We start from the raw sequence: 115,343 nt of genomic DNA, 5'->3' as shown, positions 1-115,343 counted from the left end.
AACCTTTCTTTGAAAAACTTTGGGAAATTGAACAAGAGCCAAAAGTGAATTAAAAAAACGACTGCATAGCAGTCGTTTTTTTTTAACGTTTACGGCCAATTCCCATTGCGTTTCGCATTTTGCGAAGCATTTTATTAGCCGTTGCATTTGCTTTATCGGCACCTTGATCTAAAATATCATCTAACTCGCTAGAATCAACTAATTCATAATATCTTTCTTGAATTGGAGCAAGTGCTTCAGCTACTACTTTAGCTGTGTCAGCTTTAAAGTCACCATAACCTTTGCCTTCGTACATTGCTTCAATGTCTTCGATTGATTTATTTGCTAGGATTGAATAAATGCTTAATAAGTTTGAAATACCTGGCTTATTTTCTTTATCGTAGCGAACAATACCTTCTGAATCCGTTACGGCACTTTTGATTTTCTTTTCAATCGTTTTAGCGTCATCCAAGAGCGTAATAAAAGCTTTTTGGTTTGGATCGGACTTGCTCATTTTTTTCGTAGGATCTTGAAGAGACATGACGCGTGCGCCCACTTTTGGAATACGTACTTCAGGAATAGTGAAGATATCATTGTATTTTTTGTTAAAGCGCTCAGCTAAGTCACGCGTTAATTCTAAATGCTGCTTTTGATCTTCACCAACTGGAACCAAATCGGTGTTGTATAAAAGAATATCAGCTGCCATTAGTGGAGGATAAGTTAATAATCCTGCTGATACTGCTTCTTTTCCAGCGGACTTATCTTTAAACTGAGTCATACGCTCAAGTTCACCGATATACGCTACGCACTGTAACATCCATCCTGCTTCCGTGTGGGCGGGCACTTCTGATTGAATAAATAAAGTTGATTTTGCTGGATCAATTCCTACTGCTACATACAGAGCAGCAAGGCTGCGAATGTTTTTACGAAGTGCTAAACGGTCTTGAGGCGCTGTAATTGCATGCTGATCTACAATACAAAAATGACAGTTATAGTCATGTTGAAGTTCAACAAATTGCTTCATCGCTCCAATGTAGTTACCTAAAGTGATTGTACCGCTTGGTTGAATACCTGAAAAAATTGTTTTCATCAAATCTTCCTTTCATCTGCACATATATGATGCTAGTTTACGTATACAACATAAAAAGGCCCATCCGCTCCTAGCATAAGCTAGGGGCGAATGGACCGCGTTGCCACCCTAATTAGCACACATTATTGTGAACTATCTTTATTCATGTAACGTTGAGATCAACGTTCAAGCTTTGCACTTGAAAGCTCCAAAGTCCATTCTGCAGGTTTCAATGTTTGTTCTCACCAGCCACAAACTCTCTAAAAATGAAAATTCTGCATACTACTCTTTTTCACAGCTTTAATTATATAGTTATTCGTTATTATAACGCGAAAAAGCAGGAATTTAAACATCTTATCGCTAAAAAGTTTTATAAGACAATTTACTGGAATTTTTCTTCGGCAAAAAAAGACAAGAACCTTTTAATTAAAGCATTTCTTGATGAAAATTTGGTGGAGGATTTGGTAAAAATCTTTTATTTAGTATTTCTAATGCCTTTGTAATACTATTGTAATACCTATACTACAAAAAAGATTTTAGACGTCTGACAAGTAGGCACAATCCTTATAAGATAAGGTTTTTTCCCTCATGACAAAAAAATACCATTAAATAATAGTATTGCAATAAATTTTTAAAATATTTATAATAGGCGTAACAAACATATTTTTTACAAAGGTATTACAATTTCTTAATTTTTTCAGAAAAAACAAAATAGCCAATGTTTTGTTTCAATTAGCGAATTTTGTAATGAATGAGTCTTCTACATATTAAGCGCATACATTGGATTTACAGCATGTAAACAATTGATGACAGTTTCATAGGGTAGAAGAATAATTTTGCAGTGAGGTCTTTAGCACTCTACTACGTGAAAAAATAACTGATTATTTTGTATTGAAAGAGGATTAAGAAATTAGTGCATATCAAAAAAATATGGTTGCCACACAAACAAAATTTAATAGGGGGTAACACGCAATGAAGAAAAGGTTGTCAATTCTTTTCAGTTTGCTGCTTGTAATGAGCTTGTTTTTAGCTGCATGTGGATTTAACAAAGAATCTGGTGGCAGTGAAAATGCTAGCAGTGATGGCGGCGACAAGAAAAAAGAGCAAGAGCTTCGCGTAAACATTAAAACTGAGCCTTTCTCACTGAACCCAGGCTTAGCTAATGATTCAACGTCATCAAACGTATTATTACAAACATTTGAAGGTTTAACTCGTATTGGTAAAGATGGAAAACCTGAAAATGCCATGGCGAAAGATGTAAAGGTCAGCGATGATCAAACTAAATATACGTTTACGATTCGCGACGATGCAAAATGGTCAAATGGTGACCCTGTAACAGCAAAAGATTTCGAATATGCATGGAAATGGGCGTTAGATCCTAAAAACGAATCTCAATATGCATATCAATTATACTATGTTAAAAATGCACAGGCTGCTAATGAAGGAAAAGGTTCATTAGATGATGTTGCCGTTAAAGCAACAGATGATAAAACGCTTGAGGTAACATTAGAAAACCCAACGCCATATTTCTTAGAATTAACAGCTTTCTATACGTACTTCCCAGTGAATACGAAAATTGCTGAATCAAATGAAAAATGGTACACAAATGCAGGCGAAAACTATACGTCAAACGGTCCTTTCAAGCTTAAAACTTGGAAACATAACGACAAAATTGAGTTAGTTCCTAATGAAAACTATTGGGATAAAGATGCTGTAAAACTTAAAAAAGTTGAAATGTACATGATCAATGATAACAACACTGAACTTTCAATGTTCAAAAACGGTGAATTAGACTGGGCGGGTATGCCTACCGGTCAATTACCAGCTGATGCACTTCCTGAATTAAAGAAAGACGGTTCATTAAACATTCAAGAGATTGCAGGTACTTACTGGTACAAGTTTAATACAGAACAAAAACCTTTAGACAATGTGAACATTCGTAAAGCATTAGCTTATGCAATTGATCGTAAAGGTATTACAGAACAAATTACAAAAGACGGTTCAGTTCCAGCGATGGCGGCTGTACCACCAACAATGTTTGAAGATAACAAAAAAGGCTACTTCAAAGACAATGATGTGAAAAAAGCAAAAGAATATTTAGAAAAAGGCTTGAAAGAAATGGGCCTTAAAGATGCTTCAGAACTACCAGCAATTAAGGTTTCATACAACACGGATGAAAAACATGCAAAAATTGCACAAGCTGTTCAAGATATGTGGAAGAAAAACCTTGGTATTAAAGTACAGTTAGACAACTCTGAGTGGGCTGTTTACATTGAAAAGTTACACCAAGGAGATTATCAAGTTGGGCGTATGGGCTGGTTAGGAGACTTTAACGATCCAATCAACTTCCTAGAGTTATTCCGTGACAAAAAAGGCGGAAACAATGATACAAACTGGGAAAATCCAGAATATAAAAAGTTATTAATTGACTCTCAAAAAGAAACAGATCCTAAAAAACGTCAGGCAATGTTGAAAAAAGCAGAAGGTATCTTCATGGATGAAATGCCAGTGGCACCAATCTACTTCTACACAAATGCTTGGGTACAAGACAAGCAGCTGAAAGATGTTGTGATGTCTGGTCTTGGAGACATTCAGATTAAGTGGGCTCATTTTGAGTAAGTAACATCAATTATGACAAAGGGTATATGGGGCCTGGTGCTCCATATACTTTTCTTTCTTGTGCGCGAATTTTGTAAAAATATGGAGGTGTGTCAGGGTGTTCAAATATATAGGAAAACGACTTATTTATATGTTTCTATCATTATGGCTGATCGTAACAGCGACCTTTTTCTTAATGCGTGCTGTTCCAGGAGGTCCATTCACATCAGAAAAGCAGCTTCCCCCTGAAATTCAAAAAAATCTAAATCAGTATTACGGTTTAGATCAGCCTTGGTACCATCAGTACTTTGATTACTTAACATCAATTTTAAAGTGGGATTTTGGTCCATCTTTCAAATATAAAGGCCAAACGGTAAATGATTTGATTAACGGCGGATTCCCTGTTTCATTCATGCTAGGGATGGAAGCTATTTTAATAGCGATTGCTATTGGCGTAGTACTAGGTGTTATTGCTGCTTTAAAACATAATAAATGGCAAGATTACACGGCGATGGTTATTGCAGTTCTAGGAATCTCAGTTCCAAGTTTTATCATGGCAGCGGTATTACAATACGTTCTGGCTATGAAACTACAAATTTTTCCGGTTGCACGCTGGGAATCTTGGGCACACACGGTGTTACCAGCTCTCGCGCTTGCTTCAACCCCTATGGCGTTTATCGCACGATTAACTCGGTCGAGTATGCTTGAAGTATTAAGCAATGATTATATTCGTACAGCGAAAGCAAAAGGTTTAAGCAGAGGCGTTATTACAGTTAAGCACGCCATGCGAAATGCGATGCTTCCAGTCGTATCCTATATGGGACCTTTAGTAGCAGGGATTTTAACGGGTAGCTTTGTTATTGAAAAAATATTTGGTATCCCTGGATTAGGTTCACACTTTGTACTCAGTATCTCAAACCGAGATTATACAACGATTATGGGCGTAACGGTGTTCTACAGTATTTTACTACTTGTATGTATCCTGCTTGTAGATATTGCATACGGCTTTATTGATCCTCGAATTAAACTTACAGGTGCTAAGAAAGGAGAGTAACTATGCAGCAACTTCCGAAAATTCCTAAAGAAATGTTTGAAACAGCAGGGATTGACCATGCTCAAGCAGAAAAGATTGAAAAACCGAGTCTTTCGTTCTGGCAAGATGTTTTTATTCGTTTTCGCAAAAATAAGCTTGCTATGTTTGGTGTAGTACTAATGGTTCTCCTTGTTTTTATGGCGATATTTGGTCCATTGATGGTGAAATACGATTATGCAACCAATGATTTATTGAATGCCAATCAGGCACCATCTTCTGAGCACTGGTTTGGTACAGATGAATTAGGGCGCGATGTGTTTGCTCGTACGTGGGAAGGCGCTCGTATTTCATTATTTATCGGGTTAGCAGCAGCTTTAATTGATTTATTCATCGGCGTAGTTTGGGGAAGCATCTCTGGATACCGCGGCGGCCGTACGGATGAAACAATGATGCGTGTTGCGGATATCTTATATGGTGTTCCTTACCTTTTACTGGTTATTATTTTAATGGTTATGCTTGGCCAAGGGTTAGGCACGATGATCTTGGCGATGACCATTACCGGCTGGATTAACATGGCCCGTATTGTACGTGGACAAGTATTGCAGTTGAAAAACCAAGAGTACGTAATGGCTTCACAAACATTAGGAGCAACAACAAAGCGTATTTTATTTAAACATCTTATTCCGAATGCAACAGGTCCAATTTTAGTAACAATGACACTAACGATTCCTTCAGCAATCTTTACAGAAGCATTTTTAAGCTACTTGGGACTAGGCGTTCCGGCACCGCTTGCAAGCTGGGGAACAATGGCTTCAGAAGGCTTACCTGCTTTGGAATACTATCCTTGGCGCTTATTTTTCCCAGGTTTGTTTATCTGTTTAACAATCTTAGCGTTCAACGTAATTGGTGATGGATTACGAGATGCGTTAGATCCAAAACTACGTAAGTAAGGAAGTGAACTCATATGTCACGTTTATTAGAAGTAAAAAATTTAGCTGTATCATTTAAAACATATGGCGGAGAAGTTCAAGCTGTTCGCGGCGTTAACTTCCACTTAAATAAAGGTGAAACGCTAGCAATTGTTGGTGAGTCAGGATCTGGTAAAAGTGTAACTTCACAAACAATCATGCGCCTTATCCCGATGCCTCCTGGCCGAATTAAAAGCGGTGAAATGCTGTTTGACGGCATTGATTTAGCAAAGAAAACGGATAAAGAAATGGAAGCTATTCGCGGTAAGGATATCGGTATGATTTTCCAAGATCCAATGACTTCTTTAAATCCAACAATGAAAGTTGGAGCTCAAATTGGTGAAGTCGTAATCAAGCATTCCAAAGTATCTAAAGCGGAAGCGAAAAAACGTGCAGTCGAGTTATTAACGCTTGTAGGCATTCCTTTTCCAGAACAGCGTGTGAATCAATATCCGCATGAATTCAGCGGAGGGATGAGACAGCGTGTTGTCATTGCGATGGCTCTTGCTTCTAATCCGAAATTACTGATTGCTGATGAACCAACAACGGCGCTTGATGTAACAATTCAAGCTCAAATTTTAGAGTTGATGAAAGACATTCAGAAAAAAACGGATACATCTATTATCTTTATCACCCATGATCTTGGTGTAGTAGCAAATGTAGCAGATCGAGTAGCCGTTATGTACGCTGGTCAAATTGTTGAAACGGGCACAGTGGATGAAGTGTTTTACGACCCAAAACATCCGTATACGTGGGGACTCCTAGCTTCTATGCCAAGCTTAGATAACGAGGCGGAAGAAGAGCTGGCTGCTATTCCTGGAACGCCGCCAGATTTAACGAATCCTCCAAAGGGAGATGCATTTGCAGCGCGAAATCCGTACGCAATGAAAATTGATTTTGAGCAAGAACCTCCAATGTTCAAAATATCGGATACGCACTATGCAAAAACATGGCTCTTACATCCGGATGCACCAAAAGTAGAGCCGCCTGCTTCAGTTCAGCGCCGCATGCGTAAAGTTGATAATGTATACAGTACACCTGTACTCGTAGCGAAGGATGGTGAATAACATGACAGATAAATTATTAGAGATTAAAGGCTTAAAGCAACATTTTTTCACAAGTAAAGGAACAATTAAAGCGGTTGATGGTCTGACGTTTGACATCTTCCGCGGAGAGACGTTAGGTCTTGTAGGTGAATCTGGTTGCGGAAAGTCAACGACAGGCAGAACGATTATTCGTTTATATGACGCTACTAGCGGTGAGGTGCTATTTAATGGCGAAAATGTACATGGTCGCAAATCTCGCTCGGAGCTTAAAAAATTCAATCGTAAAATGCAAATGATTTTCCAAGATCCATATGCGTCACTTAACCCTCGTATGACCGTAGCAGATATCATAGCAGAAGGCATTGACATCCACGGTTTAGCTAAGACGAGAAAAGAGCGTATGGCAAAGGTTCACGAGCTTCTTGAAACAGTGGGGCTCAACAAAGAACATGCAAATCGCTATCCACATGAGTTTAGTGGCGGCCAGCGTCAGCGTATCGGTATCGCAAGAGCACTGGCAGTAGAACCTGATTTTATCATCGCAGATGAACCAATCTCAGCTTTGGATGTATCTATACAAGCTCAAGTTGTTAACTTAATGAAGAAGTTACAGCGTGAACGTGGACTAACCTATTTATTTATCGCCCATGATTTGTCAATGGTAAAATACATTAGTGACCGCATCGGCGTTATGTACAGAGGTAAGATTGTAGAGCTTGCACCAAGTGATGAACTTTATCGAAACCCTGTTCATCCATATACAAAAGCGTTGCTTTCAGCTATTCCGCTTCCCGATCCTGACAGTGAAAAAACGCGTCAGCGCAAAATTTATGATCCAAGTATCCATGATTATAACGGTGAAGAACCGGAGCTTAGAGAAGTATCTCCAGGTCACTACGTGTCTTGTTCTCAAGCAGAGTTTGCCGCATATACAACCTAACAAAAACGATCTCACAACGAGGTCGTTTTTTATTTAGTTATCAAAGAACGCTAAACTTTAAATTGGAAAAAACATGTAAGAACAAGTGACATTAGCGCTTTACAGGTATTATACAATACAGGATTAGAAAATACTATTAAAAATTTTCAGAATTTTATATTTAAGACAAAATATCTATGTTAAAACCTTATAACTAAAGGAATATAAATGATTAATAATGTTGTGTGTTGAATAATAATTCATAAATATAAAAGAAGGTAGACGTATGCCTACCTTCTTTTTATAAATCTGCTAAGATATCGCCGTCTTTACGATTTTTGTCAATTTTTAATACTTGATCTGCCGGCTGATAAGACGCACCATATATTTCTTTGTCTTTGTAAGTATGAATTAACTCGTACGTTTTTTTCATTTTATTTAAAATGCTTTCCTCTGTTTCAGAGGTAGGAGACCAGTATAGAATTTCCATCTGATTAACTTCATTTGTAGCTAATGAGCGGCGGTTATAGCCGATTGTTTGAGCATGCTTAAAGTCTGCACGTTTATAAAAATGCAGTCTTTTTGCTGAGTCTGAATCTTTATAGTCTATAGGCTCTACTTCTAGGATAATTGGTTTGTTATGTTGTTTTAACTCATCAATTAATTTACCGCCAAGCCCTTGACCTCTAGCGTCTTTTGAAACAAAGAGGTAATCAATAAAGATAAATTGGTCTGTTTCCACGTACATTAATACGTGATGAGGTCCTTCATTTTTATGATAAATATCGCTGCGTTCTTGTAAAAGCGTTTCGATATGCTTCTTTGATTTCATTTCTTCAATGGGAAAATATTGACTTAGTTTTTCATACCAATTCATAGCACCCTCCTACTGATCTTTTCATGATGATGTTCATAATAGTGTTTAAACAGTTATCTTATCTTTACCCTTTTTAGGGAAAAGTAAGCATCTATAATTGAAAATAAGGAAAAATAATAGATTTATTATTCTTAATAGTTAGAAAATTATAGCAGAATAAGAACATATAATGTAAAAAATGGTTTTTATTATATTTTTATTGTAAGTTTATTTGTGAAAATCACAAAAAACTATCGCATTTTTTGTGATTTTTGATAAAATGAACAAAGTGAAGTTTTTTTAATATTGTATTTTATAGATGTGATAGCGGTAAAAATGCAGGTGTGGAACTTGCAATATCAGATTTTTAGTACATACACTGCCTAGAATTATTTGTTTGAAAAATAAGTTAATTAGCCGCTATTAAATGAAATGGACATGTTAGGAGAGAGAATTATGCAAGGGAACACGCAAGAAAAAGAATTAAGCCGTGGACTTGAGGAAAGACATATTAGCTTAATGTCTTTAGGCGCAGCTATCGGAGTTGGACTGTTTTTAGGTTCTGCATCCGCTATTCGGTTAGCAGGTCCTGGTATTCTTATCATGTATGGAATCAGTGGTCTTATTATGTTTTTTATTATGAGAGCGTTAGGTGAAATGGCAGTACAAAATCCAGTAGCCGGTTCTTTTAGCAAGTATGCTAACGATTATTTGGGACCACTCGCTGGTTATTTAACAGGCTGGAACTACTGGTTTATGTGGATTATTACATGTATGGCTGAAATTACAGCCGTTGGAGTATATATGGATTTTTGGTTCCCGGGTGTGCCCCAGTGGATATGGGCACTTGCAGCGCTCGTTATCATGACAGGCGTTAACTTTTTAGCTGTAAAAGCATATGGTGAACTAGAGTTTTGGTTTTCTCTTATTAAAGTAGTAACGATTATCCTTATGATTGTGCTTGGTCTAGGCATGATTATCTTTGGAATTGGAAATGGCGGCATTGCAACAGGAATCAGTAATTTATGGAATCACGGTGGCTTTTTCCCGAATGGTATGAAAGGTGTTCTTCTATCACTTCAAATGGTTATGTTTGCTTACCTCGGTATTGAAATGATTGGGGTAACAGCAGGAGAGGTGAAAAATCCGGAAAAGACGTTAACAAAAGCAATTGATAATGTACTGTGGAGAATTTTGATTTTTTACATCGGAGCTTTGTTTGTTATTATGTCTATTTATCCTTGGCCAGAGATCGGAACACAAGGAAGCCCATTTGTTTTAACATTTGATAAAGCTGGAATTCCCGCTGCAGCAGGGATTATAAACTTTGTAGTGTTAACAGCGGCTTTATCTTCTTGTAACAGTGGGATTTTTAGTACAGGCCGTATGTTATTTAATTTAGCTCAGCACGGGGAAGCACCAAAACGCTATGCCAATTTAACAAAAGGCGGCGTGCCTGGTGCAGCAGTTATTGCTTCAGCTGTTGTACTGCTACTCGGAGTTGGCTTAAACTATGTTGTTCCTGATAAGGTGTTCACGTGGGTGACAAGTATCGCTACTATTGGAGCGATTTGGACATGGGGAATTATTTTACTTTCTCAAATTCGCTTCCGCAGAGGATTAAGTGATCAGCAGGTAAGTGATTTAAAATATAAGCTTCCGTTCTTCCCTTATACGTCGTATCTCGCTCTTGCTTTCTTAGCGGGGGTAGTAGTGGTGATGGGTTTCTCCTCTGATACAAGAATAGCCCTTATTGTAGGTCCGATATGGTTTATTTTGTTGGTTATTATTTACTATTCAAAAGGTTTTCATAAAAGATAAAAAATAAGGCTGAGACAAACCTATTTTTGTTGAAGGGAAATCCGAACGCGTTGAATTCTTGATTAAGAATCTAACGCGTTCGGATTTTTTTGTTTGTAGGGTGAACGTAGGTTTACTGTATGTAGGGGCTTCTAGCTGTTGATTGGAGGACAAGGCGAAGACTTCTGCGGGAAAAGCGAGACAGGCTCACCGCCCGCCCGCGGAAAGTGAAGTCTTGCATGGAAATGAACAGCGGTGTCACAAGCGCAATCCACACGAGCTCATATATCCCGTCTGTTCATCTATAGATGAATGGAGTTATGTCTCAGCCGCATTTTTTCCCAAAAGAAAATGAAGGATTTATTATTTCACTTTTTGCTTTAGTGTGCTAATATATTATATTGTTAAACAAATGAAGAAATAAATAATTTCTATGTTTTAATAGATTAGCATCGAGCTTTCTATGTCAAAAGTTTAAGCTTTTAGAAAGCAAAAGGAGACACAGCAAATGAAAGACAAAAAATGGGGACTTTGGTTTTTAACAGCCTTTGTAGTTGGTAATATGGTAGGCGGCGGAGTATTTATGCTTCCTTCTAATTTAGCAAACGTATCAAGTCCAATTGGTTCAACACTTGCTTGGATTGCAACAGGTCTTGGCGTGTTCATGATTGCTCTTGTGTTCGGGAACTTAGTTATGAGAAAGCCTGAATTAAAAGGAGGGCCTCAAAGTTATGCAGCGAACCTTTTTTCATCGCCTAAAGCAGGTAAAGTAGCTGGGTATAGCATGGCTTGGGGTTATTGGGCAGCAAACTGGGCTGCAACAGCATCTGTCATCATATCGTTTGCGGGATATTTAACAACGTTCTTTCCAGTAATGGAGAGTAAGGATATTTTATTTTCAGTCGGAGATTTTCAATTAGAAACTGGGAAATTTATTACGTTTTTAGTATGTTCTGTTGTATTATGGGGAATTCAAGCTATTTTGCAGCGAGATATCAATAGCGCCGGTAATATTAACTTTATCACAACGGCAGCTAAAATTATTGGATTCGGTTTATTTATTGTTGTGGCGCTATCGCTATTTAGCGCATCCAACCTCGTCAGTACAGAATTTGTTAATTCAAAGGGTATAAATGTAGGATTAGGAAGTCAGGTCAATGGAGCAGCCATTGCTACGCTGTGGGCATTTATCGGAATTGAATCAGCTGTACTGTTATCTAATCGTGCAAAATCACAAAAAGTAGTAAAGAAAGCAACGCTGCTTGGATTATTAATCTCAATGGTTATCTATGTGGGGATTACGCTTCTAGCTATGGGGATTCTTTCGACAGCTCAGCTTCAGCAGTCTCAAAAGCCTTTGGTAGATACGTTAGAAATGGTTATTGGACATAAAGGTGCTTACGTAATGGCCATTTTAGCACTTATATCTTTATTAGGTTCTACTGTTGGATGGATTGTTGTTAGTGCAGAAGTTCCTTATCAAGCAGCAAAATCAGGGTTGTTTCCACAGTGGTTTGCTAAAACGAATCAGAACAATAGTCCAGCCCGCTCACTAACATTAACAAATGGCTTAACACAGTTGTTTTTGTTTGCGACTATTTCAGGCACAGTTTCGCAAGCCTATAATTTCGCTATCGTTGTAGCTACTCTTGCCTATTTAGTTCCTTATTTCGTGACGACAGTTTATCAATTAAAGCTTATTGTGACGGGTGAGACGTACGACACGATTAAAGGATCGCGAGTAAAAGACGGAATTATTGCTTCGTTAGCACTTATTTATTCGCTATGGGTGATTAAGACAGGGACAGCTGATTTAAAAACATTTTTCCTAGGTATTGGATTATTTGTAATCGGGCTTTTACTGTATCCTATCTTAATGAGACGCGGAAAAAGCACATCAGCTATTAAATAAATAAGAGATTATCTCAAAAGCTTTGCAGAAAAGTCATTTCTTCTGCAGGGCTTTTTTAGTGACTGAAAAGTTCGAGGAATTTGTGAAAGAAAAAAATAATAAAAAAAATGAAACTAATCTACAGGTTTATTCGTAATAGTAGTGTGGTAAATAAATAATGAAGAAAATCGGTAATGAAAATAATGACAGTGAAGGAACGAACTAATGTACTAGTTCACTTTAAAAAGTATATCATTCCGATGAAGTTTATAGTATAATGCAAATAGATATTATTTTTTAAAAGTAATTATAAAGTAGTATCGATTTTCATTATCAGTCATTAAATATTTACACTCGTTGAAGTTTGTATAAAACAACATGATTTACAGTTCATGTTTTGAATGTTATGACCGATTATGATAGAAGGAGTGAAGGAGTAAATGGTTACATTATATACATCACCAAGTTGTACATCTTGTCGTAAAGCGAAAGCTTGGTTAGAGGAAAATGATATTGGATATACAGAGCGTAATATCTTTTCAGAGCCGTTATCAATCGATGAGATTAAAGAAATTTTACGTATGACAGAAGATGGAACAGATGAAATCATTTCAACACGTTCGAAAACTTTCCAAAAACTAGACGTTCAGGTAGACGCTATGCCTTTACAAGATTTGTATGAATTAATTCAGCAAAATCCTGGCTTATTGCGCCGTCCGATTATTATTGATGAAAAACGTCTACAAGTTGGTTATAATGAAGACGAGATCCGTCGTTTCTTACCACGTAAAGTGCGTACTTTCCAACTTCGCGAAGCTCAAAGACTTGTGAATGGTTAATTTTTATATTTGTCTGTTTAAGATTTAAATACGAAACCAACCAAGTAACGTTTGCTTGAAGTTGGTATATAAAAAATAAGCAGCAGGGAGCCAAATGGCCTCTGCTGCTTATTTTTTGTCGAAATAGCAGGGAAAATGAAGTATATATGTAATTAATAAAGAAAGAGAGTAATTAAACATATAAAAGTGGTGGTGAACGGATTGGAGCTTTTACAGCTAAAATATTTCCAAGTAGTTGCTAGACTAGAACATATCAGCAAAGCGGCTGAAGAGCTATACGTATCTCAGCCTGCGCTCAGCAAAACGATTTCACAGTTGGAAAAAGAGCTAGGCATTCGTTTGTTTGATCGAAACGGTAAATACATTAAATTAAATCGGTACGGTAAAGCGTTCTGTTCCAAAGTAGAACGTGCTTTAAAAACATTAGAAGACGCAAAGCATGAGCTAAAGGATATGTCGAACGATCCATGTGAAGAAATTCGTCTTGTTGTGTTAGCTAGTTCACATTTACTTCCAGAGCTATTAAGCAGGTTTCGTGAGCAATATCCTCAGGTGCGTTTTCGGCTAATGCAGCATTTGACTAATAGCTATTCACAGCCTGATTTTGATTTATGTATTTCAGCTTTTCCATTAACAACCCGTCAGATCGAACATACTCCTTTACTTCGTGAATCGATTTTGCTTGCAGTCCCTCTTGATCATCATTTAGCCAAGCAATCACGTGTAAAGTTAAATGAACTTAAAAATGAGAAATTCATTGTGCTAAAGAAAGGGAAAGAGCTAAGAAAAATAACGGATGCGATTTGTAAGGAACAGAATTTTGTACCTCAAATTACGTTTGAAAGCGATGATCCAGCAACAGTGAGAGGTTTGATTAGAGCAAAGCAAGGAATAGGTTTTATTCCTGAAGTGACGTGGGGAGGTTCTACAGGAAAGGATGTAAAACTGCTAAAAATTGAAGAAGAAACATTTGAACGTACAATCTTTTTAACTTGGAACAATGGAGGCTACGTGACGGATTTACAACAAATCTTCAGGCAGTTTGTGATTGATTATTTTAAACATTTACCCTCGGATATGCCTCATGAATACATATAAGAATCATGACTAAATGTCATGGTTTTTATTTCTTTTTCGAATAAATCTAAAATGAACAGTAGAGAAAAACTGCATTATGTCATTTTTGATATAAGTATATAACTAAAAATGCATAGGTTATTCAACTTTTTTCCTTTACACTATTTTTAAACCATAAAGTAAACGCTTTCAATAATGGGTTGGGGAGGAAGTAATATGATAATCTTCGGTGTAGCGCTGCTGTCTATTTGCATGTTAATAGGAGTAATTGTAGGGGACGCATTAGGAGGGCTGATGGGAGTAGAAGCCAACGTTGGGGGAGTAGGGGTATCCATGCTTCTTCTTGTACTAGCGGTGGATTATTTAAAGAAGAAAAATAAGCTCCAAGTAAAATCCGAAGAAGGCATTGCTTTTTGGGGAGGAATTTATATTCCTATCGTGGTAGCGATGTCTGCACAGCAAAATGTTGTAGCTGCTCTTGATGGAGGAGGCATGGCGATTCTTGCAGGGGTGGTAGTAGTCGTAGTAGGCTTTTTATCCATACCATTTATCAGCAGAATAGGAGAGAAAGCGAAGGTGAATGAACAAGAAATAGAGCTTTCTATTTTACCTAAGGAGCAGATAAAATGATGAATATGATTAAAGAAGGATTAGAAAATAACGGACTGATTACGGCATTTGCTATTATTGGGATTGTCATGTATATTGCTTATTTTTTATCAGATAAATTAACAAAAGGAAGAGTTCACGGATCTGCTATTGCTATTATGTTTGGGTTAATCCTTGCTTATATCGGTGGAATGAATACAGGAGGAGAAAAAGGGATTTCTGATATACAGTTATTTTCAGGAATTGGTTTAATGGGCGGGGGGATGCTGCGAGATTTTGCCATTATTGCTACTGCGTTCGGTGCCAATTTTAGCGAAGTCAAAAAAACGGGAATCAGCGGGATTACGGCTTTGTTTTTTGGGGTTTTCTATTCCTTTGTACTAGGTGTAATTATTGCTCTTTGTTTTGGGTATAGAGATCCCGTTGCTTTGACTACAATTGGAGGAGGAGCTGTGACCTATATTGTGGGACCGGTTTCTGGAACTGCGATTGGAGCCTCTTCTGATATTATCGCGTTAAGTATAGCTGTAGGATTAATTAAATCCATTTCAGTTATGATTTTGACACCGATATTTGCTAAGAAAATCAAATTAAACAACCCTCGTACAGCAATGATCTATGGAGGAGTTATGGGGACGACGAGCGGTGTAGCAGCTGGTTTAGCGGCGACAGATGTAAAACTTGTACCTTACGGAGCCATGACAGCTACATTTTATACAGGTCTTGGTTGCTTACTCGTACCATCTATTCTTTTTTTACTCACAGAGATTATTTTTTAAGTGTACAAAGTGTTTTATGAATAAAAGACTGCTGTGCTCATTAAACTAAAGAAAAGGCCATACTAAATAAAAATGTTTAGTATGGCCTTTTCTTTATCATTTAGTTGAACGAAAGCTATTAACAGCCATGCCGCTTATCAGCACAACAGCAATTGTTATAAACGGAATAAATGTTCCTAGAGATGTATGGTCTGCAAAGAATGAATGTAAGTTCTTTTCATGTCCAATCATATTTCCAGCAGTATAAGCTAAAATAGCTGCTCCGCCGTAAACAAGCAGGGGAAACCGTTCCATCAAATACAAAATGAGCTTGCTTCCCCAAACAATAATAGGGACGGATACGAGTAGTCCCGTGACAACCAAGATAATATTTCCATGAGCTGCGCCTGCCACAGCTATTACATTATCTAGTCCCATTACAATATCAGCAAATACAATCGTTCTCACAGCGGCGCCTAACGTCACACCTGCACGAATTGAAGATGCATCGTCACCTTCTGATACAAGCAGCTTAAAGGCAATGATCACTAATAAAAAACCGCCGATGAGCTGCAAGTAAGGAATAGTTAGTAAATAAACAGCTAAAATAGTAAGTACAATGCGAACGATCACAGCTAAGCCAGTCCCTAAAAAAATAGCTTTATTTCGTTGATGTTCAGGTAAATTGCGGCTTGCTAAGGCAATAACAATAGCGTTGTCTCCACCTAATACAATATCGATACCGATAATAAGAAGAATGGAGGTTATTAATTCTAAATCCAATAGTCTTCCCTCCCAATATGTAAGGATAAGTAGCTCATATTGCTTTATCTGTGTTCATTTTTAACAAAAAGCGTTCATAGGGTAAAGAGATTATGTATATAACAAAGTAAGGTGTAAGGTGGCTATGAGTTGTCAGAGTATTTTTTATTTCCTTTCTTTCGCATTTTGTCATAAAATAGATATACAAGGTTCACTCAAATAGTGTATGCTTGTATATCCCAAGTTAGAATGCTTTACAAAGTGAGAAAGTACATGTAATATTGCTTTAACACGGGGGTAAAATAGTCCCTTCATCGTTTAGGGGTAATGTTCGAAATGGCCGGATTACCTTCACTGATTTTTCCGAAGGGAGAGATGATAATGGAAATCGAACGCATTAATGAAAACACAGTAAAATTCTTTGTCACTTACGTAGATATTGAAGAACGTGGATTTGATCGCAATGAAATTTGGTTTAGCCGTGAGCGCAGTGAAGAGCTATTCTGGGAGATGATGGACGAAATTCATCAAGAAGAAGAGTTTGTAGCAGAAGGTCCTCTTTGGATTCAAGTACATGCGCTTGAGAAGGGGCTAGAGGTTATCGTAACAAGAGCACAAGTTTCAAAAGACGGTCAAAAGTTCGAAGTACCTGTTGGTGAAAATGATAAAATCGATATCCCTGTAGATGGAAAAATTGAAGCGTTGCTTGATCATCAAGCGAATCAAAATAAAAAAGCTGATTTTGAAGAAGAAATTATAGAAGACGAAGGGCTACAGTTCGTCGCACGCTTTCAAGACTTAGAACATTTAATTTCCTTAAGTCACCATTTAGAGTTAGATGATATCATCAACAGCATGTACGTGTTTGAAGGGAAATATTATTTATACGTTGAGTTTACAGATGATGAAGACTTTGTAGCTGAAATTGATAACATTTTAAGTATCATTTTAGAATATGCAAATGAATCAAATGTAACAGTTCATCGTTTAATGGAATATGGAAAAGAATTAATCAGTGAAAATGCACTTGAACAAGTAAAACAGTATTTTCCTTTACGATAATAGCAGCCGATTTCATGTATATGAAATCGGTCTTTGTTTTGTCCTCTTTTTTGGAAAAGCTCTCCGCTCATATCGAACAGTATAGGTAGAAAAAGCAGGCGGCTGGTTCCTACACGGGAAAGTGTAGTGTTAAAATACCAAGTTTGAGGATAATAACAGTATAGAGACCTGTTATGAATGATGAAAGATTGGTTTTAGGATAGGTGAAAACAAGTTGAAAAATAGATTACAGCTTTTAATTTTTGTTGTTGGTATTATTGCCTTGCTTTATTTTACAAAAGGGTATTGGGACGGTAAATTTATTGGCGTGCTAAGTATCTTAATTACGATTAGTGTTGTTTTCATCGGTCTTGTTATTTCATTAGAAAACCGTCATCCAACCCAAACGCTAACGTGGCTCGTAGTATTAGGCGGTTTTCCAGTAATAGGGTTCTTTTTTTATTTGTTATTTGGACGCAATACGCGAAAACGGCGTTTATTTGCTAAAAAAGCAAAGCTGGATGAACAGGTGCTTTTAAAGATGGAAAGAGATTCTGGTATATTAGAAAATCACTTTGAACAGTTGGGCACCAGTAGGAAGCAAATGCTGAAGCTAGCCGTCAGGCTTGGCAAGAGTCCCATTTCTTTTTCTTCAGATACGCGCGCATTGACGAATGGAAAAGAGACGTTTCACGAAATTATGGAATCTTTAAAGCATGCAAGGCATCATATCCATTTAGAGTATTACATCGTACGACATGATCACTTAGGAGAACAAATTAAAGATATTTTAATTCAGAAAGTACAAGAAGGAGTTTATGTACGTTTCTTGTATGATGCCGTGGGCAGTTTTCAGCTTTCACCGCATTATATTCATGAGTTAAGAAACGCGGGCGTAGAAATGATTCCGTTTTTGCCGGTGAGACTTCCATTTCTCAATAATAAAATCAACTTCCGTAATCATCGTAAAATTGTAGTCATTGATGGAACAATTGGATTTGTAGGAGGTTTGAACATTGGTGATGAATATCTCGGAAAAAGTCGGCATTTTGGCTTTTGGAGAGATACTCATTTGATGGTGAAGGGTGAGGCAGTCCGTTCATTACAGCTTATTTTTTTGCAAGACTGGTATTATATGACAGGACAGACGATGCTTACTCAAACGTATCTATCGCCGGATTTAATTGACATTGATATGGAAAAGTGCGGCGGTGTTCAAATGATTGCCGGCGGACCAGACCGTGAGTGGGAAATTATTAAACACTTATTTTTTTCGATGATTACGTCTGCGAAAGAGTCCATTTGGATTGCTTCTCCTTACTTCATACCTGATGAAGATATTTTTACTTCTCTCAAAGTAGCTGCTTTAAGCGGTATAGATGTAAGGCTTCTTGTACCTCAGAAGCCCGATAAAAAAATTGTTTTTCATGCATCACGCTCTTATTTTCCTGAGCTCCTAGAAGCAGGTGTGAAAATTTACGAGTATAAAAAAGGATTTATGCACAGCAAGATTGTGATTGTTGATAGGGAAATTGCCTCTATTGGAACAGCTAACATGGATATGAGAAGCTTTCATCTGAATTTTGAAGTAAATGCTTTTTTATATCGCACAGCTAGTACCCAAAAGCTCGTATATGAATATATGCAAGATTTAGAAGAAACGAGTGAGCTTCACTTTAAAGACTTTGAAAAGCGGCCATTTATACAGCGGCTGTTTGAATCAACAGCTCGTTTGCTTTCACCGCTATTATAATCGCTGTAAACCACATTGCGTATGCTGCAATGTGGTTTTTTTCTGAAAGAAAAGGGTTTAGTAGAAAGGTGTCGAATACAAGGATATAGCTCGCTACTATAGGAAGGAGAAATGTACGATTGTTAGTTGCCCGAACAGAAGAAGGCCTCATTTCACTAGCTCAGCGCTTTTCGCTTGAACAGCTTAAGCTGTGGAAAAAAGAAAAGCAGTTCTACTGTCCCTCTTGTCAATCCCCTGTACAGTTAAAGATAGGTACAAAAAAAATCCCTCATTTTGCTCACCTGAAAAAAACGTGCGTCGCTCAGCATGAAGGTGAAACAGATTATCATCTTGACGGAAAGCGAAAGCTGTTTCACTGGTTTAGTTCTCATCTTGAAGTCGAGTTAGAAAGTTACCTTCCTGACATTATGCAGCGTCCAGATCTTCTTATAGATACCCCTTCGCAAAAATATGCAATCGAATTTCAATGTGCGTCCTTATCTTCCTCAGTGCTAACCAAACGTTCTATTCATTATGAGAAAGGAAATTATATGCCTCTTTGGATTATGGGAGCAAAAAGAATGAAACGCTTATCCACTTATATGTATCAACTTTCTTTTCAAGAGTGGCAGTTTCTCACTCTTTCCGATTATACGCCCACACTTCTTTATTTTTCACCTTCTACTAATCAGCTGTTGAAACTTGAACATCTTATGCCTTTTTCATCTCAAATTTGTTATGCACAGCTTGTCGTGCTCTCTCCTCACGAGCATACCTTTCATGATCTTTTTTCTACACATACACAGCCTCAATTTTTCTCTTCATGGGTAAAGAAAAAGAAGGCATGGAGAACGCATTATACCCTCTATCCTAATCAGAAGCTTCAGCCTTTTTTACACGCTCTCTATGAAAACAATATTCCTCCTTCTCATATTCCAGCAGAAGCTGGCATGCCGCTGCCTTCTTTATACATGATTGAAACGTCTGCTACTATATGGCAAACGTGGCTGCTTCTTGATTTAATGCAGCAGAAGCAGGTAGGGGATTTAGTTACAGAAAAAGAGTTATGCAGGCTATGGCTCTACAGAATTCATCAGAGGCATATTGTGTTTCGGTCTTTGCCGATGGCCCCTGTTGTTGTGGAACAGCCCTTGTTTGAGTATATAGAGGTATTATGCCGGTTAGGGATACTAACGTCTATAACTTCTGGGTTATACAAAATCAGAAGGCCTTATACGATTCCAAAGCAAACATCCGATGCTTTTTTAGAAGATGGACAGATGATGAAAAAGTGGTTAAATCAAGCAAAAGAAGTGACATAACCACTGAAAATCAGTACGCTTAAGAAAGAATCCTTTTTTCAAAAGCGTACTGACTTTTGATTAATTCTTTTAAAACAACATACAATAACCAAAGAAATAAAAAGGATTCGCCTTAGAAAAAGCGAACAGTTATAGACAGGTAGAAAAAGATGGAGGGATGACCATGAGTGAACAATCAAAAGTAAAAAAGTTACCAAGTAGAAGCGAGATAAAAGTAGAAGATACGTGGAAACTAGAGGATATTTTTGCTTCAGATGACGCATGGGAAAAAGAATTTGAAGAAGTAAAAGCTCTTATTCCAAAAATGGAAAAATTCAAAGGGAAACTTGGAGAGTCTGCTCAAACTTTATACGACGCTCTTCAAGAGCAAGATGAGCTCACAATGCGCGTTAGTAAACTTTATACATATGCTCATATGCGCTACGATCAAGATACCACTAATTCTTTTTATCAAGGGTTAAATGATCGTATCAAAACACTTTATACTCAAATTGCAAGTGCACTATCTTATGTAACACCAGAAATTTTGTCTATTGAAGAATCAAAAATTAAACAATACATGGCGGAACATAAAGAGCTAAAGTTATATGCTCATGCATTAGATGAAATTACTCGCGAGCGTCCACACATTTTATCAGAAAGCGAAGAAGCGCTTCTCGCTCAGGCTTCTGAAGTATTAGGATCTTCAAGCAACACGTTTGGAATGTTAAACAACGCGGATTTAGAATTTCCTTCTATTAAAGACGAAAATGGAGAAGAAGTAGAAATTACGCACGGACGCTATATTCGTTTTTTAGAAAGCAGCGATCGCCGCGTACGAGAAGAAGCGTTTAAAGCGGTGTACGAAACGTACGGTAAATTTAAAAATACGTTTGCAAGTACATTAAGCGGCACGGTGAAGAAAGATAATTTTAGCGCCCGCGTTCGTCACTATAATTCAGCTCGTCACTCAGCTCTTAGCACAAATAATATCCCAGAAGAAGTATACGATAACTTAGTTAAAACAGTGAACGATAATTTGCATTTATTGCATCGATATATTGATTTACGTAAGAAAGTATTGGGAATTGAAGAGCTTCATATGTATGATCTCTATACGCCTTTAGTAAAAGACGTAAAAATGGAAGTAACGTATGAAGAAGCAAAAGATTATATTTTAAAAGGTCTGAAACCACTAGGTGAAGACTACCTTAATGTGTTAAAAGAAGGATTTGAAAATCGTTGGGTAGATGTTCATGAGAACAAAGGCAAGCGAAGCGGTGCTTATTCTTCAGGAACGTACGGCACCAATCCTTATATCTTAATGAACTGGCAGGATAATGTAAATAACTTGTTTACACTAGCCCATGAATTTGGCCATTCTGTACACAGTTATTACACAAGAAAAACGCAGCCATATCCTTATGGAGATTATTCAATCTTTGTGGCAGAAGTAGCTTCCACGTGTAATGAAGCGCTTCTAAACGATTATTTACTAAAAACGATTGATGATGAAAAGCAGCGTTTGTACTTGCTTAACCATTATTTAGAAGGGTTCCGCGGTACGGTATTCCGTCAAACGATGTTTGCTGAATTTGAGCACGGTGTGCACGTGCGTGCTCAAAACGGAGAGCCGCTTACACCTGAATTATTAACAAAATTATATTATGACTTAAATAAAAAATATTTTGGAGACAACTTAGTAATTGACGAAGAGATTGGGTTAGAATGGGCTCGTATTCCGCATTTCTACTACAATTACTACGTTTATCAATATGCTACAGGATTCAGTGCAGCAGCGGCATTAAGCAAGCAAATCCTTGAAGAAGGAGATGCAGCTGTTGAGCGCTATGTAGGTTTCTTAAAGTCAGGAAGCTCTGATTATCCAATTGAAGTGTTGAAAAAAGCAGGAGTGGACATGACAACATCTCAGCCTATCGAAGAAGCGCTAGCCGTATTTGAAGAGAAGTTAACGGAAATGGAACGTTTATTAAATCAATAAAATTAAAATGAAGCAGGAGCTGTATCCTGCTTCATTTTTTAAATCCCCGAAATTTGTTGTGATTGTTAAGCAATGTAAAAATAATAAGAATAGCTAAAAATAAGAGAGGTCCTGCGATAATGAGAGGAACAAGCTGCATAAGAGATAAAATATAGAATAAAAAAGAAAACAAAAGAATCACAACCCCTAGAGTAATTCCAGCAATTTTCATAGTTAACACCTCTATTAAAAGCATAATTGGTTGTACTATATGAGTGAATCTGGCTGTTTATGAAGTTTTTTTATAAAAAAGTGAATAAAATTGAAAAAAGGGGTTGCCAAAAGTCGACATAATTTGCTATAGTATTAATCGTGAAGTTTATCACAAAACAAACATATACCCCTTTGTTTGACCGTGAAAAATTTCTCCCATCCCCTTGTTGTCTTAAGACAAACGAAAAGACTTGGCGAAAGCCAAGTCTTTTTTGTGTAGTTGATGCTTAGGATAAGCATCAACATTTAATAATTAACAGCTCTTTTCAGTACTTCTCCAAAAGGTTCCATATTTGACAGGAACTCTTTCAACAACCTGCTGAAGCTGAAGTTTTTTCAATTCTTTTTCAGCCTCTTCTAATGATAAACCATACACAACTGCAACTTCTTTTGAAGCAACAAATTGAAAATAGCTTAAAAATGAACGAAGAGGCGGAAGACAAGCTGGATCTGGGTCAATTTCTAACATCTCTTTAATGATGTGTACATATGTTTCGTACGAATAGTATCCTGATATCTTAATGCCTTCTTCTTCAACTTTTTCGTTAAAGAACACAAGAGTTGGAATCTCATCGACATCCATTTCCGATGTGATTTTTAAATCACATTGAAAAGCCTTCGCAGCGTAATCTGAATGCAAATCTTTTACAAATTCATTAACATCTAGCCCCACATGTTTTGCACATTGTATTAAGACAGATTCTTCTGTAACATTTTGTTTTTCTAAAAATACTACTTCTTGAAGTCTTCTCAAAAAGCGAATGCCCTGTTTCTTTCCTTGCAGCCCGGCCGCTTTAATTGCAATTGATGCAGCGTAAGGAGTATCGATGGGGTTTTCAAGCCACAGGTTGCCGTCACATGACATGCCGGAGCGGCTTCCAGTTTTCTCCCACGATTTTGCAATATGTTCAAATCTCTGCTGTGCTCCAATATTTAATTGCTGCAAGTTTCCGCCAAGCACATGCTTGAGGGATAACAGCTGACCATATTCTATTTGTAACTTCTTTAGAATAGGCTCGAGTGCCCAGCACTCTGGACAAAGAGGGTCAACAAATACATAGATTTCAAGCGGTTTTTTATTTGAACCTTGACAAAGCTGATGCAAGGATGGGTATTGGCTGTTTAGATTACTCAATGTGAAAATCCTTTCTCATCTGTCTGTTCCGGTGAATTAATCATGTGTTGGGCAGTTAAAATAAGACGATGATAAAGTTCATCTCTCTCAGGGCCTTCTAAATTAATTTCGTCCATTGCTTCATGCATACACGTCAGCCAGGCTTTGGCTCTTGACGGTGTAATTTCAAAAGGAAGATGCCTAGCTCTCAGCATAGGGTGACCATGCTCTTCAGTGTATAGCGAAGGCCCTCCTAAATATTGTGTCAGAAATTGCTTTTGCTTTCGTGCTGTTTCTGTTAAATCATCAGGAAAAATTGGCGCGAGCTCAGGATGTTGTCCAACGCGTGTATAAAAAGCATCAACAAGTTTTGAAATCGTATGTTCACCGCCTAATAATTCGTAAGGGGAGTGGATTTTTTCTCTCATGTTGATAACTCCTTTGTTATAAGAAATATACGTCTTAACTCTTTGGTGTTTTTTACTTTCCTTAATTTTAGCAGTGTCATTTCGTTAACTCAAACTATCCGCTTACTTCTTCTACTGGAAAAGAGATAAAGTGGAATTTTACATAAGAAAAGTCTATGATGCTGTGGCGAATCACTTAGTATGAGAAACAAAGGAATCCTTTCACAAACGTTTCCTTCTATTTATATAGTGTAACCTCGACAAACTACAGTCATTCCATGGTCGAGTCGCGAATGATTGGACTCTTTTACACGAGATAAGAAGACATAATTTTATTTACATATTTTTGCGTTTCTTGAAAAGGAGGTACTCCGCCGTATTTATCGACATTACCTGGTCCAGCATTGTAGGCTGCCAACGCCAATTTCACGTTTCCGTCGTATTTATCTAACATTTGTCGAAGATATTTGGCTCCTCCAAATACATTTTGCTTGGAGTCATACGGATCTTCTACACCAAGAGCTTTAGCGGTTGCTGGCATTAGCTGCATAAGCCCAGCCGCTCCGACAGAACTTTTGGCAAAGGGATTAAAATTTGACTCTTGTTTAATAACAGAACGAATAAGTTTAGGATCCAGCTGGTAGCGTGCAGCTGCTTCATTAATTATCGTTTGTACATCCTGAGAACTGGCCTTTGCCGTTTCGTTTTTTTGTGCAGATAAGGCAGCAGTTGAAGCGGCTGCCTTATCTGAAGAAGAAACAGATGGCTGGGATTGCGTTTGAACCGCTGTAGCTGGAAACATCTGCGCTGCCTGCAAGTAAAGGTTGGTACTCATTTGAGGCTCTTGATTGACGTAGTCTTGAAAAAGCTGAGCAAATACAGAGAGTAAAGTTGTACCAAGCATCACGTTAGCTGTTGGCAGCTGGTTGTTAACTGAAAATGGCTGAGTTCCAGGAAATTGAACGGAAGACATGTAATGGTTAATATTCATGCTCATAAATTTATTCTCCATCCATTAACGTATACTTTCGCTTGTAAAACCGTCGAATTTTGTTTTCCGTTGGTTTCTTTTTAATATCAAGCTCCATAAGCAATTGCTCAAAATATTTTGCCCCTTCATTGGCATCGGTTACTTCGTATTCGAGTTCATAGTCCTCAGCACCTAGATAAAAGCTATGATCGAGTACAAGTAACCCGTTCTTATATGGAATTTCTGCTCGACTTGTACGCAAAGTGCCAAAATAAGTTAGCGAATGGCTATCGACTTGTAAATCAGTAATAAGCTGTTGAATCGTTGACGGAATCTTGGCGCTGCCATCTAGCAATTCTTTAGCTTGTTCATTTGTTAATGCTTCATGTGTTTCTAAAAGGCCCTCTTGATGAGGCTGTTTTAGCGTGAGAACGAATTTATTTTTTTTGCTTCGAATTCGCAGGGCAGCTCCGCAGTCTTTCAATGAGAAAGCAGGTGTATCAAAATAGTGGTTTTCTTGAGAAATAAACTGATTTTCAGTTAATTGAAAATGTGAGCGGAGACGATCAAACTCTTCTTTCGTTACTATATTTTTAAATTCAATTTCAATTTCTTGTTTCAATGAAATCATCCTTTTAATTTAGGTCTTTTGGTAAGGCACTTTCCATCTTAATTTATCACACTTTTTGAGACAGTAAAACTACATTTCCTAACAGGAATATCCATATGGGGAACTTGGAAAATGAAGAAATACGGATTGTTTAGGTTTTACCTTTATTAAACGTTCCTGGAATGTGTTAAAATAGTAACGAATTGTATAGTTGGAAGGAGTTTATTTATGCACAATCGAATTGACATCACTACCTGTGTGATGAAATCAAATGAATTACATTTAAAAGCAGACCCTATTGAGACGGAAATTGAACAATTGGAAGATACAAAACAAATGCTTGTTGACTCAGATAACATGTCATTTGTATATGTTGTAGATATTAATGATCAATTTATGTATGTTGGCCTTAGTGATAATATTTGGGCGAATTTAAAGCACGTCTTACATAAAGATATGAAAGTATTTTTAGAAATTAATAAGGAAGTAATTGAGCTATCAGCCGTTAAAGAAGAGCTGTCTTATCTCATCAGTAACATCGAAGGAAATGTGAATTATGGAGACGAGATGGTAGCAAGAGTAGAGGAAGTTTTTTTAGATAAAGAAAATAAGTAACAGAGAGAAAAAAGGGGGGTGTTATTAATGATCAGGCATTGGGATTTATTTTTAGCACCGTATAAACAAGCCGTTGAAGAACTTAAGGTGAAATTAAAAGGAATTCGTTCACAGTATGATATGAAGTCTACGCATTCACCTATTGAATTCGTGACGGGACGAGTAAAGCCTATCGCCAGTATTTTGGATAAAGCGACTCGAAAAGGAATTTCTCTCGATCGCTTAGAGGAAGAGATGCAGGACATTGCAGGACTCCGTATGATGTGTCAATTTACGGACGATATTAAAGCGGTCGTAGAGCTCCTTCGTCAGCGCACAGACTTTGAATTGATTGAAGAAAGAGATTATATTCTTCATAAAAAAGAAAGCGGCTATCGTTCATATCATGTGGTCGTATGTTATCCTGTTCAGACAATTAAAGGTGAAAAGAAAATTTTAGTGGAAATTCAAATTCGTACACTGGCTATGAATTTTTGGGCTACAATTGAGCATTCTTTAAATTATAAGTACAGCGGGAAATTTCCTGAGAATATCAAAAAGCGACTTCAGCGTGCTTCTGAAGCGGCTACTCAGCTCGATGAAGAAATGTCTCAAATACGAGGTGAGATTCAAGAAGCCCAGGCTATTTTCTCACGAAAAAAAGAATCGGCGGAAGAATCTTAGGTATGACTCAGCAACAGCTTTGTACACTGGATGGATAGGGGGAGAGAATTAGGTGGAGAAAATAAAATTTGCTATTACATCAAAAGGCAACCAAATATCAAATACGCTTATGCAAAAAATGAAAACGTATTTATTAGATTTTCATTTAGAATATGATGAAAACCAGCCTGATATTGTAGTGTCAGTAGGGGGGGATGGAACGCTTCTCTACGCGTTTCACCGCTATCGAAACCGACTTGACAAGACGGCTTTTATTGGGGTTCATACCGGTCATTTAGGCTTTTACGCAGATTGGACACCTGATGAGATTGAGAAGCTGGTGATTGCTATTGCAAAGACACCCTATCAGACTGTAGAGTATCCACTGCTCGAAGTGATTATCCGCTATACGAACGGTGGACGCGAAGCTCGATATTTAGCTCTGAATGAATGTACGGTGAAAAGTGTAGAAGGCTCTTTAGTAATGGATGTGGAAATTAAAGGGCAGCGATTTGAGACATTCCGAGGAGACGGCCTTTGCGTATCCACTCCCTCAGGAAGTACAGCTTATAACAAATCCCTTGGAGGCGCGATTTTACATCCTTCGCTTCAAGCTATTCAAATTGCTGAAATGGCTTCTATTAACAATCGAGTGTTCCGTACGATAGGTTCTCCATTGGTTCTTCCTGGACATCATACAGCGCTGTTAAAGCCTGTTAACGACGCAGACTTTCAAATTACCATTGATCATTTAACTCTTTTACATAAAGATGTAAAGTCGATTCAATTTCGGGTAGCAAGCGAAAAAATTCGATTTGCTCGCTTTCGCGCGTTTCCTTTCTGGCAGCGTGTCAGAGACTCTTTTGTATGTGATGATTAAAGGCAGGGAAGAGAATGAAACAAGTTTTTACGTTGAGTTGGACCGTAGATCATTCTTTCGAGGGTGTAGCGGTTCGTGAATTTTTAAAAGAACATGATATTTCCAAAGCTTCGCTGACGGACATTAAGTTCAGAGGAGGAGCGATTGAAGTAAATGGAAAGCATGCAACGGTTCGATATATTCTGCAAAAAGGTGACGAAATCAAGGTGGCGTTTCCACCAGAAAAAGCAAGTGAAAGTCTTCTTCCTAAAGCTATACCTTTGGATATTGTATACGAAGATGAGTATATATTAGTTTTGAATAAGCAGCCAAACATGCCAAGTATACCTTCTCGAGAACATCTAACGTGGTCACTAAGTAATGCTGTGCTCTATTATTATGAGAAAAATAACATTAACTCGACTGTTCATCTTGTGAACAGGTTAGACCGAGACACATCTGGGCTGCTTATTGTCGCTAAGCATAGGCACGTTCATTACTTATTCTCTAAAGCACAAAAAGAACATGAAATTAAACGCGTGTACCGAGCTTTTGTTCATGGTAAGCTTGTTGGCAAGGAAACGATAGAGGCACCGATTGGCCGAAAAGAGTCAAGTATCATCGAACGGGAAGTAAGAGAAGATGGGCAGTTTGCTATTACACACTATACGGCGCTTCGTCCGTATTCTTCTTTTACAGAAGTTGCTCTTTCGCTTGAGACGGGGAGAACTCACCAAATTCGTGTTCATATGGCTTATAAAGGATATCCACTGCTTGGAGATACCCTATATGGCGGAACGAATCATCTTATTTCTCGTCAAGCTCTCCACAGCTATGAGCTCACTTTTTTTCATCCTTTTTTACAAAAAACGTTGTCTTTTACAGCACCTTTGCCGCCAGATATGCAGAAACTTCAAATCGTAAGATAAAAGTCGCTTTTTAAATGAAAAGCGACTTTCTTTTTACACGAAGTGATTAAATTTTTCCTCTACATAAGGCATAGATGAAGGCACCGATATAATATTCCCTTCAGGATACTGAAACGCCGTTAAAGCCCCTCCAAAAACTGCGCCTGTATCAATATTAATGGTATTATGAATTTTTCTGGCTTTTACTACGGGTGTATGCCCATACACGATAAAAGGTTTTCCGTTATAATGTTGGGCCCAATCCCGTCGGACAGGCATACCGTTTAGATGTTTTTCACCCGTAATGTCTCCGTATAGCACAAAGGTTTTAACTTTTTTATCTGTTCTGCCGATGTATTCAGCTTTAAGGCCGGCGTGAGCAATAATTAATTGATTTTGATCAAGCTGCACATATAGAGGTGATTGCTCATAAAGCTCAATAAACTTTTTTTTAATGAATTTCTGTTCTCTTGAAGGCAAGGCTTCGTACTCAGCAACGGTCGTTTCTAACCCATGAGTAATTTCCACTTTGTTACCGCAAAAGAAGCGATATAGCTTATTACAGTGATTGCCTGGACAGTAGTAAGCTTGCTGATGCTTGATTACAAGTGACCATACGAGCTCAATCACTTTTAGTGAATGAGGTCCTCGGTCTGTTAAATCACCTACAAATCCAAGGCGCCGTCCGTCAGAGTGGATAGGAATCCCGTCTTGCCACTCATACCCAAGTTTTTCTGTTAACGCTTTTAATTCATCATAACATCCATGGATATCGCCTATTATATCTACTTTCATCTTTTATCCACATCCTTAAAAGGTTTTTCCTTTGACGATATAAAATTACCCTTATATGGAGCAAACTATGTGTAGAACTTATATATTATTGGGAAAAGAGTAAAGAGCTATGAGTTGAAAAAAAACAAAATTCATCATAAAGTTAAATGAGTTTTGTGCGACAGGGAGGTTGAAGACATGACAGATTCAATTGAAAAAGAAGAAAAAGCATGGTTCGCCGAACATTTATTATCACTTCTAGAAAAAAATGAAATCGATGCATTTCGTGAAGAATTTTTACATATGCATACGTATGACCAAGCTCAATTTTTTGAAGAATTAGATGAGCCTTCTAGGTTTGCGCTGTACGAGATGTTATCTCCGGAAGAAATGGCGGATATCTTTGAAAATGTAGAGATACGAGAAGAAGATTATCAAGAAATTCTCTCAGAAATGCATCCCAATTTTGCAGCAGACATGCTGTCGGAAATGTCGGCGGATGATGCCGTTGACGTATTAAATGAATTGGATAAAGAACAAGTGGCGAGCTATTTAACGATTATGGATGAAGAAGCAGCCGATGAAATTAAAGAGCTGCTTCATTACGAGGAATATACCGCTGGAAGTATTATGACGACTGAGTTTGTGGCCATTCGTGAAAATCAAACCGTACATTCAGCTATGCACATTCTACGCAGGGAAGCTCCAGAAGCGGAAACGATTTATTATGTATTTGTTATTGATGAACAAAAGCATCTAGCAGGTGTTATTTCTCTTCGTGATTTAATTATAGCAGATGAAGATACGATGATAAGCGAAGTTATGAATGAACGAGTTGTATCCGTGTCAGTAGCAGAAGACCAAGAAGAAGTTGCGCGCATTATGCGCGATTACAACTTTCTTGCGCTTCCAGTTGTTGATTTTCAGCAGCATCTTCTAGGGATTATTACGGTTGATGATGTGATGGATGTTCTTGATGAAGAGGCATCGGATGACTATTCTAAATTAGCCGGTATTAGTGATGTAGATGATACGATTGACCACAATCCCTTAGTAGCGGCCAAAAAGAGGCTGCCTTGGCTGATCATTTTGCTGTTTTTAGGAATGATGACAGCGAGTTTAATTGGACGTTTTGAAGATACGTTGAATCAAGTAGCTATTTTAGCTGTATTTATACCTTTAATTGGCGGTATGGCTGGTAATACAGGAACTCAGGCACTAGCCGTTGCGGTTCGCGGACTGGCGACGGGAGAAATCGAAGAAGAAAGCAAATTTAAGCTGTTAATCCGAGAAGCAGCTACCGGAATGATTACGGGCGCATCATGTGGACTTTTAGTTGTATTAATTGTTTATATTTGGCAGGGAGATCTGATTTTAGGCGCTTTGGTAGGCGTCTCTGTATTTTCAACATTGATTGTGGCTACACTAGCAGGAGCGTTTATCCCGCTTCTCATGCACAGATTCAAAATTGACCCTGCAGTCGCATCAGGACCATTTATTACAACGATCAATGATCTTATCAGTATTTTAATTTACTTCGGTCTAGCCACAACATTTATGAGTTATTTAAAATAATGAAGGGACTTTGGAATTCGACATGAGTAATCATGTCGGATTTTCATTATCAGTTCATATAGTTGACAGAGAACCTTCAAGCTTTTATGATTAACCTTTAATTTTGAATACTAACGTCTTCGTTTTATAAATAGCGAAGGTAAAAGGAGGGGAATCTAATGGAACAGCACGCGTCCTTTACATCACTTGTTATCGTCATTAGTTTGGCCTTTTTAACGCCTATACTGTTGCATCGGTTTAAACTCAACATTATACCTGTAGTCGTAGCTGAAATTATTATGGGATTAATTATAGGGAAAAGTGGTTTTGACCTTGTGGAGCAGGATATGTGGCTTGAAACACTTTCCACTTTAGGCTTTATCTTTTTGATGTTTTTAAGTGGTTTGGAAATTGATTTTTCTGCTTTTGCTGGAGGAAATTCAAAAGACAAAAAGGCATCAGGAGCGAAGGTGCCAAATGCTTTTTCCATTTCTATACTAGTGTTTGCAGCTATCTTTGCGGTTTCACTATTTTTGTCCTATGTTTTTGTATGGACCGGTTTTATTGATAATGCCTTTTTGATGACGCTTATTATTTCTACCATTTCACTAGGAGTAGTAGTGCCGACTTTAAAAGATGCACAGATTATGAAAAAGCCAATTGGACAAACCATTTTATTGATTGCGGTTATTGCGGACTTAGTCACGATGATTTTACTAGCCGTATTTGCTTCCGTCTATGATAAATCAGGAAATAGTAATACATGGTTGATTTTAATTTTATTTGGAGTAGGAGTGATTTTATACTTCATAGGGAAGCAGTTTAAAAACCGATCGTTTCTTGAGACAATGTCTAAAGGTACAATTCAAATCGACACGCGCGCCGTATTTGCACTCATTATCATTCTAGTGGGCCTTTCGGAGTCAATTGGTGTTGAAAACATTTTAGGCGCTTTTTTAGCGGGATCACTCGTTTCTCTTCTTGCGCCTAATAAAAACTTAGTTCATAAATTAGATTCGTTTGGCTACGGTTTTTTAATTCCTATCTTTTTTGTGATGGTAGGAGTGAAGCTTGACGTTTGGTCATTGTTCAGTGATAAAAAAGTGCTGATTTTAATGCCTTTATTATTCATTGCATTATTAATATCTAAGCTAGTTCCAGCGTTAATCTTAAGAAAATGGTATGATATGAAAACCGTTTTGGCATCGGGTTTTCTTTTAACATCGACTTTATCACTCGTTATTGCGGCAGCAACGGTTGGTGAAAATATTGGTGTGATTGATTCACAAATGTCCGGTGCGCTGATTTTGGTGGCGATTATTACATGTATTATTACACCTATTATCTTTAGAAAGCTGTTTCCAAAGCCAGAAATCAGTGATAGAAAGCTGAAGGTTAATATGCTTGGTGCAAATCAATTTACACTCCCGGTTATTCGAGAAATGGATCTTGATTTATATGATGTGACGATTTATCATCCTACTCAGGACAAAATTGAAAACCGTACGTCGGATTCCATTTTTAATATCGTCGACATCGATGGATATAGTAAGGAAACGTTAAGAAATATGGGGATTTTAGATGCGGATGTATTAGTTGTAACAACAGGGGAAGAAGAAAGAAATAGCGACATTGCTCTATTTGCAAAAGAGTATGGTACAGAACGGGTTATTGCCCGCGTAGAAAGTCCTGTCTTAGATGAAAAGATGAAAGAAAATAACATTGAAGTTTTTTCTGTGCTGTTATCTACAACGGCATTGCTAAAAGCTTTAATCGAATCGCCAAATATTTTAAATATCTTAACGAATCAAGAAACAGCACTTTATCAAATTAATATGCGTAACCCTAAATACGAGGGGGTAGAGCTTCGTAAGTTTCCGTTTACAGGAGATGTGATTTTTGTTCGAATCTTCAGAGGTAAAGATTCTATTGTACCTCATGGCGATACAGAGCTTGAATTTGATGATCGCTTGATTGTAACGGGGTCTCGTTCGTATGTGAATGAATTGCGTATGCTTCTTGAGTATAAAATTAGATAAAGGTATTTAGCTGGATTTAGTTTTCTACCTGATTGAATGAGAGGAAGAGACTGAGACAAAAGTATTTTAGCTCAAGTGAAAAACGAACCACTGATCAACATGTTTGATTAGTGGTTCGTTTTTTGTTGTTTTGAAAATAAGTTTCATCTGTTTAGCTCTTTCTAGCAGTTGATTGGAGGGCAAGACGAAGACTCCTGAGGGGAAAGTGGAAGGGGTGAGGCCCCGCAGGAGCGCAAGCGACGAGGAGGCTCATTGGCCGCCCGCGGAAAGCGAAGTCTTGCATGGAAATCAACGGCGGTGTAGCAAGCGGTCAGCTCATGTATCCTATTTATGCGTCTTTAGATTGAATTAATTTAGTTATATCTCAACTTCTTTTGTGGTATTTTCCTAAATTATATAAAAAAGTATAGTGCTGCTTTTATTTCTAAAAAGGCTGCCGCAAAAAAATAAACAAGTTTTTCCGTGTGCAAGCATACATTTTTAAAAGAACGATAACAAGCAATTGGAGGTATGCTTCATGACTAACTCAAAATCTAAGTCAGAAGAAAATGAGCCGCTAATGTACATTGTCCAGCCAAACGCTACGCAAAACCAGCGTTCTATGCAATATTATTTTAGTTCAAAACAGCAAGACAATAAAGGAATAGAGAAAGAGCATGTGTTAAAAGAAGAGCCCAGCTTTTCTTCTATTCAAGAAGTCAAAGAGCCTGACATAGAAAAAGTGGAAGAGATTAAGAATGAAAAAAAGGAAGAGCGTTCAATTGTTCCTGTGGATATACCGCAATCAGAGAATAAAAAGCCAAATAAAATGTTTCAGTCTATGACGATTAAAGAAAAAGTTGAATTTCTATGCAGCTTCCCGCCTCATATGTCTCAGCCAATTTGTGAAATTACGTGCCAAAATCAAAAATATATAGGAACAATCTTAGAATTAAAAGAAGGAAGTTTATACGTAAGCGTTCCTCCTAATAAAGAGAAAACAGTATTGACATTTCATGATATTCAAACCATATCTATCGTTAAAATTTAAGTGATTTTAAAAGCTAACAGTGAAGAAGCACGTTAGCTTTTATTTTCATAAGTTTGTGAATGTACGGAGGAATGAAGATGACATGGATTTATCTAACGCTATTTATCTTTGCAACGTTTCGACTTACTCGTCTAATTGTTTTTGATAAAATTACGGCTTTTATTCGGAAGCCGTTTCACAAAATTGTAGAAGATCAAGATGAACAAGGAAATACGGTAACGTACCTGGAGATAAAAGGGAAGGGGCTGCAAAGGTGGATTGGAGAACTGCTCAGCTGCTATTGGTGTACAGGCATATGGTGTGCGGTAGGGATTTATTTTAGTTATGTAGCGGTCCCGCACATTGCTATTCCTATTATTACGATCTTAGCTATTGCAGGGTGTGCAGGAATTATAGAATCTTTTATGAAATAAATGGACGAGTTAAAAGACATATTGATCGTCAATATGTCTTTTAATGATTAAGGGAAATTTAGCACAACTTTATTTAAAAAAGGAATACCTTCCTGCCACTCTTCACTATAGAAAAAGCCTTCTAGAATAAATGAAGTTGTATCAGTGGAGAGCGGAATGACTACTTGAAAAGAGTCAAATAGTAATTTGCCTTTGGGCTTTAATACTGTTTGCTTAATGGGTTTAATCCAATATTCACCGTCATTTTGAATTTTTTCGTTCCATTTTGGATGAGCGTAGCGCCATTCTAAAGAAGAAGAGGGGACACTAGAAGCTTCAATATCTTTTTCATCAATGATCTTCCCGCTTAACATAGCAGAAGCAGTAGGCTTCATTTTTAAGCAAAGTGTTGGAGAGTATAAAGTACTGCTCGTTTGATTTTGAATAATTACGTTGCCGAACATCATCAGCTCGCTTTCATCTTGTTCTGGCAGCAGTATGGAATGTTGGAAGAAACAGAGGATATCGCTTTTTTCGAACCTTTCTATGGGTTTTTCTACAATCTTTTCAATTACTTTCTCCACGATTTTTTCTTCAATAACGGGCTGTTTCCTTGAAGCTTTTTCTCGAAACGCTTCGGCAATAATTTTTTGTTCGGAAAGCTCGTTTCTCAGTAGATCCAGTTCTTTTTCTAATTCTTCAATTTCTACTTCTTTTTCAGATGTAGAAAGCGTCTCAGCGTGTTTCTTTTTCCAAAACGATGTATTTTCTTTTTCTCGCTCTAAAGCTCGTTCATAGCTTTTTAGTTGGTTTTGCACGTTTCGAATTTCTGATTTATAGTGTATGAGCTTTTGTTTTAATTGAGTTAGATCATCTTTAGGGGAAGGGGAGTTACGACTCATCTAGTAGTCTCCTTTCCTGCTGAGCTATAAATTAATCTGGTCGTTAGAGCTGCCCATAGCAGTTTTATTTATATGTATGCAGAAAGCGCGTAAAGGATGAAAAAAGAGGAGAAATATTCTCCTCTGGCTTTTTATCTTGTTAATCAAATTCGTGATGGTCGAAGCCTGACTCTACATCGTCTCCATCAAAATCATCGTGATGTGGTCTTCCAGGGAAAATAGCATCACATTGAGGTGGATATTCAATAGGTGAGCAGCTGCTTGTAGAAATGATTTCAGGGCGAGGGTAGCAGAAGCTTCCTTCTACTTCAACTTTAACATCTTTTTCAATTTGAACACTTAGGCATAACATAAGATCAAAGCTTAATTGCTGTAAGTGACAATCTGATAATCTGAGAGAACCGTCAGTTCCTTCAAAAGATTCAAGGTGGACAACAGGTTCTGTTCCTTCCGGGGCGCATAAATAGAATGTTTGATGTATTTTCCAAGGAATAACGCTAGATTCAACCTCATCGTGTTTGTGATGTCCATTCAATTCAATTAACTTAACTCGGTAAAAGCCGCTAATTGATAATTTTACTTCATGAAGAACAACAACTTCTCCATCTGGTAACACAATTTTTTTAGGTCTGCGACCACCGTGCGGCACAAGCTCAATCACGTTATCAAGTGCGTCTTCATCTGAAGGATCTACAGGGTGACCTTCACTATCTGTTAAAACAATTTCCACTTCTACGTCATGGCCTAAATCTTTAAGTGCTTCTTCTTCAAATAATGAAGTGTCGTTCGTAAAGATTTGTGGTAAAACAACTTGACGTCTAACCCAGTCGTACACTTTAGGTACGCGGATACATAATGATTCAAAAAGTTCTGCCATTTTTAAACCTCCTAATTGTAATTGTCCTTCCTTTACGCTTTTCGTTACTAGGTATCGGACTACTATAGTGTATGAATGACCTGCTTTTATGTTCCTTAGTAAAAGCGGAATTTATCGGAATAAATCCTAGTTGGAGCGAGCATAAAAAATGAAGGAAATAATAAACTCAATTACAGCATATTCATGTTAATAAAAAGTGTTATTCATCTTTAACTGATTTTTTAGAAGCTGTGGGTTATTTATAATGGAGGAGTGAAGGGCATGAGCGAGGAAAAAACAAAACAATATATTGCTTCATTGAAGTCGGAGTTGGCTTTTTATAAAGAAGAATATCAAAAATTCAAGCACCAAGAATTTGAATATGAAGATATGAAGGAAGAGTTATTGGAATTACAGCAAAAGCATGAAGAAGAAAAAAAGAAGCTAGAGGAAAAAATAGATTGGCTTAAAGCATGCGTCAATGAACAAAAATCAAAAACCGAACAGTCTATTGTACAGTACAATCATCAAGCTCAAGGGACAATTCAAGAACTGCAAAATCGGCTGCGTGAAGTGACAGAGCAAAAGGGAGGAGAAAGACCGAGAGTGAGGAAACAAAAAAACAGCACGGATTTATTTTTGTCCCTGCAGCGCAAAATGGACAAATAAGATAGAACGTCTTTCTTTAGTCCTGAATATAATGTTATAGATAGGATGCTGTGAAAAGGAGGGAAACATGATGTATTATCATTATAATTATAATCCTAATCAATACCCTCAGCCCCTGCCTTATCATCCACAACCAATGACAAAACAATCGGTGAAGAAAGGGCATGCCATTCCTAAGCCAGTCCAGTACCCTTCTCCAAAACAAGGTGGTTGCGGCTGCGGTTCAAAATTACCAAAGCGATAAGCAATAGAAGCATTGTCAATCAGACAATGCTTTTTTACATGGAGTGGAGAGAGGTGTAGAGATGCCGGATTTTTTCGATGAATTTGAACGGTTTTTTGAACAGCATATGATGGGAGAACATCGAAAGAGAATGAAAGAAGTAGAAAAAGCAGAAAAGCAGATGGAACAGCAAGAAAGGAAACTGCAGCAGAATGTAAAAAGACTTGATGAGCAAGATGCTGAAGATCCGTTTGGACAATGAAATTTAATGTACACAGTTGAAAAGCCCATACAATATCATTTGAGTGAACATACAGTATAGAGAGTAAAACAGAGGGGGTGTAATATTATGGGCTGCGGATTTGGCTACGGTGGTTGTGGTTACGGTGGTGGCTACGGCGGTGGTTTTGCGTTAATCGTTGTATTATTCATTCTATTAATTATTGTTGGTTGTGTTTGTTTTTACAATTAATCCCTTCTATGAATAAGGCACCGAAAAGTGCGGGTGAAGTTTCACTCGCACTTTATTTTTTTATTAAATGTAAAGGGCACCATCTAGGCACATGGTGCATACGATGAAGTATAAATAAAGGAGGTCATGCAAAGTGGATAATAATATGTTTAAAAATATAGAAAAGAAAACAGGCGTTAATATGAAGGATATTTTTGAACTTGCGAATTCTGTACAAAATGCTAATTTTAAAGATGAGCAAACGGTGCGTAATATTGTGAAGCGAGTAGCACAAATTGCGAATAAGCCAATTTCAAAACAAAAAGAAGAACAAATTGTTAAGGCGATTGCAAACAATAATCAATCCATTGATTTTGCGACCATCGCTAAAATGCTAAATGAGAAAAAATAATTTAATATTTTTATATAAAGCCCTGAGGTGTCAGGGCTTTTTTCCATTTAGGCAATTTCATTTGTTTGAAATGCGTTAGAATCAAGATCAAACAGTTCGGGATGCTGTTCTAAGTAATTAATTTCTTTAATACGATGAGCGATAGGAGGGTGAGTTGAAGTAGCTTGATTCAACCACATAAAAAAACCTTTTTCCTGTGAGTGCGTATGAACAAATTCTTCCTGATTTACTTTTTTATTTAGACAATGACCAACCGCAAGTATAGTGAGTGCTTGAGTGGCAGCTTTTGCATCACCAATCGCAACGGAAGCTATGCGATCACATGTATATTCACAGGCCCTAGAGTAAGCTTTTCCTAAAAAAGGAACCCAAAGAGCAGGTAGAATAAGTGAGTGGTAGAGTGTGTGCTTACGTTTGATATGAACTAATTCGTGGGCAATGATAAAAGAAAGTTCTTTTTCTTGATTATCTTCAATCATTTCAACAATGTCGGAGTATAAAACGACAAAGTGACGTCCAAAAAAACGTGTAGCAAACGCGTTTAATAAGCCGCCTGATTGAACAATATAAATATCGGGCAGCTCTAAATCCAGCTCTGAAGATAAATGTTTTGCCTGATGATAAGTGTGCGGGAACTGCTTCTCTGTCAATCTAACTCCATTATTGCGAATTTGAGCAATAGAGAAACCGTGTAGCATAAATGTAATGAAAAAACCGATTGCAATGTAGAGAATGCCCACGAGTGAAATAATTAAAAACAAATAGGTTAATAAGCTGATAACCATACACAAAATGAAAAAAATCTTTTCATTTTCATGAATAAGCTTTGCGTTCAATAATGGAACCTCCTAAAATATAGTAATGCAGTACATAACGTAGTGTAACGCATCTACTTATGAATATCTACCTCTTAGTGGAATATTTGGTTAATAATAGAGGTTGAAACGTAAAGAAATCAATCCAATCTAAAGAGGAGAAAATTGGATACATGAGCTCCTACGGGGTCTCATCCCTTCCGCTTTTCCCCAAAGAGCCCTCCAATCAACAGCTAGAAGCAACTAAATATATTAACTCTACATGTACATGACAATAAAAAGTACGAACGGTTAATCAATAATTTTGATTAACCGTTCGTACTTCAATTTGACTAAAATACTTTTGTCCCAGCCTTTTTTGCTTTATACTTTTTTTATAAAAGACTTCAGAAATCTTGAAGGATAAGCGGTTTTACCTCTTCTAGTTTGCGGAACAGATAAGTAAAGTGAATTCTGTGCACGCGTCATGGCTACATATAAAAGGCGGCGTTCTTCTTGAAGCGGCACATCATCTCCGCCTCGATAAGCTTCGAGTGCATAATCATGAGGCAATCCTCCGTCTACGCTGCTCAGTACGTATACATGCTTATATTCAAGACCCTTTGCTCGGTGAATGGTGGTTAGCTGAATACTTTCATTAAATTGCTTGCTTAAAGCTTTCATCTCTGTGTTCATGGCAATCATATGATCCACATGCTCTAACAGTTCAGGTACGGTTTTGAATTTACGTGCTACAACTTTTAAATCTCGCACGTCATCCGAACCTTTTTCCATCATATTTCCTTCATTTCCGCGTTTTTTGACAAAATCATCGAATCCCATATCCTTAGAAATCGTCTCAAGTGCCAAAGAAGGAGACATTGATTTTAGCGACTTGAATAAAGGAATTACTTTCTTGAGCTTTTTTTGCTGAAACGGTTTTAAATCTTGAAGATATTCAAGCGCATCAATAAATGTACCATCATGAAGAATACTTGCTGCTTTTAAGTCATTGACTGCTGTTTTCTTTAAAAAGAGTGCGTTCACTAAATCTTGCAGCGAACTTGCGTCATTTGGATTCACGCTCAAGCGTAGAAATGAAAGTAAACTTCGAACCATTCTTCTTTTATAAAACGAATCCGCATCTTGTTCGATTGAAAATGGCAGGTTTGACTGCGATAAACGTTCAAAGATGGCGCGTGAAGAAGCGTGAGTTCGGTACAAGACCGCGAAGTCAGTTGGAGAAGCTCCTTGCTTAATCTTTTCTTTCATATCCGTTACAATCATTGTTGCTTCTTCTTCTTCGTCGTATGGAAAGAAGAAGGTAGGTCTTAACTCATTATCAAACTGGGCAGCCATTTCTTTTTGTCGGCGCGCTGTATTTCGTGCAATCACTTTATTAGCGGAAGAAACGATGGCGTGAGCTGAACGATAATTTTGGTTTAACGTAATAACAGTTGTATGAGCAAAATCTTTTTCAAAGTTTAAGATGAACGAAGGATCGCTTCCCCGGAAAGCGTAAATTGATTGATCATCATCTCCTACGACACACAAGTTTTTAGAGTCTTCACTTAGCATTTTCATAATTTTATATTGAACTTTATTGATATCTTGAAATTCGTCAATTAAAAAATAGCGAAATCTTTTTTGATAACGAGTTAGCAAATCGGGATTTTGTTTTAGCATTTCATAACATCCATACAGCATGTCATCAAAATCGAATAGCTGTTTTTGCTTTTTGACTTCTTCATAGCGACGATATAAAAAGTGCACATCTTGTTCCCATTTGTCTTTTGGGCGAACATCTTTCACGCCAACAAGCGTGTTTTTCCAATAGCCGATTTGCTGAAGTGCCTGATCAAACGGGAAATCTTTTTCATCCACGTGGAGCTCTCTTGCTGCTTCTTTCACGATCTGTTCTTTTTGCCAATCCCATTTCAGCAGGCGATCCATTTGCCACGCTTGAGGATTGTGATGAACAATCATACGTAAGAAAATGCTGTGAAAAGTTCCAACTAGCATTTGACGAAGATGTAAGCCGGACATCTTTGGATATGTAGCCAATCGTTCTTTCATTTCTTTAGCTGATTTAGCCGTGAAAGTCACCAGCATAATGGATTTTGGATCAATTTGTTTTTCTTGTATCATATATGCGGTGCGAGCTGTTAACACACGCGTTTTTCCGCTTCCTGCACCGGCTAGAATAAGAAGAGGTCCTTCTGAATGTGTAACAGCTTTCCATTGGTTCGAATCTAATTCAATACCGCTCTCTTTAAATTCATTTAAATAAGGAGAGTCAGAGTGTTTAGGAACAGGTGGTTTTGAGCGAAAAGCAGGAACACTTGAAAAAGGCGCGGAAGACCTCCATGTCGCTTTCTCTTTTACAGTTGAATTTTTCTCACCAATAGCTCGTCCTTTAGGAATACGAAATCCATTGGTTTCTCTGTATTCAGCCGGAGTTTCTTTTATTTGTTGTACAGCTGTTGTTTCTGATAGTGTGTCTGAACACTCTTCTCTTTCATGAGGAACTTGAGCATGATAAAAGTAAGGAGAATGTTCAATCCCCAGGTATAATTTAACTGGTTCTCCGCAGTGAGCACATGTTATTTCTCCTCGGAGACTAGCTTCATATAAATATTGAAATCGGTCTCTAGCCGTTATAGCAAGATTAAGTATCTGTTTTTGATAAAGTGCACGTTGCAAAAAACATGGCCTCCTTTGTAAAACATGAACAATCAATAGTAAATAAGAGGGAGTTAAAGCAAGAAGCCGCTCTTGTTCTACATCGATATAGATGTGTATATACGCACAGTTTTTATTCTATAATCAAAGTCTATCATATCAAAATCATCTTTTTTTAAAAAGAGTACGGATATTTTTGGAGGGATACGATGTAAAAAAGGGTATATATTGAGTAAGAGATCACATATGTTCAAAAAAAGGAGGTATAGATACAAAGTGCTATCTGTTTTGAACAAGTCTAGAAGAGGGCGTAAGTGAGCTGTTTCAATGTCGATACTTCTTGCGAAAAATACTGAGGTCCGGGAGTAGAAGGTATCTTGAAAAAGAGGAGGGTTCATATGGGATATATACTGCCCGTCACACCTTATCAATCTATTCAATATGCAAATCGCCTTCAAAAAAATAATGCTTCTTTTTCAAATCGTATTTGGCCTGTCCAGAAAAAAAGCTTTGACGAAGAGTTTGAATCGCGTTCTCACTCATTGGAATTGACGCCAAGCTCCGTACAAAAGCGAAAAAAGCTTCAAGCAGCAGAGCGTGTATACAGCAAGCTAACAAATAAGGGCCTAGTGATTAATACACGGGTATAATAGAAAAAATCGTGAACGCAGCAGAATGAATGCGCTCACGATTTTTAACAAAGTAATGAACAAGTAAAAAACACCTTAGTAAGATTCAATAAAAAGTGTACGGCCCTGCTGCCATTCAGCATAAAGCACCTGTTTATAATCGGTAAATCCCTGTTTTTTTAACTGTTTCTTTAGCCAGTCTTCATCAAAGCCTGACTGAATTAAGTTTTTCAAAAGCAAACGTCCATCACTGACGAAGGCGATAGATAAAACAGGTTCAGAAGGAGGCAGCTGCAGATCGCTTCTTGTTGGTTTAGCATAATCAGATTTTGGCAGTACGCTTAGCGAGCCATCTGTTTCTAAAATTGCATATTCAACTTCACGAATGGAAAATATGTCTTTTGAACGCAGCATATGAAGAAGCTGATCGATATCTAATCGATTTTTGCTAAGTTCTTTGTACGAAATTTTCCCTTTTCGAATAATAATAGATGGCCGTCCTTCTAAAAACAAGCGCAGGCGAATATTTTTTTGAGTAATAACTTCGGTGACATAAATAAGCGCTCCCCAAAAGATAACAGCAAATAAAATTTTGCCTATGCCTACTTCTGAGTCATATAACGCATTTCCTACTAACTCTCCTAATACAAGAGCAGAGATAAAATCAAAAGTGGTAAGCTGAGTGATCGTCGCTCTGCCTAAAAATTTAGTTAAGATAAACAAGCAGATAAATCCGATAAAGAGTTCTAGTGCAATTCCGATAAGTTCATCCATATTTTCACCTAATTCCCATGATTAGGTATTAGTATAAGCAAAGCAAAGGTTCTTATCCTTTAAAAAAGCAAAAACACCAGGTTCAATTCCTAGTGTTTTTTACTTAGTTTCTTTACCATCTCTACATGTGGAATTCCAGCATCCATAAATTCACCTGAAACCGTTACGTAGCCTAGCTTTTTATAAAATCCTTCCGCATGCGTTTGAGCATGCAGCTTAATCTTTTCAATCTCATGCTCTGCTGCGATCTCTTCTAATTTATCCATCAAAAGCTTTCCTACACCGTCTTTTCGATAAGAAGAAAGAACGCAGATTCGTTCGGCTTTTCCATAGTCCTCTACCATACGGAAGCGTCCTGCCCCAATTGGTGCAGTTCCTTTGTATACAACTAAATGCAGGGCTTCGCAATCGTATTCATCGATTTCTTGCTCTACATCAACCTGCTGTTCTTCTACAAATACTTTTTGACGTACGAAGTAAGCATCAGAAGGATCTTGTTTGTTCGTTAGCACTTTGATGTTCAAGTATCTTATCCCTTTCCAAGACGAAATGTTTCAAACACAGTCCATGTTTCATTTTCAAGCTGGTACATTAAATGAAAGCGATCAACTGTTTCTTCATGAGCGACATCTACAAGCTTCAACTGGCTATACACATCTAAGTGCTCATCATCTGAAAGTCGTTGACCAATTGTAATATGTGGAATAAATGAATACTCAGTTGGCTGTTCGAGATTGCCTTCATGAAGTTTATTGTAAAGTGACGTCAGTTCTGGCTTTTGTTCCACTTTTAAGTAAATAACGTTATTGGCTGGTGAAAATGAGCTTACTTTCGTTACATTTAATGTAAATGGATTTGTTTCTTCGGCAATTTTACGCAAATTAGCCGCAATTTCATCAATTTGGTCTTCTGTAGCTTCAAAGACTTCTTTTAATGTAAGATGAGGCGGAATTAATGAATAGTGAGAATCATAGCGCTTTCGATAAGAATTCGCTACATCTTGCAATTTTTTAGATGGAAAAAGTACAACGCCAAATTTCATAAAAAATCCCTCCAAAGTAAGATCATAAAATATGTATAAAGCGAGCTTATTATAACAAATTTTCAAAAAATATGATATCTTTCTACTTCAACATATATTGAAGCGACCGCTTTACGTCTTTTTGCCAGTATTTCCACGTATGATTTCCGTTAAATTCTTCATAGAAAACAGAATATCCACGCTGCTTCATTTGTTCGTGCAACAAGCGGTTAGGCTCAATAAAGTTCAATATACCGTCTTGTGTTGTTTTGACGTCCGTTTCTTCCGTTCCAATAACATGATACAAATCCAGAAGTGAAGGAGAAGCAAATGAGTTGACCGTTTGTAATACAGCATCGTTCACGAAAGGAGAATGCATAATTACTTTCCCGAACGTGTGAGGATACGCAATGGCCGTCAGCAGTGAAACTGTAGCAGCAAGCGAATCACCAATTAGAACACGCGATTTTCCCATTTGATATGTAGGATATGTTTTATCCAAAAATGGCACAAGTTCATGTGCTAAAAAGCGAATGTAAGCATCTACCTGCTTTCCTTCTGGATGATACTTATCGCGTCTGTCTTCCACGCTTTTATATGGAATTCCAACAAAAATAGTACGATCGATTTCTGACTCGTTCATTAAATCATCGATTAAACGAGGTGTACGTCCGTACATAACATAATCTTTTCCATCTTGGGCGATAAGTAGAGAATACTTATAGAGCGTAGAATAGTTTGACGGCAAATAGACTAGTAACGTGAGATCTTCTTGCAGTGCGTCACTATAAAAAGAAATTTCTTCTAACTTCCGCTTACTTTCTGACATGAATAATCGACTCCTATGCATTTGAATGAAAGCGTTACCTTTATTGTAACACATTTTCTAAAAATCGTTCTTTATTTTATTGTAACGAATTTTTTAGCGAATGACGAGAAAGAGGCATGCGTTGCTAAAAAAAGAGGTTAGGACGTAACGAAATGAATTTCATCCAAACATGAACAATCTGGATATATAATCTGGACAGCTTGCTCGGCCGCAGTTGATTTCCGTGCAAGACTCCGCTTTCCGCGGGCGGCCGGTGAGCCTCCTCGTCGCTTGTGCTCCTGCGGGGTCTCACCTGTTCCCATGTTTCCGCAGGAATCTTCGCCTTTCCCTCCAATCAACTGCTAGAAGGAATGAAACAGATAAAACCTGCGTGCACTTTAACAAAAAAAACGAATCATCAATCAAACAGTTTGATTGATGATTCGTTTTTTTGTTAATCTAATTTTTTCATCTTTTTAAACATATCTTTTTCTGCTTGAGTGGCTTTTTCTAGCGGTTTTTTCGTATATTCCTCTTCTTTTTCATCAATCGAAACCAATTCTGTGTCATTTTTTACATAACTTCGGATATTGCGAGCACCGAAATAGCCGTTTACATCTTTCAAAATAGGCTTGTTTTCTTTTTGATCATAAAGAGTATATGAATTCTCTTCTTTAACGATAGCATAGTGATTTCCTGCGAGCAGAGCCACAGCTTCTTTTTCGCTTTTTCCAAAAGTAGACATGAGAAACAGAACGATTAAGACGATAAAGAAAAGGGCTGTTGCGCCAATGAAAAATAATAATAAGCCTCTGCTAAATTTACTTTGTTTTTCTTCCACAGTAGACAAACCTCCTGATTCGATAATTTCATTATAGCAAGTAAATGTAATGAGCGCCTAAAGAGATATGTGACGAGTTTATGAACTCAGGAGGATGAACAAAAAAGGTTTTTAGCGGCTCTCATCGAATTTAGTATAAAGAGAGACAACAACTTGAAAAGGAGAGAGAGACATGACAGCGAAAAAAATCCCAACGAGCAAAGAAGTAGCAAAGGCAACATTTAATTTGCTGGAAGAGCGTGGCGTAACAGTTTTGGATATTGCTGAAATTGTGTATGATTTACAGCTTCCTTATCATCCAGCTCTAACCATTCAGGAATGCGCTGAAAGCGTAGAGAGAGTACTGCAAAAGCGAGAAATTCAGCATGCCCTTCTAGTTGGAATCGAACTTGATAAGTTAGCTGAGCAAAATAAATTATCAGAACCTCTTCAAAGTATTGTAGAACAAGACGAAGGGTTGTTTGGCGTTGACGAAACGATTGCTTTAGGTGCCGTTTTAACCTATGGCAGTATCGCTGTTACGACCTTTGGCTATTTAGATAAAGTAAAAGTAGGTATTATTGAAAAGCTGGACTGTAAAAAAGAAAAAGGAGTTAATACCTTTTTAGATGATTTGGTAGCGAGCGTAGCTTCTAGTGCGGCAAGTCGTTTGGCTCACCGTCAGCGTGATGAACAAGAACAGCTGCAAGAAGGCAATCCGGCTACGTAATAAACTTCTTTTAGTATGTATATAAGCTGCGTAAATTAACGCGTTAAAATGATTTAGTCTTTTATTTGAATAACGGAGGCTAGGCACGTAGGAGATACGTGCCTAGCCTCCGTTAATGGAACGATTTATGGCTGTAGTGAAGTAGTCATAAGATAGCTTAAGTTTTCCAGTCCAAGACTTTCATAAAAAGCACGTGCTTTTTCGTTAAATGCCCATACGGTAAGCTGGAGGTCATTTGCTCCTTTTTGTACAGCCCACTGTTTCGTAGCAGAAAAAAGACCTTTTCCTACCCCATAATTTTGAAAGCCTTTTTTTACACCAAAATATTGGATGTATGCTGTGTAGGAAAGCGGAGCTAACGTGGTGGGAGGGTTATATTTTAATTCAACAACAGACGCTCCAATAATTTGATTTCGATATTGAGCTACAAGAATATCAATGGTTGCATAATAAAGGGTAGCTTGATATTGTTCTGGAGATAAAACAGCCATTTGGTTATCAAACATAGAAGGAAGCGCATTTGCGTGGAGTTCTAGTGATTCCCCTAATATTTTATTTACTTCTGTATAATCATCTAGTTTTGCAGTGCGATAGATAATATCCATACACACTTCACCTACTTTTTAAAAGTTGTGCTTTATCATATGTAGCAACTTAGAAAATGTTAAATGAGAATGAAAACCTGAAAATTTTAAGTGAAGAACCGCACTAAACAGAGCATATATTTTATGCTCTGTTTGATGTTGTAGTTGAAGAATATATAAGGGCGAAACATTAAATTCTAGTTTCAGCAATAGCATCGCGTACTTTTTCAAGCGAGTGTTTAGAGGTGTCTTTATTCGCAATCATTACATTAACATACAAAGCATCAATGAGGCTTAGCTGTCCAATTCTCGAGGCGAGAGCTTCAGATCGATATTCGGTTTCTTCTGAACTTGTATAAAGAGAAACGTCAACGTTTTGACTTAATGGAGATTTAGGAAAACCCGTGATCCCGATCGTTTTGGCACCGTTCGCTTTTGCTGTATTTAAAATGTTCATCGTGTCTTTATTTGTTCCAGAATGAGAAATCACTACCGCTACATCTTGTTTCGTCAATTGAGAAGCGGACATAAGCTGGAAATGGGAATCGATAAATGCAAACGTTTTAATTCCTGTTCGCACAAATTTATGAAAAGCATCCATAGCCACGACTGAAGAGCCTCCCGTGCCATAAAATTGAACTTTATCGGCCTTCATTAAAAGTTTGACGGCTTTTTCAATAGCATTGCCCTCTAGTATTTGTAATGTATTCTCAAGCGTTCGCACGTTGGAGCGAAAGATTTTTTCAGCGATCGTTTTTTCATTATCCGTTTCAGCAATTTCCTCGTGAATCTGCTGAATAGGCGTCATAATTTCAGCAGCCAGCGCTATTTTCATCGCCTGATAGCCCTTGAAGCCAATTCGTTTACAAAAGCGAAAGACTGTTGCATCAGCTACATTTAAATCGTCTGCTACTTCGTTAATGGTACTGTGAATAATTTGTTCCGGCTGTTCTAAAATATAATTTGCAATTTTTTTCTCTTTTTCACTGAATCTAGCATAGTGAGAACGAATTTTTCCTAAACAATTTTGCGTCATAACTGATGTTCCTTTCCACGAATTTAGTAGTAAAAAGAGTATAGCACAAAAATATGTGTGAAAAAAAATTTCTTGTAAACGATTGCAAAATGAAAAATAATTCGTATAATGGAGGTAATGTGAAATTTTTTTTCAAAGGGAGTTTGTAAAATGAAAATTGGATTAATCGGTTTAGGAAAAATGGGATATAATTTATCATTAAATTTAATGGACAATCATCATGAAGTTGTAGCTTATGATGTGAATAAAGAAGCGGTAGAAAAACTTTCAAATGAAGGAGCAGCTGGTGCCTTTACTATTGAAGAGTTAGTCAACGAACTGCCTGCTTCACCTAAAGTTGTATGGGTTATGGTTCCGGCTGGAGAAGTAACGGAAAATGTGATTACAGAACTAAAAGAACTTCTGTCAGAAGGAGATATTGTAATAGATGGAGGAAACTCTAATTATAAAGAATCTGTTCGACGTGCTCAGGATCTTCAGGAAAAAGGTATTTACTTCTTTGATGTAGGGACAAGCGGCGGAATGGAAGGTGCAAGAAACGGAGCGTGTACAATGATTGGCGGAGATGCAGAAGCATTCCGTACAATTGAACCAATTTTTAGTGATATTTGCGTAGAAAATGGATTTATGTACGCAGGCAAAAGCGGAAGCGGTCACTTTTTAAAAATGGTTCATAATGGTGTAGAATATGGAATGATGCAATCCATTGCTGAAGGATTTGAAGTTCTGGAAAAAAGTCAGTTTGATTTCGACTATGAAGCCGTAGCGTGCGTTTGGAATAACGGATCTGTCGTTCGCTCTTGGTTAATGGAACTAACGGAAAATGCGTTTTCAAAAGATCCTAAACTAGATAGTATTAAAGGAGTCATGCAGTCTTCTGGTGAAGGGAAATGGACCGTAGAGACTGCCCTTGATCTTCAAACGGCAACTCCTGTTATTGCTTTATCGCTAATGATGCGCTATCGTTCATTAGAGGAAGATACATTTACAGGAAAAGTTGTAGCAGCACTTCGAAATGAATTCGGCGGTCACGGTGTTGTAAATAAGTAAAGTAGTAAAGTAGGGGGACAGCAGCATGAGCAAAAAATATGCAATAGGTGTAGATATCGGAACAACGAGTACAAAGTCTGTATTATTTTCAGTAGACGGTACAGTCATTGCTAACCATGGGATTGAGTATCCACTATACTCGCCTACGCCCGCGATGGCTGAGCAAGATCCTGAAGAAATTTTTCAAGCAGTTGTACGTACCATTCAAACGGTTGTAAAAACAAGCGATGTAAAACCTGAGGATATTTTATGCGTTTCATTCAGCTCAGCTATGCACAGTGTTATTGCCGTTGATCAGCAGGGAAAGCCGCTGACAAAATGTATTACGTGGGCCGATAATAGAAGTGCAGAATGGACGGAAAAAATTAAAAATGAATACAACGGCCATGAGATTTATTTACGTACAGGCACGCCTATTCACCCGATGTCGCCACTTTCCAAGCTAACATGGCTTTCTAATGAACAGCCTGAATTAGTGAAGGGAACACATAAGTTTATTTCAATTAAAGAATATGTATTCTTTAAGTTGTTTAACGAATATGTGATCGACTATTCGATTGCATCAGCAACAGGTTTATTTAATCTGAAAAATCTTGCGTGGGATGAAGAAGCATTAAAAGTAGCAGGTGTGACGACAGATCAGCTATCCACTCCTGTTTCAACTATGCATCAAGTGAAAGGGCTAAACACAGAGCTTGCAGTTGAGATGCACTTACTGCCGGATACGCCCTTTATTGTAGGTGCAAGCGATGGCGTATTATCAAACTTAGGTGTAAATGCGATTGAACCAGGCGTTGTTGCAGTAACAATTGGGACAAGCGGAGCTATTCGAGCAGTCACTGACAAGCCAGTAGTCGATCCTAAAGGTCGTATTTTCTGTTATGCGTTGACAGAAGACCACTGGGTAATTGGCGGCCCTGTAAATAACGGAGGCATGATTTTTAGATGGGCTCGTGATCAATTTGGAGCGTCGGAAGTCGAAACAGCTAAACGTCTTGGAAAAGATCCATATGAAGTATTAACGGATATTGCGGCTTTAGTGAAACCTGGAGCAGACGGCTTATTGTTTCATCCATACCTGTCAGGAGAGCGTGCGCCGCTTTGGGATGCAAATGCTAAAGGTTCGTTCTTTGGCCTAGGTTTGCATCATAAAAAAGAACATATGATTCGCGCCGTATTAGAAGGCGTTATTTTTAACTTGTATACGGTATTATTGGCACTTGAAGAGTTAATTGGAGAACCTACTAAAATTCAGGCAACAGGCGGATTTGCACGTTCCGCACTTTGGCGCCAAATGATGGCAGATATTTTTAACCAAGAAGTATCCGTGCCGGAAAGCTTTGAAAGTTCATGTCTAGGAGCAGTTATTCTTGGCTTATATAGCCTTGGCGAAGTCGACTCATTAAACGTTGTTTCTGATATGGTTGGAGCGACTAATCATCATTATCCAATCAAAGAAAACAGTGAAGTATATAAAGAGTTAACGACTATCTATATTCGTTTGGCTCGTTTATTTAAAGAAGAATACGAAAGCATTACGGCTTTTCAAAAAAAATACGTACATTAAGTTCAAAAATCATCGCTTGAAGCTTTCAGGCGATGATTTTTTGTGTGTTAGGTTATCTAACAACCAAAAGAGTTAACACTACACAATATATAAAAGTTCCCTCAAATAATGTTACAATTTGTCCAGTGTATCCCTGTTTCGCATTAAATATAATAAGGAATAACGTTAGTATTTATCACATACTAGAAGGAATCGTCACAAACGCCTTTATATTTCAGAAAATTCAAATAAAATTTGTTTTTTGAAATGAACTTATTTTATGAAAAGGGGTTTTATGGATGAAAACACAAATCGAGCAAGATGGAATTGTGACGCTCACAGATGAGACGCACAATCAGCTGAGCGGAAGCGATCTTTGGAATGAAGATTTACGTCCTACTACGATGAAAGAACATTCTTGGAAAGGAGTTAACTTTGCCACGCTTTGGATTGGGATGTGTCTGTGTATTCCAGCTTACACAATGGCGAGCGGAATGATGACGCTTGGAATGAACTGGTGGCAGGCAATTGGTACAATCTTTTTAGGAAATGTAATTGTTCTTATTCCTATTTTGCTTAATTCTCACGCTGGAACCAAGTTTGGCATTCCTTATCCGGTATTTGCCCGCCTGTGGTTTGGAGATAAAGGAGCACATATCCCAGCACTGGCTAGGGCTATTGTGGCTGCTGGATGGTTTGGAATTAATACATGGATTGGAACGGAAGCAATTGATACACTGCTAAGCGCTTCATTTTCATCTTGGAATGGTTTAGCTGGTCATACAGCCATTGTATTTGCTCTCTTTTGGCTTTTAAATGTAGGAGTGGCGTATAAAGGACCGCAAGCAATTAAAGTGTTAGGAGCGATTGCTGCTCCGGTTATTGGTATTTCAGCTATTATTCTTTTTATATGGGCTTATACAAACTCAGGAGGGTGGGGACCCATTTTATCTACGCCTTCTAAATTTACATCCACCGGAGAATTTCTAGCTGTATTTTTCCCTGCTTTAACCGGAGTCATTGCATTTTGGGCTACGCTCGCTTTGAACATTCCGGATTTTTGTCGATATGCTAGAAGCCAGAAATCCCAAATGGTTGCGCAAACCTTCTCCTTGCCGTTGACGATGAGTGTTTTTTCATTTATTGGAATTGCTGTTACCTCGGCAACCATCGTTATATTCGGAGAAGCTATTTGGGATCCAGTGGCGTTAGTAGCTAAATTCCCTCCGTTTATCATTTTCTTAGGAACAATCGTTATCGTGCTTTCTTCTTTAACGATTAATGTGGGAGCAAATATTGTGGCGCCGGCCCGTGCAATTGAGAATCTGAATCCAAAGAAAATCACGTTTGCGATGGGAGCGCTAGTAACCGGTATCTTTGCTATTTTGCTTCAGCCATGGTACATCATGTCTAATTTCGGGAATTATATCTTTGGATGGCTTGGAACATACGGAGCGCTGCTTGGTCCTATAGACGGGATCGCCATTGCTGACTACTGGCTTGTAAGAAGGAGACAGATGGCATTAAAGGATTTATACGAGGTAAACGGTCGCTATAGTTATTCAACTGGTTTTAATAAAAACGGTATTTATGCATTAGTAATTGGCGTGGCCATACCTGTTTTAGGCTTACTGATTCCTGGACTGCGCTTTTTATGGGATAATGCCTGGACATTTGGTCTATTCATTTCTATCATCGCCTATACGTATCTCATGAGAGGAGATAAAAGTGTATTAGCGCCGGGAGAATATGAAGAAATAACGTTAAAAACAAGCGAAAAACCAATTATCGACAGTCAAACCGCTGATCCCACCATCACTAAATAAATAAGATAAATCCAATCATTAACATGATTGGATTTTTTTGTGCGTTGAAACTCTATGGAAGAAAATTGATAAAATTTTTTTGAGTTTTTTTATTGATTTAAGAATTTTTTTTTCATATAATTTAAGTAATAAAAAGATGAAATCGTTTTCTGATTTAATTAATGTAAACGATTTCGATAATTAAAACGTATTTTTTAAAAAATTAACAGGTTTAGAGCTTTTTTGCTACATAAAGAAAGCGTTTACTTAAAGGGAAGGTGGAAAGCAAGATGGATGCATACTTATTAGCTATTACGGTTGTCGCAATTGTTATTGTTATTGTAGGTGTTTCAGTTTTTAAATGGCATGCGTTTATCAGTTTAACGGTTGCGAGTTTGTTTTTAGCAATTGCTTCTGGGTTATCAATGGATAAAATTGTTGCCGCTTACGAAACGGGAGTGGGCGGTGTTTTAGGACACTTAGTAGGAATTTTAGCACTGGGAACAATTTTAGGTAAGCTGATGGCTGATTCAGGCGCTGGCATGCAGGTAGCGGATTATTTTGTAAGAATATTCGGTGTGAAAAGATTGCCTTGGGCAATGCTAGTAGCAGGTTTCATTATTGGTATTCCTGTTTTCTTCGAAGTAGGAATTTTAATCTTACTGCCTTTAGTTATTTCGATTCATAAAACAACAAAACAAAATATATTATTCATTGCTCTGCCAGTTATTGCAGGATTATCAATTGTTCACGGTCTCGTTCCTCCTCATCCGGGAGCGATGGCAGCTATTAGTATTTACGGAGCAAATACGGGGAAAGTGCTTTTATACGCGTTAATCATTTCAATTCCAGCAGCAGTTATCGCTGGACCAGTTTTTGCAAAATGGGTTAACAAACGAGTAATTCCAGAAGGAGAGCCGGATTTAATTCGTATCACGACAACATCTAAAGATCTTCCTGGTACAGGCGTTTCATTCTTTGTTATTTTACTTCCTGTTTTATTAATGGTTTTAGCAGCAATAGTGCCTATTATTAACGGATTGCCAAGCGGCGTAGTGAAGTTTGTAGAATTAATAGGAAGTCCATTAATTGCACTTTTAATTTCTTGTTTTGCAGCGTTTTACCTGCTTGGAAAACGTCAAGGTATGACAAAAGATGTGATTAAAAAACTAACGGAAGAATGCTTGCTTCCTGTAGGATCTATTGTCTTGATTATTGGTGCAGGCGGTGGCTTCAAACAAGTATTAATCGATAGTGGAGTAGGTACAACGATTGGTCAAATGTCTGAACATCTATCTCTATCACCACTTGTACTTGCATTTTTAATTGCTGGATTAATCCGTATCGCTACAGGTTCAGCAACAGTTGCATTAACAACAGCGGCGGGTATTGTTTCACCGATCATTGAGCACATGTCTGGTGTTAATTTAGAACTTCTGGTTATTGTTACGGGCGCGGGTTCACTAATGTTCTCTCACGTTAATGATGCTGGATTCTGGATGGTGAAGGAGTATTTAGGATTAACAGTAAAAGAAACGTTCAAAACATGGACTGTTCTGGAAACGCTTCTATCCTTTATTGCTTTTGCAGGAGCACTTATTCTAAATGCAATAATCTAAAAATAAGACTCTTTTACTCTATGTAAAAGAGTCTTATTTTTTTATGAAAGAAAAGAATTTACTAGAAAAATAATCAAAATATTTTATTTATTCGTTAAATTATGGCAAAATAGAAATAGAAGAACAATAGCTTCTAAGAAGGGAATGACAGAGAGTGAGTAATCAACTAGTATTTTTCACAAACTTTTCAGAAGGAAAATTAGATTCAGACGTTTCTTGGTATTGTCCACCAGCTCAATTTCAAATTGATACGGAAACGAATCGATTAGTGATTAAAACAGACGCTAAAACAGATTTTTGGCAGCGTACTCATTATGGCTTTGAAGCGGACAATGGACACTTTCTTTATCGTGAAGTAGAAGGCGACTTTGAAATCATGACAAAGGTGCATACATATCCAGTTAATCGCTACGATCAAGCAGGTCTCATGATTCGTGTATCAAAAGATACGTGGATCAAAACGTCAGTTGAATACAATCCCGATGGCCCTAACCAATTAGGAGCAGTCGTAACCAACCAGGGCTTCTCAGATTGGTCCAGTCAAAATTTTACTCAAAACAAATCAGCGCTTTATTTTAAAATTCAGCGCAAAAATGATGATTACACCGTTTGTTATTCAAGTGATGGAGATTCCTGGACTCAGCTCCGACTCGCTCACTTATTGCACTCATCCAAAGAACCTGTTCAAGTTGGGATTTACGCTTGTAGTCCTCAAGGAGAAGGATATGAGGCCCAATTTGATTTTATAAAAGTAGAAAAGCTTTAAACGAAAAACACGATTTAGTCACAGCTAAATCGTGTTTTTTATTTAGAGAGTACATTATCTAAAGGCTGTGTGGCAGCAGTGGGTGTCGATTGATTGTGTAAAGCAATTTTTTGTTTGAAATAGCTGATGACAAACCCTGTAATCGCAATGGACATAACAGAGAAAATTCCTTTTGAAAATCCAATTGAATACATGCTCGACAGCACGACGAGGAAATCAAATGAAAAATTCACTTTTCCAGGATCCCAACCGAATTTTCGCTGCGCGAATAACGCTAGAATATTAGCACCCCCAAGAGAAGCTCCGTTCATAAATAAAATGGATAAGCCAAGACCGGCAATTAGTCCGCCCGTAACAGCACCCATCAGACTGGGAAGTGTAAAAGCAGGAAGCAAGTGATCGAGTGAAGTGAGAAGTGATAGCAAAGACACTGATCCTATAGTTGTGACGGTAAATTTCCATCCCATTTGAAAGAAGGAAAAGAGATAAAAAGGAATATTAATGAGAAAAAAAATCACCGCAAACGACAAAGGAAGGGCATATGACAAGCTAAGAGACAGACCAGCTGTTCCCCCCGTCACTACGTGAGAGTGCCGCAAGATAAGAACACCAATACTTGCAATCGTACATCCAAGAATAATCCATAAAACTTTTTTCATAAATAAACCCCTTTGTTTGTTTTTTCGGAATTTTCATTTTCAATTATCTACTTTAATGATAGGATATTAAATAAAGAAAACACATGTATAAATGAAGGAAATAATACTTGTTCTGTTATCAACTTGAATAAAGATTTTATTTATTATATTCATTTTGAAAGGAAAGGTTTGTATGGATCAAATCGATGCACAATTATTGTCTATTTTGCAAAGAGACGGGCGTATGACGATTAGTGATTTATCAAAAAAGCTGGCTCTTAGCCGTCCGAGCGTATCAGAAAGGCTGCAGCGCCTTCAGGAACGAGGAGTGATACAGCGTTTCAGCGCTACGGTGTCTCCGAAAGCTTTAGGGAGAGATACACAGCTGTTTATTCAAGTAAGCGAATTAAAAAGAAAACCAGAGGAATTTGAAGACTTTATTGAGCAAAATGAAGATGTGCTTGAATGTCATCGCGTAACGGGACCGGTTTCTTATTTTATCAAAGCAGCCGTGTCTGGAATGGATGGACTTAGAATGCTCGTGGATGAACTGATTCCTTATGGAAATGTGAATACCTCAATTATTTTAAAGTCGCCTGTAGAAAACAGGATGATTACTCCTATACAAAAACCGACCCCATAAGAGGCCGGTTTTTTGTGTAAGGACATATTAATAAAACCCTTTAATAATATAAAAATGATTTTGCAAAATATCAGGAACTTCTTCTTCTGAAACGTTTCTTTTCGTCTTTTTTCCGCTGTCTGTTACAGTTAGTGTTTCACCAGAGAGGGTAATTCGCCCTGTAGGTGTTGCGATCGTAACAAGGCGTTTGTGTACAAACGGAGAATCAGCTGACGTTTGATTGAACTCACACATGGGAGTAAAGTCTGTCAGTTTCTTAGGAAGCGTAGACACACGGTACAGCGTTTTCCATACATCATCTTCCCATCGCTGCAAATCATACATATGCTCAGCAACGTTTGTCATACGATAAGAGCCGCTTACATCTCTTACTACTTCGCCATTTAAAGGCATTGGCTTGCGAACAGAATCTCCAAATCCAACGTCTACGATATAAGACTGATTTTTAACCGTCACAAGGTTTGTAGCGTGACTTCCTTCAATGGTCCACGTGCCATCGGGTTTTTTGACGGTAGCTGAAACGTACGAGACTTCATAACCGCTTTCTTTTAACAGCCAGCCAAATAAACCGTTTAATTCGTAGCAAAATCCTCCGCGCAAATTTACAATTACTTTTTGAAAGATCCGTTCTAAATCAATGATAATAGGAGTTTGAGACAAAACGTCTAAGTTCTCAAACGGAACATGAAGCATATGCTTGTTCTGTAAAGCAGCTAAGTTTTCATACGTTGGACTATCCGGTTTCTTAGCTAAAAACCGACTAAAATAATAATTAATATTCATCAAATACACCTCTTAGTGAATCATTTCTCTTTGTCTTTAAGCTTAGCAGAATATTCATGTAACAGCGTTTTTTCAATGGTTTCTTTGGAAGTAAATTCTTTCAATCTCAGCTTTTTGTTCTTTACTGACTTCTCTTAAAGGATTAGTGGCTAGAAAACATAGTGGACAGACAAAATCAAAATAAAATTCAGCGTGTGCTTTCATCCCGTCATGCTCCTTTATGGCATGTTTTTAGTTTATCAAAAGTAAAGACGGTTCTTCCAACTTGGGGACTGTGGAAAAATAGTTGACAAAATTGGATAACTCTTTCTATAATATAGTCAATACATATTACGAGCGATTAGTTCAGTGGGAGAATACATCCTTGACAGGGATGGGGTCGGGGGTTCGAATCCCTCATCGCTCATACCAAAGCCGTTTTCTTATTAATAAGAGAGCGGCTTTTCTCTTTGGCTTAACAAACCAATGCTATATTAAATCTTGAGCGCGCATAGAAGAATTAAAGTATAATGAAACATAGTGCATCAGGTCATGATAAAGATAATCACTAATTTAAAATAAATGAGGGTACAAAATGAATCAAAGAAGTTTTAGTCAATACGGTCTTAGTGACAAGGTAGCTAAGGCACTTTCTAGCCTGCAATACAATCATCCTACGGAAGTACAAAGCAAGGTGCTTCCCATCGCGCTAGAAGAAAGAGATGTTGTCGTGAAGTCTCAAACAGGAAGTGGAAAAACGGCTTCCTTTGGCATTCCACTGTGTGAATTAGTTAATTGGGAAGAAAATAAGCCCCAGGCCTTAGTGTTAACGCCTACACGAGAGCTGGCTGCACAGGTAAAAGAAGATATTACCAATATCGGCCGTTTTAAGAGAATTAAAGCAGCAGCTGTCTATGGAAAATCACCATTTGCCAAGCAAAAAGTAGAATTAAAGCAAAAAACACATATTGTCGTGGGAACGCCTGGACGAGTGCTTGATCATATAGAAAAAGAAACGCTTGCATTAGAGAAAATTCGTTATTTGGTTATTGATGAAGCAGACGAAATGCTAAATATGGGTTTTATTGATCAAGTGGAAGCAATTATTCAACATCTTCCTAGTGAGCGTGTAACGATGCTTTTCTCGGCTACGCTTCCTGAAGATATTGAAGAGCTGTCTCGCAAATATATGAAGAAGCCGGTTGATGTTGAAATCAAAGCGAACGGATTAACAACAAGCACGATTGACCATTCTGTTATAACAGTACAAAATGAACGTAAATTTGAACTGCTGAAAGACGTAACTACAGTAGAAAATCCAGACAGCTGCATCATTTTTTGCCGCACGCAAGAGCAGGTAAATACGCTGTTAGATGATTTAGATGATCTTGGATATCCTTGTGATAAAATTCATGGGGCAATGGTGCAAGAAGACCGTTTTGAGGTTATGAATGATTTCAAAAAAGGGAAATTCCGCTATTTAGTAGCAACAGATGTAGCTGCGAGAGGAATTGATATTGATAATATCACGCACGTTATTAACTATGACCTTCCTTTGGAAAAAGAAAGCTACGTTCACCGTACGGGAAGAACGGGACGTGCCGGTAAAAAAGGGAAGGCTATCACATTTGTAACGCCTTATGAAGAGAGAATGCTATCGGAAATTGAAGAATATATTGGTTTTTCGATTCCAGTATCTACTCCTCCTTCTAAAGAAGAAGTACAGCAGGCAGCATTCGCTTTTAATGAAAAAATTAATGAGCGTCCAGAAGTTAAAAAAGATAAAAGCGAGTCATTAAATAAAGACATTATGAAGCTGTACTTTAACGGCGGAAAGAAAAAGAAAATTCGAGCGGTCGATTTTGTAGGAACAATCGCAAAATTAGACGGAGTAACCGCAGACGATATTGGAATTATTACCATTCAAGAAAATGTCTCGTATGTAGAGATTCTGAATGGAAAAGGTCCCAAAGTGTTGCAAGCAATGAAAAACAAAACAATTAAAGGAAAGAAATTAAAAGTTCATAAAGCGATTAAATAATAAAGGAAAGTCCATCTTTTTAAAGATGGGCTTTATTTATACAGCCAATAAAGGAGTTGAAAGTATGAAGTACATAAAAGAAGCGTGTGTAGAAGGGTATGAGCAGGCAAAAAAAGCCGAAAAGCTAGGAGCAGACCGCATTGAATTATGTGACAATCTCAGTCAAGGAGGCACTACGCCAAGTTACGGCACCATTCAACATGCAAGTGAACATCTTGATACAGATATCAACGTGATTATTCGCCCAAGAAGCGGGAACTTTGTATATTGGGAAGCAGAATTTCAAATTATGAAAAAAGACGTTAAAGCATGTAAAGACCTTGGAGTAAACGGAGTAGTATTCGGCATATTAACAGAAAAAAATGAAATCGATCACGGACGCACTAAAGAATTAATAGCAGAAGCTCGTCCTTTAAGCGTTACGTTTCATATGGCATTTGATGAGATTAAAGATAAATACAAAGCCATTGATATACTTAGTGAAATGGGAGCAGACCGCATTTTGACCAAAGGTGGGAAAGGGTCTGCTTTGCAAAACTTGCAGGTGATCCGAGAACTGATCACATACGCCAATGACCGTCTTATTATTTTGCCCGGCGGAGGAATTCATGAAGGCAACGCAGATCGGGTTATAAAAGACACACAGGCGACTGAATTACACGGAACAAAAATTGTAGGAGATTTATCGGATTAAATAAAAGAGGCTGGGACAAAAGTATGTTAGTCAAAGTGAAAAACGAACCTACGACGAGTAAAGCAATTAAAAGAGTTAAAAAGAACTGCGAACGCAATGAATCAATAAATGCCATGGCAATAAAGATACTAGTGATGGCAAGGATTGTAGCGTAAGTTAAGTAAGGAAACAACCACATTTTAATTTTTAATGCTTCAGGGTTTTCTTTTTCATATTTTTTTCTCATTTTAATTTGTGAAAATGCAATAACGAGGTACACAAGAAGGGCTACGCCGCCTGATGCATTCACTAAGAACAAAAAGATTTTATCTGGCGAAATATAGTTAAAGATGACGCTGATGTACGAAATAACTGTACATGCTAATATCGCGCTAACCGGTACGCCTTTTTTATTTAATTTTGAAAAGCTTTTTGGCGCATTACCATTTTGAGACATGGAAAACAGCATACGAGAGCTTGTATACAAACCAGAATTCAGACAAGAAAGGACAGCTGTTAAAATAATAAAGTTCATAATTTGAGCGGCGGCCGGTATGTTTACTAATTCAAGAATAGAGACAAATGGGCTTTTCATTAGGCTTGATGAATTCCACGGAAGAACGGTTACTAAAATAAAAATAGATCCTAAATAGAAAAATAAAATACGATAAATAACGGTATTGGTCGCAATGGTAATGGCTTTTTCAGGTTGAGAAGATTCACCTGCCGCGGTTGCAACAATTTCTGTTCCCATAAAGGAGAACATGACAAGGGCGATTCCTAAAAATACAGAGCTAATTCCATTCGGTAAAAAGCCGCCTTTATGCAAAAGATTGGAAGTGCCGGGAGAATCAATTCCTGGAATGAATCCACAAATAATAGCAATACCTAAAAGTAAAAAAAGAACGATACTGACAACTTTAATGAGAGAAAACCAATATTCAAATTCTCCGAAAGATTTAACAGAGTACAGATTGGTCATCGTTAATAAAAAAGTAAGAGTCAGACTAACTCCCCAAGACGGTAAAGACGGGAACCAGTATTGAATAATATTTGCACCTGCAATGGCTTCAACAGCAATAACGATAACCCAGAAAAACCAGTAGAGCCAGCCAATTGTGTAGCCGGCCCAAGGGCCTAATGCCTCTTTTGCATAAGTGGAAAACGAACCGCTGGAAGGATTTGCAGTAGACATTTCTCCAAGCATTCGCATGACTAAAATAACGAGTAAACCAGCAAATGCGTACGAAAAAATAGAGCCGGGTCCAGCGGTGTTAATGAGTGATCCGCTTCCAATAAACAATCCAGCGCCAATAATTCCTCCAAGAGAAATCATGGTGATATGCCGGATCTTTAACTCTTTTTTTAACTGTGGCTGTGGATGGCTGTTCATTTGTAACCTCCTATATAACCTGAATTTTTAGTTAATACGGAGAATTATAGTATGTTATAAGGTGCAAGGACAGGATGTTGTTAGAAGTTCTTTCATATAAAAAACCGGATATGAATGGTTGCATTCATATCCGGCTTACTCTGACACAGACATTCATTATGCGTAGAAAGTACCTGATTAGCGCCTTTTTTCTTTATTATAATAAGCAATGCAGATGAATTTTTTATGAATGGTAGCTGAAAATAAGCTGAATGATTGTTTTAGATACGTTAATCAAAAGAGATGTAAATACAATTAAAGGATAATATGGAATGATATTCAAACTCTCCGTAAAGCGCTAAATGCGGGTTTTCCTTTCTGAAAACGGGTATATATAGTAGTAAGAAGTTCATTCTTTTACTAAGTATAAAAGAAAGATGTGCGATAGAAACAGGAGGTTATAAATAATGAAACATGTTGAAGTAGTAGAAAACGGAGCGAATATTAACGAAGCAGTTAATCAATTTGCAGATAAAGGTTTTGAGAAAAATGAAGTATACGTGTTTACCTATGACAAGGAAAATTCTAAAAATTTAACAGAAGTCACGGACACAAATATTATTCGACTGTCTGAAGAAGGTCCTTTACATTCAGCAGCGAGTTTATTTTTAACAAGAGAAGATGAGCTTCGAACAAAAATGGCTTCGCTAGGCTTATCAAAAGACGAAACTAAAAAATATGAAGAAGAGTTAAAGAAAGGCAGTGCGATTGTAGTGGCTGCTAGGGGAGAAAGAAAAGACGTTTAATTAGGGCAAAAGTAGTTTAGTTAAAGTAAGATCCGAACGCGGTTATTCTCTATCAAGAATCAGCCGCGTTCGGATTTTTTTGTGGGGACGGTGTAACAAGTGATCTATACGAGCTCCTTTATTCCATTTGTTTGTCTTTAAATTCACTCGATTTCGTTATGTCTCACACTCTTTTTTGTTTTTTCCAATATATGATTGATAAAACTAATGGTATTAGTTAAAATAAAAACTAATATCATTAGTTTTTATTTTGATAATAGGGGATGAGGAAATGAGAATAGTTCGTGAGAAAATGTTGTATCAATTGACGTTTTTGCCTCGATTTTTTCCAGTGAATTGTTATTTAGTCGAAGAGAAAGACAGTCTTACGTTAATTGATGCGGCTTTTCCTTACAGCGCGTCAGGTATTTTGAAAGCTGCAGATCAAATTGGAAAACCGATTACTCGAATTGTTTTTACTCATACTCATGAAGATCACATCGGAGCAATTGATAATTTGAAGAAAAGTTTGCCGAATGCTTCTGTTTATATGTCGCAAAGAGATTATCGATTATTTTCAGGAGACTTTGCACTCAATTCTAAAGAACCTCAAAACCCAATCCGTGGAGGAATACCAAAACTAGGAAAGATTTCAACTAAAATTGATCATTTCATCGAAGAAGAGTCTTATATAGGCTCACTTGCTCCTATTTTTACACCTGGACATACACCTGGGTCTATGTCTTTTTTAGACCAGAGAACAAACGCATTAATTGCGGGAGATTCTTTCCAAGTGCGGGGAGGAGTTGCCGTATCAGGTCAGTTAAAACCGCTGTTTCCGTTTCCTGCCTTTGGAACGTGGAGCAAAGAGCTAGCGCTTAAAAGTGCAGAAAAGCTATATGAATTAAACCCGTCACTTCTTGCTGTTGGACACGGAAGAATGCTTTCTCAACCGCTAAAAATGATGGAAAAAGCAATACAACAAGCAAAAGTAAAAATAGAAAAGAGGAGATGAAGGGATGTCGCCACGACAAGGACTAGATTTCAAAAAGGTTATTCAAACAGGTGAAAATTTGGCCAATCGTGAAGGGTTTTATGCTGTTACAATTGCTTCATTAGCCAAAGAATTAGATGTTCGCCCTCCGTCTTTGTATAATCATATAAAAGGGTTAGAAGAGCTGCGCAAAGAACTGGCTTTAAGCGGACTGCAGCAGCTACACTATCTTCTAAAAAGTGCTGTTGAACATGCTTCTGCAGAAGACGCTGTTTATCAGCTAAGTAAAGCGTACGTTTCATTTGTAAGAAAGTCTCCCGGAATATACGAAGCAACGGCAACGGTGGCACCAACGATACAGGATGAAGAAGTACAAAAAGCATCTGATAACATCGTATTTTTAGTGCTGGAGGTGTTAAAACCGTATCATCTTCCGGAAAGTGAAGCCCTTCATGCTGTTAGAAGTCTCCGCAGCATTTTACATGGATTTTCTTCTTTGGAGCAAAAAGGGGGATTTGGAATGCCGTTGAGTACTGATGAGACACTAGATTTTTTAATTCGTACGTTTGTATTGGGGCTACACCGGTATGAACAGACCCCATAAATTTCATTAATGCCACTAAGCCTAACGCTTTAATGGAAATTGAAAAAAAACAGAAAGAATGATAGATTACAAATAAAGACATTTATTCCTATTGTTTTAGGGTTGTTACTGATGAAGCAGGCAAAACCTAAGCTGCAAGGACAGAAAAGGTAGTTTCTGTTTGTTGCTGTTTAGGTATTTTTTGCTTTTGTTTAAAATAACCAGCTCTTTTAATTTATTTTATAAAGGGGAAATCTTCTGAGAATGGAGAGAAACAAACATGCTTAATTCAAGAATGATCGTCATATTAAGAGAACTAATGTCCGTACAGTCTACATTATCAACCGTTACAAGCGAATATTTAGCAACAGTAAATCAGGTATCTTCTAGAACTATTCGAACGGATATAAAACAGTTAGATGACATTTTGTCTCAGTACGGGGCCAAAATTAAATCAGCTCGAGGGACGGGATATGAACTTAGCGTTTTAGATGAAAAACAATTTCATCAGCTATTAAAAGAACTTTCGGCTAATCAATTATTTGATTCAACTTCTATTCCAACCGTTCCTGATGACCGCGTGCATTATTTAATTAAAAGACTGCTGCTAGCAGACGGATATTTGAAGCTCGAAGATTTAGCAGACGAGTTATATATTAGCAAATCAACGGTTCAAAACGATTTAAGAGATGTTAAAAAACAGCTGTGTAAGTATGATATTCTTTTAGAAAAACGTCCTAACTATGGCTTGAAAGCTAAAGGGGACGAAATGAAAATGAGATTTTGTATGTCTGAGTACATATTTAACCGAAAAGATAAAGAAGTAGATATGGTATACAATGAAATATCCATCCTGCCCCAAGAATCAATCTTAACGATTAAAGCCCACATTTTAAATCAAATAAAACGATACAATATTATGGTTTCAGATATTGGATTAAATAATTTAATCATTCATTTAGCAATAGCTTGTAAGCGAATACAAGAAGAAAATTTTATCTCTTTGTATTCAGAAGACTTGCTTGAAATTATGGAGCATAAAGAATATGAAGTAGCAGCTGAAATTGTGAGGGAAATTGAAAAGGCATTCAAGATTCGTTTTCCGAAATCAGAAACAGCGTATATCGCCATTCATTTGCTAGGTACAAAAATGCTCAACAGTAGCAATCATGAAGACAAAGAAGTGAAGCAGTTTATTGCCGCAGATATTTATGAATTAACAGCGGCTATATTAGAAGCAATTGAAAAAGAGCTTCATTTAGGAATTAGTGAAGATTCAGAGTTGATTCTTGGCATGAGTTTGCATTTGAAACCGGCTATCAACCGCTATAAATATGGAATGAATCTGCGAAACCCGATGCTCGAAGGAATTAAGAGTCATTACCCTCTTGCTTTTGAAGCTGGAATTATTGCCGGGAAGGTTTTAAAAAATCGCCTTGAAATTGACATGCATGAAACGGAAATTGGCTATTTAGCTTTACATATTGGAGGGGCCATTGAACGTCGGAAAATTATCAATCAGCCTAAGCGCTGTTTGATTGTATGCGCATCGGGAGTAGGGAGTGCCAAGCTATTATCATATAAGCTGCAGGCTACGTTTGGATTAAATCTTACTATTTTAGGAACAACTCAGTATTATAAGCTTCACCAAATGTCGCTGCACTCTTTAGATTTTATTGTTAGTACCATTCCAATTCCAGAGGATCTTCCTGTTCCTGTAGTACAAGTAAGTACAATTCTAGGAAACAATGATTTTAAAAAAATTGAATGTTTAATGAAGAATAAACCGCAGTCTTCGTTAGAATACACGAAAAAAGAATTAGTATATTTACAGCAAGAATTTCAAACAAGAGAAGAAGTGCTTCATTTTTTAGGAGAGAAATTAACTCATCTAGGACTAGTTCCTTTTCAATTTATAGAATCTGTTTTTGAAAGAGAAGCTGCATCCCCAACAAGTTTTGGCAATCTCGTTGCGATTCCGCATCCTATGGTTCCTCAAACCGATACGACGTTTTGGGCCATTTGCACGTTAAAAAAACCGATTATGTGGGAAGGAAATCTTGTGCAATTTATTTGTCTTTTAAGTGTAAAAGCGAATAATCAAGGCGATTTGCAGAAGATGTACAGTTTGTTGGTTCGCGTTGTGGATGACAAGCAGGTCGTGCAGCGCTTAGTAAAGTGCAAGGATTATGAGGAGTTTATAGAGGTATTTATGAAAAATATTAGATAAAAGAAGTCCAAGAGAGGGGCTTCTTCTTTTGTCTGAATGTTCAAACATAATTTTTCCGTTACTAACGGAAAAAGGTTGTGTATAAATGTAAGCGCTTTTATTTTAAGATAAAACTATCAACAAAACAGATAGCAAAATAAAAAAACGGGGGAATGACAGATGAATATTCTATTATGTTGTGCAGCTGGAATGTCTACAAGTTTACTAGTAACAAAAATGGAAAAAAGTGCTCAGGACCAAAGCACGGAGTATAAAATTTGGGCAGTTCCTGGTGACTCTGTTCGCAATCATATTGATCAAGCAGATGTACTGTTATTAGGACCTCAAGTGCGCTACTTGCTGCCGCAGCTTAAGAAGCTAGGTGAAGAAAAAGGAGTGCCAGTTGACGTTATAAATCCTGTTCACTACGGAACGTGTAATGGAGAACAAGTGTTAAAATTTGCAGCTCAACTAGTTTCAAAATAGGAGTGTGGACTACATGAGCAAATTTAATAGTATGCTTGAAAGCAAAGTAATGCCTATCGCCGGAAAAATGGCAGGTCAACGCCATTTACAAGCACTTCGAGACGGTATTGTTCTAACAATGCCGCTCATTATTATCGGTTCCGTATTTTTAATACTATCGAATTTACCGATACCAGGTTACAACGACTTTATGGCAGGGATTTTCGGAAAAGAATGGGCCACAAAAATGGCGTATCCAGTTGGAGCTACATTCGATATTATGGCGCTGCTTGCTTGTTTCGGAATAGCCTATCGATTAGCTGAAAAATATGGAGTAGACGCTTTGTCCGCAGGTGCTATTTCACTTGCTGCCTTTTTACTTGCTACTCCGTATAAAGTGTCGTTTCTCCCAAGCGGCGCTAAAGAAGCTATTTTAGTAGACGGCGGAATTCCAACCGCTTTAATGGGAAGTAAAGGACTTTTCGTAGCAATGATTGTCGCGATTCTCTCTACGGAAATTTACAGATGGTTTATTCAAAAAGATATTGTCATCAAGATGCCTGATGGAGTTCCACCCGCTGTTGGAAAATCGTTTGCCGCTCTTATTCCTGGCTTCACGGTAATAGCATTTATTTGGATTTTACGTTTGTTAGTAGAACAAACGCATTTTGGAAGTCTGCATAATATCGTTGGAGAATTGCTTGGAAAGCCTTTAGGTGTGTTAGGCGGCAGTTTAGGCGGTACGCTAGTTGCCGAGCTTGTTATTATGCTCATGTGGTCTTGTGGACTTCATGGAGCGAATATTGTCGGTGGAATTATGGCTCCAATTTGGTATGGAGCTATGGATGAAAACAGAATTGCATTTGCTAACCATGAAGCATTACCCAATATTTTCACACAGCAGTTCTTTGACATTTGGATTAATATCGGAGGCAGCGGAGCGACACTAGCTCTAGTCGTTGCCATGATTTTAAAAGCGCGCAGTCAACAAATGAAGCAGCTTGGTAAATTAGGAATAGGGCCAGCTCTTTTTAATATCAATGAGCCGATTATCTTTGGACTTCCGATGGTGATGAATCCAATGATGCTTATTCCGTTTATTATTACCCCTCTTGTGACGGTAGTAGCAACCTATATTGCCATGTCGACAGGACTGGTAGCAAAACCAGCAGGTATTGCGGTTCCTTGGACCATGCCTCCGATTATTTCTGGCTATTTGGCCACAGGAGGAAAATTATCGGGTGCAGTTATGCAAGCTATTAACATCGGCATTTCTGTTTGCATTTATTATCCTTTCTTTAGAATGTGGGATAAACAAAAATTCACTGAAGAACATGGTATACAGCCTGCAGTTGAAGGGGTACCAAGTGATACACAGAAAGATATTGTGTGAGGAGGGATAAAGAATGGAAAGCGTTCAAGAATATATTTTTAAATTAATCTTACACGGTGGAAACGGCAGAAGTTCAGCAATGGAAGCGATAGCGGCTGCCAAAAAGGGAGATTTTTCAGAAGCGCGTGAAAAGCTTACACAAGCTTCTGAAGAATTAAATGCTGCTCATCATATCCAAACGTCGTTAATTCAAGGAGAAATTAGAGGGGATAGCACAGAAATTTCTCTGCTCATGATTCATGCTCAAGATCATTTAATGAATGCGATGACGGTAAAAGAAATGGCTACTGAATTTGTAGATTTATATGAAGCAATCAAAATTTCTGGGGGGATTACATTATGACAAAAGGTATTAAAATTGTAACAATTGGCGGAGGTTCAAGCTATACGCCTGAACTAATAGAAGGGTTTATTAAACGATATGATGAACTTCCAGTTCGAGAACTGTGGCTAGTAGACGTGGAAGAAGGAAAAGAAAAATTAGAGATTGTTGGAAATTTAGCGAAGAGAATGGTGAAAAAATCAGGTTTGCCAATCGAGGTTCATTTAACGTTAAATCGAAGAGAAGCACTAAAAGATGCGGATTTCGTAACAACTCAATTTCGCGTTGGCTTGTTAGATGCACGAGCGAAAGATGAAAGAATCCCGCTTAAATACGGGGTGCTCGGTCAAGAAACAAACGGACCGGGAGGATTATTTAAAGGACTTCGCACCATTCCCGTTATTTTAGATATCTGCCGTGACATTGAAGAGTTATGTCCAGAAGCTTGGCTGATTAACTTCACAAATCCTGCTGGCATGGTGACAGAAGCTGTGCTTTGCTATAGTAACATTAAAAAGATTGTAGGACTTTGTAATGTGCCAATCGGAATGGAAATGGGGATTGCTAAGCTGCTTGATGTAGACCACTCTCGCATTCGAATTGATTTTGCTGGTTTAAATCACATGGTCTACGGATTAGATGTATATGTAGATGGTGTAAGTGTCAAAGATCAAGTTATTGATTTATTGAGTGATCCAACTAACAGCAGCTTTGTGAAAAATGTAGCAGGACTTGGATGGGAGCCAGAATTCACAAAAGCGCTAAATGCGTTAACGTGTCCATATCACATGTACTATTATAAAACGCGTGAAATGGTAGAAAAAGAGCTTGTTAATTATGAAAAAGGTGAAACCAGAGCAGAAGTCGTGAAACAGTTGGAAAAAGAGCTGTTTGAACTGTACAAAGATCCTAACCTAGACATTAAACCGCCTCAATTGGAACAGCGCGGAGGTGCTTATTATAGTGATGCAGCGGTTCGATTGATTACATCCATTTATACGGATAAAGGCGATATTCAACCTGTAAACACAGTGAACAATGGCGCTATTGCAAGCATTCCAGCTGATTCTGCTGTAGAAGTAAGCTGTATCATTACAAAAGATGGTCCAAAGCCAATTTCAGTCGGCGATCTTCCCGTGCCTGTCCGCGGTCTTGTTCAAACCATTAAGTCATTTGAGCGGATTGCAGCTGAAGCAGCAGTGACAGGAGATTATGACAAAGCTATTTTAGCATTAACCATTAATCCTCTTGTTGCTTCTGATAAACTAGCTAAACAAATCGTCGATGAGATGTTAGAAGCTCATAAAGATTACTTGCCTCAATTTTTTAAAACGGTTCAAGCTTAAAGTCAAGCTGTTCGAATACAGTACGTATTCGAACAGCTTTTTTGTATAAAAGATATCTATTGTTTTTACTCTTTTCCATTTATACTAAGACACAAGACTCAGGGGGGATACAGCGTGAATAGGAAGAGAGAAGAACTAAATAGTATTGATGAAATAGCGGATGGAGAATTAAAAACTATTTTTGATATTTCTCATGATGCTATTTATATGTCTGATGGAGAAGGAAGAACATTAAAGGTAAGTTCGGGGTGTGAAAGGATATGGGGATACAAGGAAACAGAGTTGCTTGGAAAAACGGTTTATGAGTTAGAAAAAGAGGGGGCATACAGTCCATCGATTACGAGGCTTGTGTTAGAAAAGAAAGAAAAAGTATCAATGATTCAAGTTACAAAGTTGGGAAGGCGATTAAAAGTAATAGGTGCACCAATAAAAAATACGAAGGGGGACATTATTCGAGTCGTTAATATTTCAAAAGATATTACGGAACAGAACCAGTCTTTACAAAACGAAAAAAAAATTGCTCCATTTGAACATCTTCCTCAGGGTCAGATGGAAAGGTTGAATAACAAAAAGGTAAAGCAGATGTACATTTTGAGCGAAAACGAAGAAATGAAAACAGCGGTTTCTAGAGCTGAGAGAGCAGCTTTAGTAGAATCTAGTGTGTTAATCCATGGAGAAAGTGGAGTTGGTAAAGAAACCATGGCATATTTCATTCACGAGCGTAGTCCACGGAACAAAGGGCCGTTTGTAACAGTTCGTTGTGGTGCAATTTTATTATCTAATATAGAAAAGGAGATTTTTGGGCAAGGGGAGGGAATAGGAGCAATTGAAAAAGCCGGCGGCGGTACGGTTTTTTTAGATGAAATTGATTTATTGCCTTTGCCACTACAGCTGAAGTTATCTTACCTCGTAGAACAGCAATTAACATCCTCATATACTAGTGCTCGGTTTATTACGGGGACTTCAACTAATTTAACGGAAAGTATAAAAATAGGGAAATTTAAAAAAGAGCTGTATTATCAGCTAAGTATTATCCCTATTCAAATACCTCCGCTTCGAAACAGAAAAGAAGATATTATTCCATTGACGTTACATTTTTTAGAGAAAATTAATTTCTTGTATGAAAGTAAGAAAAAGCTACATCCTAGGCTGTTGAAAAAACTACAAAACTACTACAGCTGGCCAGGAAATGTTCGAGAGCTTAAAGCGTTAGTAGAGCGATTATTTGTATTAACAGAAGGAGAGTGGATTCAAGAAGAACAGTTAATGAGTGACATACTAGTAAGTGCAAAAAATGAAAAGAAAATTGAAATTCATGAGCTAATGCCTTTAAAAGCCGCGGTTCATTTAGTGGAACAAGAATTGCTGAGAAAGGCTAAGAAGAAATATAAATCCACTACACAAATAGCAAGAGCGCTGGGCGTTAATCAGTCTACAATTAGTAGGAAGCTAAGCCGCTTTTAATCGAAATAAAATGCCTATGCAAAAGTGCATAAATTATAAAAGGAGGGAGATAAACTCTGTAACTATCAAATTTTTATAAGAAATACGTTCACAAAAACTTATGCATAGACGCATAAGTTTCTTTTTTTATGAGATTGAATTTTCAGAAAATAATTGATATTAATAATAAAGTAGAGCAGTTTTATAGGCAGCATATTTTTCGTAGGGAGTGAGGAAAATGAGAGGAAAGTACAGATATTTTATTATGGGTATGATCGTATTTATGACCGTAGTGAATTATATCGACCGAGGTGCTATATCGTATGCACAAGAAGCAATTATAAGCGAGTTTAACCTGAATCCTAAAACATGGGGAGGGATTTTAGGCTATTTCGGATATGGTTATATGTTTGGTGCATTATTTGGCGGAGCGTTAGCTGATAAGAAAGGACCTAAATTTGTATGGATTGTAGCAGGTATGGCTTGGTCCGTATTTGAAATAGGAACGGCTTTTGCTGGTGAAATAGGGATGGCCTTGTTTGGTGGGTCTGCTATTGCTGGATTTGCTGTTTTCCGGGTTTTATTTGGATTAGCGGAAGGGCCTACTTTTTCAACCATTAATCGTACAATGGCTAACTGGGCAGCTCCGAAAGAACGAGGATTTGCTGCTTCTATCGGATTACTTGGTACGCCGCTTGGTGCACTGTTAACTGCTCCAATTGCAGTAGCCCTGCTGTCTTTTACAGATTGGAAAACGATGTTTATTATCCTTGGGTGTATTGGTCTTGTATGGATTACGATTTGGATTAAAGTATTTACTAATCAGCCGGAAGAAAATAAAAGAGTTTCTCAAGAAGAATTAGCCGAAATACGATCCAATCAAGGTTTGCTAAAGTTTGAGAAAGAAAGTGGACAGAATGAAGAAACTGTTCCTTGGTATCACTTCTTTAAAAATCCTACGTTAGTCATGAACGCTATCGGTTACTTTGCTTTTCAATATGTGAATTTTTTAATTTTGACTTGGACTCCTAAGTATTTGCAAGATACATTTGATTTTCAATTAGGGTCACTATGGTATTTAGGTATGATTCCATGGACAGGAGCTTGCATCACCGTGCTGTTAGGAGGGAAAATATCTGATTACTTACGAGAAAAAACAGGAAGCCTGCGCATAGCAAGGTCTGGATTAGCCGTTGTCTCTCTATTTTTTACAGCTCTCTGTTTTATTTTCATTCCTACGGTTAACAGCGTAGCAGCAGTACTGACACTAATGACAATTGGAAATGCATTTAATTTCTTGCCCAACTCTGTGTATTGGACAGTAATTATTGATACAGAGCCGTCAAAAGCAGGAACGTTTGGTGGTGTTACGCACTTTTTTACAAATATCGCCACGATTGTAGCACCGACATTAACAGGTGCGTTAGTAGCTGCTAGTGGATACGGAGCGATGTTTACTGCAGCTGCCGTAGCCGCTGTTGTTGGAATGATAGCCATGATTTTTGTGAAGCCAGGAAAGCGTATTATTAAGCCTATCATTCCTGTTAAACAAAGTAGCTAACCTTATATCATAGTAAAAAGAGGAGGCATATACTTATGCATTCAGATTCTATTTTAAACATGGATATAACAACGTTATCCTTAAAAATAAAAAATAAAGAGATCTCTCCGGTAGAGATTACAGAGTGCTTACTAAATCGTATTAAAGATATTAATCCTGCTTTAAATGCTTTTATAACGATAAACGAAGAGGGAGTAAAGCAGGCGAAAATAGCAGAAAAAGAAATTATGAATAACGAGTATAAAGGAGCGCTTCATGGTATTCCAATTGGCGTTAAAGATCTTGTATACACAAGAAATATGAAAACGACGATGGGTTCTAAAATTTATCAACATTTTACGCCGGATTATGACGCAACCGTGGTAGAGAAGCTTCATCATGCAGGAGCGATTACGATTGGAAAACTTAATACACACGAATTTGCGTATGGGCCAAGCGGAGATGTTTCATATTATGGAGCCGTAAAAAATCCGCACGATACGAAGAGGATTTCAGGAGGTTCGAGCAGTGGTTCTGGGGCAGCTGTTTCAGCTGGATTATGTTATGGAGCGATTGGTACAGATACAGGAGGATCTATTCGTATACCTTCATCTGCATGTGGCATCGTAGGGATGAAGCCAACGTTTGGTCGAGTAAGTAAGCATGGTGTTTTTCCACTTGGCGAAACGTTGGATCATGTAGGACCGATGACGCGAACCGTTTCAGATAATGCTTTATTTTTAGAAACAATTGCCGGCTATGATACAAAAGATCTTTATTCAGTAAATAAGCCGACCGAACATTTTAGTAGATTCATTGGTTCTTCTATTTTTAAAAAAACGATTGGCATACCTTCTAATTTTTACTTCGATGCTTTAGATTCAGAAGTTGGGAATGCTTTAAAAGAGGCAGTGAAGTGTTTGGAAGAGCTAGGTGCAAGTGTAAAGTCTATTGAGCTTCCTATGCTGTCACAAGCATCTTGGGCACAGTCGAAAACGATTCAAAGTGAAGCCTATATGGTTCATGAGAAGCGAATGAAAGCGTATAGACAAGACTATCAGCTTCCCGTTCTTGAGAGGCTGGAAGAAAGCCAAAAAATAACGGGATATGAGTATGCAAAAGCGCAGCAAATTCGCTTACAAGCTCAGAAAGAATTTCAGCACGTATTTGAAAGTGTAGATGTGTTAATTGCTCCGACGCTACCGATTCTACCTCCTTATATGGGAGAAGAAAAAGTAAGAGTTGATAATCAGATGAAGTTAGTTCGTTCGGAGCTCCTTCGCTTAACAGAACCATCTAACTTACTTGGTTTGCCTACGCTGTCGCTACCATGTGGTTATTCTCGTGATGGGCTTCCAATCGGAATGCAGCTCATAGGACCACATTTTGCTGAAGCTGCTCTCTATCAAATCGGATACGCGTTTGAACAACATCGCCATATCCCTACACTAAAATGGAATATTCAAACACAGCCAACGTTAAGCTAAAGAAAAAGGTTCATTTTTGAACCTTTTTTCTGTTTGTTCAGCTAGATTTCTAGCAGCATCAATGTAACAATATAAAATAGAAACAGACAGCAAAGGGTGGCTAAAAATGATTCATTTATTAATTATGATGGTAGAACGAGTTGGAGTTATTGTCATTATAGGTTTTTTGCTAGCACATACAAAAGTTTTTCGGCAATTTCTCCGTAAACAGCAAGGTTATAAAGGAAAAGCTGTACTTATTTTTATTTTTTCTCTTTTTAGCATTATTAGTAACTACACGGGAATTGAAATTCAAGGAACGATTATTCGAAATGAAGATTTATTATTAAAAGTAGATCCATCAAGCTCGATTGCAAATACGCGAATTATGGGTGTGGAAATGGGCGGTCTGCTTGGCGGTCCTTTTGTTGGTTTAGGAGTAGGACTACTTGCCGGCGTTCATCGCTTTATGTTAGGTGGGAGTACGGCGTTTAGCTGCGCTGTTTCATCCGTTTTGGCAGGAGTGTTAACTGGATATATCGGTTATGCCTACCGGAAAAAACATCGAACGATTACACCGCGCTTTGCTGCACTTGTAGGCATAGCGATGGAAACGCTTCAGATGCTGATTATTTTATTATTTGCTAAACCGTTTGATTCGGCATGGACGCTAGTGAGTATTATTGCTATTCCAATGATTATTGTAAATGGTACGGGAAGCTATATTTTCTTATCTATTATTCAGTCCATTTTACGGCAAGAGGAACAAATGAGAGCGCTTCAGACACACAAAGTATTATTAATCGCGGATCAAACTCTTCCGCATTTTCGGCAGGGTCTCACTAGTGAATCATGTGAAAATGTTGCAAATATTATTCATCGCTTCACAGGTACGGACGCTGTTTCGTTAACGGATACGCACAAAATTTTAGCTCATGTGGGAGAAGGAATTGATCACCATGTTCCTTCGCACAGTTTAATTACCGGGCTGTCTCACGAAGTGCTGAAGACGGGGAAAATTATGAAAGCAAAATCGAGAGAACAAATTGATTGTCAGCATAAAGACTGCCCGCTTCATGCCGCAATTGTAATGCCGCTTACTTCTCACGGTACTACCATTGGAACACTAAAAATGTACTTTAAAGATGCGAGCGGGTTAAGCCGAGTGGAGGAAGAGCTGGCAGAAGGATTGGCCAAACTTTTTTCAACTCAGCTAGAGCTCGGCGAAGCAGAGCTTCGAAGTAAATTGCTAAAAGATGCGGAGATTAAAGCTTTACAGGCACAGGTGAATCCTCACTTTTTATTTAATGCCATTAATACGATATCGGCGCTTTGCAGACAGGACGTAGAAAAAGCTAGAAAACTGCTACTGCAACTAAGCGTTTATTTTCGTTCTAATTTGCAAGGTGCAAGGCAGCTGTTGATTCCGTTATCAAAAGAGCTTGACCATGTTCACGCGTACTTATCGCTTGAACAAGCCAGATTCCCTAATAAATACGAAATTGACATGTATATTGAAGAAGGACTAGATGATGTCTTGCTTCCGCCGTTTATTCTTCAAGTACTTGTGGAAAATGCCATTCGGCACGCGTTTCCGCGCAAACAAAAACACTGTCGCGTAGAAGTTTATATTGAGACAAAAGATAAATATGTATACGTAAAGGTAAAAGACAATGGACAAGGTATAGACACAAAACGATTGGAACTGCTTGGCAATGAGCCTGTTTTTTCAGAAAAAGGAACGGGGACGGCTCTTTACAATATTAAACAACGTTTACATGGATTGTTTGGAAAAGAAACGACACTGGAGTTTGACGTAACAGAGGGAACAGCAGTTTCGTTTGTTATACCAATTGAATTAAAAAGCGAGGGTATGTAATATGCTGCGAGTACTAATAGTAGACGATGAAATGTTAGCGCGAGATGAATTAAAATATTTACTCCACCGAACGAAAGAAGTAGACTTCATTGAAGAAGCTGAAAGTATCGAAGAGGCGTTGGATAAAATGATGGATGAAAAGCCGGATTTATTATTCTTAGATATACAATTGTCAGATGACAGCGGTTTTGATATTGCGAAAAGGCTTAAAAAAATGAAAAACCCGCCTGCTATTATATTTGCAACTGCGTACGATCAGTACGCTTTACAAGCCTTTGAAGTAGATGCAATTGACTATATTTTGAAGCCTTTTGATGAAGAAAGAGTGGTGCAGGCCATTCATAAATATAAAAAAATGCGTGTTCCTCATCACGTTGTTAAAGAAGAAGAACCGATAGGAGAGTCTTCTTCTCAAACGGGAAAGTTAGCGATTTCTGTAGACGATTCAATTGTGTTAGTAAATATAGAGGACATCTTGTTTGTAGGGCTAATAGAAGGAGAAGTCACCATTCAGACCATAACAGAATCCTACCATACTGCAGATACGCTGGCTATGCTAGAAAAAAAGCTCCCTTCTCAGTCGTTTGTTCGTGTGCACCGGGGTTATATCGTCAACGTACATCATATTTCCGAAGTACAGCCATGGTTTAATTCCACGTATAATTTAGTGATGAAAAACGATAAGCGAGTTCCTGTCAGCCGTACATATGCTAAAGAATTGAAGAAGCGTTTAGGAATTTAAGTGAGAAACAGCTTGCGTATGCATTTTAGCAGGCTGTTTTTTGCATTTCAAGGCTCGATTTTTGTAAGTGAGCACAAATATTCGACTCTTTGATTTGAAAACGCTTTCTAATGTGTTTTCATTTTATATAATGAAGTCAACAAACAGAGAGAGGTGAAAGAAATGAGTGCTAAAAAAGTGTATGGCTTTTTAACACAAGCATTTATTTTTTCCGTAATTATGTTGATTTCAGATTTTATTGCAGAGCATTTGCCTTTTCCGATGCCAGCTTCAGTTATTGGACTTGTGCTGTTATTTCTTGCACTCTGCTTGAAGATTATTAAACTAGAGCAAGTTGAATCACTGGGAACGGCTTTAACTTCTTTGATCGGATTTTTATTTGTACCAGCAGGTATTTCTGTTATGAATTCATTAGGTGTTATGCAGCAGTACGGCATTCAAATTTGTTTAGTTATCATCGTGGCAACGATTATTTTGTTAGGCGTTACAGGCTTATTTTCACAGCTTATACTTGGCATGACAAAAGATAATAAAGCAAAAGAAGAAATAAAAGATGTAGATATGAGTGAAAAAACAAAAAAACAGGGCATTGCGTAATATCAATTATAAAGAGACAAGGTGGTTGGAAAGATGAATCCGTATTTTGGAATCGTGGTTTCTTTAGCTGCGTACGGTATTGGAACGTATTTATTTAAAAAGTCAAAAGGGTTTTTCTTATTTACTCCTTTATTTGTGGCAATGGTGCTCGGGATTGCTTTTTTGAAACTTGGTCACTTTTCTTATGAGGAGTACAGTAGCGGCGGAAAAATTATCAGCTTCTTTTTAGAACCGGCAACAATTGCTTTTGCCATCCCTTTATATAAGCAAGCCGATAAATTAAAAAAGTACTGGTGGCAAATTCTTTCTTCTATTGCAGTAGGATCAGTTTGTTCGGTAGCGATTATTTTTGCGATTGCTAAAGGTATTCATATGGATGAAGTCGTGATGAAATCAATGCTCCCACAAGCAGCTACAACAGCAATTGCACTGCCATTGTCTCAAGATATTGGAGGGATTCCTGCTATTACTTCCTTTGCCGTTATTTTTAATGCAGTTATTGTATATGCACTGGGCGCATTATTTTTAAAAGTATTCAAAGTGAAAAATCCAATTTCAAAAGGATTAGCGCTGGGAACGTCCGGGCATGCGCTAGGAGTAGCCGTAGGGATTGAAATGGGAGAAGTAGAGGCAGCCATGGCAAGTATTGCAGTCGTTATTGTAGGTGTCGTCACAGTTGCCGTTATTCCACTTTTTGTTCAGCTAGTCATGTAATAAAAGCCTGAAGATGTCAGAAAACCTCTGACTTCTTCAGGCTTTTATTTGTTAATACACCACTCCAAAATGTCGTGATGCGCAGTTTTGGCAGGTTGTATGGTCAAAAAGACTCTCAGGAATGATAAATTCAAAACAAAATTGACATTGTTTGAATTGACTTTGTCTATAAAACATTGTCTCTAAGAAAATAGCTGTAATATGTTCGGTTATACGCTTATGGGAACGTTGTTCTAAAGTGGACCACGGAATAGACTGATGCTCTATGTAAATCGGAGAAGAAGTATAGGGTGTATCCCATTGAATGGCTTGATATCCAAACGTAAGGCCATGACGTGCTGCTGATGTAAATATGATCAGGTTTTGATGGAATTCTGGTAGAGGTAATTCTAGTTTTTGATCTTTAAGTGATCTCGTTTTGGAATGAAGGTTATACAATTTAATTTGAAAATGAATCCACTGAGTGGCGTGAACGGTTATTGACATGTTTTAAACCTCCAATTCAGACTCTTTCTGTTATCATAATTGATTTCAAAATAAATAAATAGTAGGCAAAAAGAAGATAACAAAATTTTATATAGAGTACTTATAAAGCGTAGAGAAAGGTAATGCAAGCACAGCATCCTTTTTTCTACCCCTTTTTAAAGCAGATTAATCTTCTATATAAAAGCCTGCTTTCAGCGAAAGGTATCGGCGTATTCATACGCTTTAAACAGATTTTAATGTTAGAAGTTATAACAAGGTCCATTTCTTTTAGAGAAGTTTATGAAATAATAAAAAATGTATATTTTACGGTCTGAATCTATGTGTTGGAGGTTTTTATATGACGAAACAAAAGCTGGTAGTAATCGGAAACGGAATGGCGGGAATGCGCTGTATTGAAGAAATTCTTATTCATTCTCCAGAGTGTTTTGATATTACTGTTTTTGGAAGTGAGCCTCACGTTAACTATAATCGAATTTTATTATCAACCGTTTTACAAGGCAGTACAAAGCTTGAAGATATTAACATTCATTCTTTTGCATGGTATAAGGAAAATAATATCACTTTATTTAAAGGAGAAAGTGTTACGCACATAGACACCAAGAGAAAAATAATAAAAACAGATAAAAACAGAGAGACGATGTACGACAAGCTTATTATTGCTACTGGTTCGAGCCCGTATATGCTCCCCGTTAAAGGTGCTGAAAAAGAAGGTGTCCTCGGTTTTCGTACCATTGAAGACTGTCAAAAAATGATTGAAATTTCTAAACGGTATAAAAAATCAGCGGTTATTGGAGGAGGTCTGTTAGGGCTGGAAGCTGCTAGAGGACTATTAAATTTAGGGATGGATGTTCAAGTTATTCATCATTCGGGTTTTTTAATGGAGCGACAGCTAGACAGAGCAGCATCTGCCATGTTAAGAGAAGAATTGGAAAAGCAAGGCATGAGTTTTCTATTAAACAAACATACGGATGAGATTATAGGGGGAAATCGAGCAGAAGGCGTCCGATTTAACGATAACAGCAAAGTTGCAGCTGATTTAGTTGTAATGGCTACAGGAGTGAGGCCAAATGTGAATCTCGCTAAAAAAAGCGGAATAGCAACAAATAGAGCAATTATCGTAAATGATTATTTAGAAACGAGCATTCCGGATATCTATGCAGTAGGTGAATGCGCTGAACATCGGGGGATGACATACGGCCTCGTTGCTCCTCTTTACGAACAAGGGAAAGTCTTAGCGCGACACCTTTGCCAAATAAAAAACGAAGGTTATGGCGGGTCCGTTCTTTCCACTCAGTTAAAAATATCAGGAATAGACGTTTACTCGATCGGAGAGTTTAAGGAAAATCAAGGTGCAAAAGCTATTACGATTTCGAATATGTTAGATGGTATATACAAAAAAGTAGTTTTTCGCGAAGGGAGAATAGTGGGAGCCGTTCTTTTTGGGGATACCAGTGAGGCTATAAAGCTATCACAAATGATTAGTGAAAAAAAGGATTTGTCGCAAGCGGAAAAAGTACAATTATTTCCTTCTCAATATGAAAAGGAAAATGCAGCAGCTTCTATGCCACTTACAGGTATCGTATGTAACTGTAACGGTGTAACCAAGGGAGCTATTATTGAAGCAGTACAGAAACATGATTTAACGACAGTAGATGAAATAAAAAATTGCACGAAAGCTTCTGGTTCATGCGGAGGATGCAAGCCCCTTGTAACAGATCTTTTAACGTATATTCAAAGCAATGAATTTGATGAAAACATTGAACAAAAAACCTTTTGTGCTTGCACATATCTATCAGAAGATGAGCTGGTAAGAGAAATGCAGCAATATCAATTTGAAACGGTTCAGCAAGTAAGAGAAATGTTAAAGTTTAAAGACATGAAAGGCTGCTCGTTATGTGAAGGCGGTCTTCATTACTATTTAAATATGATGAATCCTCATTATGAAAATAATCGACATTCTTTATTTACTACGGAGAATGAACAGGCCGTTTTGCTTCATGACGGTACTTATGCAGTGGTACCGCAAATACACGGTGGTCTGACAAATGTACAGGAATTAAGGAACATAGCAAATGTAGCTGAAAGGTACAACATCTCGAATATTCGTTTAACAAGTGATCAGCGCATTCAACTTATTGGAGTGAAAAAAGAATATCTTTCGTTGATAAGTGAGGAAATAGATAGAGGACTTCAGCAGCTATATGAACGTACAGTTAAAAATGTATCTGTTTATATAGGAAAAGGAACGTGTATTTGTCAGTATGAACCTGCTCTTGCTTTATCAAATGAATTAGACAAACAGCTTGAATACGTAAAGACCCCATGCGATATCAAAATCAGTATTGCTTCTTGTTTTCACATTACAGAGGATGTCACAACAAGTGATATAGGATTAAGAAGAATAGACAGAGGTTGGGAAATATATGCTGGCGGAAGCAGCACAGAAGCCAGAAGCGGGGAGCTGTTTTATGTGGCCGAAACGAACGAAGAAGCGATAGAAATCAGCTGTTCTTTGATTCAATATTACCGTGAAACGGGGAACTATTTAGAAGCTGTCGGCAGCTGGATCGAGCGAGTAGGAATTGTTCATGTCAGAGAAGTTTTGTTTGAGGCAGACAATCGAGAGTATTTAATGAAGCAGCTCAGCACAGAACGCTCTCGTGCAATCACATATTTATTATAGGAAAGAAGGGTGACCTACGATGACTGAGATGCTGTTGAAATATTTTCGTGAGCAGCAAAAGCAAGTTGAAACCGAGCGTATCTATAATACGCAGTGTCCTTACTGCAGCATGCAGTGCAAAATGCAGTTAGTTGAACAAACACATGTAAAAAGAAAAACGTATAAAACAATTGGAAGAGACAACCCTACTTCTCAAGGAAGATTATGTATCAAAGGAATGAATGCGCACCAGCATCCTTTGCATAAAGATCGGATTCAATATCCTTTGTTAAAAGTAAACGGAGAGTTTGTAAAGATTTCTTGGAGGGAAGCTCTTGACTATATTAAAGAGCACGTTACAGAGATTCAAGAGAAGAATGGAGCAGATGCGCTAGGTGTTTATGGAAGTGCCTCTATTACAAATGAAGAAGCTTATTTATTAGGGAAATTTGCTCGAGTTGCGTTAAAAACAAAGTATATTGATTACAATGGACGCTTATGTATGTCAGCTGCTGCTTCTGCTGCTAGTAAAACATTTGGCATGGACCGAGGATTTACGAATAGCTTACAAGAGATTCCGTTTACTGAATGTATTATGTTAGCTGGAACAAATGTTGCGGAATGTCAGCCAACGATTATGCCTTATTTTGAAAAAGCAAAAGAAAACGGAGCTTTTATTATTGCTATTGATCCAAGAGAGACAGGTACAACTAAAATAGCTGATTTACACCTGAAGCTTAAACCGGGGAGCGACGCGGCATTAGCCAATGGAATCTTGAAGGTCATTATCGAAGAAAATTATCTAGATGAACGATTTCTACAAGAACGTGTTAATGGATTTGAAGAGGTAATGCAATATGTGGCGTCTCTAGAATTTAGTGTCATTGAAGAAATAACGGGAGTGCCGCTTGAGAAAATGTATCAAGCTGCCCGTATGTTTGGTCAAAGAGAAACAGGAATGATTTTTACTGCTAGAGGGGTAGAGCAGCAAACAGACGGGAGTGCTGCTGTGCAGAACTTTTTGAATATTCTACTTTCTGTCGGGAAAATCGGTAAACCTCGCTGCGGATATGGAGCCATTACTGGTCAAGGAAATGGGCAAGGAGCCCGAGAACACGGTCAAAAAGCAGATCAGCTTCCAGGCTACCGTTCAATCGAAAATCACGAGCATCGGATGTATATAGCAGATGTTTGGAACATAGAGGAGAAAGGTCTTCCTAGAAAAGGTGTTTCTGCATATGAAATGATTGAAAAAATTCATGACGGTGAAATTAAAGGGCTGTTTCTGGTATGTTCAAATCCAACCGTTTCAAATCCAAACGCTAATTTTGTTAAGAAGGCTTTTGAAAAGCTTGAATTTCTAGTGGTAGCAGATATGTTTGAATCAGAAACGGCAAAATTAGCAAACTTAATTTTACCAGCATCCTCTTATTTGGAAGATGAAGGAACGATGACAAATGTGGAGGGAAGAGTTACATTGCGCGAAGCTAGCTTTCCGCGCCGTGGCGAAATCAAACACGACTGGGAAATACTATGTGAAATTGCTAAAGTTTTAGGGAAAGAGGAATATTTTTCGTTTTCATCAGCTGAAGAAATATTTAATGAACTGCGAATAGCAAGTAAAGGAGGAATCGCGGATTACTCCGGTATTACGTACGAACGATTACGAGCGGAAAAAGGAATTTTATGGCCATGCAGAAGCTTAACAGATAAAGGAACCGAGCGCCTGTTTGAAACACGTTTTGCTCATAGTGATGGAAAGGCGATGATGGTCCCTGTCTCGAATCAAGCTATTGTTCCTAAAGCAAAAATAACGAAAAAATATCCTCTCTATTTAACAACAGGGAGAGTGGTGTCACACTATTTAACGGGTGTACAAACGCGAAAAAGTGCATCTTTATCTGCTAGAAATTTCGAATCTTTTATGGAAATCCACCCTTCAACAGCGAAAAAATATGAAATATCGAATCAAGAATTAGTACAAATTGAATCTTCATATGGAAGGATTGTGGTAAGAAGCAAATTTTCAGAGGGCATTCGGCCAGATACCGTATTTGTTCCTTTTCACTGGGCGGATTCTCAAAATGTTAATAACCTTGTTTCTGAGAAATTAGATCCCGCCTGTAAGATGCCTGGCTTTAAAGTAAGTGCCGTGAATATTAGCCCTTCTGTAAAAAGAAGCAGTTATTAAAAATGCTGATGCAAAAAGCCTCTTGCAAAAAGAGGCTTTTTACGTAGAATCAGGCAAGGTGCTTTTGGTTAATACGTACATCTTGTTTTTTGAATCCAGAATAATTCAGTAAGAGACAGAATAGAGCAAAAAGCGCTAGTAAGGAAAAACCGACAACGTAATCTCCGCTTGTATCTTTTATAAAGCCTAGCACAATAGGAGGGAAAAAGCCGCCTACTCCTCCGAATGCTCCTACGATCCCCGTAACAGCTCCAATATTTCCTGTTGAAACAGATGGAACCATTTTAAAAACAGCTCCATTTCCGATACCAAGGGTAATGGCTGCAAGTAAGCAACCTGCGCTGAATAGCGGGAAGGAGCTGATGGTAAAGGCGATAAATAATCCTATTAGCAGCATTCCGGTAAAGACAAAGGTGAGTACTTTTTTTGCTCCGAATACATCCGATAAATATCCTCCAAGAGGCCGTACAAACGTTGCTAATACAACAAAAATAGCTGTTTTCAGCCCGCTGTCTACGGTCGATGCATTAAATTGATCGTGCAAAATGGTAGGGAGATAGATGCTGAATGTGACAAATCCACCGAATGTTAAAAAATAGAAAACGGACAAAAACCACGTTTCTCTAAATTTTAATACCGATAAAGATTCCTGCAGCGTTTTAGGAGAAGCAGCAGAAGGGTGGTCTGAAGTTCCTACCCATAATAAAAGAGCCATTAAAGCTACCGCAATTGCTAAACTCCAAAATACCCAAGGCAAGCCAAAAGAAGAAAAGATAAGTGGAATACTAAAGCTTGCTACCGCTGATCCTAAGTTGCCCATCCCGGCAATTCCTAAAATAAAACCTTGCTTTTGAGGTGAATACCATTTAGAGACATATGTAATGGAAATAGCAAATGTTGTTCCAGCCATGCCGATAAAAAATGCCCAAAAGAGCAGCATGGAGTAAGAATGAGTAAAGCCTGCACAAATGGTAGGGAGTAAAAGAGCAAGCATTGTTAACGAATACACTTTTCTTCCGCCGAAGCGATCTGTTAAAATTCCCATCGGAATCCGCATGAGTGAACCTAATAAGACGGGAGTGGCAATTAAGATACTTTTTTCAGCGTTGGTTAATGAATACATCACTTGAATATCTGCGGCGATAGGCGCGAAGACAGACCATACTGAAAAAGCAATAATCATAGATAAAGTCGAGATAAGAAGTACAGATAAGGGCCGTTTAGAAAACATTGCTTAAAAACCTCCTTTTTTATATACAGCGTAAAGCTGTTGCAATATGGTAATTATGATACTACGCTTTCTTTCTTATGTATCATTCTGTGTTAGGCTTTCTTCCGTGGTTTTATGGGAGACCTATATTACTAATAGAAATGGGAGGAAACTTAAAGATACACGAAGTGTTCATAAAAAACTCTCATCGTCATGCGCAGCGATGAGAGTTTTTTTATCAGTAAAAGTATCGTTTCTTATTCAGCCGTCGCAATTTCTTCTTCTACATCATGGTCTTCTAAATTAGCATTTAGAAATTCACTTGTTTCCGATAAATTGAGATTTAATTTCGTTTTTTTGCAAATTTGAATGGTAACATCTTGAACGGAGACGTCTAAAACATGTCCACCTTCTTTTTTATATTCATCAATAAAGTGCAGGTGATACCCGGGAACACCGATGCCTGAAGAATATTCTGGCGTGTAAAAACCTGCTAGTGTTCCATTTACATCTGAAGATGTAAATGTAGGCTGATCAGCAGCTGCATCTACCATGGAAGGATAGGGTTTCTCTTGCTTTGCAACAGTGCGAGTTTTTACTTCTTTAAACTTCCCGTCAATACGAACTGCATAGAATAAATTCGGACTGGGAATAAGCTCGTTCATTAAGGTTTCTAGTTGTTCACGGTTCATTTCCTCTTCTACACGATAAGAGATATCTTCATAAAAGGTTGTCATAATGGCAAAAGGTGTTTTTGCATCTTCACTAATAGGTGCGGCTTTCCCATCAGCAATGTGATAAAATTCTCCGTCAAAGGCAATCATTTCACCATCCAGCTGATTAAACGTGCCGATGCCGAAATCACCTTTCTTAGCTAAATCCCTGTATGTGACAACACCGTCAAATACTCCGTCCAATAAAGCAATCATAGTGGAAGTTTGGTGAATCGTTAATTTTTCTTTATTGCTCATTCTTTACTCAGTCCTTTCAGTTAATTTGATCTGGCAGTAGCTGTGTATTTAATTTTTCATTATCTTTATAATCTACAGGCACGTCGATGATAACGGGGCCTTGTTCACGAAAAGCGCTTGCTAGAGTGTCCGAAAATTCTTCTGGTGAGTTCACTCTAAATCCTTTGGCACCAAAACTTTCAGCAAGCGTAACAAAGTCTACACTCCCGAACTCTACCGCAGATTTTCGGCCATATTTAATCTGCTGTTGAAAGCCAACCATATCGTAGGTTTGATCGTTCCAGATAATGTGAACAATTGGTAAGTTTAACCGAACGGCTGTCTCGAGCTCCATAGCTGAAAATAAAAACCCGCCGTCTCCAGACATGGACAGAACTTTTTTATGGGGGCGAACGAGTGCAGCTGAAATAGCCCAAGGCAAAGCAACACCTAGCGTTTGCATGCCGTTGCTGAATAGTAAATGCTGAGGTTCATAGGAACGAAAATAACGAGCCATCCATATGTAATGCGAACCAACGTCACATGTGATGGTAGTATCATCTTCAACAAAGTCCTGCAGAGCTTCAATTAACTGTAGGGGATGAAGGTGAGTGTCATTAGAAAACTCGTACTGATCGTCAGGTTGTTCAAGTTTGCTTTTTAGCGTTTTTAAAAAAGAAGCACTTTCTTTTGAACGTATTAAATGTGGGAGTTTATCCGTTAATGTGTCGATGGTGCTTGGGATATCCCCTACTAACTCAATTTCCGGCTGATAATGGTGGTCGGCTTGTGCTTGTACATCATCTAAATGAATAATGCTTCTTTGACTTTCTGAGTTCCAAAGAGAAGGAGGGTATTCAATTGGGTCATATCCGATTGTTAAGACGACGTCAGCATGCTTCAATAAGACGTCTCCAGGCTGATTGCGAAAAAGACCTACTCGTCCAAAAAAGTGAGTTTTAAGCTCTCGTGAAACAGCTCCCGCACCTTGGAACGTTTCTACGACAGGAAGGTCATGTTCTGCTACGAGTTGACGGATTGATTCCACTGCTTTAGATTTACTTGCTCTCATACCTAAAAGTAAAACAGGTAGTTTTGCTGTGCGAATAGTGTGTATAGCTTGGGCAACAGCGTCTAAATTAGCAGCGCCAATCGTAGGAGTTTTTAGAAAGGATAGAGTGGAAGCTGATGTTTCGCCATCCATTACATCCTGCGGCAAGCTGACAAAAGATGCTCCTGAAGGAGAAGAAACAGCTTCACGAAAGGCGTCTGTTATCACTTCTGGAACGTTTGCAGCATCTTCTACCTCAACGCTGAATTTGGCGATAGATTTAAATAGTCCTTCATTGTCCATTGATTGATGCGTCTTTTTTAATCGATCTGCTCTTGGAACGGCTCCTGCTAGGGCTACCACTGGATCACCTTCAGAAGTAGCAGTGACAAGGCCAGTGGCTAAATTAGCGGCACCTGGACCTGATGTGACAAGGCAAACGCCCGGCATACCTGTCAATCTTCCCATAGCAGCTGCCATAAACGCAGCATTTTGTTCGTGGCGGCAAACAATTACTTCCGGTCCTTTTTCTTTCAAAACATCAAATACGCCATCAATTTTGGCTCCTGGAATGCCAAAAATATAAGGCACATTCTGATTTGCTAAACTTTCTACTAGTAAATCGGCGCCTTTTTTTGTTTCGGTAGTATCAGCATTACTCATCATGCATTCTCTCCTTTAAGTTTCTTAAATAAGTTTTAAGGCCTACTGATTGAATACCCAATTTGTATGACAACTAACCAAAGGAAAGGAGAAGGTTTTAATTTTCTAAATAAAAAACTTCCCTAATTAATTAGGGAAGCAGAGATGTACCTATTGCGAATAAAACACATCTGTTTTATCTGTAGGTTTATGGTACTTGGGGGATAGCAAGTGAAAGTCCTACGCGGCTCTTATTTGGTATGGTTAAAAAGCTTTTGGTAACGAACAATTTTTTGATCTAGCTTTTGACTTAATTTTAAGATCTCACCGTGAGAATAGCTGCTTGTTTTCTTAGCTAATTGGTAAATATCTGATTGTAAGGCTCGAATTTCTTTTTCTAACTGTGGTTGCTTCATTGAAATCCTCTCCAAGTCAGAATACTTCTATCTTCTATCTTTTATCTAATAGTATGAAATTCCTTCATATTTGTAAAATGTTTTTTGTTTTGAAAAATATGAAATAGGTAAAGAGCTGCTGACAAGCTTTGTCGAACACTTTTTTTACCTATTTTCAACAAATATGATATACTAAGGCTAGGAAAAATGACAATCCGGAGCGCACGTTCAGTTATTCTTAACAAGCGAATGAATTCTTAGCTTTGACAAGTTTAACTTGTAAGGTGAAGAAATTCATCACATAATCTTATTAGATCTGAACCTTGTTAGCCCGGATGAGGATTTGTCGAAAACGATTCACTAGAAAAAACCTTCGAGACCGCCAACTCGGAGGTTTTTTTATTTTTGTGTATGGGAAGTAAAAAAAAGACATAGACTAATAAAGAAAAAGGTCCTGCACCCATAATCGGCCGTAGTTGATTACACCTTGTCCATTTCTGCAAGGAAGCTGTCTTTTTACTATAGGGAAGTGCCGCCAAACACCATTCCCTAAAGACAATCAGCACACGAGCCTTATGGATGAAGAACCCTTTAGACGATACTTATCGGTGATTACTTATTTTACTACTGGAAAAATAGCAAAATAAGAGCGACTATGGCTCCTAAAAGCTCCACGTAAGCCGTTAGGAGCTGAACATTCTCAGCATCTAGGAAAAATGACTTGAGGATTCGTCTCAGACTATCCACCACCTTTTTTTTCCTTGCGTGAGTTCCCAAGGGAAAGAAAGGGGACGACAGTGCTTCTTTATTTTAACAAAAGTAGGAAATGATAAGTAGATTTATTTGAAGTGTAAATTAAAAAAGCATGTAAAATACATGCTTTTTTAATTTGGGTAAATTTCTTTTATGCGTCCGACTTGTCCATCTGTTAAACGAACTTTGATACCGTGCGGGTGAAAGCTTGAATTGGTCAGAATGTCTTTGACCGTTCCGTGTGTAAGTTTTCCAGAACGCTGATCTGCTTTTAAAACAATGTCGACTTCAATTCCAGGGGCTACGTCTTTTCTATTTTGTCCGTTCATTATACACCTGTTCTCTTTCGCTGATTATTCGTTTTTTTGGTTTGTTGACTCGTCAGCTTTTTGGTTGCTTGATTGGTACTGCCGTTCTTAGCTTTACTTGAAGATTGATTTTTCTTATTAGCAAGCTGCTGTTTGATAGCATCTTGAAGGCTAATTTTCTTTTTAAGTTGTTCTGTCATAAAGGTTCCTCCTGAATACGTACATCGTCTGAAAAAATAAAGAAAGTAAGGGAATGAAAAAGCTGACTATCTAGTCAGCTTTTTTTAATTAGAAACAGTGACTTCTTCTACAGGCTGCATAAGTACAGCTTCTTTATCAGGGTACGTTTTTTCAATATGATGTTCTCCCCAAGAGCATAGTGAATCAAGAATGCTTTTTAAAGACCATCCGTAATCTGTTAAAGAATATTCTACTCGAGGCGGCATTTCATTGTACATTTTTCTAACAATGATGCCGTCTGCTTCAAGCTCACGAAGCTGCTGCGTTAATACTTTTTGTGTAACGCGCGGCATAATTCTTTTTAATTCTCCAGGGCGTTTTGTCCCTTTAATTAAGTGGCAAAGAATAACGACTTTCCACTTGCCTCCAATGACTTCTAATGCCGCTTCCACTGGAATATTATATTTTTTCACGTTAACAACTCTCCTTGTTCTAGAGATAACGGTTAAATGCATGGTTTCGCATTTTTTCTGATGTTTATCATACCACTATAGCGCAGAATTTTCTAGGTGTAAGCATTTTTTTAGAATACCCAATAGTTCATGACTTTAGTATTTACGCTTATTGTAACCTCCAGGTACCTATATCACTTGAAAGTGCGTACTTTTTCTTTGGTTTTACATCGCTCATAATAACAATTGTTGATGGCCGGTTAGCGAATATATGAAGGGTACCTAAGCTAATCAGCTGTAAGAGAAGCTATTATAAAAAGTTATTATAACGAACAGGAGGCGTTAAGAAGTGAATACACTTTCACAAACACAACAAAGTAAAAAAAGCGGTGCTTTGCCGCTATTAGCGCTAGCTATTAGCGCCTTTGGAATCGGGACAACAGAGTTTGTTCCAGTAGGTTTATTATCATCGCTTGCAGATGATTTAAATATTTCCATTACACTAGCAGGGTTATTAATTTCAGGGTACGCAATGGGAGTTGCATTTGGAGCGCCCGTATTAACAGCATTAACAAGTAAAATGAGCAGAAAATCATTGCTGATGCTATTAATGGTTATTTTTATCGTAGGAAACTCAGTAGCAGCTTTATCAACAAGCTTTGGGCTGCTGCTTATAGCACGAATTATTACTGCATTTTCACACGGGATTTTCTTTTCTATCGGTGCGACTATCGCTGCTGATTTGGTGCCGGAAGATAAGCGGGCAAGTGCCATTGCTTTAATGTTTACAGGTTTGACAGTTGCAACTGTTACAGGTGTTCCACTTGGTACATTTATCGGACAAGCTTTCGGCTGGAGAGCAACATTTTGGGGAGTAGCGTTACTTGGCGTTATTGCCATTATTGCCAGTGCTCTTTTAGTGCCTAAAAACTTAAAAGAAGCGCCGCCGGCAAAGTTTAGTGATCAATTAAAAATTTTGAAAAACGGGCCGCTTTTACTATCGTTTGCTATTACTGCTTTAGGTTATGGCGGAACGTTTGTAGCTTATACGTATTTAGCACCTATTCTTGAAAAGTTAACAGGATACGCACCAAGCGCAGTTAGTATCTTGCTATTAGTATACGGCGTAGCAGTAGCCATCGGAAATACGATTGGAGGAAAAGCTGCGAATAAAAATCCGTTAAAAGCATTATTTTGGATGTTTTTAATTCAAGCCGTTATCTTAGTTATTTTATCGTTTACTGCATCGTTTAAAGTAGCGGGAACAATTACGATTTTTGCCATGGGCTTATTGGCATTTATGAACGTACCTGGACTGCAAGTGCTGGTCGTGAACTTAGCTGAAAAGTATGTTCCTTCAGCAGTAAACGTAGCCTCTGCGCTGAATATTGCTGCATTTAACGTTGGAATTGCTATTGGTTCTTTTGTAGGCGGCCTGATTGTTGATTCCATTGGTCTTGTTCATACTCCTTGGATTGGAGGAGTGATGGTTTTAGGAGCGGTCTTATTAACCGCATGGAGCCGCTCAATAGAAGCAAAAGCAAAATAAAACAGAGATCATCGCCTTTTGCGATGATCTCTTAGCTATAAAAGGAGAGGAAGCAAATGACTGCATTTCAACATCATAAGGCGTATCGTCGTATGTACAAGGAGAATGAGTTAACGTTAGGTTTGCATATGCCGCTTGAAAATTATCAGTATGCCACGCCTACGATGGAGAAACAAGTAGAGCTCACGCAGCTTGCAGAACAATATGGATTTACAAGCTTATGGTTCCGTGATGTCCTTCTTCAAGATCCATCATTTGGCGATCCAGCCACGGGTCAAATTTATGATATGCTTATTTATTTGACTTACCTTGCCAGTCAAACAAAAGAAATTGCTCTCAGTACATCTGCTATTGTGCTGCCTTTACGCCATCCGCTTCGTGTAGCTAAAGAAATGGCAACCATTGATCAGCTTTTTCCTGAGCGTTTGATTATGGGCGTATCCTCTGGAGACCGTCAAGCAGATTTTCGAGGGTTAGGTATTCCTCATGAAGAAAGAGGAAAGCGATTTGCAGAGGCTTTTCATTATTTAGAAGAAGCGTTAAATAAAGAATTTCCATCTATCCAGTCTGCTTTGGGGTCCATTCAAGGAGCAAATGTTGTTCCTAAGCCAACGAAACGTATTCCAACGATGATCACGGGATACAGCCAGCAAAATATGGAGTGGTTTGCACAGCATGGAGACGGCTGGATGTATTATCCTCGTCATCCGCATTTTCAAGCAGAAGCCATTAAACAGTGGAGAGAACTGGTTGATATCTATCATCCAGGCGTTTTTAAACCTTTTACACAACCTATGCATCTAGATTTGGCAGAAGATCCAAATGAAATGCCAACGCCAATTCGTTTAGGATTTCGAGCAGGGCGTAATACATTAATTGAGCTTCTTTCTATTTATAAAGAAATAGGAGTTAACCATCTCTTTTTTGCTCTTTTTGATAGTAAGCGTCCGGCTGAAGAAGTCATACATGAGCTTGGTGAAGAAGTGCTTCCGCATTTCCCGTCTCATATGTAGCAAACAAAAAGAGGCTGAGACAAAAGCAGTTTACTTAAAGGAAAATCCGAACGATGAATCGTTCGGATTTTTTCATTTATCCAATTCGCTCATCTTTAGATTCCAGATTCCATTGATTTCGTTATGTCTAACTCTTTTTTTATATAGATTTCAAGTTATAGGATATATAAGAAATATGTATTAGAGTTATTGATTCTATGTTCTTTATAATAAAAGTATCCATTATCTCCTTGGGTGATATAAAGTCGAAAGGAGAAACACGATGAGTGTTGCATTTCTATTTCCAGGACAAGGTGCACAATATGCTGGTATGCTTCATGATATAAAAAATAAATGGGGATTAACGACTACGTTTGAAGAAGCAAGTGAGGCTTTAAATCAAGACGTATTATCGTTAGATTCGTCAGAAAAATTAAAATATAATAAAAATGTTCAGATATGTCTTTTTATTGCAGGAGTGGCTACGGCTAGGTCGTTTAAAAACAAAGGTTACTCGCCAGACGTGGTAGGAGGGCATTCAATAGGGGCGTTTGGAGCAGCAGTTATATCTGAAGTGTTATCTTTTAAAGAAGCTCTTTTTCTTGTGGGAAAAAGAGGGGAACTGATGGGAAATGCCTATCCTGATGGTTATGGTATGGGGGTTGTAATGGGACTGCGCGAACATCAGCTTCTCTCTATTGTACATGAAATATCCACCGATGCAGCTCCTGTTTACGTAGCGAATCTAAATGCTCCTGATCAAATAACGCTTTCTGGCACCTTAAAAGCAATTGAGGAAGTTCTTGAAAAAGCATCTAAAAAAGGGGCTAGGAAAACCAAAATGCTTCATGTAACGGTGCCTTCTCACTGTCCTCTTATGGAAGGAGTTTCGAGCGAATTACGAAAAATAATAACGGAAGTGAAAGGAAAAGACCCGATCGTTCCTTTTATAGGTAATTGTAAAGCTCGGAAATTATGGAAAGCTGCTGATATTAAGGAAGATCTGGCAGCGAGTGTTGCCCTGCCCGTCCGTTGGCATGATATGACGGAAGTTATGTATGAAATGGGTACAAGATTATATATTGAAATGGCTCCAGGAAGAGTACTAACGGATTTGACTGCTAAGAGCTTTCCGGAAGCAAGGGCTATTTCTGCAGCCGAATCTACTATGAAATCTGTGTTAATTTTAATGGAGAAAGAAAAAATGTAAGCGCATTAATTTAGGAGTAGAAGAAAGGAGCTAGAACATGAGTGGAATAAAAAAAACTTCAAAATCATGGACAACCCGCCGAGATCAAAAAGCAGCTCGCCTTGCGAAAATAGACCAACTTCTTAAAGGAAAGTTATTGGATAATGAACACATTATTGAAGCGTTAGAATTGCTTATATCACCCGGAGATAAAGTAGTGCTTGAAGGAGACAATCAAAAGCAAGCATCTTTTTTATCAAAGGCGCTGAATGAAGTAAGCGCTGATAAAATAAACGGTCTTCATATGATTATGTCTAGTATTTCACGCCCGGAACACCTCGACATATTTGAGAAAGGAATTGCTGAAAAAATTGATTTTTCGTACGCCGGTGCTCAAAGTCTTCGCGTATCTCAAATGATTGAAGATGGCACGTTGAAAATGGGAGAAATTCATACATATCTAGAGCTTTACGGACGCCTTTTCATTGATTTAATTCCCAATATCGCATTAGTGGCTGCCGATAAAGCGGATGCACAAGGTAACTTATATACAGGAGCAAATACGGAAGAAACGCCGACGATTATCGAAGCAACAGCGTTTAAGGACGGAATTGTCATTGTGCAGGTAAATGAACTTGTTGAAGAACTTCCGCGAGTTGATATTCCGGCTTCTTGGATTGATTGTATCGTCGTGGCCAATCAGCCTTATCAATTGGAAGCTTTATTTACCCGAGATCCTCGTCATATTACAGAGCTCCAAATTCTAATGGCTATGATGACGATTCGAGGTATCTATGAGCGCCACAGCGTACAATCATTAAATCATGGCATTGGCTTTAATACAGCTGCAATTGAGCTTTTGCTGCCTACCTATGGAGAAAAGTTAGGGCTGAAAGGTAAAATATGCAAGAACTGGGCTCTGAACCCTCACCCTACGTTAATTCCGGCTATTGAAAGCGGATGGATTGAGAGCGTACACTGCTTTGGTGGAGAAGTAGGAATGGAACAATACACAGCAGCCCGTCCAGATGTATTTTTTACAGGACGCGACGGCAGCCTGCGCTCAAACCGTGCGATGTGTCAAGTCGCTGGTCAATATGCGGTAGATGCTTTCGTGGGATCAACTTTGCAAATAGATGGAGAAGGAAATTCTTCTACCGTCACATCTGGACGTTTATCAGGGTTTGGCGGAGCGCCTAACATGGGGCATGATCCTAGAGGCCGACGGCATTCTACGTCTGCTTGGTTGGATATGATGAACGATAAGCATGAATTAGCAAGAGGCAGAAAGCTAGTTGTACAAATGGTTGAAACCTTTCAATCAGGAAATGAGCCTGTTTTCGTTGAGTCTTTGGATGCGGTAAATGTAGCTAAACAAGCAAACTTAGCTACTGCTCCTGTCATGATTTACGGGGATGATGTGACACATGTCGTGACTGAAGAAGGAATTGCTTATTTATATAAAGCACAAAGCTTGGAAGAAAGAAAAGCAGCGCTTGAAGCAGTAGCGGGGGTAACGCCTATAGGGTTACGGCACAACCAAAATAAAGTGGAAAGAATGCGCAGAGATGGCTTAGTGGCTTTTCCGGAAGATTTACAGATTCGCCGTACGGAAGCAAAGCGTTCGCTGTTAGCGGCGAAAAGTGTAGAAGATTTAGTAGAATGGTCAGATGGTTTATATAATCCGCCTGCTAAATTTAGGAGCTGGTAAAAAATATGCGTATTCAAGAAGAGCCAAAAACAACTGTGTTTTCTTCATGCCTGATAGCTAAAATGGCAGTTACCGCTTTGGTTGATGAAGCGGTACTTACACCTAAGCCGGGGCTTGTAGATGCAGCAACAACTGGATCTCATCAAGATATGAATATTGAGACGCTGCTAGCCTCTGCTTATGCTTTACAACCGACCTTCTCACAGATTGCATTATATAGTCAAGGAAAGCAGCCGAGTCAGATGCTAAGGGAAGAAATTGCTCGAATTGGACGCGAAGGTGAACAAATTATGTACGCGGCTACGGATGGTGTCAATACACACAAGGGAGCTATTTGGGCATTAGGTCTACTTGCTTCTGCAACAGCGGTTTGCGGTATTCAAGCATCACCTGCATCCATCACAGAAGCTGCAGGAAAAATTGCTCGTTATGCAGATCGCTTTTGTACTCTGCATTCATCTAATGGACTTCGTGTGAAAAAAAAGTATGGCGCAAAAGGAGCGGCTGGAGAGGCGAAGCAAGGATTTCCTCACGTGATTCATATAGGCTTGCCTGCTTTACATAAGGCTCGCAAGCTAGGCATACATGAAACATCAGCGCGGATTGATACTTTAGTAACACTAATCGCCAATCTTGATGATACGTGTATTTTGCATCGTGCTGGTCCAGTTGTATTAGAGGAGGTTAAAATGGCGGCATCCAATGTGTTAGAAGTTGGAGGGGTATCTACATCAATAGGAAAACAGCGGCTGGAAGCGTTAGATCATATTTTTCTATCATCTAACGCTTCTCCAGGTGGAAGTGCAGATTTGCTGGCTGCTGTATTATTTTTAGATCGAATATCTCTTTTTAAAGAATCATAAACGTCTGCAGGGAGGAGTGAGTGGCTAATGGAAACGTTAGTGTTTAAATACAAAGCCGATCGAAAGTTAACTCAGCGCGCACATGTAGGCGTTGTTGGTTCAGGGGATTTAGAAATCTTAATGGTTCCTTCTGATGAAGAACATGCTCACGTATCAGTACGAACAGGAAGTGAAGGGTTTAGTGAAACCTGGAAAGCCGTATTAGATCGGTTTTTTAGTGCTCATATGATTCAAGCGAAAATTGTAATTAATGATTTCGGTGCTACGCCCGGTGTAGTCGCTTTGCGTCTTGCACAAGCTTTGGAGGTGAGTGAAAATGGGAGTGAATAATCAAAGCTTTATTGAGTTAAATGGAAGAGAACGAGCCCAGGCAATCTTAGATCAAGGTACATTTCGTGAGCTGCTCGGCCCTTTTGACGGGATCGAGTCGCCTCATTTACCTAAGCAAAATATTGTTCCTCAAAGCGATGATGGTGTCATCATAGCAAGTGGGCTAATAGCAGGGGAGCCAGCAGTTGTCATTTCAATAGAAGGAGGATTTCAAGGGGGAGGCATTGGTGAAGTATCGGGAGCTAAAATTGCAGGAGCTTTAGAATTAGCTCTTAATAATCACAAAAAAGGTGTTCCTGTTAGACCTGTTTTTCTATTCGATACAGGAGGGGTAAGGCTGCAAGAAGCGAATTATGGACTTTTGTCGATATCTGAAATTGGCTCAGCGGTAGTTGCTCTGCGTGAGCATACACCTGTTGTCGGAGTTATTTCAGGAAATGTAGGCTGCTTTGGAGGAATGTCTATCACTGCTTCACTCTTTAGTTATCTCATTATGACAAAAGAAGCAAGGTTTGGTCTTAACGGCCCGGAAGTGATCGAACAAGAAGCGGGGGTTGAAGAGTTTGATGCAAGAGACCGAAGCTTAATCTGGAAAACGATTGGCGGTATTCAACGCTATGAAACGGGGTTTGCAGATACATTAGCACAGGATGATGTTACTGCTATTCAACGAGCGGTTCAAGAGACGTTTCAAAAAAAAGAAAAAGTAGCTAGTAAAACAGAACAAGTAGATTTTTATAGGCATTTGCTTAGCAAGGTTGATCCTTCAGAAAAAATGGCTCCTTATCAATTTCAAGAATTGTATAAAGCAACAAAAAATGAACATATCCCTTCAGCAGTCTCTTACTCGTTGAACGAAGTTCCAGGTAGCATGCCTAACAGCCGCGGTCGCGTGTGGATTAACGCTTTAATAAATGATGAAGAAGCAGATTTTGAAATTCCTTCCGTTCTTTATAAAGACGCACTGCTAGGAAGAGAAAGGGTCCGATATATATCGGTTGTACCTAATCCTTATAATCGTTTCTTACGTGCACGAAAAGGGGAAGTAGGACTAGATGAAGGATGGGCAATTGCTAAGCACGTTCGTGAAGTAATACAAGAAGATCGAAATCAATCTCCGCGCCCTATAATTGCCATTGTGGACGTACCGAGTCAAGCGTATGGCTATCATGAAGAACTTCTAGGTATTCACTATGCTTGCGCTGCTGCAGCTGATGCTTATGCAGCAGCGCGCTTAGCAGGTCATCCGGTTATTACGTTAATTGTCGGAAAAGCAATTTCAGGAGCATTTTTGGCTCATGGATACCAATCGAATCGAATTTTGGCTTTAAAAGACGAAGGAGTGAATGTTCACGCCATGTCCAAACAGTCGGCAGCGCGCATTACTAAAAGAAGTATAAAAGAACTTGAGGAAGCTTCAAAGAAAGTCCCGTCCATGGCTTATGATATTAAATCATTTGCTTCACTTGGCGCTTTATATGAGCTGGTTAGCGGTATTCAAGCAGAGCAGCCCACAGAGCGCGACGTTCAAATGATTCAAGATATTTTAATTGGAGCAGTAGAAGATGTTCGCTGTGAAGGTGTATACGATTTAAGCAGCCGGCTGCACAGTGAGCAAGCAAGAAAGGAAGGGCGAAAAGCTTCTTTATGGGTAAGAGGTGAGTTGGAAAAACAATGGAATATATAGCTCATGATTTGCTTCAGTTAAAAGAGGAAGCAAAGCTTATCAGTTATACACCTATCCCCCAGTGGGTGGAATATTCATTAGCCAAGGCTCCATTTGTAGTGGTAAGGCGTGCTGTTCACCGAGATAAACTGATACCTATTGGAGTAAGAGGAGAACGAAGGAATCAGCGTTTTGGTGCTTTTTTATCTGAGGAGGCCATTAAACGAACAATTAGGCCGGAAAATCTCGTTTCATTTTTTCAAAACGCCCAGTCTAGAAACATGCCAGCTATACGCGCTTTGGAAGAGGTGGCTATTATTTTTGAAAAATTTGCGTGGGGACCAACCGGCAGTGTAGGGTTCGAGCTTGCAAGCGGTGAAGAAGTTGTCACGACAACCAGTGATTTAGATGTACTTATTCGCCTTTCTTCTTATTTGTCGGTGAAACAAGCGGAAATGATAGTCAGTAAGCTAAAGAGATGCCCAGTTTCTGTAGATGTACAGGTAGAAACAGAAAAAGGAGCCTTTTCTCTAGCGGAATACGCAAAAGGCGAAGAGACGCTGCTTCTGCGTACTGTATATGGTCCTGCCTTAGTAAAACTGAATCAATTAGCATAAAAGACGGATGAGGGATTTGCACCTTTTCCGTCTTTTCTGTCAATACCAGCTTTTTTCTTGGCTTAACAAACGCTTGGCTTCAAGAAAAAATATTTGAATAAACTTTTTGGTGTTAATGCGAATCGGCAAAATTTTAGAATCTCCCTGCAGTTCTTTCATTTTTTTACGAACGGCTGTAAAGTCAAAAAACTTAGAAGCATAATTTTCAAACTTTGGATTTGAAAAATCTGTTAATCCAATAGAAGCAAAGTGATTCAGTGAGTGAGTAACTGCTCGTCTTATTCGCTGTTCACAAGCCTTGGTTTCACGATTAATTTCAATAGAAGACGCGTGAGCTCCCAATTTTTTCTCAGCGACATTCACAAAAATAGTTTTTAGAGAAGGGAAATGTTTTTCCACACTTTCTCTTTGGTCATAAGTGTACAGAAACTGTAAAATATCCAGTAAATCTTTTGCACCATTTTCTCCTACAATACCTAATTCGGCTAATAAGAATTTCCCTACATCGTATAGATGGGCTTGTTTCGTTATCGGCTGGCTTGAAGGGGGAGCGTGATGGGCTGTCGCTAAACTATTCAAGGAGGTTTTAATATCATCGATTGATTTCTCAAGAGAGATTCGTTCAATTACTTTTCGAATAACCGTTAAAATTTCAATTCGATTAATTGGTTTTGTAATATAGTATTCAATTCCTAATGAATAGGCTTCTCCTATTAATTCTTTGGACTCTACCTGTGAAATCATAATCATTTTTCCTTTAAATGAATCTTTTAAATGACGGATCGTTTCGATTCCATCTCGTCCTGGCATAAGTAAATCAATAAATAAAATATCAATTTGCTTTAAATTTAACGTAGAGGCATCTAAAAAGCTGCCGTCTACGACTTCTTCTACAACTTCTCCTAAATCCTCATCTTCAATCAGCTGACTGAGCGTTGAACGAATGGCTGAATCATCATCTGTAATACAAAATCGCATAAACTCATCCTTTCTGAATTAGACTACAAAGAGGTATTTGAATGATAAAAATCATCCCTTTATCTCCTTGTTTAGCTTCAATCGTACCTCCAAGTTCTTGAACAATATCTCTTACGTAAGAAAGGCCAATTCCAGTAGAGGGATTTCCAAATTGATCGTATTTTGAGGTGAAACCAGGTTCAAAAATAGCTTTTTCGTACTTCAAAGGCACGCCAGGACCATCATCTTGTACATGAAATTCTACAAATTCAGCTTGTCTATGTACGGATAAAACAATCATTCCCTCATCTTTAATCGCCTCCACTGCGTTTGCTACCAAGTTATTAATGATCGATAAAATTGTGTAAACGTGGTAGCTGAAATGTTCCCCGGTGACAGAGGAAAAAAAGCTAATTTGTTTGTGAAGAGAATCGGCATATTTTTTGTTGATGCGTACGATCAGCTCGATTAATTCCTCTGCTTTCATATAATTTTGGAAACTTTCATTTGAAATTGTTTTAGATAAGCCCGCAAAAATACGCTGGTTGTCTTTTTTTACTTCGTGAATATCTCCGGCAATCCGAAGCGCTTTTTTACTGAGCGATTGGTTAAGCACAGAATGATCTTTTTCCTGCTGATGTAATACACGGTATAAATCGTACGAGGCTTTTGTAATCACTTCTGTATTATGAAGGGTCTTTTTTAAATGAACGGTTTCTTCATAAAGGCTTGTAATAAGCATTAGCATGTGCTCATTTTGTTTGCGAATTTGACGTTCTCGTGACTGTGATTCATAAATTGTCATCATATTAAAAAAGCTAAGTACAATGAAGCTGTGAGCAAAAGCAATAACGGCCATGTCGGATAATGAATCGATATGAATGGTTGTGTGCAAAACGATATACTGCGCAGTTAGTTCGACTATATCAGCAGCTATTTCAATGATGAGTCCAATTAATCCAATCACAATAGCACTATAGTTCATGCGGCTTACTTTAAAAATAAAAAATAAAAGTGCATACGTAAAGTAAAAGAAAAACGTAGGGTAATGCGTATGTGCAGAAGCCGCAAATTGAAAATGATCGAGCGTGATATAATCGAGCATGATGCGAAAGAGAACGACGCTTAAAGCGGTTAACAAGCCGCCAGATAAAACGGTTTTCCGTTTTAAAAGCAATAGGAAAAAGAAAAATGTTGGAGCTCCAAATGTAATTCGAAATGTTTCATTTAACGGATAAAATTTTAGCTCTCCCGCCAGCGGAACAGTAATGAGCATGAGCAATAAAATGTACGGATCTTTTCGAATGAAAGATTTAAAATTCAGATAATTACACCTCCTGAAGTGATTCGTGAATTAGTATACATTGTGACAGCGTCCAGCACAATGGAGAAGAGTACCAAAGATAAAAATATAATTCCAAAAAGTTTTGTAGGTTTTTGTATGCTCTCGTAGGTTGCATTGTACATTAAAAACGAAAATGAAATCCCGCTTTATGAAAGCGCTTTAAAATAAAAAGTTAATGAAGTGATGAGGTGATTTTAATGAAAAGAGAAATTGAACAGGAAATGTCTTACTTACAGGTCACTGCAAAAGAGCAGTTACACGAGTGGGTAGAGCAAATAAAAGAATTTTCGTCAGAAGGAAAAACGGCTGATTATATCCCCGCTCTGAAAGATATGGACTCGTCTCAATTAGGTATTTGTTTGATTGGTGCTGACGGAATGGTTATCCAGTCTGGGGATTATGAAGCGGTATTTACTCTTCAAAGTATTTCTAAAGTCATTAGCTTTATAGCAGCTTGCTTATGCTGCGGCATTCCCTACGTACTAGAGAGAGTAGATGTAGAGCCAACTGGAGATGCATTTAATTCTATTATAAGACTGGAAATGCATAAACCAGGAAAGCCGTTCAATCCTATGATTAATGCCGGTGCTTTAACGGTTTCATCTCTTTTATCTGGAGAGACGGCAAAAGAAAAACTAAGCTATTTGTTTGATGTAATAACAATGCTTACTGGGAAAACACCACTCATTAATGAAACCGTCTTTGAATCAGAATGGCAAACGTCTCATCGAAATCGTGCGCTTGCCTACTATTTAAAAGAAACAAACTACTTACAAGGAGAAGTAGAAGAAGTTCTAGAGGTTTACTTAAAGCAGTGCTCAATTGAAGTAACGACTGAAGATATTGCGCTGATCGGATTAATTCTATCATTAGACGGATATCATCCAGTGTTTCACAAACAAGTAATTCCAAAAGAAGTAGCTAAATTAACAAAAGCGCTTATGCTTACATGCGGTATGTATAATGCCTCAGGAAAGTTTGCGGCATTTGTTGGTATGCCAGCTAAAAGCGGTGTATCAGGAGGAATCATGTCATTGGTGCCACCTAATACGAAAAAGCAGTCTCCATTTCCAGACGGATGCGGTATCGGAATTTACAGTCCAGCTATTGATGAGTACGGGAATAGCGTAAAAGGCGTTACGCTGCTAAAAAAAATCGCAAAAGAATGGGATTTGAGTATTTTTTAGTCTATTTACGTACTATTCATTCGCTTCAATAATATAAACACCAAGAGAAAAAACTTTCATGTTTTGCATTTGTTCTACCAAATTTTTTAATGAGGTGATAGGCGTGCAACAAGCAATCGAAAGTGTAATTAGTGTCATCAATGATTTTTTTTGGTCGAATTTATTAATTATTTTACTTGTATCAATCGGTATTTATTTTACGATCCGCTCTCGTTTTTTGCAGTTTCGCATGTTGAAAGAAATGGTACTTGTTTTGAAAGAAGGACGAGCGGCTAAAGATGGGGGAGTCTCCCCGTTTCAAGCTTTCTGCATAAGCATGGCAGCTCGAGTAGGAACAGGAAATATTACCGGTATAGCGATTGCTATTGCTCTTGGTGGCCCGGGTGCTGTATTTTGGATGTGGATTATTGCCATTATCGGTTCAGTATCAAGTTTTGTAGAAAGTACACTCGCTCAAATCTATAAGGTAAAAGGGTCAAACGGATTTCGAGGAGGACCCGCTTACTATATGGAAAAAGGGTTAAATAAAAGATGGATGGGCGGGCTATTTGCTGTACTCATTACACTGTCATTTGGCCTGGTGTTTAACGCTGTGCAATCTAATACGATTACGCTGGCATTTGAGAACTCTTTCGGAACGAGCCGCTTATTGATTGGGATTATTATGACAGTTATATTTGCGATAATTATTTTTGGCGGGATCAAACGCATCGCTAAGATATCGGAATACATCGTTGTCGTATTAGCCGTTTTATACATTGGAATGGCTCTGTTCATCATCTTTAAAAATATTGATCAAATGCCTGCCGTTCTATCTCTAATTGTGAAAAATGCATTTGGATTTGAACAGGCGCTTGGGGGATCAATTGGTGCAACGTTAATCACCGGAGTAAAGCGCGGACTGTTTTCCAATGAAGCAGGGATGGGAAGTGCTCCCAACGCGGCGGCAACTGCAGTGACGAGTCACCCAGTTAAACAAGGTCTTATCCAAGCATTTGGTGTCTTGACGGACACACTTGTGATTTGTACAAGCACAGCATTTATCGTTCTCTTATCCCCCGCCTATAAGCAGGGACTAAGCGGCATTGAATTAACGCAAGCTTCTCTTAGTACACATATCGGTTCTTGGGCATCAGGATTTTTAGCTATCATGGTATTTCTATTTGCTTTTAGTACGTTAATTGGCAATTATTATTATGGAGAAACGAATATTGAATTTTTAAATTCAAATAAGATGTGGCTTTGGTCTTATCGTGTAGGTGTTTTAGCGATGGTTATTTTTGGATCGGTCGCTCAGCTTCAGCTTGTATGGAATTTGGCAGACTTATTTATGGGGATGATGGTAGTGGTGAACTTAATTGCTATTTTTCTATTATCGAAAGTGGCGTTTTCTGCCTTGCATGACTATACTCAGCAGAAAAAGGCAGGAAAAAATCCAGTCTTTTATAAAGATGCGTTAGAAAACAATCAAAATATTGAATGTTGGGAAAGAGAATCGACTTCCTCCCCTTCTGAAAAAGAGAATATTATCTAAAAAAAGTTCAGCCAGTTGGCTGAACTTTTTTTATGCGTTTTTCTTTAATTCAGTTTGCGTAGTGCCTTGAGAAAATAATGTTTCTTTCACGCCATTTGTTGCTGCTTTGGTTTTTGCAGCAAAGATTGGATTTAAAATAAAAACTACGAGTAGGTTAGATAATAATCCCCAGAACCCTTCATAAAGGCCAAATGAATTTCCTGTGGCATGAACGGTAAACGTTACAACCAGCCCTACTACTAATCCAGCAATCGTACTTTCTTTCGATTGATTTCTCCAAAACAGGCTGATAACAATAGCCGGGAAGATTTGTACCATGCCGGATACCCCTAGTAACTGTAGGGAAACAAGTGCTTGTGGGAATAATAAACCGAATAAAAGTGCCAGTCCAATAACAACAAAAACCATAGAACGAGTAACCATTGTTAATGTTTTACCCTGTACATTTGGATTAATTAAATCTCTAAATATATTATTTGCAAATAAGTTAGACGCTCCGATCGCCATGATAGAACATGGAATTAATGAAGCAAGAGCAATCGTTGCATAAGCTAACCCTTGGCCAATGCCACCATATGAATATTGAATCAAGGTTAATAATGCTAATCTAGGATCCGTTGTATCTTGAGGTAATACTTGATAAGCAATAAACCCTAAGAAGATCACTAGAATTAAAACAATATTGTAAAGAGGTAAGAAGACAGCATTTTTACGAAGCGAATCTGCACTTTTAGCAGTGAAAACACCTGTAGCAGCGTGGGCCCACATGAATAAAGCTAAAGCAGATACGAGTGATGCTGTAATAAACCATGGAATGCCCTTAGGTCCTTGTGTTGGGATCGTTAATAGCTGAGGTGCATCCTTTGCAACATTGTCAATCATGTTGCCCCAACTTCCAAAATGCATAATTGGCAGAGAAACAACCATAAATAACATAATCGCCCATACTAAAATATCTTTAATAATTGCCGTATAAGTGGGACCTTTAATTCCGCTGAAAAAAGTATAAAGAGCCACAAGAAAGAATGAAAGAATAACGACAGCTTTTACATTAATGTAGCCAGTTCCTGCAACGCGAAGAGTATCTTGAATACCGCTAAGCTGAAGATCGATATATGGAATAAGCATCAATACACCTACTATGGCAATTAAAGAGGAGAGAAATTTACTGCTAAAACGTTCTCTAGCATAATCAGCAAGTGTAGTAAGTTTGTGCTTTTTAGCAACAGTCCAAAGTTTTGGAAGAAAAAAGTATGAAATTAAAAAGGCTAAAACAGAGTAAGGAATGGCAAAAAATGCGATGCTTCCTCCTTGATAAGCTGTACTTGTAAGACCTAGGAATGTATAAGCAGTATATAAATCTGCTCCTACTAAAAGCCAGACGAGCAGGCTTCCAAAACGTCTTCCCCCTACAGCCCACTCTTCAACGGAGCTTCTAGATGATTTGTCACGTCCTGCTATAAAGCCAATGGCGATAACGACAAGAACAATTGCTGATGTGATTAAAAGTGCGGTTAAATTTCCTTGCATTATTCAATGTCCCCCCAAGATTTTTGTAAACGATAAATGATAAATGTACACACAGGCGTTAAGAAGACCCATAAAAATAACCATAAATGCAAAATAGGTAACCCAAAAATAATTGGATGAATGTTATTTACAAAAGGTAAAAAAGCGAATTGAGCAATAAACGGAATGATGAATAAAATAAATATTATGAATTTTCTGTTCATTTTTTACTCCTCCTCTAAAATTTATCTAACAATGTTCACTATGATAGCAAGTCTGACATAGTAAAGCAATAAGTTTTTTGAAAATTTCGTTATAAATTACGAAAATTTTTTTAGAAAAACAAAAAAAGGGTATGAGAAGAAGATATTTGAAATGATTAGGGAAGAAAAAAGCAGGGGAGAACCTAAGCGCAGTTGCCTTTGAAACAAAAAAAGAACGGAAAAGAAGAAAGGTAGTTTTCTCGATGAGATAAAGTATATTGCTATTGCATTAAAGAAAAAGAATTTGTATGTTCAAATATAGATTTATGGAAGCTATAAAAACGAGCAAATAAAAAAACTAGACAATAAGTGCTTGTCTAGTTCCACCACTCTGTCAATGGTCCTTTGTCGCCATAAACAGGATCTGTTGTAGGAATAGGTACTTGTGCAATTTCATCAAATACGTGAGGGCGATCCGTTTGTTTTCCTGTTCGTAAGTTGTAATCCATGCCCTCTGGATAAGCTCCAACCACTTTAAAATCAGCAGTTGACTGCAGACGCATATGTCCTGTACCTGCAGGGAGTACGAGTACATCCCCAGCATGCACCACGATATTTTCTCCCATATGTCCACCTAGTTTTAAGCGTGCAGATCCGCTAATTACACCTAGTGCTTCATGAGAATTGCTGTGGTAATGGTGAAAATCATATATGCCGCCTACCCAGCTGTTTTTCCAGTTGTGAGAATTAAAAATGCTCTCTACTTTCTCTTTCTTACTAATAAATACGTGTTCATACAACAAAACTGGAAGACGAGGGTGATTTGGAATGGTTCCGTCGTCATCAAAATAAAGAACTTTTACATTTGCATAATTCATAAGCATCCCTCTAACAATCTTTTTTCGTAATTTTCCCTGTTTTTTGCTTGCGTAAACAGAGAAGTTTGCTCGAAGTACTTCATTCGTTGCGAAGTGCATGATATGTAGGTGTTAACGTTTTCCCAAAAGAAGTCTCCCACTTCAAGCGTAGCTAAGTGGTGGGCAGTTTACTTTAGTATCTTTTCTTCATATTGTATATAAGTAAAGGGGCTAGTGCAAGAATTCTATGGATATATAGATGTTAATTCGTATTTTGTAAATGAATAATATATATTAATATAATTTTTAGAAGATGATATGCTCGTGAAGTAAAAGAATCAAATAATAAGCAAGGTTAGAGTTTTAGTTGTTTTTTGTAATTAGGAAGAGATTTTAAGAAGATTTATTCGGAATTTTACGAATAATTCATTACTTTTGTAAAAGTAATGTAAACATTTTTGTGTATTGAGTAATAGTAATGAATGTTATATACTGATAAAAAATATATTCCTATATGTGACTGGCGCAACATGGATGACCATGGGGGAGCATATAGCGTATAAGCCGCGCGCCTGGGCAAACACTTGAGAAAATTTCGCAAGTGTTTTTTTTATTTTCCTAGGGAAGAGGAGTAGATTTGGATGAGCAATATGCAAAGGAAGATGGGAACATTTGCTTTAACCATGACAGGCATAGGTTCGATTATCGGTTCAGGATGGCTGTTTGGAGCATGGAAAGCAGCTCAAATTGCAGGACCCGCGGCTATTTTTTCATGGGTTATTGGAATGGTAGTTATTTTGACCATTGCCCTATCGTACGCTGAACTGGGCGCGATGTTTCCGCAAGCAGGGGGGATGGTTAAATATCCTCAGTATTCACACGGATCATTTATTGGATTTTTGGCTGCTTGGGCTAACTGGATTTCAATCGCTTCAACGATAACAGTGGAGGCTATTGCATCTGTGCAATATATGAGTACTTGGCCGTGGAAATGGGCTCGCTGGACTCATGAATTAGTAGACAATGGCATTTTAACGTCCAAGGGGTTGGCAGTTGCGTCTCTGTTATTATTCATTTACTTTTTTGTGAACTATTGGACGGTAAATCTCTTTGCTAAAGCAAACTCATTTATTACGATTGTTAAATTAATTATTCCTGGTTTAACGGCAGGGGCTTTATTTTTTGCTGGTTTTCATAGCGGGAACTTTTCAAGTGAGCATGGGGTAGCACCTTACGGATGGGCGAGTGTTTTAACGGCAGTGGCAACATCAGGTATCGTGTTTGCATTTAATGGGTTTCAAAGTCCTGTAAATATGGCAGGAGAAGCAAAGTCACCTAATAAATCGATTCCGGTAGCTGTAATTGGTTCAATTTTTATTGCTGGAATTGTATACATTATATTACAAATTGTTTTTATCGGAGCAGTAAGTCCGTCATCAATTGCGGATGGATGGAATCATTTGAATTTTAATTCTCCTTTTGCTGATTTAGCGATTGCGCTTGGAATTAACTGGCTAACAATTGTGTTATACGCAGATGCATTTGTTTCTCCTTCCGGCACAGGTGCTACATATACGGCAACGACTTCTAGAATGTTATACGGGATGCAGCAAAATGGATATTTGCCAAAGATATTTGGTACTCTTCATCCACTTTACAATGTCCCGCGCCCAGCTATGTGGCTAAATTTAGCAGCCTGCTTTTTGTTTCTCTTTTTATTTAGAGGATGGGGTGTCTTAGCAGAAGTGATCTCAGTAGCGACGCTTATCTCCTATATTATGGGCCCTGTAGCGCTTATAACATTAAGAAAAACGGCTTCACACTTTTACCGTCCATTTTATTTAAAAGGGGCATCAGTTATTGCGCCATGCGGCTTCGTTTTTGCTTCTTTGACGCTTTACTGGGCAAGGTGGCCACTTACAGGTGAAGTGATTTTTATTATGGCAATTGGCCTGCCAGTTTATTTTTATTACCAAGCGAAAAATAAATGGGTGGGCTTTAAAAAAGAATTTTTAACCGGGGCTTGGATGCTTATCTATTTAGCGTGCATGATTTTTATTTCCTACATAGGAAGCGAAAAATTCGGAGGCAAAAATATTTTACCTTTCGGATGGGATATGCTAGTGATTGCTTGCGTATCATTAGCCTTTTATTACTGGGGAATTAAAAGTAGCAAATCTAACCGATATATGAAAGAAGCTGAACAAATCAATCAAGAAAATTTTAAATCTAAATAAAAAACACGAGCCGGTGCTCGTGTTTTTATTTAGATGAATGGAGAATTTAGACTTAGTTTTTATCAAAATATTGTAAAAAACATAGATTTTAAGGTTTAAGGATTTACACAGAGGGAACCTTTATTTGGGATAAAGTTCTAAAAAAACAAAATAAAGGGGATTGGACAGCTGTGAAAAAAATGAATGTTTTGGCTTTGGTTTTTGTACTTATGCTAGTATTAGCGGCTTGTAACAGTTCTAAGGAAACGGGAGGATCCACTTCAGCTAAAAATAAGGCGATTGAAGCATCTATTGACAGCGCTTCTTATATTTTAGTAGATAGTGATGAAGGAGCTACAAGTGAAGAAAAGGAGCTGTTGAAAGTTGATTTAAAAGTGAAAAATGTATCCAAAAACAGTATATCTTTATCGGATTACGACGGTGTGTATTTATATGAAGGAGATGAACAATTATCTCCAAAAACGGGAGTGAACAGTAGGGAACTTGGACTAGAAAGCAGTTCATCTGACAAGATTGGCGCTGGGAAGCAAAAAAAATTAATGTTCGTCTTTGAAGTCAAAAAAGATAAAAAGTACAAAATTGGGCTTCAGCCAAAATCATCTGATTATGATGAAGAAATTGACGAAGTAACATTAACACTGGATACGAAGAAATACGCGAAAAGCTATAATAAGCTGCAAGACCCAGAAAAAGCTCTGCAAGCTTACACGGAAGTTCTTTACTTAAACAAAGAAAATGTAGATTATGATAAATACGTAACAGCGGACAAAACAGCTGTCATAGAAGAACAGAAAAAAGCGTTTAATGAGGAATTAAAAGGTGCGTTTTCTAATAGTTTAACCGATAAAGCAAAAAAAGATTTTTTTAACATGTATAAAGATGTTTTGAAAGAAAAAGCAAGCGTAAAGACAAATGTGATTGCCAATGCAAATAATAAAGCTGTAGTAGAAGTGGAGTACACTACTGTTAATTTATCAGACTTATATTCATACGTATCGCAGCTTAAGAGAGCATATACAGATGAAACAAAAGATTACGATACAAAACACTCTGAAGAGTTTGCGGCTTCTAAATTCAAAGATATTGTAAATGAATTAGAAACGAAAGAAGGAAGTCGTCCGCTACGAATTTTTATGGTGAAAGAAGATGGGAAATGGACTGTGAAGTCAAGTGACCTATACAGTGACTCTTTAGGTAAAACGTTTGGATCGAGCTACATTCGATAGACAAAAAGGAGGCTAGGACAAAAATAGTTGAGCCCAAGTAAAAAACGAACCATTCATCAATCTGTTTGATGAGTGGTTCGTTTTTTGCGATGGTGCATATCGTTTTATTTGTTTCGTTCCTTCTAGCAGTTGATTGGAGGGCAAGGCGAAGACTCCTGCGGGAAAAGCGGAACAGGTGAGACCCCGCAGGAGCGAAAGCGACGAGGAGGCTCAGCGCCCGCCCGCGGAAAGCGAAGCCTTGCACGGAAATCAATTGCGGTGTCATAAGCAGTCCAGCTCATGTATCTCATTTGTTCGTCTTTCAATTGGATTTATTTCGTTATGTCTCAACCTCTTTTTTGTTTTCTGTAAATAAATCAACGAGTTTTTTGTAAAGCTAAATTTATCGAAATATGCTAGTATAGGTTCATTCATTCTTTTATTCTTATTATGATAGGCATCAATGGAGGTTCTTACTAATGAAAGCAAATTATTGTAAAGATACAAAGGCCGTTCGAACGAGCCGCATTTTCCCTAATGATATTAATAATCACAATACGTTATTTGGCGGAAAATTAATGAGTGATATTGATATGATTGCGTCCATTTCAGCTTATCGTCACAGTCGTACAGAGTGTGTGACGGCTTCAGCAGACTCTATTCACTTTCTGCACCCTATTACGCCTCAGGATTCTGTATGTTTGGAGTCATACGTATCATGGACAGGTCGTTCATCCATGGAAGTGTTTGTGAAAGTGATTAAAGAAAATTTAAAAACCGGGGAGCGTCAAATTGCAGCTACATCATTTTTAACTTTTGTGGCAATGGATGATGATGGAAAGCCCCGCGCAGTACCGGAGCTTATTCCAGAAACAGAAGAAGAAAAATATCTGTTTCAAACGGGGGCAGATCGTGCTGCCACACGTAAACAAGTGCGTAAAAAAAGCAATGAACTAGCCTCAGTGTTGGATTTAGGACAACCTTGGTAGCATAAAAGAGAGGCTGAAAAGTATTTTAGCTCAAGTGAAAAACGAACCACTGATCAACACGTTTGATTAGTGGTTCGTTTTTTTTGTTATGGTGAACGTAGGTTTCAGCTGTTTCGTTCTTTCTAGCAGTTGATTGAAAGGAGAGGTGAAGTCTTCCAATCAACTGCGGTGTCACAAGCGGTTCAGCTTATGTATCCCATTTGTTCGTCTTAGGATTGGATTCATTTCGTTATGCCTCATCCTCTTTTTTATATTTGATGAATCTTTCCTCCTAATCGAGAGGAGGAAACAAAATTATATGAAATTTATTTTCGTTCATGGTAATATGAATTTAATATAATTTTCTAAAAAGTTTAAAAAGTACAACATTTATAAAGAAAGGTGTCGTGTCTAATGGTAACAGTAGAAGCAGCAGAAAGACAAAACAGCAGCACTGCCCTGCGCCGTGATGTAAAATTTCTCGGTCAATTGTTAGGGAAAGTTCTGGTTCACCAAGGTGGAGAAGAACTGCTCAACAAAGTAGAAAAAATACGCGAAGTGGCAAAATCACTTAGAGAAAACAAAGATGAAGCCATCTATAAAGAAATAAAAAATGAAATCGTTACTCTTGAACAGCCGATGCGCGCGCAGGTTATTCGGGCATTTGCCGTTTATTTTCATTTAGTTAATATTGCAGAGCAAAATCATCGAATTCGTCGCAGACGGGAATATCAGCAGCAAGAAGATTCTATTATGCAGCCGGGTTCATTGGAAAGCGCCGTTGTTTCGCTTAAAAATAATGGCGTGGCGCCAGATGTAATTGCTAACTTGCTTCAAACTTTATCACTTGAGCTTATCATCACGGCACATCCAACAGAAGCCACTAGACGAAGTGTCCTTGATATTCATAAACGAATGGCTGAGCTTCTGAAAAACTTGGATAATTCAACGTTAACAAAACGTGAACGTACAGAAATTGAAGAAAGACTGTTTAGCGAAGTGTTAATTTTATGGCAAACAAATGAACTGCGAGATCGCAAGCCAACCGTAATGGATGAAGTATCCAATGGATTATATTATTTTGATGAAACGTTATTTGAAGTGCTTCCTCAACTTCATCAGGAATTGGAAAATTCATTGCAGGAGAATTACCCCGAAGAAAATTGGAAAGTGCCTAATATTCTTCGATTTGGTTCATGGATTGGCGGAGACCGAGATGGAAATCCAAACGTAACTCCTAAAGTAACGTGGCAAACGCTTGTCAAACAAAGGAAGTTAGCTATTCGTAAATATAAAGAGTCGCTTACTCAATTGAGACAAAGGTTAAGTCAGTCTACAAAAAGAGTCGCAGTTTCAGATAATCTTCTTGATTCTATTAATCAAGAAATATCGCTGCTGCCTGAGAAAAAGCGATGGAGAATCAAACACGAAGTATATCGCTGCAAGCTTACGATTATGCTTCATAAATTAAATTTAGTTGGAGAGTCGGAAGCAGGTTATCAAAGGTCGGAAGAACTTTTACAAGATTTGTTTCTCATCAAAGATAGCTTGCAAAAGCATCAGCCTCAAGATTATCAGCTGAAAAGCTTGTGTAAATTAATTCGCCAAGTTGAGCTGTTTGGATTTCATTTAGCAACGCTTGATATCCGTAATCACAGCGGAGAACACGAAGCGGCAATCAAAGAAATTTTCCATGCTGTTTCTTTAGCTGAAGATTATTCAGCGTTAACAGAAGAGAAAAAAGTTGAGCTGCTAGGGAAAGTTCTTCAAGACCCAAGACCTGTGCTATCGTTTGTAGAGAATTACTCTAAAGAAACGCAGCAAGTAATTGAAGTATTTAACATGATACATCGAGCACATAAAGAATTTGGAGAAAGATCCATTGAAGTCTACTTAATCAGTATGACGCAGTCTGCAAGTGATTTGTTAGAAGTCATGGTACTTGCCAAAGAAGCGGGTATTTACCGCCTTCATGCAGATGGCCGCATTGAAAGCAAGTTAAATATAGCTCCGCTGCTTGAAACGATCGATGATCTCACAGCAGGTCCTAAGATTATGGAACAGCTATTTCAATTAGATTTTTATCGAGAGCACTTAAGAAAACAGAAGGATTTGCAGGAAATCATGCTTGGCTACTCAGATGGAAGCAAAGATGGCGGAACGCTTACCGCTAATTGGAAGCTCTACAAAGCGCAGCAGGAAATTCACGATATGGCGAGGAAGTATCAAGTTCGTCTGAAGTTTTTCCATGGCCGAGGAGGCTCACTAGGCCGAGGAGGAGGCCCGTTAAACCGAAGCATTTTATCTCAGCCTGTTGAGACGCTAGGAGACGGTGTTAAAATTACAGAGCAAGGAGAAGTTCTTTCTTCTAGATACTCTTTATATGACATTGCTTACCGAAGCCTTGAACAAGCGGTCTCAGCTCTTCTTACAGCGGCAGCAAATGTTTCTCAAGAAGCTGAACAATGTGATATTCGTACACATGAATGGGAAGAAACAATGGACGAGATTTCAACTGCTTCGTTACGTAAGTATCAAGAGCTTGTTTTCAACGATGCAGATTTTTTAACCTACTTTAAACAAGCTACACCTCTTCCTGAGCTCGGGGCTTTAAATATTGGGTCACGTCCAATGAGTCGAAAAGGAAGTGATCGCTTTGAAGACTTGCGAGCAATTCCATGGGTATTTGCATGGACGCAAAGCAGACAGCTGCTTCCAGCCTGGTACGCTGCAGGTACGGGCTTACAGCATTTAGTAGAGAAATCCGGAGATATACAGCTTCTTCAACAAATGTATAAAGAATGGCCATTTTTCCGCTCGACCGTCGATAACCTGCAAATGGCTTTAACAAAAGCAGATTTAATGGCAGCAAAAGAATACACAGAAATGGTACAAGATCCGGTTATTTCAGAGAGGATTTTTACCGCTATTAAAAAAGAGTATAATGTTACGAAAGAAATGATTCTTCAAATCACCGGGCAAAAAGAATTAATGGATCATCTTCCTACGATTAAAGAATCTATTAAATTACGAAATCCGTATGTGGACCCTCTAACCTTCTTGCAAGTTAAGGTTATTTCCAAGCTGCGTGAAGATGAGGCTGAAACGTTAAATGAAGAACTTTTAAAAGAAGCATTATTAACGATTAACGGCATTGCAGCAGGATTGCGTAACACAGGCTGATGATACCAAAAGACACCTCAATAAAACAAAAGAGGTGTCTTTTGTTCATTCTTCTCACATAAAGAACTGCCTGTCAGTTCCTTCTCTTTTAAAGAGAACTTCCGTCTGTTAAATAGGCACTGAGAAAAATCAGTGATAAAATAGAGAAGAACTGGTAATATTCTACAAACAAGTGCTAGTGGTGGGGTAACTAGATTGAATATGGAGGACGAGGACAATGGTAAAAAATTCGCAAATCTTCATTGAAGCTGACTCCGAGAATTCTGTATTTATTGGACTGGAATTTTGTGAGTATACACAAAAAATGAATCCTACTTGTTTGTCCAAACAGCATATAAATGTGTTTATTCATCCGGAAGAACTCACTGTGGAATTTAAGAAAACAAAAAGTGATAGAACTATTGATGATTTCCATCTGATGCATATCGTTCCGGTTCATTGCTTTAATTATTTATTATGTTCGATTTCGCAAGGTATTGTTACAGATGTTCAGCTAAAAGCGGTTGGTCATCAAGGAGAAACGTTGTTTGAAGAAAATCTTACATTGAAGTTTCATGAAAAAGCGACGGATTATGAAGAAACGCTCTCATTTTTCAAACATTTAAATCAAGAAATACAAAAACAGACGAAAAAATATACAGCCAGTTATATGAGCTCATGATAAAGAAAGCTGCGGTTTTAAAAACCGCAGCTTTTATTCGTTTAACCGAAAAAATTATGTGAGAGATGCTTACAAAGCAAGAGATTTTTGAGTGGGAAATTGATAAAGTAAAAATAAGAGAAATCAGTGGACAGAAAAGCTTTTAGCGGCTGGCCGCTTTTTATTCAATATGCAAGGGTTAGGTATTGAGATTAAAAAAATAGCGATGAATACGTATTGTTATTGTAGATGAAGTGCTAAGGTCTCTCTATCTGCAATTATGTAGAATCTTCGCGCGCTTATAGTCTGTTTTACGGAACGAAAAAGCTGCGGAATTAGAAGAACTCCTTCTATTTCTGCGGTTTTTTTTATAAACAAGAAATAAATTCACTTATCGTACGGAGGCGATGCAGATGATTAAAGATTTAGTATTGGCTAAGGAATGGCTGCCTGCAGCTTATTCACATGATTTAACAGATCAGCCCTTGCAAGTAACGATTTTAGAAGAGCGAGTTGCGCTGTTTCGCACAACTAATGCCATTAAAGCATTTAAAGATTTGTGCATCCATCGCGGTGCAGCGTTATCTCTTGGGAAAGTAGTAGATGATTGCATTGTGTGCCCTTATCACGGATGGAAATACGATGGTGCCGGGGCTTGTGTGAAAATTCCTCAACAGCCGCCGGGAAGAGCGATTCCTTCAAAAGCAAAAGCACAGGTATATGATTGCGTTGAAAAGTATGGGATTATATGGGTGAAGATGAACAGCGAGGCAAGTGATATTCCTCTTCCTCAGTATGACGAATACCTTAACTCCGGATTTAAAACGGTTTGCGCCAACCCTCATACTCTGCAGGCAGCAGCTCCTCGTGTCGTAGAAAACTTTCTAGATGTAAGCCATTTGGCTTTTGTTCACGAAGGAAGCCTTGGACACTCGGATTACGCCGAAATTCCTGATTATAAGGTACATTGGAAAGATAACCGATACATTTCTGACGAAATCGCTGTGTACGCAGATGCAGATGGTACGGGTAACTTTGCGACTATTTATTATACTTTTGAAATTCTTCGTCCTGCCGTTGCAAGGTTGAAAAAAGTGAACTATGAAACGGGTGAAATCTTTTCGATGCTGTTTGCGGTTTTACCTGAAGAGGAAAGAAAGTCGACTGTGTTTGCATTGGTTTCTAGAAACTATTCGTTTGATGCACATGATCAATATTTCCGTGATTTTCAGCAGCTTATTATTGAACAAGATACGAGCATTGTAGAAAGTCAAAAACCCGAAGAGCTGCCGCTTGACTTACAAGCAGAGCTTCATTTGAATCCGGACCGACTGAGTATTGCCTATAGAAGATGGCTCGGTGATTTAGGAGTGACCTTTGGAAGTGACGTAGGAACAAGATTAAAAAAAGCTGCTCAATAAAAAAGAAGAAAGGAGTCTCCTTTCTTCTTTTTTATGTATGTTCACGGATAAGCTGATGATAGCTATTAAAAAGGGTAGGATATGTTAAGCGGCTTAAGATGACGCAGGAAAGCGTAGCAGAGGCTAGGATAGTAAAAACGATGAGCAGCTGGAATTTGACTGCTTGTATCGGATCTGCCCCTCCAATAATCTGGCCTGTCATCATGCCGGGAAGCTGAACGAGTCCAATTGTTTTTTGGCTTTCTACAGTAGGAATCATGCTAGCTTTGATTGCGACATTTAAAATACTATGAATAGCTTGTTTAGGAGTTCCGCCAAGCGCCAGAATCAATTGAATTTCGTCTCGCCTTCTATTTACTTCAGCGTCTAACCGATTTAAAAATAAATTGGCCAAAATCATCGAATTTCCAATAATCATACCGCTGACAGGAATGACATATCGCGGAGTAGCAGGGATAATATGTAGGCCCAGCATAACGCTTTGGGTCAGGGTTTCTACAATAAAAAGAGTGACAAATACACGAAAGAAAGCTTTAAATCCCTGCTTTTTTTTCTTTACAACATTTTGGGAAGCGACCGTCAGCATCACGAATAAAATGAGAATCATAAAAGCTGGGTGATTCGCGTCAAAAATAAAAGATAAAACATATCCGATCACTAACAGCTGAAC

General features: G+C 38.1%; 110 protein-coding genes, 1 tRNA gene, 1 riboswitch and 1 other annotated feature (2 of these 113 cut by a window edge). Of the genes, 74 read left to right on the top strand and 37 right to left on the bottom strand.

The window, feature by feature from the left end; translation table 11 throughout:
- Window positions 1-53, top strand: the 3' end of a protein-coding gene (locus AC1VNJ_RS11385) for a YjbA family protein (protein WP_028412368.1). 697 nt of this gene lie to the left of the window's left edge; 53 of the gene's 750 nt are visible here — the last part of the coding sequence; the start codon falls outside the window, past its left edge; it ends in the stop codon at window positions 51-53.
- Between the two features lie 29 nt (window positions 54-82).
- Here the strand turns inward: AC1VNJ_RS11385 and trpS are convergent, their stop codons facing one another.
- The gene (gene trpS / locus AC1VNJ_RS11380; protein ID WP_028412367.1) at window positions 83-1,072 is read right to left on the bottom strand and encodes a tryptophan--tRNA ligase; all 990 of its coding nucleotides are present in this window, start codon (window positions 1,070-1,072) and stop codon (window positions 83-85) included.
- Window positions 1,073-1,148: 76 nt separating this feature from the next.
- Window positions 1,149-1,353 (bottom strand) — a binding site (T-box leader).
- 667 nt (window positions 1,354-2,020) lie between these two features.
- Between trpS and AC1VNJ_RS11375 the strand changes: the two genes are divergently transcribed.
- The 5 genes from AC1VNJ_RS11375 to AC1VNJ_RS11355 all read left to right on the top strand — a co-directional run bounded on the left by AC1VNJ_RS11375 (window position 2,021) and on the right by AC1VNJ_RS11355 (window position 7,633).
- Window positions 2,021-3,667, top strand: coding sequence for a peptide ABC transporter substrate-binding protein (locus tag AC1VNJ_RS11375; RefSeq protein WP_014461587.1), 1,647 nt, complete (start codon window positions 2,021-2,023; stop codon window positions 3,665-3,667).
- A 97-nt stretch (window positions 3,668-3,764) separates the two neighbouring features.
- Window positions 3,765-4,700, top strand: coding sequence for an ABC transporter permease (locus tag AC1VNJ_RS11370; RefSeq protein WP_028412365.1), 936 nt, complete (start codon window positions 3,765-3,767; stop codon window positions 4,698-4,700).
- Between the two features lie 2 nt (window positions 4,701-4,702).
- Window positions 4,703-5,629, top strand: coding sequence for an ABC transporter permease (locus AC1VNJ_RS11365; protein ID WP_014461585.1), 927 nt, complete (start codon window positions 4,703-4,705; stop codon window positions 5,627-5,629).
- Between the two features lie 14 nt (window positions 5,630-5,643).
- Entirely contained in the window at window positions 5,644-6,714 is a 1,071-nt protein-coding gene (locus AC1VNJ_RS11360; protein WP_028407470.1) for an ABC transporter ATP-binding protein, read from the top strand.
- Between the two features lies 1 nt (window position 6,715).
- Window positions 6,716-7,633 carry an ABC transporter ATP-binding protein gene (locus AC1VNJ_RS11355; RefSeq protein ID WP_028412364.1) on the top strand — a complete coding sequence of 306 codons (918 nt, stop codon included), beginning with the start codon at window positions 6,716-6,718 and terminating at the stop codon, window positions 7,631-7,633.
- Window positions 7,634-7,913: 280 nt separating this feature from the next.
- Here the strand turns inward: AC1VNJ_RS11355 and AC1VNJ_RS11350 are convergent, their stop codons facing one another.
- Window positions 7,914-8,489, bottom strand: coding sequence for a GNAT family N-acetyltransferase (locus tag AC1VNJ_RS11350; protein ID WP_028412363.1), 576 nt, complete (start codon window positions 8,487-8,489; stop codon window positions 7,914-7,916).
- A 435-nt stretch (window positions 8,490-8,924) separates the two neighbouring features.
- On the opposite strand from AC1VNJ_RS11350, the gene AC1VNJ_RS11345 reads away from it, so the two are divergent.
- From AC1VNJ_RS11345 to madM, 6 genes are all read left to right on the top strand, one after another.
- The gene (locus AC1VNJ_RS11345) at window positions 8,925-10,289 is read left to right on the top strand and encodes an amino acid permease (protein ID WP_028412362.1); all 1,365 of its coding nucleotides are present in this window, start codon (window positions 8,925-8,927) and stop codon (window positions 10,287-10,289) included.
- 487 nt (window positions 10,290-10,776) lie between these two features.
- A complete protein-coding gene (locus tag AC1VNJ_RS11340; RefSeq protein WP_033578046.1) occupies window positions 10,777-12,180 on the top strand; it encodes an amino acid permease in 1,404 nt (467 codons plus the stop codon).
- A gap of 419 nt (window positions 12,181-12,599) precedes the next feature.
- A complete protein-coding gene (gene spxA / locus AC1VNJ_RS11335; RefSeq protein ID WP_013055422.1) occupies window positions 12,600-12,998 on the top strand; it encodes a transcriptional regulator SpxA in 399 nt (132 codons plus the stop codon).
- Window positions 12,999-13,199: 201 nt separating this feature from the next.
- Window positions 13,200-14,096, top strand: coding sequence for a LysR family transcriptional regulator (locus AC1VNJ_RS11330; protein ID WP_033578047.1), 897 nt, complete (start codon window positions 13,200-13,202; stop codon window positions 14,094-14,096).
- Window positions 14,097-14,291: 195 nt separating this feature from the next.
- Window positions 14,292-14,705, top strand: coding sequence for a malonate transporter subunit MadL (gene madL, locus AC1VNJ_RS11325; RefSeq protein ID WP_033578048.1), 414 nt, complete (start codon window positions 14,292-14,294; stop codon window positions 14,703-14,705).
- Entirely contained in the window at window positions 14,702-15,463 is a 762-nt protein-coding gene (madM, locus tag AC1VNJ_RS11320; RefSeq protein ID WP_049162932.1) for a malonate transporter subunit MadM, read from the top strand. The genes madL and madM overlap by 4 nt, the downstream gene beginning before the upstream one ends.
- A 96-nt stretch (window positions 15,464-15,559) precedes the next feature.
- On the opposite strand, the gene AC1VNJ_RS11315 is transcribed toward madM, so the two are convergent.
- On the bottom strand, window positions 15,560-16,225 hold the full coding sequence (locus AC1VNJ_RS11315) for a TerC family protein (RefSeq protein ID WP_028412357.1): 666 nt from the start codon (window positions 16,223-16,225) through the stop codon (window positions 15,560-15,562).
- Window positions 16,226-16,585: 360 nt separating this feature from the next.
- On the opposite strand from AC1VNJ_RS11315, the gene mecA reads away from it, so the two are divergent.
- From mecA to pepF, 4 genes are all read left to right on the top strand, one after another.
- On the top strand, window positions 16,586-17,266 hold the full coding sequence (mecA, locus tag AC1VNJ_RS11310; RefSeq protein ID WP_013055427.1) for an adaptor protein MecA: 681 nt from the start codon (window positions 16,586-16,588) through the stop codon (window positions 17,264-17,266).
- A 214-nt stretch (window positions 17,267-17,480) separates the two neighbouring features.
- Window positions 17,481-18,998 carry a cardiolipin synthase gene (gene cls, locus AC1VNJ_RS11305; protein ID WP_025749882.1) on the top strand — a complete coding sequence of 506 codons (1,518 nt, stop codon included), beginning with the start codon at window positions 17,481-17,483 and terminating at the stop codon, window positions 18,996-18,998.
- A 119-nt stretch (window positions 18,999-19,117) separates the two neighbouring features.
- The gene (locus AC1VNJ_RS11300) at window positions 19,118-20,299 is read left to right on the top strand and encodes a competence protein CoiA (protein WP_221817860.1); all 1,182 of its coding nucleotides are present in this window, start codon (window positions 19,118-19,120) and stop codon (window positions 20,297-20,299) included.
- A gap of 163 nt (window positions 20,300-20,462) precedes the next feature.
- Window positions 20,463-22,280 carry an oligoendopeptidase F gene (gene pepF, locus AC1VNJ_RS11295; RefSeq protein ID WP_049162938.1) on the top strand — a complete coding sequence of 606 codons (1,818 nt, stop codon included), beginning with the start codon at window positions 20,463-20,465 and terminating at the stop codon, window positions 22,278-22,280.
- Between the two features lie 505 nt (window positions 22,281-22,785).
- On the opposite strand, the gene AC1VNJ_RS11290 is transcribed toward pepF, so the two are convergent.
- The 4 genes from AC1VNJ_RS11290 to AC1VNJ_RS11275 all read right to left on the bottom strand — a co-directional run bounded on the left by AC1VNJ_RS11290 (window position 22,786) and on the right by AC1VNJ_RS11275 (window position 25,645).
- Entirely contained in the window at window positions 22,786-23,637 is an 852-nt protein-coding gene (locus AC1VNJ_RS11290; RefSeq protein WP_028412354.1) for a ClpXP adapter SpxH family protein, read from the bottom strand.
- Between the two features lie 26 nt (window positions 23,638-23,663).
- Window positions 23,664-24,074 (bottom strand): globin domain-containing protein, encoded by a 411-nt coding sequence (locus tag AC1VNJ_RS11285; protein ID WP_013055433.1) that lies wholly within the window; start codon window positions 24,072-24,074, stop codon window positions 23,664-23,666.
- Window positions 24,075-24,360: 286 nt separating this feature from the next.
- A complete protein-coding gene (locus tag AC1VNJ_RS11280) occupies window positions 24,361-25,050 on the bottom strand; it encodes a lytic transglycosylase domain-containing protein (RefSeq protein WP_482640808.1) in 690 nt (229 codons plus the stop codon).
- A gap of 4 nt (window positions 25,051-25,054) precedes the next feature.
- Window positions 25,055-25,645, bottom strand: coding sequence for a CYTH domain-containing protein (locus AC1VNJ_RS11275; protein ID WP_033578053.1), 591 nt, complete (start codon window positions 25,643-25,645; stop codon window positions 25,055-25,057).
- Window positions 25,646-25,861: 216 nt separating this feature from the next.
- Between AC1VNJ_RS11275 and AC1VNJ_RS11270 the strand changes: the two genes are divergently transcribed.
- From AC1VNJ_RS11270 to AC1VNJ_RS11255, 4 genes are all read left to right on the top strand, one after another.
- Window positions 25,862-26,248, top strand: coding sequence for a UPF0738 family protein (locus tag AC1VNJ_RS11270; protein WP_014461567.1), 387 nt, complete (start codon window positions 25,862-25,864; stop codon window positions 26,246-26,248).
- A 27-nt stretch (window positions 26,249-26,275) separates the two neighbouring features.
- A complete protein-coding gene (yjbM, locus tag AC1VNJ_RS11265; RefSeq protein WP_014461566.1) occupies window positions 26,276-26,911 on the top strand; it encodes a GTP diphosphokinase in 636 nt (211 codons plus the stop codon).
- A 61-nt stretch (window positions 26,912-26,972) separates the two neighbouring features.
- A complete protein-coding gene (locus AC1VNJ_RS11260; protein WP_025749877.1) occupies window positions 26,973-27,770 on the top strand; it encodes an NAD kinase in 798 nt (265 codons plus the stop codon).
- Between the two features lie 14 nt (window positions 27,771-27,784).
- Window positions 27,785-28,678 (top strand): RluA family pseudouridine synthase, encoded by an 894-nt coding sequence (locus AC1VNJ_RS11255; RefSeq protein WP_028412351.1) that lies wholly within the window; start codon window positions 27,785-27,787, stop codon window positions 28,676-28,678.
- A gap of 33 nt (window positions 28,679-28,711) precedes the next feature.
- Here the strand turns inward: AC1VNJ_RS11255 and prpE are convergent, their stop codons facing one another.
- On the bottom strand, window positions 28,712-29,452 hold the full coding sequence (prpE, locus tag AC1VNJ_RS11250) for a bis(5'-nucleosyl)-tetraphosphatase PrpE (RefSeq protein WP_033578054.1): 741 nt from the start codon (window positions 29,450-29,452) through the stop codon (window positions 28,712-28,714).
- Window positions 29,453-29,629: 177 nt separating this feature from the next.
- Here prpE and mgtE point away from each other — a divergent pair, with 177 nt between their 5' ends.
- From mgtE to AC1VNJ_RS11230, 4 genes are all read left to right on the top strand, one after another.
- Complete coding sequence (mgtE, locus tag AC1VNJ_RS11245) at window positions 29,630-31,006, top strand: magnesium transporter (protein ID WP_014461563.1); 1,377 nt, start codon at window positions 29,630-29,632, stop codon at window positions 31,004-31,006.
- 158 nt (window positions 31,007-31,164) lie between these two features.
- Window positions 31,165-33,024 carry a monovalent cation:proton antiporter family protein gene (locus tag AC1VNJ_RS11240; RefSeq protein WP_033578055.1) on the top strand — a complete coding sequence of 620 codons (1,860 nt, stop codon included), beginning with the start codon at window positions 31,165-31,167 and terminating at the stop codon, window positions 33,022-33,024.
- A 517-nt stretch (window positions 33,025-33,541) separates the two neighbouring features.
- Window positions 33,542-34,054, top strand: coding sequence for a CotO family spore coat protein (locus tag AC1VNJ_RS11235; protein WP_047751645.1), 513 nt, complete (start codon window positions 33,542-33,544; stop codon window positions 34,052-34,054).
- Between the two features lie 77 nt (window positions 34,055-34,131).
- Entirely contained in the window at window positions 34,132-34,467 is a 336-nt protein-coding gene (locus tag AC1VNJ_RS11230) for a DUF1360 domain-containing protein (protein ID WP_033578057.1), read from the top strand.
- Window positions 34,468-34,514: 47 nt separating this feature from the next.
- Here the strand turns inward: AC1VNJ_RS11230 and AC1VNJ_RS11225 are convergent, their stop codons facing one another.
- Window positions 34,515-35,348 (bottom strand): hypothetical protein, encoded by an 834-nt coding sequence (locus tag AC1VNJ_RS11225; protein ID WP_033578058.1) that lies wholly within the window; start codon window positions 35,346-35,348, stop codon window positions 34,515-34,517.
- A 139-nt stretch (window positions 35,349-35,487) separates the two neighbouring features.
- A complete protein-coding gene (locus AC1VNJ_RS11220) occupies window positions 35,488-36,225 on the bottom strand; it encodes a BMQ_0737 family morphogenetic spore coat protein (protein WP_028412344.1) in 738 nt (245 codons plus the stop codon).
- Between the two features lie 261 nt (window positions 36,226-36,486).
- Here AC1VNJ_RS11220 and AC1VNJ_RS11215 point away from each other — a divergent pair, with 261 nt between their 5' ends.
- The 5 genes from AC1VNJ_RS11215 to spoVIF all read left to right on the top strand — a co-directional run bounded on the left by AC1VNJ_RS11215 (window position 36,487) and on the right by spoVIF (window position 37,959).
- Window positions 36,487-36,873 carry a hypothetical protein gene (locus AC1VNJ_RS11215; RefSeq protein ID WP_028412343.1) on the top strand — a complete coding sequence of 129 codons (387 nt, stop codon included), beginning with the start codon at window positions 36,487-36,489 and terminating at the stop codon, window positions 36,871-36,873.
- Window positions 36,874-36,940: 67 nt separating this feature from the next.
- Entirely contained in the window at window positions 36,941-37,117 is a 177-nt protein-coding gene (locus AC1VNJ_RS11210) for a hypothetical protein (RefSeq protein WP_167387307.1), read from the top strand.
- 61 nt (window positions 37,118-37,178) lie between these two features.
- The gene (locus AC1VNJ_RS11205; protein ID WP_033578059.1) at window positions 37,179-37,358 is read left to right on the top strand and encodes a hypothetical protein; all 180 of its coding nucleotides are present in this window, start codon (window positions 37,179-37,181) and stop codon (window positions 37,356-37,358) included.
- A gap of 87 nt (window positions 37,359-37,445) precedes the next feature.
- Complete coding sequence (locus tag AC1VNJ_RS11200; protein WP_013055448.1) at window positions 37,446-37,568, top strand: YjcZ family sporulation protein; 123 nt, start codon at window positions 37,446-37,448, stop codon at window positions 37,566-37,568.
- A gap of 133 nt (window positions 37,569-37,701) precedes the next feature.
- Entirely contained in the window at window positions 37,702-37,959 is a 258-nt protein-coding gene (gene spoVIF / locus AC1VNJ_RS11195) for a sporulation-specific transcription regulator SpoVIF (protein ID WP_013055449.1), read from the top strand.
- Between the two features lie 47 nt (window positions 37,960-38,006).
- On the opposite strand, the gene AC1VNJ_RS11190 is transcribed toward spoVIF, so the two are convergent.
- Window positions 38,007-38,795 carry a M48 family metallopeptidase gene (locus tag AC1VNJ_RS11190; protein ID WP_230624603.1) on the bottom strand — a complete coding sequence of 263 codons (789 nt, stop codon included), beginning with the start codon at window positions 38,793-38,795 and terminating at the stop codon, window positions 38,007-38,009.
- Window positions 38,796-39,137: 342 nt separating this feature from the next.
- Complete coding sequence (locus tag AC1VNJ_RS11185; protein ID WP_034267618.1) at window positions 39,138-41,456, bottom strand: ATP-dependent helicase; 2,319 nt, start codon at window positions 41,454-41,456, stop codon at window positions 39,138-39,140.
- A 377-nt stretch (window positions 41,457-41,833) separates the two neighbouring features.
- Here AC1VNJ_RS11185 and AC1VNJ_RS11180 point away from each other — a divergent pair, with 377 nt between their 5' ends.
- On the top strand, window positions 41,834-42,085 hold the full coding sequence (locus AC1VNJ_RS11180) for a hypothetical protein (RefSeq protein ID WP_033578061.1): 252 nt from the start codon (window positions 41,834-41,836) through the stop codon (window positions 42,083-42,085).
- Between the two features lie 75 nt (window positions 42,086-42,160).
- Here the strand turns inward: AC1VNJ_RS11180 and AC1VNJ_RS11175 are convergent, their stop codons facing one another.
- From AC1VNJ_RS11175 to AC1VNJ_RS11150, 6 genes are all read right to left on the bottom strand, one after another.
- Complete coding sequence (locus tag AC1VNJ_RS11175; protein ID WP_028412339.1) at window positions 42,161-42,838, bottom strand: DUF421 domain-containing protein; 678 nt, start codon at window positions 42,836-42,838, stop codon at window positions 42,161-42,163.
- A gap of 89 nt (window positions 42,839-42,927) precedes the next feature.
- Window positions 42,928-43,362 carry a GNAT family N-acetyltransferase gene (locus tag AC1VNJ_RS11170; protein ID WP_154989571.1) on the bottom strand — a complete coding sequence of 145 codons (435 nt, stop codon included), beginning with the start codon at window positions 43,360-43,362 and terminating at the stop codon, window positions 42,928-42,930.
- 5 nt (window positions 43,363-43,367) lie between these two features.
- A complete protein-coding gene (locus AC1VNJ_RS11165; RefSeq protein WP_013055455.1) occupies window positions 43,368-43,880 on the bottom strand; it encodes a YjcG family protein in 513 nt (170 codons plus the stop codon).
- Window positions 43,881-43,962: 82 nt separating this feature from the next.
- A complete protein-coding gene (locus tag AC1VNJ_RS11160) occupies window positions 43,963-44,688 on the bottom strand; it encodes an alpha/beta hydrolase (protein ID WP_098625921.1) in 726 nt (241 codons plus the stop codon).
- 137 nt (window positions 44,689-44,825) lie between these two features.
- A complete protein-coding gene (locus tag AC1VNJ_RS11155) occupies window positions 44,826-45,026 on the bottom strand; it encodes a hypothetical protein (RefSeq protein ID WP_155008528.1) in 201 nt (66 codons plus the stop codon).
- Between the two features lie 95 nt (window positions 45,027-45,121).
- A complete protein-coding gene (locus tag AC1VNJ_RS11150; RefSeq protein WP_033578065.1) occupies window positions 45,122-45,508 on the bottom strand; it encodes a hypothetical protein in 387 nt (128 codons plus the stop codon).
- A gap of 172 nt (window positions 45,509-45,680) precedes the next feature.
- Between AC1VNJ_RS11150 and AC1VNJ_RS11145 the strand changes: the two genes are divergently transcribed.
- Window positions 45,681-46,217 (top strand): phosphatidylglycerophosphatase A family protein, encoded by a 537-nt coding sequence (locus tag AC1VNJ_RS11145; protein WP_028412335.1) that lies wholly within the window; start codon window positions 45,681-45,683, stop codon window positions 46,215-46,217.
- 125 nt (window positions 46,218-46,342) lie between these two features.
- Here AC1VNJ_RS11145 and AC1VNJ_RS11140 read toward each other — a convergent pair whose 3' ends face one another.
- Both AC1VNJ_RS11140 and AC1VNJ_RS11135 read right to left on the bottom strand, forming a co-directional pair.
- Window positions 46,343-46,822: a GNAT family N-acetyltransferase gene (locus AC1VNJ_RS11140; protein ID WP_028412334.1), complete on the bottom strand. Its 480-nt coding sequence runs from the start codon at window positions 46,820-46,822 to the stop codon at window positions 46,343-46,345.
- A gap of 169 nt (window positions 46,823-46,991) precedes the next feature.
- On the bottom strand, window positions 46,992-47,837 hold the full coding sequence (locus tag AC1VNJ_RS11135) for a MurR/RpiR family transcriptional regulator (RefSeq protein WP_014461544.1): 846 nt from the start codon (window positions 47,835-47,837) through the stop codon (window positions 46,992-46,994).
- Window positions 47,838-47,987: 150 nt separating this feature from the next.
- Between AC1VNJ_RS11135 and gnd the strand changes: the two genes are divergently transcribed.
- From gnd to AC1VNJ_RS11110, 5 genes are all read left to right on the top strand, one after another.
- Window positions 47,988-48,887 carry a phosphogluconate dehydrogenase (NAD(+)-dependent, decarboxylating) gene (gnd, locus tag AC1VNJ_RS11130; protein ID WP_482640807.1) on the top strand — a complete coding sequence of 300 codons (900 nt, stop codon included), beginning with the start codon at window positions 47,988-47,990 and terminating at the stop codon, window positions 48,885-48,887.
- Window positions 48,888-48,912: 25 nt separating this feature from the next.
- Complete coding sequence (gntK, locus tag AC1VNJ_RS11125; RefSeq protein WP_028412332.1) at window positions 48,913-50,454, top strand: gluconokinase; 1,542 nt, start codon at window positions 48,913-48,915, stop codon at window positions 50,452-50,454.
- Between the two features lie 278 nt (window positions 50,455-50,732).
- Entirely contained in the window at window positions 50,733-52,259 is a 1,527-nt protein-coding gene (locus tag AC1VNJ_RS11120; protein ID WP_033578068.1) for an NCS1 family nucleobase:cation symporter-1, read from the top strand.
- A gap of 269 nt (window positions 52,260-52,528) precedes the next feature.
- On the top strand, window positions 52,529-53,857 hold the full coding sequence (locus AC1VNJ_RS11115) for a GntT/GntP/DsdX family permease (RefSeq protein WP_482640806.1): 1,329 nt from the start codon (window positions 52,529-52,531) through the stop codon (window positions 53,855-53,857).
- A gap of 154 nt (window positions 53,858-54,011) precedes the next feature.
- Complete coding sequence (locus AC1VNJ_RS11110; RefSeq protein ID WP_028412329.1) at window positions 54,012-54,623, top strand: DUF1349 domain-containing protein; 612 nt, start codon at window positions 54,012-54,014, stop codon at window positions 54,621-54,623.
- Between the two features lie 38 nt (window positions 54,624-54,661).
- On the opposite strand, the gene AC1VNJ_RS11105 is transcribed toward AC1VNJ_RS11110, so the two are convergent.
- Window positions 54,662-55,282 carry a YitT family protein gene (locus AC1VNJ_RS11105; RefSeq protein ID WP_033578070.1) on the bottom strand — a complete coding sequence of 207 codons (621 nt, stop codon included), beginning with the start codon at window positions 55,280-55,282 and terminating at the stop codon, window positions 54,662-54,664.
- A gap of 172 nt (window positions 55,283-55,454) precedes the next feature.
- Between AC1VNJ_RS11105 and AC1VNJ_RS11100 the strand changes: the two genes are divergently transcribed.
- Window positions 55,455-55,904, top strand: coding sequence for an Lrp/AsnC family transcriptional regulator (locus tag AC1VNJ_RS11100; protein WP_034269385.1), 450 nt, complete (start codon window positions 55,455-55,457; stop codon window positions 55,902-55,904).
- Window positions 55,905-55,931: 27 nt separating this feature from the next.
- On the opposite strand, the gene AC1VNJ_RS11095 is transcribed toward AC1VNJ_RS11100, so the two are convergent.
- Window positions 55,932-56,687 (bottom strand): arylamine N-acetyltransferase family protein, encoded by a 756-nt coding sequence (locus AC1VNJ_RS11095; protein ID WP_028412326.1) that lies wholly within the window; start codon window positions 56,685-56,687, stop codon window positions 55,932-55,934.
- A 334-nt stretch (window positions 56,688-57,021) separates the two neighbouring features.
- Here AC1VNJ_RS11095 and AC1VNJ_RS11090 point away from each other — a divergent pair.
- The 3 genes from AC1VNJ_RS11090 to AC1VNJ_RS11080 all read left to right on the top strand — a co-directional run bounded on the left by AC1VNJ_RS11090 (window position 57,022) and on the right by AC1VNJ_RS11080 (window position 59,401).
- Window positions 57,022-57,093 (top strand) — tRNA-Val (locus AC1VNJ_RS11090).
- Between the two features lie 168 nt (window positions 57,094-57,261).
- Entirely contained in the window at window positions 57,262-58,707 is a 1,446-nt protein-coding gene (locus AC1VNJ_RS11085) for a DEAD/DEAH box helicase (protein WP_034269394.1), read from the top strand.
- A 64-nt stretch (window positions 58,708-58,771) separates the two neighbouring features.
- Complete coding sequence (locus AC1VNJ_RS11080) at window positions 58,772-59,401, top strand: copper homeostasis protein CutC (protein WP_482640805.1); 630 nt, start codon at window positions 58,772-58,774, stop codon at window positions 59,399-59,401.
- Here AC1VNJ_RS11080 and AC1VNJ_RS11075 read toward each other — a convergent pair.
- Window positions 59,337-60,773 carry an amino acid permease gene (locus tag AC1VNJ_RS11075; protein WP_482640804.1) on the bottom strand — a complete coding sequence of 479 codons (1,437 nt, stop codon included), beginning with the start codon at window positions 60,771-60,773 and terminating at the stop codon, window positions 59,337-59,339. The genes AC1VNJ_RS11080 and AC1VNJ_RS11075 overlap by 65 nt on opposite strands.
- Window positions 60,774-61,219: 446 nt before the next feature.
- Here AC1VNJ_RS11075 and AC1VNJ_RS11070 point away from each other — a divergent pair, with 446 nt between their 5' ends.
- The 15 genes from AC1VNJ_RS11070 to lrgB all read left to right on the top strand — a co-directional run bounded on the left by AC1VNJ_RS11070 (window position 61,220) and on the right by lrgB (window position 77,230).
- Entirely contained in the window at window positions 61,220-61,558 is a 339-nt protein-coding gene (locus tag AC1VNJ_RS11070) for a YflT domain-containing protein (protein WP_098625959.1), read from the top strand.
- Window positions 61,559-61,829: 271 nt separating this feature from the next.
- Complete coding sequence (locus AC1VNJ_RS11065; protein ID WP_482640803.1) at window positions 61,830-62,552, top strand: MBL fold metallo-hydrolase; 723 nt, start codon at window positions 61,830-61,832, stop codon at window positions 62,550-62,552.
- Window positions 62,553-62,556: 4 nt separating this feature from the next.
- The gene (locus AC1VNJ_RS11060) at window positions 62,557-63,135 is read left to right on the top strand and encodes a TetR/AcrR family transcriptional regulator (protein WP_047751634.1); all 579 of its coding nucleotides are present in this window, start codon (window positions 62,557-62,559) and stop codon (window positions 63,133-63,135) included.
- Between the two features lie 259 nt (window positions 63,136-63,394).
- The gene (locus AC1VNJ_RS11055) at window positions 63,395-65,344 is read left to right on the top strand and encodes a BglG family transcription antiterminator (RefSeq protein WP_098625964.1); all 1,950 of its coding nucleotides are present in this window, start codon (window positions 63,395-63,397) and stop codon (window positions 65,342-65,344) included.
- A 159-nt stretch (window positions 65,345-65,503) separates the two neighbouring features.
- The gene (locus AC1VNJ_RS11050; protein WP_028412318.1) at window positions 65,504-65,809 is read left to right on the top strand and encodes a PTS sugar transporter subunit IIB; all 306 of its coding nucleotides are present in this window, start codon (window positions 65,504-65,506) and stop codon (window positions 65,807-65,809) included.
- 13 nt (window positions 65,810-65,822) lie between these two features.
- Window positions 65,823-67,181: a PTS cellobiose transporter subunit IIC gene (gene celB / locus AC1VNJ_RS11045; RefSeq protein WP_028412317.1), complete on the top strand. Its 1,359-nt coding sequence runs from the start codon at window positions 65,823-65,825 to the stop codon at window positions 67,179-67,181.
- Between the two features lie 13 nt (window positions 67,182-67,194).
- Window positions 67,195-67,524 carry a PTS lactose/cellobiose transporter subunit IIA gene (locus AC1VNJ_RS11040; RefSeq protein WP_034269415.1) on the top strand — a complete coding sequence of 110 codons (330 nt, stop codon included), beginning with the start codon at window positions 67,195-67,197 and terminating at the stop codon, window positions 67,522-67,524.
- Window positions 67,521-68,849, top strand: a complete 1,329-nt coding sequence (locus AC1VNJ_RS11035) for a 6-phospho-beta-glucosidase (protein ID WP_482640802.1) — start codon at window positions 67,521-67,523, stop codon at window positions 68,847-68,849. Before AC1VNJ_RS11040 ends, AC1VNJ_RS11035 begins: the two co-directional genes overlap by 4 nt.
- Window positions 68,850-68,963: 114 nt before the next feature.
- A complete protein-coding gene (locus tag AC1VNJ_RS11030) occupies window positions 68,964-70,313 on the top strand; it encodes a sigma 54-interacting transcriptional regulator (RefSeq protein ID WP_430052874.1) in 1,350 nt (449 codons plus the stop codon).
- 217 nt (window positions 70,314-70,530) lie between these two features.
- Window positions 70,531-71,853, top strand: a complete 1,323-nt coding sequence (locus AC1VNJ_RS11025) for an MFS transporter (protein WP_033578085.1) — start codon at window positions 70,531-70,533, stop codon at window positions 71,851-71,853.
- 35 nt (window positions 71,854-71,888) lie between these two features.
- Window positions 71,889-73,319, top strand: coding sequence for an amidase (locus AC1VNJ_RS11020; protein WP_482640801.1), 1,431 nt, complete (start codon window positions 71,889-71,891; stop codon window positions 73,317-73,319).
- Between the two features lie 106 nt (window positions 73,320-73,425).
- Window positions 73,426-75,177: a sensor histidine kinase gene (locus AC1VNJ_RS11015; protein ID WP_033578086.1), complete on the top strand. Its 1,752-nt coding sequence runs from the start codon at window positions 73,426-73,428 to the stop codon at window positions 75,175-75,177.
- 1 nt (window position 75,178) lies between these two features.
- Window positions 75,179-75,919, top strand: coding sequence for a LytR/AlgR family response regulator transcription factor (locus AC1VNJ_RS11010; protein ID WP_098113872.1), 741 nt, complete (start codon window positions 75,179-75,181; stop codon window positions 75,917-75,919).
- 162 nt (window positions 75,920-76,081) lie between these two features.
- Window positions 76,082-76,516, top strand: a complete 435-nt coding sequence (gene lrgA, locus AC1VNJ_RS11005) for an antiholin-like murein hydrolase modulator LrgA (RefSeq protein WP_028412310.1) — start codon at window positions 76,082-76,084, stop codon at window positions 76,514-76,516.
- A gap of 33 nt (window positions 76,517-76,549) precedes the next feature.
- On the top strand, window positions 76,550-77,230 hold the full coding sequence (gene lrgB / locus AC1VNJ_RS11000) for an antiholin-like protein LrgB (RefSeq protein ID WP_028412309.1): 681 nt from the start codon (window positions 76,550-76,552) through the stop codon (window positions 77,228-77,230).
- Window positions 77,231-77,281: 51 nt separating this feature from the next.
- On the opposite strand, the gene AC1VNJ_RS10995 is transcribed toward lrgB, so the two are convergent.
- Window positions 77,282-77,716 (bottom strand): hypothetical protein, encoded by a 435-nt coding sequence (locus AC1VNJ_RS10995; protein ID WP_033578088.1) that lies wholly within the window; start codon window positions 77,714-77,716, stop codon window positions 77,282-77,284.
- Between the two features lie 337 nt (window positions 77,717-78,053).
- Between AC1VNJ_RS10995 and nirB the strand changes: the two genes are divergently transcribed.
- Both nirB and nasC read left to right on the top strand, forming a co-directional pair.
- Window positions 78,054-80,399: a nitrite reductase large subunit NirB gene (nirB, locus tag AC1VNJ_RS10990; RefSeq protein WP_482640800.1), complete on the top strand. Its 2,346-nt coding sequence runs from the start codon at window positions 78,054-78,056 to the stop codon at window positions 80,397-80,399.
- A gap of 19 nt (window positions 80,400-80,418) precedes the next feature.
- Window positions 80,419-82,569: an assimilatory nitrate reductase catalytic subunit NasC gene (gene nasC / locus AC1VNJ_RS10985; protein WP_154991712.1), complete on the top strand. Its 2,151-nt coding sequence runs from the start codon at window positions 80,419-80,421 to the stop codon at window positions 82,567-82,569.
- A gap of 49 nt (window positions 82,570-82,618) precedes the next feature.
- On the opposite strand, the gene AC1VNJ_RS10980 is transcribed toward nasC, so the two are convergent.
- The 7 genes from AC1VNJ_RS10980 to AC1VNJ_RS10950 all read right to left on the bottom strand — a co-directional run bounded on the left by AC1VNJ_RS10980 (window position 82,619) and on the right by AC1VNJ_RS10950 (window position 88,531).
- Entirely contained in the window at window positions 82,619-83,800 is a 1,182-nt protein-coding gene (locus tag AC1VNJ_RS10980; protein ID WP_182028233.1) for an MFS transporter, read from the bottom strand.
- 236 nt (window positions 83,801-84,036) lie between these two features.
- Window positions 84,037-84,750 (bottom strand): acetolactate decarboxylase, encoded by a 714-nt coding sequence (gene budA, locus AC1VNJ_RS10975; RefSeq protein ID WP_028412303.1) that lies wholly within the window; start codon window positions 84,748-84,750, stop codon window positions 84,037-84,039.
- Window positions 84,751-84,766: 16 nt separating this feature from the next.
- Window positions 84,767-86,446 (bottom strand): acetolactate synthase AlsS, encoded by a 1,680-nt coding sequence (alsS, locus tag AC1VNJ_RS10970; protein WP_482640799.1) that lies wholly within the window; start codon window positions 86,444-86,446, stop codon window positions 84,767-84,769.
- A 227-nt stretch (window positions 86,447-86,673) separates the two neighbouring features.
- Entirely contained in the window at window positions 86,674-86,838 is a 165-nt protein-coding gene (locus AC1VNJ_RS10965; RefSeq protein ID WP_080754377.1) for an aspartyl-phosphate phosphatase Spo0E family protein, read from the bottom strand.
- An 863-nt stretch (window positions 86,839-87,701) separates the two neighbouring features.
- Window positions 87,702-87,899 carry a YwbE family protein gene (locus AC1VNJ_RS10960; protein ID WP_013055498.1) on the bottom strand — a complete coding sequence of 66 codons (198 nt, stop codon included), beginning with the start codon at window positions 87,897-87,899 and terminating at the stop codon, window positions 87,702-87,704.
- A complete protein-coding gene (locus AC1VNJ_RS10955) occupies window positions 87,899-88,078 on the bottom strand; it encodes a hypothetical protein (RefSeq protein ID WP_028412301.1) in 180 nt (59 codons plus the stop codon). Before AC1VNJ_RS10955 ends, AC1VNJ_RS10960 begins: the two co-directional genes overlap by 1 nt.
- An 84-nt stretch (window positions 88,079-88,162) precedes the next feature.
- Entirely contained in the window at window positions 88,163-88,531 is a 369-nt protein-coding gene (locus tag AC1VNJ_RS10950; RefSeq protein ID WP_013055500.1) for a winged helix-turn-helix transcriptional regulator, read from the bottom strand.
- Between the two features lie 328 nt (window positions 88,532-88,859).
- Between AC1VNJ_RS10950 and AC1VNJ_RS10945 the strand changes: the two genes are divergently transcribed.
- The 8 genes from AC1VNJ_RS10945 (at window position 88,860) to AC1VNJ_RS10910 (ending at window position 97,427) form a co-directional block, all read left to right on the top strand.
- The gene (locus AC1VNJ_RS10945) at window positions 88,860-90,059 is read left to right on the top strand and encodes an MFS transporter (RefSeq protein WP_014461498.1); all 1,200 of its coding nucleotides are present in this window, start codon (window positions 88,860-88,862) and stop codon (window positions 90,057-90,059) included.
- A gap of 56 nt (window positions 90,060-90,115) precedes the next feature.
- Window positions 90,116-91,072, top strand: a complete 957-nt coding sequence (locus tag AC1VNJ_RS10940) for an LLM class oxidoreductase (protein WP_155008517.1) — start codon at window positions 90,116-90,118, stop codon at window positions 91,070-91,072.
- Between the two features lie 262 nt (window positions 91,073-91,334).
- The gene (locus AC1VNJ_RS10935) at window positions 91,335-92,261 is read left to right on the top strand and encodes an ACP S-malonyltransferase (RefSeq protein WP_033578095.1); all 927 of its coding nucleotides are present in this window, start codon (window positions 91,335-91,337) and stop codon (window positions 92,259-92,261) included.
- Between the two features lie 37 nt (window positions 92,262-92,298).
- Complete coding sequence (mdcA, locus tag AC1VNJ_RS10930; RefSeq protein WP_033578096.1) at window positions 92,299-93,951, top strand: malonate decarboxylase subunit alpha; 1,653 nt, start codon at window positions 92,299-92,301, stop codon at window positions 93,949-93,951.
- Window positions 93,952-93,956: 5 nt separating this feature from the next.
- On the top strand, window positions 93,957-94,814 hold the full coding sequence (locus AC1VNJ_RS10925; protein ID WP_028412296.1) for a triphosphoribosyl-dephospho-CoA synthase: 858 nt from the start codon (window positions 93,957-93,959) through the stop codon (window positions 94,812-94,814).
- A 27-nt stretch (window positions 94,815-94,841) separates the two neighbouring features.
- Window positions 94,842-95,144 carry a malonate decarboxylase subunit delta gene (locus AC1VNJ_RS10920; RefSeq protein WP_028412295.1) on the top strand — a complete coding sequence of 101 codons (303 nt, stop codon included), beginning with the start codon at window positions 94,842-94,844 and terminating at the stop codon, window positions 95,142-95,144.
- Window positions 95,131-96,831, top strand: a complete 1,701-nt coding sequence (mdcD, locus tag AC1VNJ_RS10915; RefSeq protein ID WP_482640798.1) for a biotin-independent malonate decarboxylase subunit beta — start codon at window positions 95,131-95,133, stop codon at window positions 96,829-96,831. Before AC1VNJ_RS10920 ends, mdcD begins: the two co-directional genes overlap by 14 nt.
- The gene (locus tag AC1VNJ_RS10910; protein WP_482640797.1) at window positions 96,819-97,427 is read left to right on the top strand and encodes a malonate decarboxylase holo-ACP synthase; all 609 of its coding nucleotides are present in this window, start codon (window positions 96,819-96,821) and stop codon (window positions 97,425-97,427) included. The genes mdcD and AC1VNJ_RS10910 overlap by 13 nt, the downstream gene beginning before the upstream one ends.
- A gap of 39 nt (window positions 97,428-97,466) precedes the next feature.
- Here AC1VNJ_RS10910 and AC1VNJ_RS10905 read toward each other — a convergent pair whose 3' ends face one another.
- Window positions 97,467-98,405 carry a response regulator gene (locus AC1VNJ_RS10905; protein WP_033578100.1) on the bottom strand — a complete coding sequence of 313 codons (939 nt, stop codon included), beginning with the start codon at window positions 98,403-98,405 and terminating at the stop codon, window positions 97,467-97,469.
- Window positions 98,406-98,409: 4 nt separating this feature from the next.
- A complete protein-coding gene (locus AC1VNJ_RS10900) occupies window positions 98,410-99,660 on the bottom strand; it encodes an ATP-binding protein (protein WP_033578101.1) in 1,251 nt (416 codons plus the stop codon).
- 266 nt (window positions 99,661-99,926) lie between these two features.
- Between AC1VNJ_RS10900 and AC1VNJ_RS10895 the strand changes: the two genes are divergently transcribed.
- Together AC1VNJ_RS10895 and AC1VNJ_RS10890 are read left to right on the top strand one after the other, a co-directional pair.
- Window positions 99,927-100,916, top strand: coding sequence for a glutaminase (locus tag AC1VNJ_RS10895; RefSeq protein ID WP_482640796.1), 990 nt, complete (start codon window positions 99,927-99,929; stop codon window positions 100,914-100,916).
- Between the two features lie 103 nt (window positions 100,917-101,019).
- Window positions 101,020-102,450, top strand: a complete 1,431-nt coding sequence (locus AC1VNJ_RS10890; RefSeq protein WP_482640795.1) for an alanine/glycine:cation symporter family protein — start codon at window positions 101,020-101,022, stop codon at window positions 102,448-102,450.
- A 30-nt stretch (window positions 102,451-102,480) separates the two neighbouring features.
- On the opposite strand, the gene AC1VNJ_RS10885 is transcribed toward AC1VNJ_RS10890, so the two are convergent.
- The 3 genes from AC1VNJ_RS10885 to AC1VNJ_RS10875 all read right to left on the bottom strand — a co-directional run bounded on the left by AC1VNJ_RS10885 (window position 102,481) and on the right by AC1VNJ_RS10875 (window position 105,139).
- Complete coding sequence (locus tag AC1VNJ_RS10885; RefSeq protein WP_033578103.1) at window positions 102,481-103,980, bottom strand: sodium:solute symporter family protein; 1,500 nt, start codon at window positions 103,978-103,980, stop codon at window positions 102,481-102,483.
- Window positions 103,980-104,183, bottom strand: coding sequence for a DUF3311 domain-containing protein (locus AC1VNJ_RS10880; RefSeq protein ID WP_033578104.1), 204 nt, complete (start codon window positions 104,181-104,183; stop codon window positions 103,980-103,982). Before AC1VNJ_RS10880 ends, AC1VNJ_RS10885 begins: the two co-directional genes overlap by 1 nt.
- Before the next feature lie 356 nt (window positions 104,184-104,539).
- Window positions 104,540-105,139: a cupin domain-containing protein gene (locus AC1VNJ_RS10875; RefSeq protein ID WP_080754378.1), complete on the bottom strand. Its 600-nt coding sequence runs from the start codon at window positions 105,137-105,139 to the stop codon at window positions 104,540-104,542.
- A gap of 386 nt (window positions 105,140-105,525) precedes the next feature.
- Window positions 105,526-105,604, top strand: a riboswitch (ZMP/ZTP riboswitch).
- A 56-nt stretch (window positions 105,605-105,660) separates the two neighbouring features.
- On the opposite strand from AC1VNJ_RS10875, the gene AC1VNJ_RS10870 reads away from it, so the two are divergent.
- The 7 genes from AC1VNJ_RS10870 (at window position 105,661) to AC1VNJ_RS10840 (ending at window position 114,673) form a co-directional block, all read left to right on the top strand.
- The gene (locus AC1VNJ_RS10870) at window positions 105,661-107,256 is read left to right on the top strand and encodes an APC family permease (RefSeq protein ID WP_482640794.1); all 1,596 of its coding nucleotides are present in this window, start codon (window positions 105,661-105,663) and stop codon (window positions 107,254-107,256) included.
- Window positions 107,257-107,435: 179 nt separating this feature from the next.
- Window positions 107,436-108,482, top strand: coding sequence for a DUF5105 domain-containing protein (locus AC1VNJ_RS10865; protein ID WP_249886955.1), 1,047 nt, complete (start codon window positions 107,436-107,438; stop codon window positions 108,480-108,482).
- A 129-nt stretch (window positions 108,483-108,611) separates the two neighbouring features.
- Window positions 108,612-108,749 carry a hypothetical protein gene (locus AC1VNJ_RS10860; protein ID WP_167387308.1) on the top strand — a complete coding sequence of 46 codons (138 nt, stop codon included), beginning with the start codon at window positions 108,612-108,614 and terminating at the stop codon, window positions 108,747-108,749.
- Window positions 108,750-108,940: 191 nt separating this feature from the next.
- Window positions 108,941-109,450, top strand: a complete 510-nt coding sequence (locus AC1VNJ_RS10855) for an acyl-CoA thioesterase (protein ID WP_013055518.1) — start codon at window positions 108,941-108,943, stop codon at window positions 109,448-109,450.
- 393 nt (window positions 109,451-109,843) lie between these two features.
- On the top strand, window positions 109,844-112,612 hold the full coding sequence (ppc, locus tag AC1VNJ_RS10850; protein ID WP_311265051.1) for a phosphoenolpyruvate carboxylase: 2,769 nt from the start codon (window positions 109,844-109,846) through the stop codon (window positions 112,610-112,612).
- Between the two features lie 217 nt (window positions 112,613-112,829).
- On the top strand, window positions 112,830-113,273 hold the full coding sequence (locus AC1VNJ_RS10845; RefSeq protein WP_014461480.1) for a hypothetical protein: 444 nt from the start codon (window positions 112,830-112,832) through the stop codon (window positions 113,271-113,273).
- A 392-nt stretch (window positions 113,274-113,665) separates the two neighbouring features.
- A complete protein-coding gene (locus AC1VNJ_RS10840; protein ID WP_482640793.1) occupies window positions 113,666-114,673 on the top strand; it encodes an aromatic ring-hydroxylating dioxygenase subunit alpha in 1,008 nt (335 codons plus the stop codon).
- A 31-nt stretch (window positions 114,674-114,704) separates the two neighbouring features.
- Here AC1VNJ_RS10840 and AC1VNJ_RS10835 read toward each other — a convergent pair whose 3' ends face one another.
- Window positions 114,705-115,343, bottom strand: the 3' portion of a protein-coding gene (locus AC1VNJ_RS10835) for an ABC transporter permease (RefSeq protein ID WP_482640792.1). 117 nt of this gene lie beyond the right edge of the window; 639 of the gene's 756 nt are visible here — the last part of the coding sequence; its start codon lies off the right edge, out of view; the stop codon is at window positions 114,705-114,707.

Source organism: Priestia sp. 3CA3, from assembly GCF_056836725.1.
Note: the sequence above shows the minus strand (reverse complement) of the source record. Positions and strands in the feature narration are given on the sequence as shown.

Bases quoted from the DNA above. Each gene is read 5' to 3' on its own strand.
- AC1VNJ_RS11160 (WP_098625921.1), bottom strand. From the start codon at position 44,688: ATGTCAGAAAGTAAGCGGAAGTTAGAAGAAATTTCTTTTTATAGTGAC.
- AC1VNJ_RS11360 (WP_028407470.1), top strand. From the start codon at position 5,644: ATGTCACGTTTATTAGAAGTAAAAAATTTAGCTGTATCATTTAAAACA.
- AC1VNJ_RS10925 (WP_028412296.1), top strand. From the start codon at position 93,957: ATGCGTATTCAAGAAGAGCCAAAAACAACTGTGTTTTCTTCATGCCTG.
- AC1VNJ_RS11080 (WP_482640805.1), top strand. From the start codon at position 58,772: ATGAAGTACATAAAAGAAGCGTGTGTAGAAGGGTATGAGCAGGCAAAA.
- AC1VNJ_RS10865 (WP_249886955.1), top strand. From the start codon at position 107,436: ATGAATGTTTTGGCTTTGGTTTTTGTACTTATGCTAGTATTAGCGGCT.
- AC1VNJ_RS11235 (WP_047751645.1), top strand. From the start codon at position 33,542: ATGACTAACTCAAAATCTAAGTCAGAAGAAAATGAGCCGCTAATGTAC.
- AC1VNJ_RS10965 (WP_080754377.1), bottom strand. From the start codon at position 86,838: ATGAAGCAACCACAGTTAGAAAAAGAAATTCGAGCCTTACAATCAGAT.
- AC1VNJ_RS10910 (WP_482640797.1), top strand. From the start codon at position 96,819: ATGGAATATATAGCTCATGATTTGCTTCAGTTAAAAGAGGAAGCAAAG.
- AC1VNJ_RS11065 (WP_482640803.1), top strand. From the start codon at position 61,830: ATGAGAATAGTTCGTGAGAAAATGTTGTATCAATTGACGTTTTTGCCT.
- AC1VNJ_RS11220 (WP_028412344.1), bottom strand. From the start codon at position 36,225: ATGGCAGAACTTTTTGAATCATTATGTATCCGCGTACCTAAAGTGTAC.
- AC1VNJ_RS10995 (WP_033578088.1), bottom strand. From the start codon at position 77,716: ATGTCAATAACCGTTCACGCCACTCAGTGGATTCATTTTCAAATTAAA.
- AC1VNJ_RS11345 (WP_028412362.1), top strand. From the start codon at position 8,925: ATGCAAGGGAACACGCAAGAAAAAGAATTAAGCCGTGGACTTGAGGAA.
- AC1VNJ_RS11100 (WP_034269385.1), top strand. From the start codon at position 55,455: ATGGATCAAATCGATGCACAATTATTGTCTATTTTGCAAAGAGACGGG.
- mdcD (WP_482640798.1), top strand. From the start codon at position 95,131: ATGGGAGTGAATAATCAAAGCTTTATTGAGTTAAATGGAAGAGAACGA.
- AC1VNJ_RS11115 (WP_482640806.1), top strand. From the start codon at position 52,529: ATGGATGCATACTTATTAGCTATTACGGTTGTCGCAATTGTTATTGTT.
- prpE (WP_033578054.1), bottom strand. From the start codon at position 29,452: ATGAAAGTAGATATAATAGGCGATATCCATGGATGTTATGATGAATTA.
- AC1VNJ_RS11140 (WP_028412334.1), bottom strand. From the start codon at position 46,822: ATGGATATTATCTATCGCACTGCAAAACTAGATGATTATACAGAAGTA.
- AC1VNJ_RS10960 (WP_013055498.1), bottom strand. From the start codon at position 87,899: ATGAACGGACAAAATAGAAAAGACGTAGCCCCTGGAATTGAAGTCGAC.
- AC1VNJ_RS10920 (WP_028412295.1), top strand. From the start codon at position 94,842: ATGGAAACGTTAGTGTTTAAATACAAAGCCGATCGAAAGTTAACTCAG.
- AC1VNJ_RS11085 (WP_034269394.1), top strand. From the start codon at position 57,262: ATGAATCAAAGAAGTTTTAGTCAATACGGTCTTAGTGACAAGGTAGCT.
- AC1VNJ_RS11010 (WP_098113872.1), top strand. From the start codon at position 75,179: ATGCTGCGAGTACTAATAGTAGACGATGAAATGTTAGCGCGAGATGAA.
- AC1VNJ_RS11035 (WP_482640802.1), top strand. From the start codon at position 67,521: ATGACAAAAGGTATTAAAATTGTAACAATTGGCGGAGGTTCAAGCTAT.
- AC1VNJ_RS11135 (WP_014461544.1), bottom strand. From the start codon at position 47,837: ATGACGCAAAATTGTTTAGGAAAAATTCGTTCTCACTATGCTAGATTC.
- mgtE (WP_014461563.1), top strand. From the start codon at position 29,630: ATGACAGATTCAATTGAAAAAGAAGAAAAAGCATGGTTCGCCGAACAT.
- AC1VNJ_RS10840 (WP_482640793.1), top strand. From the start codon at position 113,666: ATGATTAAAGATTTAGTATTGGCTAAGGAATGGCTGCCTGCAGCTTAT.
- AC1VNJ_RS10980 (WP_182028233.1), bottom strand. From the start codon at position 83,800: ATGTTTTCTAAACGGCCCTTATCTGTACTTCTTATCTCGACTTTATCT.
- AC1VNJ_RS11280 (WP_482640808.1), bottom strand. From the start codon at position 25,050: ATGAGCATGAATATTAACCATTACATGTCTTCCGTTCAATTTCCTGGA.
- lrgA (WP_028412310.1), top strand. From the start codon at position 76,082: ATGAGTGCTAAAAAAGTGTATGGCTTTTTAACACAAGCATTTATTTTT.
- AC1VNJ_RS11340 (WP_033578046.1), top strand. From the start codon at position 10,777: ATGAAAGACAAAAAATGGGGACTTTGGTTTTTAACAGCCTTTGTAGTT.
- AC1VNJ_RS11120 (WP_033578068.1), top strand. From the start codon at position 50,733: ATGAAAACACAAATCGAGCAAGATGGAATTGTGACGCTCACAGATGAG.
- AC1VNJ_RS10955 (WP_028412301.1), bottom strand. From the start codon at position 88,078: ATGACAGAACAACTTAAAAAGAAAATTAGCCTTCAAGATGCTATCAAA.
- ppc (WP_311265051.1), top strand. From the start codon at position 109,844: ATGGTAACAGTAGAAGCAGCAGAAAGACAAAACAGCAGCACTGCCCTG.
- AC1VNJ_RS10880 (WP_033578104.1), bottom strand. From the start codon at position 104,183: ATGAACAGAAAATTCATAATATTTATTTTATTCATCATTCCGTTTATT.
- AC1VNJ_RS11095 (WP_028412326.1), bottom strand. From the start codon at position 56,687: ATGAATATTAATTATTATTTTAGTCGGTTTTTAGCTAAGAAACCGGAT.
- AC1VNJ_RS11255 (WP_028412351.1), top strand. From the start codon at position 27,785: ATGAAACAAGTTTTTACGTTGAGTTGGACCGTAGATCATTCTTTCGAG.
- AC1VNJ_RS11070 (WP_098625959.1), top strand. From the start codon at position 61,220: ATGAAACATGTTGAAGTAGTAGAAAACGGAGCGAATATTAACGAAGCA.
- AC1VNJ_RS11355 (WP_028412364.1), top strand. From the start codon at position 6,716: ATGACAGATAAATTATTAGAGATTAAAGGCTTAAAGCAACATTTTTTC.
- mdcA (WP_033578096.1), top strand. From the start codon at position 92,299: ATGAGTGGAATAAAAAAAACTTCAAAATCATGGACAACCCGCCGAGAT.
- AC1VNJ_RS11365 (WP_014461585.1), top strand. From the start codon at position 4,703: ATGCAGCAACTTCCGAAAATTCCTAAAGAAATGTTTGAAACAGCAGGG.
- spxA (WP_013055422.1), top strand. From the start codon at position 12,600: ATGGTTACATTATATACATCACCAAGTTGTACATCTTGTCGTAAAGCG.
- madM (WP_049162932.1), top strand. From the start codon at position 14,702: ATGATGAATATGATTAAAGAAGGATTAGAAAATAACGGACTGATTACG.
- AC1VNJ_RS11375 (WP_014461587.1), top strand. From the start codon at position 2,021: ATGAAGAAAAGGTTGTCAATTCTTTTCAGTTTGCTGCTTGTAATGAGC.
- AC1VNJ_RS10885 (WP_033578103.1), bottom strand. From the start codon at position 103,980: ATGCAAGGAAATTTAACCGCACTTTTAATCACATCAGCAATTGTTCTT.
- AC1VNJ_RS11025 (WP_033578085.1), top strand. From the start codon at position 70,531: ATGAGAGGAAAGTACAGATATTTTATTATGGGTATGATCGTATTTATG.
- AC1VNJ_RS11205 (WP_033578059.1), top strand. From the start codon at position 37,179: ATGCCGGATTTTTTCGATGAATTTGAACGGTTTTTTGAACAGCATATG.
- AC1VNJ_RS10875 (WP_080754378.1), bottom strand. From the start codon at position 105,139: ATGCACTTCGCAACGAATGAAGTACTTCGAGCAAACTTCTCTGTTTAC.
- AC1VNJ_RS11270 (WP_014461567.1), top strand. From the start codon at position 25,862: ATGCACAATCGAATTGACATCACTACCTGTGTGATGAAATCAAATGAA.
- gntK (WP_028412332.1), top strand. From the start codon at position 48,913: ATGAGCAAAAAATATGCAATAGGTGTAGATATCGGAACAACGAGTACA.
- AC1VNJ_RS11210 (WP_167387307.1), top strand. From the start codon at position 36,941: ATGATGTATTATCATTATAATTATAATCCTAATCAATACCCTCAGCCC.
- AC1VNJ_RS10845 (WP_014461480.1), top strand. From the start codon at position 112,830: ATGGTAAAAAATTCGCAAATCTTCATTGAAGCTGACTCCGAGAATTCT.
- AC1VNJ_RS11040 (WP_034269415.1), top strand. From the start codon at position 67,195: ATGGAAAGCGTTCAAGAATATATTTTTAAATTAATCTTACACGGTGGA.
- AC1VNJ_RS11015 (WP_033578086.1), top strand. From the start codon at position 73,426: ATGATTCATTTATTAATTATGATGGTAGAACGAGTTGGAGTTATTGTC.
- AC1VNJ_RS11060 (WP_047751634.1), top strand. From the start codon at position 62,557: ATGTCGCCACGACAAGGACTAGATTTCAAAAAGGTTATTCAAACAGGT.
- AC1VNJ_RS11055 (WP_098625964.1), top strand. From the start codon at position 63,395: ATGCTTAATTCAAGAATGATCGTCATATTAAGAGAACTAATGTCCGTA.
- AC1VNJ_RS11175 (WP_028412339.1), bottom strand. From the start codon at position 42,838: ATGGATGAACTTATCGGAATTGCACTAGAACTCTTTATCGGATTTATC.
- pepF (WP_049162938.1), top strand. From the start codon at position 20,463: ATGAGTGAACAATCAAAAGTAAAAAAGTTACCAAGTAGAAGCGAGATA.
- AC1VNJ_RS10940 (WP_155008517.1), top strand. From the start codon at position 90,116: ATGACTGCATTTCAACATCATAAGGCGTATCGTCGTATGTACAAGGAG.
- AC1VNJ_RS11145 (WP_028412335.1), top strand. From the start codon at position 45,681: ATGACAGCGAAAAAAATCCCAACGAGCAAAGAAGTAGCAAAGGCAACA.
- yjbM (WP_014461566.1), top strand. From the start codon at position 26,276: ATGATCAGGCATTGGGATTTATTTTTAGCACCGTATAAACAAGCCGTT.
- AC1VNJ_RS11105 (WP_033578070.1), bottom strand. From the start codon at position 55,282: ATGAAAAAAGTTTTATGGATTATTCTTGGATGTACGATTGCAAGTATT.
- AC1VNJ_RS10905 (WP_033578100.1), bottom strand. From the start codon at position 98,405: ATGCGATTTTGTATTACAGATGATGATTCAGCCATTCGTTCAACGCTC.
- AC1VNJ_RS11350 (WP_028412363.1), bottom strand. From the start codon at position 8,489: ATGAATTGGTATGAAAAACTAAGTCAATATTTTCCCATTGAAGAAATG.
- AC1VNJ_RS11200 (WP_013055448.1), top strand. From the start codon at position 37,446: ATGGGCTGCGGATTTGGCTACGGTGGTTGTGGTTACGGTGGTGGCTAC.
- alsS (WP_482640799.1), bottom strand. From the start codon at position 86,446: ATGATGAGTAATGCTGATACTACCGAAACAAAAAAAGGCGCCGATTTA.
- budA (WP_028412303.1), bottom strand. From the start codon at position 84,750: ATGAGCAATAAAGAAAAATTAACGATTCACCAAACTTCCACTATGATT.
- AC1VNJ_RS11225 (WP_033578058.1), bottom strand. From the start codon at position 35,348: ATGAGTCGTAACTCCCCTTCCCCTAAAGATGATCTAACTCAATTAAAA.
- lrgB (WP_028412309.1), top strand. From the start codon at position 76,550: ATGAATCCGTATTTTGGAATCGTGGTTTCTTTAGCTGCGTACGGTATT.
- AC1VNJ_RS10855 (WP_013055518.1), top strand. From the start codon at position 108,941: ATGAAAGCAAATTATTGTAAAGATACAAAGGCCGTTCGAACGAGCCGC.
- gnd (WP_482640807.1), top strand. From the start codon at position 47,988: ATGAAAATTGGATTAATCGGTTTAGGAAAAATGGGATATAATTTATCA.
- nasC (WP_154991712.1), top strand. From the start codon at position 80,419: ATGACTGAGATGCTGTTGAAATATTTTCGTGAGCAGCAAAAGCAAGTT.
- AC1VNJ_RS11165 (WP_013055455.1), bottom strand. From the start codon at position 43,880: ATGAAATTTGGCGTTGTACTTTTTCCATCTAAAAAATTGCAAGATGTA.
- AC1VNJ_RS11180 (WP_033578061.1), top strand. From the start codon at position 41,834: ATGGGATATATACTGCCCGTCACACCTTATCAATCTATTCAATATGCA.
- nirB (WP_482640800.1), top strand. From the start codon at position 78,054: ATGACGAAACAAAAGCTGGTAGTAATCGGAAACGGAATGGCGGGAATG.
- celB (WP_028412317.1), top strand. From the start codon at position 65,823: ATGAGCAAATTTAATAGTATGCTTGAAAGCAAAGTAATGCCTATCGCC.
- AC1VNJ_RS11230 (WP_033578057.1), top strand. From the start codon at position 34,132: ATGACATGGATTTATCTAACGCTATTTATCTTTGCAACGTTTCGACTT.
- AC1VNJ_RS11285 (WP_013055433.1), bottom strand. From the start codon at position 24,074: ATGAGAGAAAAAATCCACTCCCCTTACGAATTATTAGGCGGTGAACAT.
- AC1VNJ_RS11050 (WP_028412318.1), top strand. From the start codon at position 65,504: ATGAATATTCTATTATGTTGTGCAGCTGGAATGTCTACAAGTTTACTA.
- AC1VNJ_RS10935 (WP_033578095.1), top strand. From the start codon at position 91,335: ATGAGTGTTGCATTTCTATTTCCAGGACAAGGTGCACAATATGCTGGT.
- AC1VNJ_RS11020 (WP_482640801.1), top strand. From the start codon at position 71,889: ATGCATTCAGATTCTATTTTAAACATGGATATAACAACGTTATCCTTA.
- AC1VNJ_RS10895 (WP_482640796.1), top strand. From the start codon at position 99,927: ATGAAAAGAGAAATTGAACAGGAAATGTCTTACTTACAGGTCACTGCA.
- AC1VNJ_RS11215 (WP_028412343.1), top strand. From the start codon at position 36,487: ATGAGCGAGGAAAAAACAAAACAATATATTGCTTCATTGAAGTCGGAG.
- AC1VNJ_RS11240 (WP_033578055.1), top strand. From the start codon at position 31,165: ATGGAACAGCACGCGTCCTTTACATCACTTGTTATCGTCATTAGTTTG.
- AC1VNJ_RS10900 (WP_033578101.1), bottom strand. From the start codon at position 99,660: ATGCTCATTACTGTTCCGCTGGCGGGAGAGCTAAAATTTTATCCGTTA.
- AC1VNJ_RS11075 (WP_482640804.1), bottom strand. From the start codon at position 60,773: ATGAACAGCCATCCACAGCCACAGTTAAAAAAAGAGTTAAAGATCCGG.
- mecA (WP_013055427.1), top strand. From the start codon at position 16,586: ATGGAAATCGAACGCATTAATGAAAACACAGTAAAATTCTTTGTCACT.
- AC1VNJ_RS10870 (WP_482640794.1), top strand. From the start codon at position 105,661: ATGAGCAATATGCAAAGGAAGATGGGAACATTTGCTTTAACCATGACA.
- madL (WP_033578048.1), top strand. From the start codon at position 14,292: ATGATAATCTTCGGTGTAGCGCTGCTGTCTATTTGCATGTTAATAGGA.